The 112,457-nt window shown below is 63.3% G+C and carries 109 protein-coding genes, 1 tRNA gene and 1 other RNA gene (2 of these 111 cut by a window edge); 47 read left to right on the forward strand and 64 right to left on the reverse strand.

Features of this window, described 5'->3' with window-relative positions; translation table 11 throughout:
• The 4 genes from AB6802_RS00250 to AB6802_RS00265 form a co-directional block, all read right to left on the reverse strand.
• On the reverse strand, positions 1-312 hold the 5' end (the start) of the coding sequence (locus tag AB6802_RS00250; RefSeq protein ID WP_371008755.1) for a ligase-associated DNA damage response DEXH box helicase. 2,223 nt of this gene lie to the left of the window's left edge; 312 of the gene's 2,535 nt are visible here — the first part of the coding sequence; it begins with the start codon at positions 310-312; its stop codon lies beyond the left edge, outside the window.
• Between the two features lie 218 nt (positions 313-530).
• Positions 531-1,391 carry an NlpC/P60 family protein gene (locus AB6802_RS00255; protein ID WP_371007988.1) on the reverse strand — a complete coding sequence of 287 codons (861 nt, stop codon included), beginning with the start codon at positions 1,389-1,391 and terminating at the stop codon, positions 531-533.
• A 26-nt stretch (positions 1,392-1,417) separates the two neighbouring features.
• Complete coding sequence (locus AB6802_RS00260; RefSeq protein WP_371008756.1) at positions 1,418-1,768, reverse strand: MarR family winged helix-turn-helix transcriptional regulator; 351 nt, start codon at positions 1,766-1,768, stop codon at positions 1,418-1,420.
• 127 nt (positions 1,769-1,895) lie between these two features.
• On the reverse strand, positions 1,896-3,260 hold the full coding sequence (locus AB6802_RS00265) for a M17 family metallopeptidase (RefSeq protein ID WP_371007989.1): 1,365 nt from the start codon (positions 3,258-3,260) through the stop codon (positions 1,896-1,898).
• Between the two features lie 127 nt (positions 3,261-3,387).
• Between AB6802_RS00265 and AB6802_RS00270 the strand changes: the two genes are divergently transcribed.
• A complete protein-coding gene (locus AB6802_RS00270; RefSeq protein ID WP_371007990.1) occupies positions 3,388-4,215 on the forward strand; it encodes a tetratricopeptide repeat protein in 828 nt (275 codons plus the stop codon).
• A 125-nt stretch (positions 4,216-4,340) separates the two neighbouring features.
• On the opposite strand, the gene AB6802_RS00275 is transcribed toward AB6802_RS00270, so the two are convergent.
• From AB6802_RS00275 to AB6802_RS00315, 9 genes are all read right to left on the reverse strand, one after another.
• The gene (locus tag AB6802_RS00275) at positions 4,341-5,357 is read right to left on the reverse strand and encodes a type II secretion system F family protein (RefSeq protein WP_371007991.1); all 1,017 of its coding nucleotides are present in this window, start codon (positions 5,355-5,357) and stop codon (positions 4,341-4,343) included.
• A gap of 11 nt (positions 5,358-5,368) precedes the next feature.
• Positions 5,369-6,382, reverse strand: coding sequence for a type II secretion system F family protein (locus AB6802_RS00280; RefSeq protein WP_371007992.1), 1,014 nt, complete (start codon positions 6,380-6,382; stop codon positions 5,369-5,371).
• A gap of 155 nt (positions 6,383-6,537) precedes the next feature.
• A complete protein-coding gene (locus AB6802_RS00285; RefSeq protein WP_371007993.1) occupies positions 6,538-8,049 on the reverse strand; it encodes a CpaF family protein in 1,512 nt (503 codons plus the stop codon).
• A gap of 30 nt (positions 8,050-8,079) precedes the next feature.
• Positions 8,080-9,363: a CpaE family protein gene (locus tag AB6802_RS00290; RefSeq protein WP_371007994.1), complete on the reverse strand. Its 1,284-nt coding sequence runs from the start codon at positions 9,361-9,363 to the stop codon at positions 8,080-8,082.
• A gap of 28 nt (positions 9,364-9,391) precedes the next feature.
• Positions 9,392-10,123 carry a CpaD family pilus assembly protein gene (locus tag AB6802_RS00295; protein WP_371007995.1) on the reverse strand — a complete coding sequence of 244 codons (732 nt, stop codon included), beginning with the start codon at positions 10,121-10,123 and terminating at the stop codon, positions 9,392-9,394.
• Positions 10,124-10,137: 14 nt separating this feature from the next.
• Positions 10,138-11,661, reverse strand: coding sequence for a type II and III secretion system protein family protein (locus tag AB6802_RS00300; protein WP_371007996.1), 1,524 nt, complete (start codon positions 11,659-11,661; stop codon positions 10,138-10,140).
• A complete protein-coding gene (gene cpaB / locus AB6802_RS00305) occupies positions 11,658-12,470 on the reverse strand; it encodes a Flp pilus assembly protein CpaB (RefSeq protein ID WP_371007997.1) in 813 nt (270 codons plus the stop codon). The genes AB6802_RS00300 and cpaB overlap by 4 nt, the downstream gene beginning before the upstream one ends.
• A 198-nt stretch (positions 12,471-12,668) precedes the next feature.
• Positions 12,669-13,190 carry a prepilin peptidase gene (locus AB6802_RS00310; protein ID WP_371007998.1) on the reverse strand — a complete coding sequence of 174 codons (522 nt, stop codon included), beginning with the start codon at positions 13,188-13,190 and terminating at the stop codon, positions 12,669-12,671.
• A 148-nt stretch (positions 13,191-13,338) separates the two neighbouring features.
• On the reverse strand, positions 13,339-13,521 hold the full coding sequence (locus tag AB6802_RS00315) for a Flp family type IVb pilin (RefSeq protein WP_371007999.1): 183 nt from the start codon (positions 13,519-13,521) through the stop codon (positions 13,339-13,341).
• A gap of 355 nt (positions 13,522-13,876) precedes the next feature.
• Here AB6802_RS00315 and AB6802_RS00320 point away from each other — a divergent pair, with 355 nt between their 5' ends.
• The 3 genes from AB6802_RS00320 to AB6802_RS00330 all read left to right on the forward strand — a co-directional run bounded on the left by AB6802_RS00320 (position 13,877) and on the right by AB6802_RS00330 (position 15,689).
• Positions 13,877-14,299: a pilus assembly protein N-terminal domain-containing protein gene (locus AB6802_RS00320; RefSeq protein ID WP_371008000.1), complete on the forward strand. Its 423-nt coding sequence runs from the start codon at positions 13,877-13,879 to the stop codon at positions 14,297-14,299.
• Between the two features lie 131 nt (positions 14,300-14,430).
• Positions 14,431-15,024, forward strand: a complete 594-nt coding sequence (locus AB6802_RS00325; RefSeq protein WP_371008001.1) for a TadE/TadG family type IV pilus assembly protein — start codon at positions 14,431-14,433, stop codon at positions 15,022-15,024.
• Positions 15,025-15,068: 44 nt separating this feature from the next.
• The gene (locus AB6802_RS00330) at positions 15,069-15,689 is read left to right on the forward strand and encodes a TadE/TadG family type IV pilus assembly protein (RefSeq protein WP_371008002.1); all 621 of its coding nucleotides are present in this window, start codon (positions 15,069-15,071) and stop codon (positions 15,687-15,689) included.
• A gap of 118 nt (positions 15,690-15,807) precedes the next feature.
• Here the strand turns inward: AB6802_RS00330 and AB6802_RS00335 are convergent, their stop codons facing one another.
• Complete coding sequence (locus AB6802_RS00335) at positions 15,808-16,734, reverse strand: phosphate/phosphite/phosphonate ABC transporter substrate-binding protein (protein WP_371008003.1); 927 nt, start codon at positions 16,732-16,734, stop codon at positions 15,808-15,810.
• Positions 16,735-16,904: 170 nt separating this feature from the next.
• Between AB6802_RS00335 and AB6802_RS00340 the strand changes: the two genes are divergently transcribed.
• The 11 genes from AB6802_RS00340 to AB6802_RS00390 all read left to right on the forward strand — a co-directional run bounded on the left by AB6802_RS00340 (position 16,905) and on the right by AB6802_RS00390 (position 28,367).
• Positions 16,905-18,143 (forward strand): phosphopentomutase, encoded by a 1,239-nt coding sequence (locus AB6802_RS00340; protein ID WP_371008004.1) that lies wholly within the window; start codon positions 16,905-16,907, stop codon positions 18,141-18,143.
• Entirely contained in the window at positions 18,136-19,026 is an 891-nt protein-coding gene (gene mutM / locus AB6802_RS00345; protein ID WP_371008005.1) for a bifunctional DNA-formamidopyrimidine glycosylase/DNA-(apurinic or apyrimidinic site) lyase, read from the forward strand. Before AB6802_RS00340 ends, mutM begins: the two co-directional genes overlap by 8 nt.
• A 143-nt stretch (positions 19,027-19,169) precedes the next feature.
• Entirely contained in the window at positions 19,170-19,943 is a 774-nt protein-coding gene (locus tag AB6802_RS00350; RefSeq protein ID WP_371008006.1) for an enoyl-CoA hydratase, read from the forward strand.
• A 244-nt stretch (positions 19,944-20,187) separates the two neighbouring features.
• Positions 20,188-20,454, forward strand: coding sequence for a 30S ribosomal protein S20 (gene rpsT / locus AB6802_RS00355; RefSeq protein WP_371008007.1), 267 nt, complete (start codon positions 20,188-20,190; stop codon positions 20,452-20,454).
• Between the two features lie 835 nt (positions 20,455-21,289).
• Complete coding sequence (gene dnaA / locus AB6802_RS00360; RefSeq protein ID WP_371008008.1) at positions 21,290-22,834, forward strand: chromosomal replication initiator protein DnaA; 1,545 nt, start codon at positions 21,290-21,292, stop codon at positions 22,832-22,834.
• Positions 22,835-23,125: 291 nt separating this feature from the next.
• The gene (dnaN, locus tag AB6802_RS00365; RefSeq protein WP_371008009.1) at positions 23,126-24,244 is read left to right on the forward strand and encodes a DNA polymerase III subunit beta; all 1,119 of its coding nucleotides are present in this window, start codon (positions 23,126-23,128) and stop codon (positions 24,242-24,244) included.
• A gap of 24 nt (positions 24,245-24,268) precedes the next feature.
• Complete coding sequence (gene recF, locus AB6802_RS00370) at positions 24,269-25,429, forward strand: DNA replication/repair protein RecF (RefSeq protein ID WP_371008010.1); 1,161 nt, start codon at positions 24,269-24,271, stop codon at positions 25,427-25,429.
• A 31-nt stretch (positions 25,430-25,460) separates the two neighbouring features.
• Positions 25,461-26,216 carry a molybdopterin-synthase adenylyltransferase MoeB gene (locus AB6802_RS00375; RefSeq protein ID WP_371008011.1) on the forward strand — a complete coding sequence of 252 codons (756 nt, stop codon included), beginning with the start codon at positions 25,461-25,463 and terminating at the stop codon, positions 26,214-26,216.
• Between the two features lie 5 nt (positions 26,217-26,221).
• Positions 26,222-26,710: a GNAT family N-acetyltransferase gene (locus tag AB6802_RS00380; protein ID WP_371008012.1), complete on the forward strand. Its 489-nt coding sequence runs from the start codon at positions 26,222-26,224 to the stop codon at positions 26,708-26,710.
• Positions 26,707-27,960: an aconitase X gene (locus AB6802_RS00385; RefSeq protein ID WP_371008013.1), complete on the forward strand. Its 1,254-nt coding sequence runs from the start codon at positions 26,707-26,709 to the stop codon at positions 27,958-27,960. The genes AB6802_RS00380 and AB6802_RS00385 overlap by 4 nt, the downstream gene beginning before the upstream one ends.
• The gene (locus tag AB6802_RS00390) at positions 27,957-28,367 is read left to right on the forward strand and encodes an aconitase X swivel domain-containing protein (RefSeq protein WP_371008014.1); all 411 of its coding nucleotides are present in this window, start codon (positions 27,957-27,959) and stop codon (positions 28,365-28,367) included. The genes AB6802_RS00385 and AB6802_RS00390 overlap by 4 nt, the downstream gene beginning before the upstream one ends.
• Before the next feature lie 14 nt (positions 28,368-28,381).
• Here AB6802_RS00390 and AB6802_RS00395 read toward each other — a convergent pair whose 3' ends face one another.
• Positions 28,382-29,383 carry a 2-hydroxyacid dehydrogenase gene (locus AB6802_RS00395; protein WP_371008015.1) on the reverse strand — a complete coding sequence of 334 codons (1,002 nt, stop codon included), beginning with the start codon at positions 29,381-29,383 and terminating at the stop codon, positions 28,382-28,384.
• A gap of 271 nt (positions 29,384-29,654) precedes the next feature.
• On the opposite strand from AB6802_RS00395, the gene AB6802_RS00400 reads away from it, so the two are divergent.
• Positions 29,655-30,212, forward strand: coding sequence for an SH3 domain-containing protein (locus tag AB6802_RS00400; protein ID WP_371008016.1), 558 nt, complete (start codon positions 29,655-29,657; stop codon positions 30,210-30,212).
• Here the strand turns inward: AB6802_RS00400 and AB6802_RS00405 are convergent.
• Both AB6802_RS00405 and irrA read right to left on the reverse strand, forming a co-directional pair.
• Positions 30,209-30,586 carry a DUF4260 domain-containing protein gene (locus tag AB6802_RS00405; protein ID WP_371008017.1) on the reverse strand — a complete coding sequence of 126 codons (378 nt, stop codon included), beginning with the start codon at positions 30,584-30,586 and terminating at the stop codon, positions 30,209-30,211. The two genes, AB6802_RS00400 and AB6802_RS00405, sit on opposite strands and share 4 nt — an antisense overlap.
• A gap of 10 nt (positions 30,587-30,596) precedes the next feature.
• Positions 30,597-31,028: an iron response transcriptional regulator IrrA gene (irrA, locus tag AB6802_RS00410; RefSeq protein ID WP_371008018.1), complete on the reverse strand. Its 432-nt coding sequence runs from the start codon at positions 31,026-31,028 to the stop codon at positions 30,597-30,599.
• 245 nt (positions 31,029-31,273) lie between these two features.
• Here irrA and fabA point away from each other — a divergent pair, with 245 nt between their 5' ends.
• From fabA to AB6802_RS00430, 4 genes are all read left to right on the forward strand, one after another.
• Entirely contained in the window at positions 31,274-31,789 is a 516-nt protein-coding gene (gene fabA / locus AB6802_RS00415; RefSeq protein ID WP_371008019.1) for a 3-hydroxyacyl-[acyl-carrier-protein] dehydratase FabA, read from the forward strand.
• A 127-nt stretch (positions 31,790-31,916) separates the two neighbouring features.
• Positions 31,917-33,137, forward strand: coding sequence for a beta-ketoacyl-ACP synthase I (gene fabB, locus AB6802_RS00420; protein ID WP_371008020.1), 1,221 nt, complete (start codon positions 31,917-31,919; stop codon positions 33,135-33,137).
• A gap of 29 nt (positions 33,138-33,166) precedes the next feature.
• Positions 33,167-33,979 carry an enoyl-ACP reductase FabI gene (gene fabI / locus AB6802_RS00425; protein WP_371008021.1) on the forward strand — a complete coding sequence of 271 codons (813 nt, stop codon included), beginning with the start codon at positions 33,167-33,169 and terminating at the stop codon, positions 33,977-33,979.
• A 101-nt stretch (positions 33,980-34,080) separates the two neighbouring features.
• Positions 34,081-35,634: a putative bifunctional diguanylate cyclase/phosphodiesterase gene (locus tag AB6802_RS00430; RefSeq protein ID WP_371008022.1), complete on the forward strand. Its 1,554-nt coding sequence runs from the start codon at positions 34,081-34,083 to the stop codon at positions 35,632-35,634.
• Positions 35,635-35,713: 79 nt separating this feature from the next.
• On the opposite strand, the gene AB6802_RS00435 is transcribed toward AB6802_RS00430, so the two are convergent.
• The 10 genes from AB6802_RS00435 to rimP all read right to left on the reverse strand — a co-directional run bounded on the left by AB6802_RS00435 (position 35,714) and on the right by rimP (position 48,073).
• Positions 35,714-36,724: a class I SAM-dependent methyltransferase gene (locus tag AB6802_RS00435; RefSeq protein ID WP_371008023.1), complete on the reverse strand. Its 1,011-nt coding sequence runs from the start codon at positions 36,722-36,724 to the stop codon at positions 35,714-35,716.
• A gap of 69 nt (positions 36,725-36,793) precedes the next feature.
• On the reverse strand, positions 36,794-38,941 hold the full coding sequence (gene pnp / locus AB6802_RS00440) for a polyribonucleotide nucleotidyltransferase (RefSeq protein ID WP_371008024.1): 2,148 nt from the start codon (positions 38,939-38,941) through the stop codon (positions 36,794-36,796).
• 375 nt (positions 38,942-39,316) lie between these two features.
• A complete protein-coding gene (gene rpsO / locus AB6802_RS00445; protein WP_371008757.1) occupies positions 39,317-39,628 on the reverse strand; it encodes a 30S ribosomal protein S15 in 312 nt (103 codons plus the stop codon).
• 252 nt (positions 39,629-39,880) lie between these two features.
• The gene (gene corA / locus AB6802_RS00450) at positions 39,881-40,975 is read right to left on the reverse strand and encodes a magnesium/cobalt transporter CorA (RefSeq protein ID WP_371008025.1); all 1,095 of its coding nucleotides are present in this window, start codon (positions 40,973-40,975) and stop codon (positions 39,881-39,883) included.
• 44 nt (positions 40,976-41,019) lie between these two features.
• Positions 41,020-41,979: a tRNA pseudouridine(55) synthase TruB gene (truB, locus tag AB6802_RS00455; protein ID WP_371008026.1), complete on the reverse strand. Its 960-nt coding sequence runs from the start codon at positions 41,977-41,979 to the stop codon at positions 41,020-41,022.
• Positions 41,979-42,401, reverse strand: a complete 423-nt coding sequence (rbfA, locus tag AB6802_RS00460) for a 30S ribosome-binding factor RbfA (RefSeq protein WP_371008027.1) — start codon at positions 42,399-42,401, stop codon at positions 41,979-41,981. Before rbfA ends, truB begins: the two co-directional genes overlap by 1 nt.
• 140 nt (positions 42,402-42,541) lie before the next feature.
• Positions 42,542-45,118 carry a translation initiation factor IF-2 gene (gene infB / locus AB6802_RS00465; protein WP_371008028.1) on the reverse strand — a complete coding sequence of 859 codons (2,577 nt, stop codon included), beginning with the start codon at positions 45,116-45,118 and terminating at the stop codon, positions 42,542-42,544.
• Entirely contained in the window at positions 45,115-45,765 is a 651-nt protein-coding gene (locus AB6802_RS00470; RefSeq protein ID WP_371008029.1) for an RNA-binding protein, read from the reverse strand. Before AB6802_RS00470 ends, infB begins: the two co-directional genes overlap by 4 nt.
• A gap of 38 nt (positions 45,766-45,803) precedes the next feature.
• Positions 45,804-47,399 (reverse strand): transcription termination factor NusA, encoded by a 1,596-nt coding sequence (gene nusA / locus AB6802_RS00475; protein WP_371008030.1) that lies wholly within the window; start codon positions 47,397-47,399, stop codon positions 45,804-45,806.
• Positions 47,400-47,446: 47 nt separating this feature from the next.
• Positions 47,447-48,073: a ribosome maturation factor RimP gene (rimP, locus tag AB6802_RS00480; protein ID WP_371008031.1), complete on the reverse strand. Its 627-nt coding sequence runs from the start codon at positions 48,071-48,073 to the stop codon at positions 47,447-47,449.
• A gap of 303 nt (positions 48,074-48,376) precedes the next feature.
• On the opposite strand from rimP, the gene AB6802_RS00485 reads away from it, so the two are divergent.
• Complete coding sequence (locus AB6802_RS00485) at positions 48,377-48,538, forward strand: hypothetical protein (protein ID WP_371008032.1); 162 nt, start codon at positions 48,377-48,379, stop codon at positions 48,536-48,538.
• A gap of 28 nt (positions 48,539-48,566) precedes the next feature.
• Here AB6802_RS00485 and AB6802_RS00490 read toward each other — a convergent pair whose 3' ends face one another.
• From AB6802_RS00490 to AB6802_RS00575, 18 genes are all read right to left on the reverse strand, one after another.
• A complete protein-coding gene (locus AB6802_RS00490; protein WP_371008758.1) occupies positions 48,567-49,277 on the reverse strand; it encodes a tRNA (guanosine(46)-N(7))-methyltransferase TrmB in 711 nt (236 codons plus the stop codon).
• Positions 49,274-50,539 (reverse strand): methionine adenosyltransferase, encoded by a 1,266-nt coding sequence (gene metK / locus AB6802_RS00495; RefSeq protein ID WP_371008033.1) that lies wholly within the window; start codon positions 50,537-50,539, stop codon positions 49,274-49,276. Before metK ends, AB6802_RS00490 begins: the two co-directional genes overlap by 4 nt.
• A 177-nt stretch (positions 50,540-50,716) precedes the next feature.
• The gene (locus AB6802_RS00500; protein ID WP_371008034.1) at positions 50,717-51,139 is read right to left on the reverse strand and encodes a helix-turn-helix domain-containing protein; all 423 of its coding nucleotides are present in this window, start codon (positions 51,137-51,139) and stop codon (positions 50,717-50,719) included.
• Positions 51,140-51,277: 138 nt separating this feature from the next.
• Positions 51,278-52,867, reverse strand: coding sequence for an apolipoprotein N-acyltransferase (gene lnt, locus AB6802_RS00505; RefSeq protein ID WP_371008035.1), 1,590 nt, complete (start codon positions 52,865-52,867; stop codon positions 51,278-51,280).
• 181 nt (positions 52,868-53,048) lie between these two features.
• On the reverse strand, positions 53,049-53,519 hold the full coding sequence (locus AB6802_RS00510) for a VOC family protein (RefSeq protein ID WP_371008036.1): 471 nt from the start codon (positions 53,517-53,519) through the stop codon (positions 53,049-53,051).
• Positions 53,520-53,530: 11 nt separating this feature from the next.
• On the reverse strand, positions 53,531-54,643 hold the full coding sequence (locus AB6802_RS00515) for a hemolysin family protein (RefSeq protein WP_371008037.1): 1,113 nt from the start codon (positions 54,641-54,643) through the stop codon (positions 53,531-53,533).
• A 27-nt stretch (positions 54,644-54,670) separates the two neighbouring features.
• Complete coding sequence (gene ybeY, locus AB6802_RS00520; RefSeq protein ID WP_371008038.1) at positions 54,671-55,168, reverse strand: rRNA maturation RNase YbeY; 498 nt, start codon at positions 55,166-55,168, stop codon at positions 54,671-54,673.
• Positions 55,169-55,177: 9 nt separating this feature from the next.
• A complete protein-coding gene (locus AB6802_RS00525) occupies positions 55,178-56,170 on the reverse strand; it encodes a PhoH family protein (protein ID WP_371008759.1) in 993 nt (330 codons plus the stop codon).
• A 136-nt stretch (positions 56,171-56,306) separates the two neighbouring features.
• Entirely contained in the window at positions 56,307-57,716 is a 1,410-nt protein-coding gene (miaB, locus tag AB6802_RS00530; RefSeq protein WP_371008039.1) for a tRNA (N6-isopentenyl adenosine(37)-C2)-methylthiotransferase MiaB, read from the reverse strand.
• A 116-nt stretch (positions 57,717-57,832) separates the two neighbouring features.
• Positions 57,833-58,633: a lysophospholipid acyltransferase family protein gene (locus AB6802_RS00535; RefSeq protein ID WP_371008040.1), complete on the reverse strand. Its 801-nt coding sequence runs from the start codon at positions 58,631-58,633 to the stop codon at positions 57,833-57,835.
• A 27-nt stretch (positions 58,634-58,660) separates the two neighbouring features.
• Positions 58,661-59,155, reverse strand: a complete 495-nt coding sequence (gene rimI, locus AB6802_RS00540) for a ribosomal protein S18-alanine N-acetyltransferase (RefSeq protein ID WP_371008041.1) — start codon at positions 59,153-59,155, stop codon at positions 58,661-58,663.
• Positions 59,155-59,847, reverse strand: coding sequence for a tRNA (adenosine(37)-N6)-threonylcarbamoyltransferase complex dimerization subunit type 1 TsaB (tsaB, locus tag AB6802_RS00545; RefSeq protein WP_371008042.1), 693 nt, complete (start codon positions 59,845-59,847; stop codon positions 59,155-59,157). Before tsaB ends, rimI begins: the two co-directional genes overlap by 1 nt.
• Before the next feature lie 328 nt (positions 59,848-60,175).
• Positions 60,176-61,291 (reverse strand): DUF1513 domain-containing protein, encoded by a 1,116-nt coding sequence (locus tag AB6802_RS00550; RefSeq protein ID WP_371008043.1) that lies wholly within the window; start codon positions 61,289-61,291, stop codon positions 60,176-60,178.
• A gap of 3 nt (positions 61,292-61,294) precedes the next feature.
• The gene (locus tag AB6802_RS00555) at positions 61,295-62,374 is read right to left on the reverse strand and encodes an imelysin family protein (RefSeq protein WP_371008044.1); all 1,080 of its coding nucleotides are present in this window, start codon (positions 62,372-62,374) and stop codon (positions 61,295-61,297) included.
• Positions 62,374-63,969, reverse strand: a complete 1,596-nt coding sequence (locus tag AB6802_RS00560) for a di-heme oxidoredictase family protein (protein WP_371008045.1) — start codon at positions 63,967-63,969, stop codon at positions 62,374-62,376. Before AB6802_RS00560 ends, AB6802_RS00555 begins: the two co-directional genes overlap by 1 nt.
• A 12-nt stretch (positions 63,970-63,981) precedes the next feature.
• A complete protein-coding gene (gene bfr, locus AB6802_RS00565) occupies positions 63,982-64,467 on the reverse strand; it encodes a bacterioferritin (protein ID WP_371008046.1) in 486 nt (161 codons plus the stop codon).
• Positions 64,433-64,744, reverse strand: coding sequence for a bacterioferritin-associated ferredoxin (locus AB6802_RS00570; RefSeq protein WP_371008047.1), 312 nt, complete (start codon positions 64,742-64,744; stop codon positions 64,433-64,435). The genes bfr and AB6802_RS00570 overlap by 35 nt, the downstream gene beginning before the upstream one ends.
• Positions 64,745-64,857: 113 nt before the next feature.
• Positions 64,858-66,147 (reverse strand): imelysin family protein, encoded by a 1,290-nt coding sequence (locus tag AB6802_RS00575; RefSeq protein WP_371008048.1) that lies wholly within the window; start codon positions 66,145-66,147, stop codon positions 64,858-64,860.
• A 436-nt stretch (positions 66,148-66,583) separates the two neighbouring features.
• Between AB6802_RS00575 and AB6802_RS00580 the strand changes: the two genes are divergently transcribed.
• A complete protein-coding gene (locus tag AB6802_RS00580) occupies positions 66,584-67,837 on the forward strand; it encodes an NAD(P)/FAD-dependent oxidoreductase (RefSeq protein WP_371008049.1) in 1,254 nt (417 codons plus the stop codon).
• Here AB6802_RS00580 and AB6802_RS00585 read toward each other — a convergent pair.
• Positions 67,834-69,111 carry a 4-aminobutyrate--2-oxoglutarate transaminase gene (locus tag AB6802_RS00585; protein WP_371008050.1) on the reverse strand — a complete coding sequence of 426 codons (1,278 nt, stop codon included), beginning with the start codon at positions 69,109-69,111 and terminating at the stop codon, positions 67,834-67,836. The two genes, AB6802_RS00580 and AB6802_RS00585, sit on opposite strands and share 4 nt — an antisense overlap.
• 237 nt (positions 69,112-69,348) lie before the next feature.
• On the opposite strand from AB6802_RS00585, the gene AB6802_RS00590 reads away from it, so the two are divergent.
• From AB6802_RS00590 to AB6802_RS00600, 3 genes are read left to right on the forward strand one after another with little or no spacing between them, the layout of a single operon-like run.
• Positions 69,349-70,479 carry an efflux RND transporter periplasmic adaptor subunit gene (locus AB6802_RS00590; RefSeq protein WP_371008051.1) on the forward strand — a complete coding sequence of 377 codons (1,131 nt, stop codon included), beginning with the start codon at positions 69,349-69,351 and terminating at the stop codon, positions 70,477-70,479.
• Complete coding sequence (locus tag AB6802_RS00595; RefSeq protein ID WP_371008052.1) at positions 70,476-71,549, forward strand: efflux RND transporter periplasmic adaptor subunit; 1,074 nt, start codon at positions 70,476-70,478, stop codon at positions 71,547-71,549. Before AB6802_RS00590 ends, AB6802_RS00595 begins: the two co-directional genes overlap by 4 nt.
• The gene (locus tag AB6802_RS00600) at positions 71,549-74,641 is read left to right on the forward strand and encodes an efflux RND transporter permease subunit (protein WP_371008054.1); all 3,093 of its coding nucleotides are present in this window, start codon (positions 71,549-71,551) and stop codon (positions 74,639-74,641) included. Before AB6802_RS00595 ends, AB6802_RS00600 begins: the two co-directional genes overlap by 1 nt.
• Before the next feature lie 221 nt (positions 74,642-74,862).
• On the opposite strand, the gene AB6802_RS00605 is transcribed toward AB6802_RS00600, so the two are convergent.
• From AB6802_RS00605 to ffs, 11 genes are all read right to left on the reverse strand, one after another.
• Complete coding sequence (locus tag AB6802_RS00605; protein WP_371008055.1) at positions 74,863-75,609, reverse strand: ABC transporter ATP-binding protein; 747 nt, start codon at positions 75,607-75,609, stop codon at positions 74,863-74,865.
• Positions 75,606-76,445: an ABC transporter ATP-binding protein gene (locus AB6802_RS00610; RefSeq protein WP_371008056.1), complete on the reverse strand. Its 840-nt coding sequence runs from the start codon at positions 76,443-76,445 to the stop codon at positions 75,606-75,608. Before AB6802_RS00610 ends, AB6802_RS00605 begins: the two co-directional genes overlap by 4 nt.
• A gap of 10 nt (positions 76,446-76,455) precedes the next feature.
• Entirely contained in the window at positions 76,456-77,376 is a 921-nt protein-coding gene (gene nikC, locus AB6802_RS00615) for a nickel transporter permease (protein WP_371008057.1), read from the reverse strand.
• A complete protein-coding gene (locus tag AB6802_RS00620; protein ID WP_371008058.1) occupies positions 77,373-78,440 on the reverse strand; it encodes an ABC transporter permease in 1,068 nt (355 codons plus the stop codon). The genes nikC and AB6802_RS00620 overlap by 4 nt, the downstream gene beginning before the upstream one ends.
• Before the next feature lie 18 nt (positions 78,441-78,458).
• A complete protein-coding gene (locus tag AB6802_RS00625) occupies positions 78,459-80,096 on the reverse strand; it encodes an ABC transporter substrate-binding protein (protein WP_371008059.1) in 1,638 nt (545 codons plus the stop codon).
• A 235-nt stretch (positions 80,097-80,331) separates the two neighbouring features.
• The gene (locus AB6802_RS00630; RefSeq protein WP_371008060.1) at positions 80,332-81,570 is read right to left on the reverse strand and encodes a lytic murein transglycosylase; all 1,239 of its coding nucleotides are present in this window, start codon (positions 81,568-81,570) and stop codon (positions 80,332-80,334) included.
• Positions 81,571-81,586: 16 nt separating this feature from the next.
• The gene (gene recR, locus AB6802_RS00635; RefSeq protein WP_371008061.1) at positions 81,587-82,192 is read right to left on the reverse strand and encodes a recombination mediator RecR; all 606 of its coding nucleotides are present in this window, start codon (positions 82,190-82,192) and stop codon (positions 81,587-81,589) included.
• 101 nt (positions 82,193-82,293) lie between these two features.
• Positions 82,294-83,286 carry a cell wall hydrolase gene (locus AB6802_RS00640; protein WP_371008062.1) on the reverse strand — a complete coding sequence of 331 codons (993 nt, stop codon included), beginning with the start codon at positions 83,284-83,286 and terminating at the stop codon, positions 82,294-82,296.
• Between the two features lie 217 nt (positions 83,287-83,503).
• Positions 83,504-83,827: a YbaB/EbfC family nucleoid-associated protein gene (locus AB6802_RS00645; RefSeq protein ID WP_371008063.1), complete on the reverse strand. Its 324-nt coding sequence runs from the start codon at positions 83,825-83,827 to the stop codon at positions 83,504-83,506.
• A gap of 63 nt (positions 83,828-83,890) precedes the next feature.
• Positions 83,891-85,708 (reverse strand): DNA polymerase III subunit gamma/tau, encoded by a 1,818-nt coding sequence (locus AB6802_RS00650; RefSeq protein WP_371008064.1) that lies wholly within the window; start codon positions 85,706-85,708, stop codon positions 83,891-83,893.
• Between the two features lie 205 nt (positions 85,709-85,913).
• Positions 85,914-86,010: signal recognition particle sRNA small type (gene ffs / locus AB6802_RS00655), an RNA gene on the reverse strand.
• 187 nt (positions 86,011-86,197) lie between these two features.
• Here ffs and AB6802_RS00660 point away from each other — a divergent pair.
• From AB6802_RS00660 to AB6802_RS00670, 3 genes are read left to right on the forward strand one after another with little or no spacing between them, the layout of a single operon-like run.
• The gene (locus AB6802_RS00660; RefSeq protein WP_371008065.1) at positions 86,198-86,617 is read left to right on the forward strand and encodes an HIT domain-containing protein; all 420 of its coding nucleotides are present in this window, start codon (positions 86,198-86,200) and stop codon (positions 86,615-86,617) included.
• A 45-nt stretch (positions 86,618-86,662) separates the two neighbouring features.
• Positions 86,663-87,604 carry an NAD(+) diphosphatase gene (nudC, locus tag AB6802_RS00665; RefSeq protein ID WP_371008066.1) on the forward strand — a complete coding sequence of 314 codons (942 nt, stop codon included), beginning with the start codon at positions 86,663-86,665 and terminating at the stop codon, positions 87,602-87,604.
• 10 nt (positions 87,605-87,614) lie between these two features.
• Complete coding sequence (locus AB6802_RS00670; RefSeq protein ID WP_371008067.1) at positions 87,615-87,917, forward strand: Dabb family protein; 303 nt, start codon at positions 87,615-87,617, stop codon at positions 87,915-87,917.
• A gap of 130 nt (positions 87,918-88,047) precedes the next feature.
• Here AB6802_RS00670 and AB6802_RS00675 read toward each other — a convergent pair whose 3' ends face one another.
• Positions 88,048-88,911 (reverse strand): prephenate dehydratase, encoded by an 864-nt coding sequence (locus AB6802_RS00675; protein WP_371008760.1) that lies wholly within the window; start codon positions 88,909-88,911, stop codon positions 88,048-88,050.
• 10 nt (positions 88,912-88,921) lie between these two features.
• Entirely contained in the window at positions 88,922-89,650 is a 729-nt protein-coding gene (locus AB6802_RS00680) for a 3-deoxy-manno-octulosonate cytidylyltransferase (protein WP_371008068.1), read from the reverse strand.
• A 193-nt stretch (positions 89,651-89,843) separates the two neighbouring features.
• Between AB6802_RS00680 and AB6802_RS00685 the strand changes: the two genes are divergently transcribed.
• The 7 genes from AB6802_RS00685 (at position 89,844) to AB6802_RS00715 (ending at position 99,300) form a co-directional block, all read left to right on the forward strand.
• The gene (locus AB6802_RS00685; protein ID WP_371008069.1) at positions 89,844-90,515 is read left to right on the forward strand and encodes a cytochrome c family protein; all 672 of its coding nucleotides are present in this window, start codon (positions 89,844-89,846) and stop codon (positions 90,513-90,515) included.
• 158 nt (positions 90,516-90,673) lie between these two features.
• Positions 90,674-92,554, forward strand: a complete 1,881-nt coding sequence (locus AB6802_RS00690; RefSeq protein WP_371008070.1) for an extracellular solute-binding protein — start codon at positions 90,674-90,676, stop codon at positions 92,552-92,554.
• A complete protein-coding gene (locus AB6802_RS00695; protein ID WP_371008071.1) occupies positions 92,554-94,431 on the forward strand; it encodes an extracellular solute-binding protein in 1,878 nt (625 codons plus the stop codon). Before AB6802_RS00690 ends, AB6802_RS00695 begins: the two co-directional genes overlap by 1 nt.
• A 30-nt stretch (positions 94,432-94,461) precedes the next feature.
• On the forward strand, positions 94,462-95,559 hold the full coding sequence (locus tag AB6802_RS00700; RefSeq protein WP_371008072.1) for a microcin C ABC transporter permease YejB: 1,098 nt from the start codon (positions 94,462-94,464) through the stop codon (positions 95,557-95,559).
• Positions 95,559-96,698, forward strand: coding sequence for an ABC transporter permease (locus AB6802_RS00705; protein WP_371008073.1), 1,140 nt, complete (start codon positions 95,559-95,561; stop codon positions 96,696-96,698). The genes AB6802_RS00700 and AB6802_RS00705 overlap by 1 nt, the downstream gene beginning before the upstream one ends.
• On the forward strand, positions 96,695-98,323 hold the full coding sequence (locus tag AB6802_RS00710) for an ABC transporter ATP-binding protein (protein WP_371008074.1): 1,629 nt from the start codon (positions 96,695-96,697) through the stop codon (positions 98,321-98,323). The genes AB6802_RS00705 and AB6802_RS00710 overlap by 4 nt, the downstream gene beginning before the upstream one ends.
• Before the next feature lie 35 nt (positions 98,324-98,358).
• Positions 98,359-99,300: a 2-hydroxyacid dehydrogenase gene (locus AB6802_RS00715; RefSeq protein WP_371008075.1), complete on the forward strand. Its 942-nt coding sequence runs from the start codon at positions 98,359-98,361 to the stop codon at positions 99,298-99,300.
• Here the strand turns inward: AB6802_RS00715 and AB6802_RS00720 are convergent.
• From AB6802_RS00720 to AB6802_RS00730, 3 genes are all read right to left on the reverse strand, one after another.
• On the reverse strand, positions 99,297-99,827 hold the full coding sequence (locus tag AB6802_RS00720) for an AAA family ATPase (RefSeq protein WP_371008761.1): 531 nt from the start codon (positions 99,825-99,827) through the stop codon (positions 99,297-99,299). The two genes, AB6802_RS00715 and AB6802_RS00720, sit on opposite strands and share 4 nt — an antisense overlap.
• A 75-nt stretch (positions 99,828-99,902) precedes the next feature.
• Positions 99,903-100,277 (reverse strand): hypothetical protein, encoded by a 375-nt coding sequence (locus AB6802_RS00725; protein WP_371008076.1) that lies wholly within the window; start codon positions 100,275-100,277, stop codon positions 99,903-99,905.
• Positions 100,278-100,386: 109 nt separating this feature from the next.
• Positions 100,387-101,304, reverse strand: coding sequence for a methyltransferase domain-containing protein (locus tag AB6802_RS00730; protein WP_371008077.1), 918 nt, complete (start codon positions 101,302-101,304; stop codon positions 100,387-100,389).
• Positions 101,305-101,508: 204 nt separating this feature from the next.
• Here AB6802_RS00730 and AB6802_RS00735 point away from each other — a divergent pair, with 204 nt between their 5' ends.
• Both AB6802_RS00735 and AB6802_RS00740 read left to right on the forward strand, forming a co-directional pair.
• Positions 101,509-102,519 (forward strand): ligase-associated DNA damage response exonuclease, encoded by a 1,011-nt coding sequence (locus tag AB6802_RS00735; RefSeq protein ID WP_371008078.1) that lies wholly within the window; start codon positions 101,509-101,511, stop codon positions 102,517-102,519.
• Between the two features lie 238 nt (positions 102,520-102,757).
• On the forward strand, positions 102,758-104,356 hold the full coding sequence (locus tag AB6802_RS00740) for a cisplatin damage response ATP-dependent DNA ligase (RefSeq protein WP_371008079.1): 1,599 nt from the start codon (positions 102,758-102,760) through the stop codon (positions 104,354-104,356).
• Positions 104,357-104,617: 261 nt separating this feature from the next.
• Here AB6802_RS00740 and AB6802_RS00745 read toward each other — a convergent pair whose 3' ends face one another.
• Positions 104,618-105,811 (reverse strand): hypothetical protein, encoded by a 1,194-nt coding sequence (locus tag AB6802_RS00745; protein WP_371008080.1) that lies wholly within the window; start codon positions 105,809-105,811, stop codon positions 104,618-104,620.
• A gap of 302 nt (positions 105,812-106,113) precedes the next feature.
• Here AB6802_RS00745 and AB6802_RS00750 point away from each other — a divergent pair.
• Both AB6802_RS00750 and AB6802_RS00755 read left to right on the forward strand, forming a co-directional pair.
• A tRNA-Thr gene (locus tag AB6802_RS00750) sits at positions 106,114-106,189 on the forward strand.
• A 130-nt stretch (positions 106,190-106,319) separates the two neighbouring features.
• Positions 106,320-106,757: a VOC family protein gene (locus AB6802_RS00755; RefSeq protein ID WP_371008081.1), complete on the forward strand. Its 438-nt coding sequence runs from the start codon at positions 106,320-106,322 to the stop codon at positions 106,755-106,757.
• Between the two features lie 57 nt (positions 106,758-106,814).
• On the opposite strand, the gene AB6802_RS00760 is transcribed toward AB6802_RS00755, so the two are convergent.
• Positions 106,815-107,834: an NAD-dependent epimerase gene (locus tag AB6802_RS00760; protein ID WP_371008082.1), complete on the reverse strand. Its 1,020-nt coding sequence runs from the start codon at positions 107,832-107,834 to the stop codon at positions 106,815-106,817.
• 221 nt (positions 107,835-108,055) lie between these two features.
• On the opposite strand from AB6802_RS00760, the gene AB6802_RS00765 reads away from it, so the two are divergent.
• The 8 genes from AB6802_RS00765 to AB6802_RS00800 form a co-directional block, all read left to right on the forward strand.
• Positions 108,056-108,244: a YodC family protein gene (locus AB6802_RS00765; protein ID WP_371008083.1), complete on the forward strand. Its 189-nt coding sequence runs from the start codon at positions 108,056-108,058 to the stop codon at positions 108,242-108,244.
• 155 nt (positions 108,245-108,399) lie between these two features.
• Complete coding sequence (locus tag AB6802_RS00770; RefSeq protein WP_371008084.1) at positions 108,400-108,840, forward strand: EF-hand domain-containing protein; 441 nt, start codon at positions 108,400-108,402, stop codon at positions 108,838-108,840.
• Between the two features lie 45 nt (positions 108,841-108,885).
• Entirely contained in the window at positions 108,886-109,428 is a 543-nt protein-coding gene (locus AB6802_RS00775) for an RNA polymerase sigma factor (protein ID WP_371008085.1), read from the forward strand.
• A 74-nt stretch (positions 109,429-109,502) separates the two neighbouring features.
• Positions 109,503-109,958, forward strand: coding sequence for a hypothetical protein (locus AB6802_RS00780; RefSeq protein ID WP_371008086.1), 456 nt, complete (start codon positions 109,503-109,505; stop codon positions 109,956-109,958).
• Positions 109,955-110,401, forward strand: coding sequence for a periplasmic heavy metal sensor (locus tag AB6802_RS00785; RefSeq protein WP_371008087.1), 447 nt, complete (start codon positions 109,955-109,957; stop codon positions 110,399-110,401). Before AB6802_RS00780 ends, AB6802_RS00785 begins: the two co-directional genes overlap by 4 nt.
• Positions 110,402-110,509: 108 nt before the next feature.
• Complete coding sequence (locus AB6802_RS00790) at positions 110,510-110,794, forward strand: GCG_CRPN prefix-to-repeats domain-containing protein (protein WP_371008088.1); 285 nt, start codon at positions 110,510-110,512, stop codon at positions 110,792-110,794.
• Positions 110,795-110,899: 105 nt separating this feature from the next.
• Positions 110,900-112,357: a DUF1800 family protein gene (locus tag AB6802_RS00795; protein ID WP_371008089.1), complete on the forward strand. Its 1,458-nt coding sequence runs from the start codon at positions 110,900-110,902 to the stop codon at positions 112,355-112,357.
• Between the two features lie 81 nt (positions 112,358-112,438).
• Positions 112,439-112,457: the beginning of a DUF1501 domain-containing protein gene (locus AB6802_RS00800; RefSeq protein ID WP_371008090.1), read on the forward strand. 1,214 nt of this gene lie beyond the right edge of the window; only the first 19 of its 1,233 coding nucleotides appear in the window; the start codon lies at positions 112,439-112,441; the stop codon falls past the right edge of the window.

Raw genomic sequence — 112,457 nt, forward strand, 5'->3', positions numbered from 1 at the left:
GAGATTGCGCTCGATGTCGACGGCCAGCGCCTTCAGCGGTGAGATATAGAGGGTGTGGATTCCACGTCGCGCCTTGCCGGGCTTGCGCTTCGGCCGGTTGGCGAGCTCGGTGAGCGAAGGCAAGAAGCCGGCCAGCGTCTTGCCCGCGCCGGTCGGCGCTATCAGCAGCACCGATTGTCCTGCCTGCGCCTTCGCCAGCAGATCCAGCTGATGCGCGCGCGGTGACCAGCCTTTTTCCCCGAACCATCTGACGAACGGTTCGGGCAGGAGAACGGCGGCATTCTGTTTTGCAAGGCGCGGCTGCTCGGTCACGCGCAACAGGTAGCGCGGCGGCGGGCGATCGCCAAGAAAAATCGGAACAAAAGGGGATCAGCGTTCCTCGCCCCGGTTACGGGGCGAGGATGCCGGCATGCAGATGAGGGGCAGCGCCGACGATCAGGGGTGGCCGTCAACGCGAACAATCGCAAGTTGGCGCTGCCCCTCCTCCGCCCTTCGGGCACCTTCTCCCCGTGAACGGGAAGAAGGGAAGATCAAGGCCTCCTGAACCCAGTCGGGCCGCCATAGAGATAGCCGATCCTGTCGACCGCCTCTCTCAGCCCTTCGCGCGAGACCAGCATGGTGTGACCATTGGCGTGGATCATGTTTTCAGCATCGGTCATGATCGCGACATGGCCTTTCCAGAAGACAAGGTCGCCGCGCCGGAGCCCTGAGAAATCCGGGCCGGGTTCGAGCACCGTTCCGATCGACGCGGCCTGCATGTCGGAATCGCGCAGCACATCCTTGCCGGTCATGCGCATCGCCAATTGCACCAGACCGGAACAGTCGATGCCGAAACCGGAGACACCGCCCCACAGATACGGTGTGCCGAGGAAACCTTCCGCGACCGTGACATAGTCTTGCGCGACATCCGCAACCGGCCGCAGATGCGCGGCGATGATCGCCTGGCCGGACGGCAGCAGCGCATAGTGCGTGCCACGCGTTTCGGCCGAACCGGTCACCATCACGGTCGAGCCCATCGACAATTGGCCGCTGACAGGAAAGCGCAGGTCCGGTCCTGGATAGAGGAAGGTCCGTGGCACGGACACGATATGGGTCGGCGCATGTTCGCGCCGGCCAACAAGATTGTCGGCGACGTAACCGACATAGCCGTCGCGCTCGGCCTGCACCCAGGCCCAGCCTTCAGTGTCCTCGAAGACCAGGACGTCGTCGCCGAACAGCGCTTGCGTGTTGACCCCGGCGTCGGGGCGCGGCGCCTTGCGCAGATCCGCGACCGAGGTCGTGATCCGCGCCGGGCGACCGGTGACGAAGCGATCGGCGGCGACCTCGCCTTCCAGCCTGGCGTCGGCAAGGTCGGAACGAAAGGCGTGGAGGCGTGCATCCCTGGCGGTCAAATCGGTAGCTCGTTTTCGGCGATTGATCAGATGGGCAGTTCGTGGGCCCTGGCAACGATACCATCGCCGAAGCGCTCGACAAAGAGCGCGCCTTCGACCGTGCGCCGGATAAGCACGTTGCGCTTGTCGAGCTCGTCGCGATGGCGCGAGACCAGCTTCAGCGCGCCCATCGTGTCGAGCGCGCGGGTGATGACCGGTTTGGTCACATTGAGCCGGGCAGCCAGCCCGCGCACGGTATGCGGTGGCGGATCGAGATAGATGGTGAGCAGGATCGCGGTCTGACGCATGGTCAGGTCAGGCGCGCCGTCGCGCACCTGCGACAGCATCACTTGCCGCCACAGTCGCAGGGCCTGGCTCGGGCGCATCGAGATCGACATGCGCATAAGCATGCCGGCAAATTGTTTCGGTTCCGTTTCAGTGGCGACTTGTTTTGTTGGACTATGATCCTATCCGAAAATCTGGGCCCACTTTTTGCTGCGCTGACCTCCGGTTCAGGATCATCGTCTAGCCGAACCGCCTGGCGATGACGCGCTCCAGCGCGCGGATGCCTTGCGCCTCACCGCCGGTCAGGCCGTAAGGACGATCGGCGGGGTTCCAGGCGAAAATATCGAAATGCGCCCAGCCCGGTGTCCTCTCGACGAAGCGTTTGAGGAACAGCGCCGCGGTGATCGATCCGGCGAAGCCGTCCGTGGTGACGTTGTTGATATCGGCGATCTTGGAGGAAAGCTTGGTGTCGTAGGGACGCCACAAAGGCATGCGCCACAATGGGTCTTCGACCGCAACGGACGCGGCAGCCAGTTCGGCGGCAAGCGTCTCATCGCCGGTGTAGAAGGGCGGCAGGTCGGGACCGAGCGCGACGCGGGCAGCACCGGTCAGCGTCGCCATGTCGATCAACAGCGCCGGCTGCTCCTCGTCGGCCAGCGCCAGCGCGTCGGCCAGGACCAGCCTGCCTTCAGCGTCGGTGTTGCCGATCTCGACCGTGATGCCCTTGCGACTGCGCAACACGTCGCCCGGACGAAAGGCGTTGCCGGCAATGGAATTCTCGACCGCCGGGACCAGCACGCGCAGCCGGACATTCAATTTCGCCGCCATGATCATCCAGGCGAGGCCCAGCACATTGGCGGCGCCGCCCATGTCCTTCTTCATCAACAGCATGCCCGCCGAAGGCTTGATGTCGAGACCGCCAGTGTCGAAGCAGACGCCCTTGCCGACCAACGTCACCTTAGGGGCGTCGACCTTTCCCCAGGTCATATCGATCAGCCGCGGCGCGGCCGTGGACGCACGGCCAACCGCGTGGATCATCGGGAAATTCCGCGCCAAGAGATCGTCGCCATGAACGACCGAGATGTCGGCGCCATGCGCGGCGGCCAGTGTTCGCGCCGCTTCCTCCAGCTCGCCCGGTCCCATGTCGTTGGTCGGTGTGTTGACGAGATCGCGGGCCAGGAAAACGCCGTCGGCGATATGGCCAAGATGCGCGCCGTCGGCGCCCGCCGGCAGCGCGAAGCGCAAGGCCTTGCCAGGCTTTTTGCCATAGCGGGTGAAGACATAGCCGCCGAGCACCAGCGCGAGCGCCGCAAGGTCGGGCTGCCGCGGCTCGGATGCGAAATGCCAGTCGCCTTCCGGCAAGGCTCGCGCCAGGGCGCCTGTGCCAAGCGCGCCTTCGCCGTCGCCTATGCCAAACAACGCACCGCCGACAGCGCCGTTGTCGGCGGGTAGAATCAAGGTGCGGCCGGCCTCGCCGGAAAAACCGTTGGCGGCCGCCCACGCCATTGCGGCCGGCGAGAGAGCGAGGTCCTTGAGACCGTCCTTTCCAACCAGATAAACGGGCAAGGCTGTTTGCGGCTTCTGCTCAACGAGTTCGACAGGCATTCGGCAGGTCTCCAGCTGAGCAGTTCGAGTCGGTGCTTCTTAACGGTCCGTTAGGGTTAACAGAATATTTCTGCGGGAGGGAAGACGGCCAGCCAATGGCCGCACAGGAATGGAGACCGGGTTTCCCATGCCCATAAAAGCGTTGACCTTCACGAGCAAGCGTCTGATCACCACGGCATTCGTCGCAGCGCTGGCAGCCAGCGTGGCAGGCTGCGGCAGCACCAGCAAGCTCATCACAGGCTCCATTTCCCGCTCCGACAGCAGGCCGCTGGAAACAATGTCGGCCAATGAACTGCATACCGCCACATCCAGGCTCGGCCAATCCTACGCCAACAGACCGAACGACAAGCGGTTAGCTATGAATTTCGCGGCAGCGCTGCAGATGGACGGCGACGCCGACCAGTCGCTGGCTGTCATGCGCAAGCTCGCGATCGCCTATCCGAAGGATCGCGACGTGCTTGCCGCCTATGGCAAGGCGCTCGCCGCCAACGGGCAGTTCGAGCCGGCGCTGGACGCCGTGCGCCGCGCGCAGACGCCCGAATATCCGGACTGGAAGCTGGTGTCGGCGGAAGCCGCCATTCTCGACCAGATGGGCCAGAAGGACGAGGCGCGGCAGAATTATCGCAAAGCGCTGGAGCTCAAGCCGAACGAGCCTTCGGTGCTGTCCAATCTGGGCATGTCCTATGTGCTCGAGGGCGATCTGCGCACCGCCGAGACCTATATGCGCTCGGCCGCGCAGCAACCGGGCGCCGACAGCCGGGTGCGGCAGAACCTGGCGCTGGTGGTGGGCCTGCAAGGCCGCTTCGACGAGGCCGAGAAGATCGCCTCGCAGGAACTGTCGCCCGAGCAGGCGCAGGCCAATGTCGCCTATCTGCGGCAGATGCTTGCCCAGCAGAATGCCTGGAGCCAGCTTAAGGATCAGGACAAGGGCAAGGCGAAGACCGCGACCAACTGATCGAGGGAGAACGGCATGCCGTTTCTCCCCGAACGGCATGCCGTTCTCTCCAAGCGTTTCATCATCTTACAAAAAAGCCGCGCGGCATTCACCGCGCGGCTTTTTTGGCTATGCGAACGGCTCGCCTATTGGCTCGACGAACTGTGTTGATCGCCGAAGATGCCGCGCTGGCTGACCTGGATGCCGGCCGGCCCGAGGATAATGGCGAACAGAACCGGCAGGAAGAACAGGATCATCGGCACGGTGAGCTTCGGCGGCAGCGCAGCCGCCTTCTTCTCGGCCGCGTTCATGCGCATGTCGCGACTTTCCGAAGCGAGCACGCGTAGCGCATGCGCCACCGGCGTGCCGTAACGTTCGGCCTGGACCAGGGCCTGGGACACCGACTTGACCGATTCCAGCCCGGTGCGGCTCGCCAGGTTCTCATAAGCGACCTTGCGATCCTGCAGATAGGAGAGCTCGGCATTGGTGAGCACGAACTCTTCAGCCAGCGCCACCGATTGGGCGCCGATCTCGTCGGCGACCCTGCGCAGCGCTGCTTCCACCGACATGCCGGATTCGACGCAGATCAGCATCAGGTCGAGCGCGTCCGGCCACGCCATCTGGATCGACTGCTTGCGCTTGGTCGCGCGGTTGTTGACGTAAAGGATCGGCGCATAGAAGCCGCCATAGGCGACGACGACGCAGACGAACAATTTGACGAAGGCCGGCTGCAGCGGAAGGCCGCCGAGCAGGAACAGATAGATCGCCGCCAGCGCAAAGCCGACGAATGGCAGGATCAGCCGGAAGAACAGGAACCGCGTCAGCGGGTTCTGGCCGCGAAAGCCGGCCACCTTCAGCTTCTGGAGCGTATTTTCGTCGGCAAGCGCGCGCCTGAGATCCAGCCGGTCGACGATGTTGCGCATGCCGATCGACTGTTCCTCGCGCAGGCCCTTGCGGCGGCGATCGGCTTCACTTGCCAGCCGTTGACGCTGCTTGGCGCGCAGTTCGTCGCGCTCGAGCGCCACGGTTTTCATGCGCGACTTCAGCGAACTGCCGCCGAGCGCCGGCATGAGGGTGAAGACGGTCGCAAACACGGCGATGCCGACCAGAAGCGCGATCAGGAAGGAAGGGTCGGTGAGGGTTTTGATGACCTGTTCTGTCATTGATCCGCGCCCTACACTTCGAAGTTCATCATCTTGCGCATCACCAGGATGCCGATCAACATCCAGACACCGGAGCAACCGAGGATGAGATTGCCGACGCTGGTGGTGAACAGCGGCATGATATAGTTCGGGCTCGACAGATAGACGAGAAAGGCGACGACGAAAGGCAAGGCGCCGATGATGACGGCGGATGCCTTGGCTTCCATCGACAGCGCCTGGACCTTGGCCTTCATCTTCTTGCGGTCGCGCAGGACGCGCGACAGATTGCCCAGCGCTTCGGACAGGTTGCCGCCGGCTTGCGACTGGATCTGGATGACGATGCCGAAAAAGCCCGCCTCGCTGCAGGGCATGGTCTCGGACATGCGCATGGCGGCGTCGGGCACGGACAGGCCGAGCTGCTGGGAATCGACGATACGGCGGAACTCGGCGCGGACCGGCTCGGGCGATTCGTTGGCGATCAGGCGGATCGCGTCGTTCAGCGGCAGGCCGGACTTGACCGCGCGCACGATGATGTCGAGCGCGTTCGGGAACTCTTCCAGGAAGGCCTTGACGCGGCGCGTGCGGCGAAACGAGACGAACCAGCGCGGCAGGCCGAGGCCGCCCACCAAAAGGGCGCCCGGCAGAGCCAGCATCGGCGCTCCAACGAAATAGAGCAGCGCCGTCAGCACGATGGCGCAGGCCGCCGAGTAGATGTAGAACCGCTCGAGCGAAACCTGCATGCCGGCCTGACGAATCTGGATCTTCAGCGGCGGCTTCCTGACATTGCGGTCAGTGGTTTTCTGCTTCTCGTCGAGCTGCTTGAGCGAATCCTGGAGGTTTTTACGTCGCTTGACCTGTTCGGCGGCGCGGTCGCGCGTGGCTTTGACCACGGACCGGTCGGTCTCGGCCGTCTTGATGAGTTGAAGACGCTTGCCGGCCTGCTTTTCGTTGTCGATGCGCGCAAACAAAAAAGCATAAGCCACCGCGCCGGCGCTAAAGCCGGCCAGTACGATGAAAGCCAGGACGGTAGTATCAATTCCGAACATCGACCGGGGTTCCCGAGCGCTTCGTCGTTTCACAGGAACCGACGAACCGCTCTATTTCTTTCAATTCACGCAATTCCGGACGGACGACTACGGGGAAGGCGCCGAGCCTGACCGTTTCACGCTTTCCCTGGAATTGCTCCGCACCTCCAGATGCATCAATCAGAGCGTTTCTCCATGGCCTCGAGCGCGCCGGCAAGACGGGCTTCCTCGCCGTAGTAACGGGCACGGTCCCAGAAATGCGGGCGGCCTATGCCTGTCGACACATGTTCGCCGACCAGCCGGCCGCTCGCATCCTCGCCCTTGATGTTGTAGAGGACGATATCCTGGGTAATGATGACGTCGCCTTCCATGCCGACCACCTCGGTGATGTGGGTGATGCGGCGCGAACCGTCGCGCAGGCGAGCCGCCTGGATAATCACGTCGATCGAGCCGACGACGATCTCGCGCACCGTTTTCTGCGGCAGCGAGTAGCCGCCCATGGCAATCATCGATTCGATACGGTTCAGACACTCGCGCGGGCTGTTGGAGTGGATGGTGCCCATCGAGCCGTCATGGCCGGTGTTCATGGCCTGCAGCAGGTCGAACACTTCAGGTCCGCGCACTTCGCCGACGATGATGCGCTCCGGCCGCATGCGCAGGCAGTTCTTGACCAGATCGCGCATGGTCACCTCGCCCTCGCCCTCGAGATTGGGCGGCCGGGTTTCGAGGCGAACCACATGCGGCTGCTGCAGTTGCAGTTCGGCCGAGTCCTCGCACGTGATGATACGCTCGTCGCGATCGATGTAGTTGGTCAGGCAGTTGAGCAGCGTCGTCTTGCCGGAGCCGGTGCCGCCGGAAATGACAATGTTGCAGCGGACGCGGCCGATGATCTTGAGGATCTCGGCGCCTTGCGGCGAGATGGCGCCGAACTTGACCAGTTGGTCGAGCGTCAGCTTGTCCTTCTTGAATTTGCGGATGGTGAGCGCGGCGCCGTCGATGGAAAGCGGTGGCGCGATCACGTTGACGCGCGAGCCGTCGGGGAGGCGTGCGTCGCAGATCGGGCTCGATTCATCGACGCGGCGGCCGACCTGGCTGACGATGCGCTGGCAGATGTTGAGCAGTTGCTGATTGTCGCGGAAGCGGATGCCGGTCTGTTCGACTTTGCCGTTGACTTCGATGTAGACGTTCTTCGACCCGTTGACCATGATGTCGGCGATGTCGTCGCGGGCCAGCAGCGGCTCCAGCGGTCCATAACCCAGAACGTCGTTGCAGATGTCTTCGAGCAGTTCCTCCTGCTCGGCGATCGACATCGCGAAGTTCTTGATCGCGATGATGTCGTTGACGATGTCGCGGATTTCCTCGCGTGCGCTCTCGGGATCGAGCTTGGCGAGCTGCGACAGGTCGATCGTATCGATGAGCGCCGAAAACACCTGGCTCTTGGTGTCGTAGTAGGTTTCGCTGCGTTCGCGCTGGACCTTTCGTGGCGGTTCGGGCGCCATTGGCGGCGCCTCGACCGGACGCCGGGCAGGCGGCGCAGCGGGCGCGCTTTGCGCTTGCGCCGGCGCCGGCGCCGCCGGACGCTCCGGCGCCAAGGTGCCGGCGGTCGGCGGAACTGCTGGAGCAGCTACTGGCGGACGGAGTTCGGGCGTTGCCCGGCTGCCGTCGTCGATGCCTCTTCTACCAAACATGATCGACTACCCGATGCCGCCCGATGAGCGTCATTTCTTGTTGCGCGAGAGCTTGCCCAGGATCGAGCCCAGGCCGGCCTTCTTCTTTGATTTGATTTCGCTGCGCCCGGTCAGCACATGCGCGATCTCATTGATCGTGGTGACAACCGGGCTCTTGGCATCCATTTCGCTCAACATGCGGCCATTGTTGGCGGCATTGCCGAACAGCAGCGGCTCAAAGTTTATCACCGCCATCGGCGTGATGCCGAGTGGCTCGGCGAAATCCGCTGACGCGATCTCGGGCCGTTTCGGCACGCCGGCCTGGTTGATGATCAGCTTCGGCGGCGGATCGTTCGGCCGCAGCCGCTTCAGCATGTCCACCATGTTCTTGGTGTTGCGAAGGTTGGCAAGCTCGGGCGTGGCCGTGATGACCACCTCGTCCGCCTTGATCAGCGTGGTCTTCGACCACCCGCTCCAGATATGGGGGACATCGAGCACGAGCAGCGGCGCGCTGCGCTGCGCCGTCTCGATGATCTGGGAAAAGGCTTCGGGGTCGAAATCATAAACGCGCTCGAGTGTCGAGGGGGCTGCCAGCAGCGACAGGTGCTCGGCGCATTGCGCCAGCAAACGGTCGAGATAGACCTCGTCGACGCGCTCCGGCGAAAACACTGCCTCGGCGATGCCTTGCGCCGGGTCCTGGTCGAAATTGATGTTGGCGGTGCCAAAGGCGAGGTCGAGGTCGGCGATAACGACCTCAGACTTGAACAGTGACGACATCGCCCAGGCGACATTGTGAGCGATGGTCGAGGAGCCGACGCCACCCTTGGCGCCGATAAAGGCGATCGAGCGGCCGATCGGCTCCGATTCCGGATCGACGAAAATCGACGACACGACGCTGACGATGTCGGTCATCGAGACCGGCGCAATGACATATTCGGAAATCCCGGAGCGGATCAGCTCGCGGTAGAGACCGACATCATTGTAATGGCCGATGACCACGACCTTGGAGGACGGATCGCAATATTCCGCGAGATGGGCGAGCTGCTCGAGCAGCTGCTTGGGTTCGCTGCGCGATTCCAGCATGATCAGGTTCGGTGTCGGCGCGGACTGATAGAACTCGATCGCGGTCGGTATGCCCCCCATGTGAACCTTGAGATGGGCTTTGGCCATGCGGCGATCCTCGCCGGCGCGCTCGATCGGGTTGGCCACGCCTTCGGTCTCGCAGAAGGCCTGGATCGATATGCGCGGCACCGGACGCAGCGCCTGCATGGCGGCGATATCCTGCTGGGATAGGTCGCCGGTGTCCGCAGGCGTGTCGTAGGCAAGATTGCTCATCGTCATGCTCTTTCCGTAACTGCGCGGCTCAGTACGATACTTCCGAATTGCCGAGGAACTCGTTTGAAATGCCTCGCGAGCGGTAGAGATCGATCACCGTGCCACGGTTCTCGGCGTCGATGTCGGACTGCTTGCGCGGGCCGAGCAGATCGTTGGGATTGGCGATCTGGGCGGCAAGATTGTTCTGATAGGAGCAGCCGAAATCGGCGTAGTGTTTGTTCTGCGAGGTCTCCAGCATATCTTCCGGCCAGCGTCCGCATTTGTCGGTCTGGGCGCGTACCGCGACGAAGGCGACGCGCACCGGCGCCGAAGCTTCGGGAACTTCCGACTGATAAGAGGTCATCACGATACGGCCGCGCTTCACTCCGGCAGCGTAGGCGACGCGGGCGAAATCACGGCCTGCCACCAATGCCGCCACTTCGTTGGCCGAGCCCCTCGGAATCGCTATGGTCAGCGAGGGGGCGGCGCTCTTGTCGTAGCCGTCCAGGAAGCCAAGCAGCGTATCGCGTTGCGCACCCGTCATGCCGCGGTCGCCAGCGCCGACCGGCAGGTCGATCTTCTGGTTCTTCTCGGCGATGACGATCGGATGGGTCGTGCGATAGTCGTCCGGGATCGACCCGACCGTCACACTGTCGCGGTTGGCGCAGCCGGCAAGCGACGCCGCAAGGGCTATCGCCAGGGCCGGGATCGCCGAGCGGCGGATCCTTTCGATGCCAGCCGGGCTCCGGAGCGTCACGACCTTGGATGGAGACTTCGACATATCCGCATTCCCGCTCATTTATAGATGAAGCCGACGACGCCGTGGTAGCGACCGGCCGGCCTGTCCGTCTGCATGGTGCCGTAGACGCGATTGACGCGGCCGAGGAACATGCCGGCGCCGTCGCTTGTCGGATTGAAATTGTCGTCCGGCTTGGCAAGATCGTTGCGCGCCACCGGTCGCGACAGATAGGGCGTGATGATGATGACGAGCTCGCTCTCGTTGCGCACGAAATCCTTGCTGCGGAACAGCGTGCCGAGCACGGGGATTTTCGAAAGGCCTGGCAGTCCAGCCACCGCCTGACGCACGTCGTCGCGAACCAGGCCAGCGATCATCATGGAGCCGCCCGAGGGCAATTCGACCGTGGTGTCCGCCAGGCGCTTGCGCAGCGACAGGATATTGGTGCCGGGGCTGGTTCCGCCAGATGAAAGCGACACCGATCCTTCAGTCGTCGGCTCGGAAACCGCGGTTCTGACTTTCAGGCTGATGCGGCCGGGAGACAGCACCACAGGCTGGAATTCCAACCCGATGCCATACTCGATCTTCTCGATGCTGAAGGTCTTCTGACCCGTCTGGTTATCGGTCGATACGTTGGTGGTGACCCCACCAACCATATTATACTCACCACCCACCTTGAATGTGGCCTTCTCGCCGGACACAGCGGTCAAGGTCGGTTCAGCCAGCGTCTTCATGACCCCCGACTGCTCCATGGCGTTGATGTAGGCCGTCAGGGACGAGCTGCCGATGTTCAAGCCGGAATTCGACAGCTGTTTGCCCAGGCCTGTGAAATTGTCGCTGAGCGCGCCATAGCTGATGCCATTGCTGCCGCCGTTGCCGACCATGTTGACGCCGAGCTGCTTCATAACCGAGCGGCTGACTTCGGCGACCGTCACCTTCAGCGTCACCTGATCGTCGCCGATGATCTGCAGAAGGTTGACGATCTTGGAGGTCCGCCGTTCCTGGTCGGGATTGTTGATGTCGACGCCGCCATTGACCGAGCCGCCGGCCGCGGTCTGCGAATATTGACCGGTGGTCGCTTCACCGCCGGACACGAAGATGGTCGCAAGGTCGACGGCGCGCTTGGCGTCGAGAGGCGTATCCACTGTGCCCGTGAGGACGACATTGTCGTTGAGAAGCTCGACCTTGATCTGTGAAGACGGGATGAAGCGTCTCAGATAGTCCTCCAGCCCGGCGACATCGCGCTCGACGGCCAGGTCGAGGCTGACGATCTGCTCGCCATTGGGGCCGAAGACGAAGATGTTGGTTTCGCCGACCGACTTGCCGAACAGATAGATGCGGCGCGCCGTCCTGGTGACGGCGTCGGCAACCGCCGGATTGGCGACAAGGATGTCATAGGCGTCGTTTGGCAGGTCGATGACGACCGATTTGTTGAGGCCAAGCTTGACGCGTTGCGTGGCGACGGAAGCCGACACGCCGGCGGTCGCCGATTTGGCTTCGGCGGAACCGGGCGCGCCGGTGCCGAGCAGCAGCAGGCCGATCGTCGCGGCTGCCAGCAAGGGCAGTTTGCCGTTTAGCCTCATTTCCTCGCTCCCACCTCGGATACCTCACCCGACTTGATCAACCGCACGGTGCCGCGCCGGCCATTGCCGCTGACCAGGTAGTCAGCCTCACTCAGATTTTTCTCATGAGCGTCCGTGATCGGGCGCAGCGCCAGCGTCAGCCGATCCGCCATCTGCTGCGCAACTGTAATGATCTCGGCCTGTTGCGGCGTCAGTTCCAGCGTCGCGGTCTGGCCGACCCTGGTCTTCTTGCCCTCCTCGTCTTCCTGGATGGTCTGGTCGATGGCCAGGACGCGAATGTTCTTGAGGATGGTTTCGGTGTTGAAGCCGCTGCCGCCGTTGCCGGTGTCGGCGCGACGGGTCATGATGACGTCGACGAAATCGTTGGGCAGGATGAAGCCGCCGGCCGATGTGTCGGCCGAAATCGCCGTCGCGACGGCGCGCGTGCCGGAAGGCAGGATCGAGGACATGAAGCTCTGCCCCTCGCCGACGAGCTTGGAGCGCCGCATCGGTTCGCCTGTGTACATCGCCATGCGTGCAACAGAGCCCTTGATCTTATCGATTGCGTCGGGTTCGGCTGCGCGGGTGATGAAGTTGGCATTGACGCCGTCGGACGGCCACTGCTGCCAACTGATGTTGTTGCCGATCGGGCTGCCCATCGCCACGTCGCCGGAAAGCACCAGCACGTCCTGCAGTGCGATCGCCGGCTGCTTGGGCGCGTCGACGATGACCTGCGGCGGCGGCGCCACAACCATGTTCTTTGCGACATAGCCGGCGCCCCCCGCGGCGACCGCGGCCACGCCCAGAATGATCAATCGGGATGCTGGCATTCGTCCGAAACCCTTCGCCTCGTGGCAAACCACCCTAAGCCAGGCCGGACTTTGCAACCGCAATCGTCAAAACAAGGTTAATGCAATGCTTACGATCGTGATTAATTTAAGGTTTACTCAAATTCGAAGGAACGTGCCGCTGTTAACAAAAAAAGCGGCCAAGACCGCCTTTGGAAACGTGTCGCGACAGAACCGATTTCAGCCGCTGGCGAGCCTCTCCAGCGCCCAGACCATCAGCGGCGAATCCGGGAAAGTGATCAGCCCGCCGAGCCCGAGCGCGACAGCGTATGGAACGCCGACGTTGTCGTCGGCGAAATGGCGCAGAAAGCGGCTATGGCCTGTTAGAGTCGATAGCGGCGATTTCCGGTACACCAGGATTGCGACGGTCAACAGACCGCCGATGAAAGTCGATGTGACCAGATATCCGATCAGGTTGACGTTGAGACCCATCCACACGGCGGTGGCGGCCAGAAGCTTGGCATCGCCACCCCCCATGCCGCCGAGCGCAAAAAGACCAAACGTCACGGCAAGCACCAGGGCACCCGCGGCGAAATGCAATCCAAAAGCTGCCCAATCCATGCCGGTGAGCGGCGCGACAATTGCAAAGGTCACCACCAACAGCACCGGGACACGGTTGGCTATCGTCATCGAGAGCATGTCCGAGATGGCGGCAAAAAGCATGCAGAAAGGAAAAACGACAAAGATGACGGCTTCAAGCATCGATGCGGCGCGCCCGTGGCAAGTTACCGGCGGCATCCTAGACGCGCCGAATTAACGATTGATGAGGCCGGACGTTCAAACCGGCCGACCGCAAGAAAAAGGGCCGCCCGGAGGCGGCCCTTTGTACTTCAGACAGAAACGATATCTGTTACGGAGCCGACGGCGAGTTGGTCACAGCCGTGGCGATGCCGGAGAACTTGGTGTTCAGCGCGGTGCCGAGCTGGCTAGCGCCGACCATGATGGCGAGCGCGATGAGAGCAGCGATCAGACCATATTCGATGGCGGTCGCGCCGGATTCGTCCTTCACAAAACGTGCAATGAGATTAGACATTCGAGAGCTCCTACTCCACGTGTTACAGCACTTCCGTCAACTTCTCTTGCGGTTGATCGGATGCTGCAAATCTAGGGAGAAGCCCTTTCAATCGGCTTAATAAACAGGCTTACCGATTCCTTTCCGGGGGCGAACACGCTGCGTGGTTAACCGTGGCCTAAGCACCCTCAGCCAGCCTGATGCCCCGGCAAAACAGCGGAAACCGGAGCCTATGCAATATCGCTAAAACGGCATGTTGGTTGGCGCATGAAGCACGAGGCGGGGCGGTTCCCTGCCGTTGGCCGGCAGGGCTTAACCGTTGGTTCACCAATCTCGTTCATGTTCCGTTGAAGAATCTGCCGCCCGGAGCGCCTTCATGAGCTTGTCGAGATCGCTGTTTCCAGTTGTCGCGTTGCTGGCAACTGCCGCTTTCGCGATGCCGGCCAAGAGCGAGGCGGGCATAGAAGTCACCATGAACCAGGCAAAGATCGTCAAACTGACACGCCCCGCCGATACCGTCGTCGTCGGCAATCCCGCGATTGCGGACGCCGCGGTGCAGGATGCCTCGACCATCGTTCTCACCGGCAAGGGCTTTGGCGTCACCAATCTGGTCGTGCTCGATTCGGACGGCAGCCCGATCATCGACGAACAGGTGACCGTCGTGCGACAGGCCGCCTCCTCGGTGCGCATCTACAGGCGCGCCGAAGTGCAGACCATGTCCTGCACCCCTTACTGCGAGAGCGCCTACAAGACCGACGCCGAGAAAGCCTCCGAAACCGAAATGAGCGCCGGCCATTGAGCCGCGGGATCTGCGGATATTAAAGGCAGGTTAAATCGCGTCCGGCGAATTTAACGATCATCCAAACCGGACCTCAATGGGTTTTCGCTATGTTGCTGCCGGTACCGCAAGGGGGATCGGCAGGAACGCAAATGAGCAACGACGCGACATCCGGCAACGGCATGGACAGCAAGACGCGCGCGAAATCCCGCCCCGGCTTCTTCAGCGACAAACGCGGCAGCACGGCGATCGAGTTCGCGATGCTGGCCATCCCCTTCGCGCTTCTCGTCTTCGCCATCCTCGAAAGTTGCATATCGTTTGCCGGTCAAGAGGTGATGGCCAACATCACCGACGATGTCGCCCGACAGTTGCGGACCGGACAACTCCAGAAGACAAATGTCACCGAAGCCTCGATCAAGCAGCTGATCTGCAGCCGGCTGGAGATCATGGTGGCCAAGAACTGTCCTGGATTGGTCGTTGATCTGCGCGAATATGCGAGTTTCGCGGACGCGGCCTCGGCCAGCTTCCAGATCGTGAACGGAGACATCGTGCTGACGCAAGGCACCAATTCGATGGCCTTCACCGTCTCGCCGGGATTGGCGGAGTCCATCAACATGCTGCGGGTTTTCTACAAATGGCCGGTGATGACCGACTTCCTGGCCAAGTCGATGGCCAATCTTAAGGATGGCAACACGCTGCATTTCGCATCCGTGACCTGGCAGAACGAACCGTTCGACGACAACTGAAGACTGCTCGACGGCTGAGGCCGCGGCCTGGAGGATAGGATAATATGTACCGTGCGGGGGCACATTGGGGGATTTCGGCCATTGCCGCGAAAGTCGAACGGTTTGGCCGCGACCGTCGCGGCGTCGCGGCGATCGAGTTTGCGTTCATCGTGCCGGTGCTGCTCGTCATGTATTTCATCACGATGGAAGCTTCGCAGGCCATCGAGACCAGCAAGAAGGTCAGCCGCATCGGCAGCATGGTGGCGGATCTCGTCACGCAGCAGCAGACAGTCGTGAAAGCCGACCTCGAGGCGATGATGAAGATCGGCACTTCGACGCTGCAGCCCTACAACCGCTCATCGCCGACAATCATCATCACGGGCATACAGATCACGGATGAAACGTCGCCGAGAGTGCTGGTGGCATGGTCGCGCAAGCTGGTCGGCACCACCTACAGCGCCGACGCGGCGGCGAACACCATCACCACGGTTCCGGCGACGCTGAGAATCCGCAATACCTTCCTGGTGCGCGTGGAAAGCGACCTCGGCTATAAGCCGATGATCACCTGGTCGGCCAGCAACGCGCAGACGCTTGGACTGACCTCGGTTTTCAACAACATATCGATGAGCGAGACCTATTACCTCAGGCCCCGCCGCAGCCCGACCATTCCCTGCAACGACTGCTAAAACACGTCGCGCCGAACGGATTCAGGTGACGCGCTTTAGGCCTTTGTTTCGATGCATGTCGTCGTCCCAGAACCGCCGCACACTTCTGAGCGATATGCATTGGAATTGCTCCGACGGATTATTCCCGTCCGGCCGATTCCCGCCGCACGATCGTAAGAGCCATCGCGTAGTCCTTCGGCGCGGCCAATGCAAAGCCGCCGGAATGGGTCGATTCCAGCAGGTCGTAGACGTCGGGCGTCATCGATCTGAGATTTGTCAGGAAGACAGTCAGCCGGCGCTTTGCCTCGGGATCGAGATCGCTGCGGACAGTGTGCGGGCCGTAGCGCAGCAGGCCCGAGGTCCACAGCACCCTTAGCGAGGTGTTTGGAATGCCGGCCGCCTCCAATCTTGCGACCGTCCCACCCGAATTGGTCGGCTGGCCATCCGCGTCGGCCGGCACCCAGCCGAACAGGCCGTCAGCTTCGCCATCGCCAAGCATCGCCTCGGCAGCAGTAGCCGTGGCAGCGCGAACCAGAAACGGCGATCCTTCCGCGATCTTGACGCCGTCCGCGGACAGCCCCGCCAGCGGCATCAGCGCGCCGCCTAGATTGTCGACGGGCGCGATTGCGACCCGGTGCGAGGCTATGGAAGCAAGGTCCGGCAGCCTGCCGTCACGCGTCACCAGGATGGACCTGATTCCGACCGCACCATCGGTGTCGACGGGTGAGACCAGCGGCTCGACACAACCGCAACGCTCGGATGCCGTGGCGTAGGCAAGTGCCGAATAGATCGCATATTGCACGCGGCCGCTCGCCTGTGCCTCGATCAGTGTCGCATAATCACGCGCGACGACGAACTCCACTTTCATGCCAAGCGCATTGGAGTAGGCCTCCGTCAGGCGCGCGAGGCCAGGTACAGTGTTGCCGCCGCCCGGCTCGGCGACGACGCCGATGCGAAAGACACCGATGTCGTCGCGCCAGTCGGCGTGCGCCGGCAAACAGCCAACGAGGACCGCAATTGCCGCCGCGCAGCCCTGTCTCGCCGCGGTTCCGCCGCGTCTCATCATCCGCTTGCCGCTCCAGCCCACGATCAGTTCCGCCTCTCCCGACTATGACGCCAAGCCATTGCGGTTTGGTTTCCGATTTGCCAATGCCGCCGACGAACCTTATGTCTGGCTGCTCAGAATGTCTGGCTGTTCAGATTGTCTGGCAGTCAGGACTGGCAACGACGACACCCATGGCCCGCGCTTTCCTGTTCGTTCTGGATTCCTTCGGCATCGGCGGCGCGGCCGATGCCGAGCGCTATGGCGATGCCGGCGCCGACACCTTCGGGCATATCCTGCAAGCCTGCGCCGAAGGCCGCGCCGATCGGGACGGTCTGCGCAACGGGCCGCTCACTGTCCCCAACATGATGTCGCTGGGGCTCGGCCGGGCAGGGCAAATCGCGACCGGATTGAAGCTCGGCATCGACCATGCGCTGCTTGCCTCATCCTTCCATGGCGCAGCGCAGGAGGTGTCGAGCGGCAAGGACACGCCGTCCGGCCACTGGGAGATCGCCGGCCTGCCGGTGCGTTTCGATTGGGGTTACTTTCCCGACACCGTGCCGGCCTTCCCCGCCGATCTGACCGAAGCGATCATCCGCGAGGGCAAGGTGCCGGCTATCCTCGGCAACTGCCATGCACCGGGAACCGAGATCATCGAGCGGCTCGGCGCGGAGCATATCCGAACGGGCAAGCCGATCTGCTACACCTCGGTCGATTCCGTGCTGCAGATCGCCGCGCATGAAACGCATTTCGGGCTCGACAGGCTGTATGAGCTCTGCCTCACCGTGCGCCGGCTGGTCGATCCGCTGAAGATCGGACGGGTGATCGCGCGGCCTTTCGTGGGCGAGACGCCAGCCACGTTCCAGCGCACCCACAACCGCCGCGACTATGCGGTCCCGCCGCCGGAGCCGACCTTGCTCGACCGGCTGACGAAGCGCGGCAGCAAGGTGATCGCCGTCGGCAAGATCGGCGACATCTTCGCCCATCGCGGCATCTCGCAGGTGCGCAAGGCGGGCGGCAACATGGCAATGTTCGACAAGGCGCTTGGCGCGATGGACGACGCCGGCGACGGCGATCTGGTTTTCGCCAATTTCGTCGATTTCGACACCGAGTTCGGCCATCGGCGCGATGTCGCCGGCTACGCCGCGGCGCTGGAAGCCTTCGACCGGCGGCTGCCCGAGGCGCTTGCCCGCGTCAAGCCAGGCGACCTTCTCATCCTCACCGCCGACCACGGCAACGATCCGACATGGCGGGGCACCGACCACACGCGCGAACGCATTCCGGTGATCGGCATCGCGCCCGGCCTGAAAGGCGGCAATATCGGGCTTCGGCCGAGCTTTACCGATATCGGTGAGACCGTCGCGGACCATCTCGGCCTGGCGCCCGGCCGCTACGGAAGCTCTTTCCTCGCGACGATTGGCGGCCATGCCTGAGCTGCCGGAAGTCGAGACGGTACGACGCGGACTGCAGCCGGTTCTGGAAGGCGCGCGGCTTGTCCATGTCGAGGCGCGCCGGCCCGACCTTCGTTTTCCCTTTCCGGAGCGGTTTTCAGAGCGGTTGACCGGCAGGACCGTGACGGCGCTCGGACGGCGGGCCAAATATCTGATCATGCACATAGACAACGGTCCGGTCCTGATCTGCCATCTCGGCATGTCGGGATCGTTCCGCATCGAGACGTCCGGCATCGACGACGTGCCCGGCGCCTTTCATCACGAACGCTCGAAAATCGCCGCGCATGACCATGTCGTGTTCGACGTCGTCTCGCCCCGGGGCGAACGCTCCCGCGTCATCTTCAACGATCCCCGCCGCTTCGGCTTCATGCTGTTTGCCGAAGGCGCCCCGGATACGCACCCAATGCTTGCCGGGCTCGGCGTCGAGCCGACCGGCAACGCGCTTGACGGTCCCCTGCTCGCTTCGCTGCTCAAAGGTCGCAGATCACCGCTCAAGGCGGCCCTGCTCGACCAGCGGCTCATCGCCGGGCTCGGCAACATATATGTCTCGGAGGCGCTGTGGCGCGCAGGCCTGTCACCGCTGCGCGAAGCCGGCACCATTGCCGGTCCGGGCAAGAGGGCGAAGGAACAAAGCGACCGCCTCGCCGCGGCGATCCGCTCGGTCATAGCCGATGCGATCGCCGCCGGGGGCTCTTCGCTGCGCGACTATGTCCAGGCTGACGGATCGCTCGGCTATTTCCAGCACTCCTTCGCGGTCTACGATCGCGAGGGCGAACCTTGCCCGACGCCGGGCTGCCGCGGCCATGTCGAACGTATCGTGCAATCGGGCCGCTCGACCTTCTATTGCCGGACCTGTCAGCGTTAGGCTAGAGCGTTTCACCGTTTCACGGAAACGGCGAACCGCTCTAACTCTTTGTTTTTAGGCAATTCCGGACGGAAAACCGCTCACACTTTTCCTGGAATTGCTCTAGGAACGATCATCCCGTTACCGGACAAGGAGGCGAAGCCGTGGCCTATGAAACCATCATCGTCGAGACGCGCGGCAAGGTCGGGTTGATCACGCTGAACCGGCCGCAGGCGCTCAATGCGCTGAATTCGCAGGTGCTGACCGAAATCGTCGCGGCGGCCAAAGACCTCAACGCCGATGCCGATATCGGCGCAATGGTGCTGACCGGTTCGGAAAAGGCCTTCGCGGCCGGCGCCGACATCAAGGAAATGCAGGCGATCTCTTTCGCCGATGCCTATACGCAGGACTTCTTCGTCGGCTGGGAAGAATTCACCAGGACGCGCAAGCCGATCATCGCCGCGGTGGCCGGCTACGCGCTCGGCGGCGGCTGCGAACTGGCGATGATGTGCGATTTCATCATTGCCGCCGACAACGCCAAATTTGGCCAGCCCGAAATCACGCTCGGCGTCATGCCGGGCATGGGCGGGTCGCAGCGGCTGACCCGTTTCGTCGGCAAGTCGAAGGCGATGGATATGTGCCTGACCGGCCGCATGATGGATGCCGCCGAAGCCGAACGCTGCGGGCTGGTTTCGCGGGTGGTGCCTGCCTCGGACCTGGTCGAGGAAGCGCTGAAGGCGGCGGCAAAGATCGCGGCGTTCTCGCTGCCATCCGTCATGATGACCAAGGAAGCGGTCAACCGCGCCTACGAGACAACACTTGCCGAGGGGCTGCGGTTCGAGCGCCGCTTGTTCCACTCGCTGTTCGCACTCGACGATCAGAAGGAAGGCATGGCCGCCTTTGTCGAAAAGCGGAAGCCGAATTTCAGCAATCGCTGAAGCGCGCCGTCCGGAAGCGGATTCGAGCGGGACATTTCAGCCGCTTCTCTCGAGGTATGGCGTTGCGCCGAGGCGCTTCGAGGCGACATGCATCCGGCGCCGCAAAAAGACCGTGACATAGCGTTGACGCGCCGGAAAAGCTGAACTATAAGCCGCACCAACCGAGGCGGCCCTGTGGCTGCCCGTTTGTTTTTTGCGCCCTGCGGCATACCGCTGGCGCCCACCAGATCAGAAGAGAGGCATCATGGCCAACACTTCCTCGGCCAAAAAGGCAACGCGCAAGATCGCCCGCCGCGCGGCGGTCAACAAGAACCGCCGTTCGCGCGTTCGCACCTATATCCGCCAGGTCGAAGAGGCGCTCGCCGCCGGCGACAAGACCGCGGCAGTGGCAGCCCTCAAGATCGCGGAGCCGGAATTGATGCGCGCCGCCACCAAGGGCGTCGTCCACAAGAATACGGCCTCCCGCAAGGTTTCGCGGCTTGCCCAGCGGGTCAAGACGCTGTCGGCTTAACCGACCTCCGCTTTCCGCTATCGCGTTTGAACCCGGCCGGACAGGCCGGGTTTTTTCGTTTGCCGGCAAGTACTTAAAAGAATGCCCACGATGGGCTCTTGCAGCTGAATTTCAACGGTGCGATTGTTTTGCCGGCATACACCGCGCCACGGATATCGGCGCGTCCTCGATGCGACAGCGGCCACAATATAGCCTGTCAAAAAATCTTTATATTTTTCAAAGTCTTACAGACAGTCGTCCACAGCTTGTTCAACTCAAAGTCGAGCGGCGGGGGACAAGTCGGTGTCAAGAGAATTATTTCAGAAAATTTCGTTTCAGGCTGCCCGTTTCATATTCTCGGCAAAAGGGTTTGAATCACAATGGGTTTGTCAAAACATGCCGTTGCGACATCTGCTTGCGGCCTCTCATCCGTAACCAGATTCCTTAAAAATCCGTTAGACGTGGCCTTGCTCTATCCGCAGCGATTTCGGTAATGTCCATTCATCGAAGGGACGGGCTTTTGCCCCTGACCCAAGCCTGGATCGGCCAGCACAAAATGGCGGAATTCATGACGTGGAGCAATTCCGCGCACGGTTTGGTTTGTCTCTTCGGTGCGGGTAGGGGACTGGCGTAATTGTACATGGCAGTCGACGTCGCGCCGGCGATTTTCGCCGGGCGGTATCGTATTGTCCTGACGTTGTCAGCAAGCTGGCTTATGCGGGCTGGCGCAGGTCCCTTGCGCGACGTTGCCAGCCACCGGCGGCGGTGGCGAAGCGACGAATAGGATCGTCGGACCAAGGGTGCAGGAGGCGCACTCCCGACGGAATGAAGGGTACGAGAGAGCGAAGGACTTGACATGCAAAGCGGCATTGAACGCGAGCTGACGGGCGAACTGCCATTTCCAGCAACTTTTGTCGGAGGGGACGACATGGTGGCATCCAACGACGCGGAACAGAAGTTCGAGCGGGTCAAGACCCAGCTGAAGGCGCGTCTTGGAGTCGAGGTTTATTCGAGCTGGTTTGGACGTATGAAGGTCTCAGAGGCCTCCCGCGGCGTCATCCGCATCTCCGTACCCACGGCCTTCCTGCGGTCGTGGATCAACGGCCACTATCTCGACTTGATCGCGGAGCTCTGGCGGCATGAGGATCCGAGCATCCTCAAGATCGAGATCGTCGTTCGCAATGCCACCCGCCAGGGCCGCAACCCGATCGAGCCGGAAGTGGCGCCGGCGCGCAAGATGACCAAGCAGACGCAGACCGCTTTGGCCGCCGGCACCGTGGCCGCCGGACGGGTGGAGCGGGCGCCGGCACCGCGCCCGGGTGCGCCGATCGAGCAGGAGTTCCGGCACAATGTGCTCGGATCGCCGCTCGACCCGCGCTACACCTTCGCGTCCTTCATCGAAGGTCCGTCGAACCGGGTCGCCTTCGCGGCTGCCAGGGCGGTGGCGGAATCGCAGTCGAGCGCGGTGCGTTTCAATCCGCTCTTCCTGCATGCGACCGTCGGGCTCGGCAAGACGCATCTTTTGCAGGCGATCGCGGCGGAATCGCTACGGCACAACCCGAAGTCGCGCGTCGTCTATCTGACGGCTGAATATTTCATGTGGCGCTTCGCCACCGCGATTCGCGACAACAACGCGCTGACGCTCAAGGAGCAGCTGCGCGACATCGATCTGTTGATCATCGACGACATGCAGTTCCTGCAGGGCAAGTCGATCCAGCACGAGTTCTGCCACCTGATCAACATGCTGCTCGACAGCGCCAAGCAGGTTGTGGTCGCGGCCGACCGGCCGCCTTCGGAACTGGAATCGCTGGAGCCGCGCGTGCGCTCTCGCCTCAATGGCGGCGTGGCGCTGGAAATGTCGGCGCCGGATTTCGCCATGCGGCTCGGCATGCTGAAGCTGCGCCGCGCCACCACCAAGACCGATGACACCTCGCTCGACATTTCGGACGAGATCCTCGACCATGTTGCGCGCACGGTGACGGGCAGCGGACGCGAGCTCGAAGGCGCCTTCAACCAGCTTTTGTTCCGCCAGTCGTTCGAGCCGCAGATCACCATCGACCGTATCGACGAGATCCTCGGCCACATCTACCGCTCCGGCGAGCCGAAGCGGGTGCGCATCGAGGACATCCAGCGTATCGTCGCACGTCACTACAACGTGTCGAAGACGGAGCTTCTGTCCAACCGGCGCACGCGCACCATCGTCAAGCCGCGGCAGGTGGCGATGTATCTGTCCAAGGTGATGACACCACGTTCGCTGCCGGAGATCGGGCGGCGCTTCGGCGGCCGTGACCACACGACCGTGCTCCATGCCGTGCGCAAGATCGAGGACCTCTCGGGCGCCGACAACACGCTGGCGCAGGAACTCGAACTGCTCAGAAGGCTGATCAACGACCAGGCCTGAGCCGCCCCTGAAATCCTGAAGCGCGTCGGCTCGCAACGGTTTTGGGCGACTCGCTTTAAGTGCTTGTTTTTATGCATGTCGTTTCACCAAAATCGCTGCGACATGCGCTCGACGCCGAACTCCACCGGCTTTATCCCCAGAAAGCCCGCGCAACCGGCCCGAACCGGTGCCGCGGGCTTGCGTTCGCAGGCTTTTTACTGTCAGCTTACAAAGATTCTGAAGCCTTTCAGAGCTTTCGCGGGATGCCGCCTACGGCGACCCGCTCATTCATTGAAGCGAGCCTGTTTCGTCATGCGTGTTATCCTGGAACGGTCTAATCTCCTGAAGTCCCTCAACCACGTCCACCGCGTGGTGGAGCGGCGCAACACCATACCGATCCTGTCCAACGTGCTGCTCAGCGCCGAGGGCGCCAGCCTCGAGATGAAAGCCACCGACCTCGACCTCGAAGTGACGGAAGCGACGCCTGCCAAGGTCGAACGCGGCGGCGCGACGACGGTGCCGGCGCATCTGCTCTACGACATCGTGCGCAAGCTTTCCGACGGCGCCGAGGTGATGCTGAAGACCGACGAAGACGGCAATGCGATGACCGTCACCTCCGGCCGTTCCAGCTTCCGCCTGCAGTGCCTGCCGCAATCCGACTTCCCGGAGCTTTCGGCCGGGTCGTTCTCGCATATCTTCCGGCTCGAATCCGCCGCGTTGAAGGGACTGATCGACAAGACCCAGTTTGCCATCTCCACCGAAGAGACGCGCTACTATCTCAACGGCATCTACCTGCACACACATGAATCCGGCGGCAAGCTGAAGCTGCGTTCGGTGGCGACCGACGGCCACCGCCTGGCGCGCGCCGAGATCGACGCACCGGCCGGATCCGAAGGCATGCCCGGCATCATCATTCCGCGCAAGACGGTGAGCGAGCTGCAGAAGCTGGTCGACGATCCGGATGTGGCGGTGACGACGGAATTGTCGGACACCAAGATCCGCTTCACCATCGGCAGCGTGATTTTGACCTCGAAGCTGATCGACGGCACCTTCCCCGACTATCAGCGCGTGATACCGACCGGCAACGACAAGAAGCTGATCATCGACCGCCAGAGTTTTGCTGCCGCCGTCGACCGCGTGTCGACGATTTCCTCCGAGCGCGGCCGCGCGGTGAAGCTTTCGATCAATGAAGGCCAGGTCACGCTTGCGGTCAACAATCCGGACTCCGGCAGCGCCACCGAGGAACTGGCGGCAGACTATTCATCCGACCCGATCGAAATCGGCTTCAACGCCAAATATCTGCTCGATGTCGCGGCGCAACTCACCGGTACGGAGGCGAAATTCATGCTCGCCGACGCCGGCTCGCCGACGCTGATCCACGACATGGCCGACGAGACCGCCCTCTACGTGCTGATGCCGATGCGTGTATAGGCCTGAGCAGGCTACCGTGTCGTCGTGACCGAGGATGCCAAACAGCTTCGGCAACAGAGCTACATAAGTAAGCTAACACTTACCAATTTTCGCAATTATGCGGCGCTGTCACTCGACCTTGCGCCTGGCGCGATTGTGCTGTCAGGCGACAATGGCGCCGGCAAGACCAATCTCCTGGAAGCGATCTCGTTGCTGACGCCAGGCCGCGGCTTGCGGCGCGCGCCTTATGGCGATGTGGCGCGCGAAGGCGGCGACGGCGGATTTGCCTTGCACGCCAGGATCGACGGGCCGGAAGGCGAGGTCGAGATCGGCACCGGCGTTTCCGGCGGCGACGCGGCTGGCGAAGGCGGCAGGCGCGTGCGTATCAACGGCGCGCCGGCGCGGTCAGTCGAGGAGATGCTGGAATGGCTGCGCGTGGTGTGGCTGACGCCGGCGATGGACGGGCTGTTTCCGGGTCCGGCCGCCGACCGTCGCCGCTTCCTCGACCGCCTGGTGCTGGCGATAGATCCCGGCCACGGCCAGCGCGCGCTTGATTATGAGAAAGCCATGCGCGGCCGTAACCGCTTGCTTACTGAAGGCTCGCGCGACGGCGCCTGGTTCGACGCCATCGAGACGCAGATGGCAGAGACCGGCGTTGCGATCGCCGCGGCGCGGGCCGAGCTGGTGCGGCTGCTTGCCGCCATGATCGACAAGCTGCCGAACAGCGGACCGTTTCCGCAGGCCGACATCAGCCTCTCCGGTGAGCTGGAAAGCGAGGTTGCCGTCGCTCCAGCCGTCGATGTCGAGGAGCGTTTCCGCCGTGCCCTTGCCAGCGGCCGCGAGCGCGATCGGGCCGCCGGCCGGACGCTGGACGGTCCGCACCGCTCCGACCTGGTGGTATGGCACCGGCCGAAGTCGATGCCGGCCGAGCTGTGCTCGACCGGTGAGCAGAAGGCGCTTCTGGTCGGCATCGTCCTGTCGCATGCGCGGTTGACCGGCGAAATGTCGGGCCTGACGCCGATCCTTCTGCTTGACGAGATCGCCGCGCATCTTGATGCAGGCCGCCGCGCCGCGCTATTTGCCATCCTCGAGGATCTGAACTGCCAGGCCTTCATGACCGGAACGGATGCAGCGCTGTTTTCCAGCCTTGAAGGGCGGGCGCTGTTCTTCACGGTCGATCACGGCAGCGTCGGGCCGACCGGCTGACAACGCGCCGCACCGGCGATATGGTCGCGCCATGACCAATGCAGTGCTGACCGACGAAGAACTCGAACGCTACGCCCGCCATATCGTGCTGCCCGAGATCGGCGGCCCCGGCCAGCAGAAGCTGAAACGGGCGCGGGTGCTGGTGATCGGCGCCGGCGGACTGGGCGCCCCGGTGCTTGAATATCTGGCCGCAGCCGGCGTCGGCACGCTCGGCATCGTCGACGACGACACGGTGTCGCTGTCCAATCTGCAACGCCAGGTGATCCATGGCAGCGATGCCATCGGCATGGCCAAGACCGACAGCGCCGCGGCGGCGATCAAGCGCATCAATCCAAATGTCGCGGTGGAATTGCATCGCCTCAGGCTGAGCGCCGAGAACGCCCCTGCCCTCGTCGCGCGCTACGACGTGGTCGTCGACGGCTCGGACAATTTCGAGACGCGCTACGCTGTGGCCGATGCATGCGAGGCGCAAGGCAAGCCGCTCGTGCATGCCGCCGTTGGCCGCTTCGACGGCTCGGTGACGGTGCTGAAGCCGTTCGAGGCCGGCACCGACGGCAAGCGCAATCCGAGCTACCGAGACCTGTTCCCGGAAGCCCCGCCGGAAGGCCTGGTGCCGTCTTGCGCCGTCGCTGGCATCGTCGGCGCGCTGACCGGTGTCATCGGCACCTTGCAGGCAATGGAAACGATCAAGCTCATCGCCTGCATCGGCGAACCGCTGATCGGCCGACTGTTGCTCTACGATGCGCTCGCCGCGCGATTTGAAACCATCCGCTACAAGGCGACCTGAGCCAAATGGATCAGAAAATTGGCATCTCGATTACCGGGCTTGCGCCGGATTTCGCCCAGTGGGACGAACTGCTGGCGCTTATCGTGCGCGCCTTCGCCTATATGGATGCCGTCATCGACCCGCCATCCTCGGCGCATCTTTTGACGCCCGGGAGCCTCCGCGAGAAAGCGAAGGCGGAAACCGTGTTCCTGGCCGTCGACAACAACCGGATCGTCGGCTGCGTGTTCGCGCTGGCGAGGGAGACCGATTTTTATGTCGGCAAGCTTGCCGTCGACCCGCAACGCCAGGGCCAGGGTATCGGCGCCCGGTTGATGCTAGCGGTGGAACGGCTTGCCCGTGCGGGCGGCAAAGACGCTATCGAACTGCAGACCCGTATCGAACTGACCGCAAACCACGCGGTCTTTGCCCGCCTCGGCTTTCGTGAGACGGAACGCACGGCGCATAGGGGCTATGCCCGCCCGACCTCGATCACCATGCGCAAGGAGCTCTCATGACCCTCACGCTCAGTGCCGAAGAACGGACAACCGCGGCCGGCCACGATGGCAAGGCGATGGCCATGCGCATCGTCGCCGAGAGCGCTCGCCTGCTCGGCGCGCCACGGCTGATCCAGATAGCTTCCACTCACATCGATGGCGCACTCTACCATGGCGATTCGGGCACGCTGTTTGCCGAAAGACTGGTCGAAGGCGGCGCCAAGGTCGCGGTGCGCTCGACACTCAACGTCGGCGCGCTCGACCTGATGGGCTGCTCGCGCATCCGCCTGGAAGAGCCGCAACGCGGCATGGCGCGGCGGATGATGGAGGCCTATCGCCAACTCGGCTGCGAACAGAGCTGGACCTGCGCGCCCTATCAGGCCGGGCACAGGCCGGCTCAAGGCAGCGACGTCGCCTGGGGCGAGTCCAACGCGGTGGTGTTCTGCAATTCGGTGCTTGGGGCGCGCACCAACCGCTACGGCGATTTTCTCGACATCGCCTGTGCCATCACGGGTCGCGCGCCGGACTACGGCCTGCACCGGCCGGAGAACCGGCATGCGCGGCTTGTCTTCGATGTCTCGGACCTGTCACCGTTCTTCCTGACCTCGGAGATCGCCTGGCCAGTGCTCGGCAGCCTCTATGGCCGCGAGGTCGGCAACGCGGTCGGCGTCGTCACCGGCATCGCCAGTCACCCCGGCGAGGATGCGTTGAAGGCGTTTGGCGCGGCCGCTGCATCCTCCGGTGCGGTCGGCCTCTTCCACATCGCCGGCGTGACGCCGGAAGCCCCCGACGCCGACACCATCCTGGCCGGGCAGGAACCGGAAGCGATGGTCCGGGTCACGCCGGACATGATAATGACGGCTCGTGCCAGGCTATCGACCGCCACGCAGGCGAAGGCCATAGATGCGGTGGCGATCGGCAGCCCGCATCTGTCGAATGCCGAGTTCGATCTGCTGGAGCGTCTGATCGCCGGGCGGCGGCTCGCCGTGCCGCTCTATGCCTGCACCGGCCGCCACGCACTTGTCGCGCTGGAACAAAACGGCCGACGCAAGGCACTGGAAGCCCGTGGCGTCGTCATCGTCGCCGACACCTGCGTGGTGGTGACGCCGATCATGCCGGAACTCAGCAACGGCGTGCTGATGACCAATTCGGGAAAATTCGCGCATTACGCGCCCGGCAACACAGGCTATGCCGTGCTCTACGGGTCGCTGGCCGACTGCGTCGAGAGCGCGGTGCTGGGCAGGCCCGTCTTTACGGATATCGCCGCATGAGCGCGGTGGCCGAAATCCTGGTCCAGGGCAAGGCAGGCGAAGGCGAGGCCCTGCTGCTGACGGCGCCGATCAGCTTCTGGGGCGGCGTGGACCCCAAGACCGGCCGCATCGCCGATGTGCGCCATCCGCAACATGGCGAGAGCATTTCCGGCCGGGTGCTGTTCCTGCCGGGCACGATTGGCTCGTCGTCGGCTTCGGCCGTGCTGATGGAGCTGGCGCATAACGGCCACGCACCGGCGGCCCTGGTGCTGCATGAGCCGGATGCCATCCTGCTCCTGGGACTGATCGTCGCCCGGGAGATGGGATGGGAAACGCCGATCGCTGTTCGCCTCGACCGCGAAAGGTTCGACGCCTATCGCGGACGGTCCGTCAACGTCGCTGAAAACGGCTCGCTTACCACCGCCTGAACGACTGTGAGTATTCAGGTCCTGAGCGGCAGCACACGATCCGGCGGCCGGTGGCCGTCGAAGAAGGCGCGGATGTTGATGATCACCTTCTCGCCCATATCGATGCGGCCCTCGAGCGTGGCCGAACCCATATGCGGCAAAAGCACGACCTTGCCTTTGGCCGCGAGCTTGAGGAGCTTGGTGTTTAGCGCCGGCTCGTGCTCGTAGACGTCGAGGCCGGCGCCGGCGATCTTGCCGTCCTGAATCAGCTTGACCAGCGATTCCTCATCGATGATGTCGCCGCGCGCGGTGTTGACGAGGTAGGCCGTGGGCTGCATCAGCGCCAGCCGCCGTGCCGACAACAGATGGAAAGTCGCCGGCGTCGACGGACAATTGACCGAGATGATGTCCATGCGGGCAAGCATCTGGTCGAGGCTTTCCCAATAGGTCGCCTCCAACTCGTCCTCGACCGCCGGCAGCACGCGGTGGCGGTTGTGGTAGTGGATCGACAAGCCGAAGGCCTTGGCGCGGCGGGCAACCGCCGTGCCGATGCGGCCCATGCCGACAATACCCAGACGTTTGCCCCAGATGCGCCGGCCGAGCATCCAGGTCGGCGACCAGCCGGCCCATTTCTTTTCGCCGGTCAGGATGTTGGCGCCCTCGGCCAAACGCCGCGGCGCGGCCAGCATCAGCGCCATGGTCATGTCGGCGGTGTCTTCGGTCAGCACATTCGGCGTGTTGGTGACGGTGATGCCCTTCTTGGCGGCGGCGGCGACATCGATCTTGTCGACGCCATTGCCGAAATTGGCGATCAGCTTGAGGTTCTCGCCGGCCTGGGCGATCAGCGCGGCATCGATATGGTCGGTGATTGTCGGCACCAGGACATCGGCTTCCTTGACCGCCGCGACCAGCTCCGGCTGTGTCATCGGGCGGTCCTCGACATTCAGCCGCGCGTCGAACAGCTCGCGCATGCGTGTCTCGACCGGATCGGGCAGCTTGCGCGTGATGACGACGAGGGGCCGTTTTTTGCCTGCCATTTTATCCCCGAAGCTTGCTAGATCAGAATGACGTTTCGTTCGATCGTCATCCTGATCCTACTCTTTTTTGGAGCACGATCTTTTCCGAAAACCGGTTCCCGCTTGTCGGGATCATGCTCTCGAAACCGATCTCGTTGAGACCTCTTTAACCAAGACAGGCGAAACTTGTAACCAGTCACGGTATCAGCCCACTCCTGTAACAAGCGGTGCCGCCGAAGACAAAGAAAAAGGGGCGCTCGTCCGGACGGAGGGGTGCCGAAAGGATAAGAAAGTGTCTGGTTTCGCGTCGCTTCGCCTGGCCCTCAGCGCGGCCGTTCTCGGCTCCCTGCTTTGCGCGCCGCTGGCGCTGGCGCAAAGTGCCGCCGCACCGGCGCAAACCATTACACTGGGCCCGAGCGGCTTGCCGCTGCCGCGTTTCGTCAGCCTGAAGCCTGCACGCGTCAACGCGCGCGTCGGTCCCGGCGCCAACTATTCCGTGAACTGGATGTACATGAAGGCCGGACTGCCTATGGAAATAATCCAGGAATTCGATACCTGGCGGCGCGTGCGCGACGCCGACGGATCGGAGGGCTGGATCAACCAGTCGCTGCTTTCGGGCCGGCGCACCGCGATCGTGGCGCCCTGGCAGCGGAGCAAGGGCGGGCGAATCAATCTGCTCAACGAGCCCGACAAGGATGCCGGCGTTGTCGCCATCATCGAGCCTGGCGTAATCGGCGCCATCAAGAAATGCGATGGCCAATGGTGCGAGATGACCTTCGAGGGTCATACCGGCTGGATGGCCCAGTCGCAGGTCTGGGGCGCCTATCCCGGCGAAAAGTTCAAGAATTAGGGTGTGTCAGCGCGCTCGCGACCGATGCGGCCGAGATGGGTATCCTGAAAGCATGTCGGCAACTTCAGGCCGTAGCCCAGAGCGCGATCGATGGCGATATGGGCGATCCAGATCAGCGCCACAGCGGTGGTGATCGGCCCGGCAAGCAGGACGCCCGCGATTCCAAGGACGAGTGGGGCAATAAGGATGTGCAAGGCATTGTAGGCGACAGCGCCGACACGCGGCCCGGCGAGATAGCCCAGCATCGACAGGTCCGGCGCCAGAATAAGCAGCGCAAACAGCCACCATGAGACGCCCGACATTGCATAGAAAACGATAGCCACCGCGGCGGCCGCGACCCATTCAAACCGGACAACCAGGTCAACGGGCCGCATCGCGAACCGGTCAGCCGGCGCGCTTCGGGCGCAGCCTCACGACGATGTCGACATTGGCGATTTCCATGCCTTCCGGAGGCGCCGGCAGGTTGGAGACGGTCACCGGCCCGCTTTCGATATCGAAGATGCGATTTTCGCCTTCGATGTAGAAATGATGGTGATCGGAAGTGTTGGTGTCGAAATAGGTCTTGGAACCCTCGACTGCCAGGATGCGCAGCAGGCCGGCCTGGGTGAACTGGTGGAGCGCGTTGTAGACGGTCGCCAGCGAAACCGGCACGCCGGCGGCGACTGCCTCTTCATGCAGTTCCTCGGCCGAAAGGTGGCGGTCGCCCTTGGCGAAAAGCAGATCGGCCAACGCGATGCGCTGGCGTGTCGGCCTCAGGCCGGCTTCGCGAACCCGCTTGTCCACAGCGACATTTTCCTTCCGGTAGCCCGTATCCATCTATGCGTCGAAGCTTATGGCCCAGCCCTTAAACAGGTCCGGAATGGCAAAAAGACGTCAAAAGCCAAACCCGGACATCGTTCGACATATATTCTGTAGTCCGAATGCGATCAATAGCGCGCATTGACCCGGGCAGGCGCACGGGTTAAGCGCAAACGCCGGTTTCCGGCCACAAACAGAGTGTGTTAGGAAACCAACGACGAGGGCGCCCGGCGCTTGCGAAGAACGATGGGGACAGAAATTTGATGGCGGGTCAAAAGTCCAGCTACGACTACGAGGAACTGCTTGCCTGCGCCCGCGGCGAGCTGTTCGGACCGGGCAATGCCCAGCTACCCTATCCGCCGATGCTGATGTTCGACCGCATCACCGAGATCAGCGAGACCGGCGGCGCCCACGACAAGGGCTTTATCCGCGCCGAATTCGACATCAAGCCGGACCTGTGGTTCTTCGCCTGCCACTTCATCGGCAACCCGATCATGCCGGGCTGTCTCGGCCTCGACGCCATGTGGCAGTTGACCGGTTTCTACCTCGGCTGGCTCGGCGAGCCCGGCAAGGGCATGGCGCTGTCGACCGGTGAAGTGAAGTTCAAGGGCATGGTGACGCCGTCGGTGAAGAAAGTGGAATACGGCATCGACTTCAAGCGCGTGATGCGCGGCCGCCTGGTGCTCGGCATCGCCGATGGCTGGCTCAAGGCGGATGGCGAACCCATATACGCCGCAACGGATCTGAAGGTCGGCCTGTCCAAACAGTCGGCCGTCTGATCGGTTTCGCCACGGCGTCCATGGTGTCCGGCGGACACGCAAGCGGCGTCGCAACAGTTTATTTTGCGTATGATCTTGGGAGAAAACCGACTAGGTTTTTCGCCAAATACGCCGGAAGGAGTTGCGAATGAGACGGGTCGTAGTGACGGGCCTCGGCATTGTGTCGTCGATCGGCAACAATGCCAATGAGGTGCAGAGCTCGCTTTACGATGCCAAATCCGGCATCAGTTTTTCCAATTCCTTCGCCGAACACGGCTTCCGCTGTCAGGTATGGGGCGCGCCGACGCTCGATCCGTCGGCGATGATCGATCGCCGCGCCATGCGCTTCCTGAGCCAGGGCGCGGCCTGGAACCACGTTGCCATGGATCAGGCGATCGCCGATGCCGGCTTAGGCGAAAGCGACATCACCAATGAGCGGACCGGCATCGTCATGGGCTCCGGCGGCCCGTCGACCCGCACCATCGTCGAGGCGGCGGAAACCACGCTCAAGAACAACAGCCCCAAGCGCATCGGCCCGTTCGCGGTGCCGAAGGCGATGTCGTCGACGGCGTCGGCCACTTTGGCCACCTGGTTCAAGATCCACGGCGTCAACTATTCGATCTCGTCGGCCTGTTCGACCTCCGCGCACTGCATCGGCAACGCCTATGAGCTCATCCAGTGGGGCAAGCAGGACGTGATGTTTGCCGGCGGCCACGAAGACCTCGACTGGACGATGTCGGACCTGTTCGATGCCATGGGCGCGATGTCGTCGAAATACAACGACAGGGCCTCGGCCGCGTCCCGCGCCTATGACGTCAACCGCGACGGCTTCGTCATCGCTGGTGGCGCGGGTGTCCTCATCCTGGAGGAACTTGAGCACGCCAAGGCGCGCGGCGCCAAGATCTATGCCGAGATCGTCGGCTACGGCGCGACCTCCGACGGCTACGACATGGTGGCGCCGTCGGGCGAAGGCGCCATGCGCTGCATGCGGCAGGCGCTTGCCACCGTGTCCTCGCCGGTCGACTACATCAACACCCACGGCACCTCGACGCCGGTCGGCGATTCCAAGGAAATGGGCGCCATCCGCGAGGTGTTCGGCGAAAAGATGCCTTACATCACATCGACCAAGTCGCTGACGGGCCATTCGCTGGGTGCGGCCGGCGTTCAGGAGTCGATCTACTCGATCCTGATGATGCAGGGCGGCTTCATCGGCGAGAGCGCCCATATCGAGGAACTCGATCCGGAATTCGAGGGCATGCCGATCGTGCGCAAGCGTATCGACAACGCCAAGATCGACACCGTCCTGTCCAATTCCTTCGGTTTCGGTGGCACCAACGCGACGCTGATTTTCCAGCGTTATTCCGCATAAGGCCGGCGTTTTTATAAGGATTGCCTTCTATGGACGGGTTGATGAAGGGCAAGCGCGGGCTTGTCATGGGTGTCGCCAACGATCATTCGATCGCCTGGGGCATCGCCAGGAAACTCTCCGAGCATGGAGCTGAACTCGCCTTCACCTATCAGGGCGACGCCTTCGGCCGGCGGGTCAAGCCGCTGGCCGAGAAGCTGGGAGCCTCGCTTGTCGTGCCTTGCGACGTCGAGGACAGCGCCTCCGTCACCGCGACCTTCGAGACGCTCGGCAAGGCCTGGGGCGGCCTGGATTTCGTGGTGCACGCCATCGGGTTTTCCGACAAGAACGAGCTCAAGGGCCTCTACGCCGACACCAGCCGCGACAATTTCGTGCGCACCATGGTGATCTCCTGCTATTCCTTCACCGAGATCGCCCGCAATGCCGCCGCGCTGATGACCGATGGCGGGTCGATGATCACGCTTACCTATGCCGGTTCGGTCAGGGTGATGCCGAACTACAATGTCATGGGCGTCGCCAAGGCCGGGCTCGAGGCCAGCGTGCGCTACCTTGCCAACGACTATGGTCCGCGCGGCATCAGGGTGAACGGCCTCTCGGCCGGACCGGTGCGGACGCTGGCCGGCTCGGGCATTTCCGACGCCCGCCACATGTTTTCCTACCAGCAGCGCAATTCGCCGCTCAGGCGCACCGTCACCATCGACGAGGTCGGCGGTTCGGCGCTTTATCTCCTGTCCGACCTGTCGTCGGGCGTCACCGGCGAAATCCACTATGTAGATTCCGGTTACCATATTGTTTCGATGCCGGCGCTTGAGGAATTGAAGCAGAACGACGGTGGCCGCGAGTAATCCACCGGGCAAATAGCGGCCTTCCGTTAAATTGGATGCATTGGCGGAAACTCATTTTAAGGAGATGTCCGCTAAAAGGTTCTGTAATCTAGGGACCTTGCATGCCTGCAGTCAGCAACCCGAAGCGAACACCGCTGTTCCGGCTGATCACCATCGCCAGTTCGGGCATGGGCAGTTTCATCCTTGGGCTGTGGGGTTTGCGCTTCGGCTTCGGCGACGGCATGGCCGGCATCCCGGCCGAAACGATGGCGGGCGTCATCGCCGCGCTCTGCGCGCTGGCTGCCGGGGGCGCCGCGCTCTCCTTCTTCGCGGGCGTCGATGAGTCCGCGGCCTATGTCTTCAAGGAAACCCATTTCGACAAGCTCACGGGTCTGCTGTCGCGTCCGGCCATGGTCGGCAGGATCGCCGATGCCGCCTCCCAGACAGTCAGGAGCGGCGAGCCGATGTTCTTGATCGACATCGACATCGACCGCTTCAAGCAGATCAACGATGCCATCGGCTACAGCCATGGTGACGAATTGATCCGGGGCTTCACCAGCAGGCTGAAGGAAAACCTGCCGAAGGATGTGGTGATCGGGCGCATCGGCGCCGGCGAATTCGCCGTGCTTTTGCCGGACCGCGAAATAAGAGGTTCGATCGAACGGCTTATCGAAAAGCTGATCAACGAGATGATGGAGCCCTACCAGCTGCAGACGCATCTGCAGTCGGTCAGCCTCTCGGTCGGCATCGTGGCGATGCCGAAGGACGGCGTCGATCCGGTCCTCATCCTGCGCCGTTCGAACCTTGCGCTGCAGAACGCGCGCGCCAGCGGCATCGGCAACTGGTCGGTGTTCCATGCCGATATGGGCCGCGTGGCGGACTATCGGCAATGGATCGAGTCCGAGCTGAAGACCGCTTTCGACCGCGGTGACTTCAGCCTCCACTACCAGCCGCAGCTCAACCTGCCGAGCGGCCGCATCGTCGGCTACGAGGCGCTGATCCGCTGGAAGCATCCTGAGCGCGGCATGATCCCGCCGATGGAGTTCATTCCGATCGCCGAGGAAACCGGCATGATCAACCCGATCGGCGAGTGGGTGCTGCGCAAGGCCTGCAACGACGCCCGCTATCTTCCGGAAGAGTGCTTCGTCGCCGTCAACATCTCGCCGGTACAGTTCATGACCAGGGACTTTGTCGGCATCGTGCGCGAGACGATGGAATCGACCGGCATCAAGCCGTCGCGGCTTGAGCTCGAGGTCACCGAAACGGCCATGATGCAGGACCGCGACCGCGCGGCCGCGATCCTGGAGCAGCTTGCCGAGATGGGGATTTCGGTGGCTGTCGACGATTTCGGCACCGGCTATTCCAATCTCAGCTATCTGATCGATTTCTCGTTCGGCAAGCTGAAGATCGACCGTTCCTTCGTCAGCCGCATCGACACCGATTCCAGCTCCGGCGCCATCGTCTCGACCATTGTCGGACTGTCGCGGGCGCTGGGCGTGAGCATCATCGCCGAGGGCGTCGAGACCGAGAACCAGGCGACCCTGCTCAGGGCCGCCGGCTGCGAGGTGGTGCAAGGCTATCTGTTCGGCCGGCCGGCGCCGCTCAAGATCGACCTCGGCGAGGCGCGCCCAGCCTTTGAAACGCGCGAGCCGGCACGCATCGTCAGCGTGCAGTAGAGCGGCGGTAAGCGACTCTAACTCTTTGTTTTGACGCAATTCCGGACGGAAAACCGCTCACATTTTTCCTGGAATTGCTTTAGCGGCGCGCTGAAAACACCTTGAACATGCCGTCGTGTGCGATCTCGGCATGGCTGGCAAAGCCCGCCGACAACACCTGCTCGTAAGGAAGCTGACGATTGGCGACCATGAACAGGCGTCCGCCGGGCTTCAGCGCCTTCGACGCTGCGCGGATCATGCCGGCGCCGATCTCAGGCTCGGTTGCGCGCCCGCTGTGGAAGGGCGGGTTCATGACCACCACGTCATAACGCCGCTCGACTGTTTCGCTGAGCAGGTCGGTCCAGAAAAAGCGAGGCGTCATTGAGCCACTTGCACTGTTGAGCTTCGCCACCTCCAGCGCTTCGAAATCCGCTTCGTATAGATCGAGGCTCGCGAGACGCGGCGAGCGCGCCGCGACCTCGGCGGCCAGGTAGCCCCAGCCGGCGCAGAAATCGGCGACATTGCCCCTCAGATCGCCGGGCAGGCTCGCGGCCAGCAGTTTCGATCCTGCATCGATCCGATCGAAGGAAAACATGCCGGGCGCGGTGTGAAAGCGGCCTTCGACGAGATGATCTGGATTGGCAGCGCGAAGTGCCGCTGCCGCGTTGGTGGCCATCGGGCGAAACCAGAAGACCAGGCCGTGATGCTTCGGCAAATGGCCTTCGAGCGGCGCCAGCGCGTTGATGCGCTTGCGCAGGCTGTCGATGCCGTCTTCCTTGCCGCCGGCGACGATGACCAGTCCGCCCGGCAGGAGACGCTCGATGGCATCGGCGATGCGCCGCTCGTTCTGGCCGCGGTGACGGTCGGCAAGCACCAGGGCCATGTCGAAGCCGGACCCCTCGGCTCGTGGTGTGACCGTCCGGCCCGACCCCTGCAAGGCGCGAAAATACGGCCGAAAACCTTGCACGAGATGCAGTGCCGCCTCGAACCCGTCGGGCAAGCGGAAACCGGGCTCGGCACCCAGGAACAGGACGCGGGCATCCTTTCGCGGCAGAGGCAATGCCTCGGCCTCGAAGGGATAGAACAGCGTCTTCAGCGGCTCCGCGGCCATCCATTCACCCTGAAACAAAACGGGCGCGACCTCGCGGCGCGCCCGTTTCGATTTACCTGGCCAGGCCAATCAGGCGGCGTTTTCTTCGCCCTCGGCCTTCTTGTCGCGGGCGATTTCCTTGCCGGTGGCCTGGTCGACAACCTTCATCGACAGGCGGACCTTGCCGCGCTCGTCGAAGCCCATCAGCTTGACCCAGACCTTGTCGCCTTCCTTGACCACGTCCGAGGTCTTGGCGACGCGGTCGTTGGCGAGCTGCGAGATGTGGACGAGGCCGTCACGCGGACCGAAGAAGTTGACGAAAGCGCCGAAGTCGGCGGTCTTGACGACCGTGCCTTCGTAGATCTCGCCGACTTCCGGCTCGGCAACGATGGTGTGGATCCACTTCTTGGCCGCCTCGATCTCCTTGGCGTTCGACGAAGCGATCTTGACCGTGCCGTCATCCTCGATGTTGATCTTGGCGCCGGTCTTCTCGACGATCTCGCGGATCACCTTGCCGCCGGAGCCGATGACGTCACGGATCTTGTCGGTCGGGATGTGCATGACCTCGATGCGCGGCGCGAACTCACCGAGTTCAGGACGGGCGCCCGTCAGAGCATGCGCCATCTCGCCGAGGATGTGCTGGCGGCCATCCTTGGCCTGGTCCAGCGCGATCTTCATGATCTCCTCGGTGATGCCCTCGATCTTGATGTCCATCTGCAGCGAGGTGATACCATTGGCAGTGCCGGCGACCTTGAAATCCATGTCGCCGAGATGGTCCTCGTCACCGAGGATGTCGGAGAGCACCGCGAAGCGCTCGCCTTCCTTGATCAGGCCCATGGCGATGCCGGCAACGGGCTTCGCCAGCGGCACGCCGGCATCCATCAGCGCCAGCGAGGTGCCGCAGACGGTGGCCATCGACGACGAGCCGTTGGACTCGGTGATCTCCGAGACGACGCGCAGCGTGTAGGGGAACTGGTCGGCGGAGGGCAGCATCGGACGGATGGCGCGCCAGGCGAGCTTGCCGTGGCCGATTTCGCGGCGGCCCGGCGAACCCATGCGGCCGGTTTCACCGACGGAGTAGGGAGGGAAGTTGTAGTGAAGGAGGAATTTCTCCTTGTACATGCCGGTCAGCGAATCGACATACTGCTCGTCCTCGCCGGTGCCCAGCGTGGCAACCACCAACGCCTGGGTCTCGCCGCGGGTGAACAGCGCCGAACCGTGGGTGCGCGGCAGGACGCCGACTTCCGAGACGATCTTGCGAACCGTCTTCAAATCGCGGCCATCGATGCGCGAGCCGGTGTCGAGGATGTTCCAGCGCACGACCTTGGCCTGGAGTTCCTTGAACACCGAACCGATCTGCTCGGAGGTGTACTTGGCCTCTTCGCCTTCGGCCGGAGCGAATGCTGCCTTGACCTTGGCCTTGACGGCGTCGACGGCGGCGTAACGCTTCTGCTTGTCGACGTTCTTGTAGGCATTGCTGAGTTCGTCGCCCACGATCTTCAGCATCTCGGCTTCAAGCGCGGAATAATCCGGCGCGGTGAAATCGCGCGGCTCCTTGGCAGCGACTTCGGCCAGCTTGATGATGGCGTCGATGACCGGCTGGAAACCCTTGTGGCCGAACATGACGGCGCCGAGCATCAGCGCTTCGTCAAGTTCCTTGGCTTCGGATTCGACCATCAGCACGGCGTCGGCGGTGCCGGCGACGACGAGGTCGAGCTTGGATTCCTGCATTTCGTCGATATGCGGGTTGAGCACATATTCGCCGTTGATGTAGCCGACGCGGGCGCCGCCGATCGGGCCCATGAAGGGCACGCCGGAAAGCGTAAGCGCAGCCGAGGTGGCGACGATCGACAGGATGTCCGGATCGTTCTCGAGATCATGCTGGACGACGGTGACGACGATCTGGGTGTCGTTCTTGTAGCCATCGGCGAAGAGCGGGCGGATCGGGCGGTCGATCAGGCGGGAAACCAGCGTTTCCTTCTCGCTCGGACGGCCCTCGCGCTTGAAATAGCCGCCCGGGATCTTGCCGGCGGCATAGGTCTTTTCCTGGTAGTTGACGGTGAGCGGGAAGAAATCGAGGCCGGGCTTCGGTTCCTTCATCGAAACGACGGTGGCAAGCACCACCGTCTCGCCATAGGTGGCGAGCACAGCGCCGTCAGCCTGACGTGCGATCTTGCCCGTCTCCAGGATGAGCGGACGGCCGCCCCATTCGATTTCGACTTTGTGTTGATTGAACATATCTTGTCCTTCATATGCGGAAAGGGCCGCGCCGCCTTAACGGTCACGGGTCATCCCTTCCCTGGCTTCCTTCGGGCAGCCACGGGCAAGACAACGGGAAGCTCGATGGATCCGGCATCGGCCGAGCGAGCATCCTGCAATCCTGCCCCATGACCGTCCATGGGCGGTTCCGAATGGCCCTCTGCGCGTCCGGAACCGGTTGGCCGACTGGTCGGCCGGCCTTTGCGCGCATGACGCCGAAAACCGTTGTTTCCGGAACGCGCCCTGCGCGGATGCAAATCAAGAGCGCGTCACGCTCCGGCATTGTCGCACCAGACCATCCGGTGCGCCAATGCGCGACCGGCGGGCCCTTGGGAGAGCCCGCCGGTCAATTCGTCAGCGACGCAGACCGAGCTTGTCGATCAGCGTCTGGTAGCGCGCGTCATCCTTGCGCTTGAGATAATCAAGCAGGCTGCGGCGCTGGGAGACGAGAGCAAGAAGACCACGGCGGGAATGGTTATCCTTCTTGTGGTCCTTGAAGTGCTCCGTCAGGTTCTTGATACGCTCGGAAAGGATGGCAACCTGGACTTCCGGAGAACCGGTGTCGCCCTTGGCGGTTGCGAATTCGGTCATCAATTCCTGTTTGCGTTCGGCAGTAACCGACATCGTGCTTTTCCTTATCTGTTGGAGGAAACGAGACGCCCACAGCCGGGATGTCGTCCAGCAGGGGCCAGTGCAAGCAACGCGTCAGGGCGCGAAGCTGCCGCGCATATAGTGCAATTCCCGAGAAAACACCAGCCTAATTGTCAAGCCGGCTTGTCGCAGGTTCCAGCCGCGGAAATGGGAGAATTCAAGACCTAAAGCGCGTCGCGCCGAAGCGGGTTGAGGCGACGCGCTTTAGGTGTTTGTTTGATGCATGTCGCAGTCCCAGAACCGCCGCACACTTCTGGGCGACATGCATTAGAGCCACTTCTTCCATTTGAAGAACGCAATCAGCCCGGCAGCCACCACCAGCATGAACAGAAGCGACACTGGATAGCCGTAATAGGCTTTCAGCTCCGGCATGTTCCAGGGCGAGCTATCCGGATCGAAATTCATGCCCCAGACACCGACGAGGAAGGTCAGCGGCATGAAGATCACCGAGACGATCGTCAGATAGGAGATGACGTCGTTGGTGCGCGCCTGGGTGAGCGACACGTGCATCTCGATCAGGCCGGTCAGCATGTCACGCTGGTTCTCGACCAGTTCTATCAGCCGCAGCGAATGGTCGAGCGTGTCGTTGAAGAAGATCTTGGTCTCGGCCTTCACGAAGGGCACGTCGTTGCGGATCAGCGTCGCCAGCGCATCGCGCATCGGCCACAGCACGCCCTTCAGCACATTGGCGTCCCGCCTCAATTCATGCAGCTGCTGCATCTGATGCTTATGCGGCACGTTGAGCATCTGGTCCTCGATGCCGTCGACCTGTTCGCTCGCCGCCTCGATCGGCGGGAAATAGCTGTCGACGATGGCATCGATCAGGGCATAGGCCAGATAATCGGAACCGCGCGAGCGCAGCCGGTTGGGCATTGCGCCCGCGATGCGCTTCCTTACGGGATCGAACGGATCGCCCTCGCGCTCCTGGAAGGTGACGACGAAATTCCTGCCGAAGAACAGCGATATCTGCTCGTAACGATGGGACGTCACTTCATCGATCATGCGCATGACGACGAAGGCATGATCCTCGAAGAAATCCACCTTCGGCCGCTGCCCGGTGTTGACCACATCTTCCAGCGCCAGCGGGTGCAGGTTGAAGATGCGGCCGATCTCCTCGATAAGCGGAATGTTGGCGAGCCCGGTGCAATCCAGCCAGACGACCGGCCATTTTTCGCAATGGGTGTTGAGGTCGTCGATAGAGGCATTGTCGATGGTCTTGAATTTTTCCGGCGCAATCAGCGTCAGCCTGAGCTCGCTGCGCCGTGCGGACGGATCGGCAATGAGCGTGCCCGGCGACGCGCCGACCGGTGGCCGCCGCATCTGCAGCGGCCCGCGTTTCCTGCCTGCGTCATCCTTTGCCATCGGAACCTCAGCCGTGAACCCGAACCGAAACTAGCTGAGAACCTTCACCCGACAAAGACCCGCTTGGGTTTGAACATACCCTGCTCGATGGCGCCGATGGCGACGAGCTTGCCGCGCGCCGTGGCGCAGGCTTCCTCGGCCTCGACCGGCGCATCGCGGCCGCGGATGATGACCGGGTTGCCGAGCCGGATTTTCGTCGCGGCGTCGTCGCTGACGGCGACCTGCGGCAGGCAGTCGAGCGCGACCGCGGTATCCACCAGGAGCGCGTCGATGGCGCTAAAATCGACGGGAGCCTCGGCGTCCTGCGAATTCTCGTCGGTCTTGCCATCAAAGCGGGCCGCCTCCAGCTCGGCGACGGTGACAAAATCCTCCGGCGTAAACGGCTCGACCTCGACGCGGCGCAATTCGGCTATGTGGCCGAAGCAACCGAGATCGCGGCCCATGTCGCGCGCCAGCGAGCGCACATAGGTGCCCTTGCCGCATTCGACCTCGAAGATGGTCTTGTCGGCGCCCTGTTCGATGATGTCCAAACGGCCGATCTCAATTTCGCGGGCGGGTATCTCGACGGTCTCGCCGTCGCGGGCAAGGTCATAGGCGCGCTCGCCGGCGATCTTGATGGCCGAGAATTGCGGCGGCGTCTGCATGATGACGCCGGTGTATTTCGGCAGCAGCGCCCTCACCTCGGCCTCGGCGGGGCGGCGCTCGGAGCTGTTGGTCACCGGGCCTTCGAGGTCGTCGGTCGAGCGCTCCTCGCCCCAGGCGACGGTGAAACGGTAGATCTTGGCGCCGTCCTGCACATAAGGCACTGTCTTGGTCGCCTCGCCCAAGGCGATCGGCAGCATGCCGGATGCCAGCGGATCGAGCGTGCCGGCATGGCCTGCCTTCTCCGCCTGAAACAACCATTTGATCTTGGAGACCGCCTCGGTCGAGCCCATGCCGACAGGCTTGTCCAGCACCACCCAGCCGGAAACCGGCCGGCCCTTCTTCTTACCGCGGCGCCCCACTATTCCTGGTCCTTGTCGTCTTTGTTCTGGCCATCGGGACCGAGATCGCGCGCGACTTCGGGCGACTTCAGCAGTTCGTTGATCTTGGCGAAATTGTCGAAGGAGGTATCCAGCCGGAAGCGGAACTCCGGCATGTACTTCATCTGCCGCAGCGCGCCGGAGACACGGCCACGCACGAATTTCGCATGTTTGTTGAGCGCCTCGATCACGGCATCGGCGTCACCGGCGCCGAGCAGCGAGACAAAGGCGGTGGCGATCTTGAGGTCCGGCGACATGCGCACTTCGGAGACCGAGACGACGCTGTTCTCGACCACCGGATCGAGGATCTCGCCGCGCTGCAAGGTTTCGGAGAGCGCATGGCGCACCTGTTCGCCAACGCGCAGCATGCGTTGGGAGGGGCCTGATGTGGTCGAACGGGGCATTTCTTCGGTCCTGAAATCGTGAAGCGCGGGATGGGACCACGCCACATGTCTCAATGAGTAAGAGTTGGGTCTCAATGAGCAAGGGTTGGGCGGCAGCCTTTCGGCTGCCGCCCGGATCATTTCGGCGATTATATCCGAATTTAGAGCGTCCGGGTTACCATCTCGATGCGGAAGCACTCGATGACGTCGCCGACGCGCATGTCCTCGTAGTTCTGGAAGGCCATGCCGCATTCCTGGCCGCCCGGCACTTCAGAGACTTCATCCTTGAAGCGCTTCAGCGTCTTCAGCGTGCCTTCGTGGATGACGACGTTGTCGCGGATCAGGCGCACGCCGGCACCGCGCTCGACCTTGCCTTCGGTGACACGGCAACCGGCGATCTTGCCGATCTTGGAGATGTCGAAGATCTCGAGGATCTCGGCATTGCCGATGAAGGTCTCGCGCCGTTCCGGCGAAAGCATGCCGGAAAGTGCCGCCTTCACGTCATCGACGAGATTGTAGATGATCGAGTAGTAGCGGATCTCGATACCGGCGGCGACCGCGGCCGCACGTGCCTGCGCATTGGCGCGGACGTTGAAGCCGATGATAGCCGCTCCGGACGTCTCGGCGAGCGAGACGTCGCTTTCGGTGATGCCGCCGGCGCCGGCGTGAACGATACGCGCGCGCACCTCGTCGTTGCCGAGCTTTTCAAGCGCGGCGTTGATTGCCTCGATCGAACCCTGCACGTCGCCCTTGATGACCAGCGGGAATTCCTTCAGTCCGCTCGTCTGCAATTGCGACATCATCTGCTCGAGCGAGCCGCGCTGGCCGGCATGCTTGGCCACCGCCATGTCTCGCGCCAGGCGCTGGCGATATTCGGTGATCTCACGGGCGCGCGCTTCGTTGTTGACGACGGCGAAGCGATCGCCCGCTTGCGGCGTGCCCTGGAGACCAAGCACTTCGACCGGCATGGCCGGCGGGGCCTCCTGCACATGCCCGCCACGATCGTCGACAAGCGCGCGCACACGGCCCCACTCGTTTCCGGCGACGATGATATCGCCCGGCATCAGTGTGCCGGTCTGCACCAGCACTGTGGCGACAGGGCCGCGGCCCTTGTCCAACTGGGCCTCGATGACCGCGCCTTCGGCGGTGCGGTCGGGATTGGCCTTGAGATCGAGGATTTCGGCCTGCAGCAGGATCGCTTCCAAGAGCTTGTCGAGATTGGTGCCCTTGGTCGCCGAAACCTCGACGTCCAGCACCTCGCCGCCCATCGATTCCACGAACACTTCGTGGCGCAGCAGCTCGGTCCGCACCTTCTGCGGGTCGGCGTCGTGCTTGTCGATCTTGTTGATGGCCACGATGATCGGCACGCCGGCCGCCTTGGCGTGGCTGATCGATTCGATCGTCTGCGGCATCACGCTGTCGTCGGCAGCCACCACCAGCACTGCGATGTCGGTGACCTGCGCGCCACGGGCGCGCATCGCTGTGAAGGCGGCGTGGCCGGGCGTGTCGATGAAGGTGATCTTGTGGCCGTTCTTCTCGATCTGGTAGGCGCCGATATGCTGGGTGATGCCGCCGGCCTCGCCGGAGACAACATTGGCGTTGCGGATGGCGTCGAGCAGCGAGGTCTTGCCGTGATCGACATGGCCCATGATGGTGACCACGGGCGGACGCGACACCAGGTCTTCCGCATGATCGGCGATGTTGAACAGGCCTTCCTCGATGTCGGACTCGGCAACGCGGCGGACCGTGTGACCGAATTCGGTGGCGACCAGTTCGGCCGTGTCGGCGTCGATGACGTCGCCCGGCTTCAGGATCTGGCCCTGCTTCATGAAGAACTTGACCACGTCGACGGCGCGCTCGGACATGCGCTGCGCCAGTTCCTGGATGGTGATGGTTTCGGGCAGGATCACTTCGCGCATGACTTTCTCGCGCGGCTCATTATGCATCGCGCGCTTGAATTTTTCCTGGCGACGACGCATCGACGACAGCGAGCGGGCCCGCGCATCTTCATCAGACAGCGCCGAATTCAGCGTCAGCTTGCCGCGACGACGGTCTTCCTCGCCCTTGGTGGGCTTGGCCGGCCGTGCGACTTCCGGCGTGGCCAGACGGCGCACCGGCGTGCTGGCGGCGGCGCCACCAGGACGCCGCGGCTTGGTCTCTTCCTCGTCGTCGACCGTGACCAGCTCGGCGGCTTGCGGGGCGCGACGGCGTGCCTCTTCCTCGGCGCGGCGGCGGGACTCGGCCTCGGTTTGCAAGCGGGCTTCTTCCTCGGCCTGACGGCGCGCGGATTCCTCGCGCTCGCGCTTGCGGCGTTCTTCTTCCTCGGCGCGGCGCTTGGCATCCTCCTGGGCGCGCTGACGGTCCTCGACCTCGCGCGCCTTGGAGCCCTCGAGCGCCTTGCGGCGCGCTTCCATCTCGCCGCGAGACAATTCATTGAGCACCATGCCCGAGCGCTCCGACTGGAGCGGCGGCGCCTTCGGCGCTTCGCGCACGGCCGGCGCGGGTGCGGCAACAACAGGGGCGGGCTTCGGCGTGAAGACAGGCGCCGCCACCGGCTCCGGCTTGTCGCCAGGCATCGAGAACTTGCGCTTCTTGATCTCGACCTGGACCTGCTTGGTGCGGCCATGCGAGAAATTCTGGCGCACGGTACCCTGCTCGGTACCCGGGCGCTTCAGCGTCAAGGTCTTCTTCGGCGTAACGCTCAACGTCTTATCGTCGCCCGATTTCGTATCGCTCATTCCATATCCTCTGCGGCATCATCTTCGTCAGCAACGGCCGCAAGCATTGCCAGATCGTCCGGGGTTCCGCCCCGATATCGGTCGAGCGCAACCATGCGCTTCTCAACCGCCTTGCCCGCGTCTCCCGCGAGAACGGCAGCATGTATCACATTTGTACCCCCCAATGCCAAGCTCAACTCAGCCTCGGAGAAAAGTTTGTAGGCAAGGACCGCAGGGCCACCGAGATGGACGGTTGCCCGCCGAGCCTGGCTGATCTTGCGCACGCCGTCATCGGACGCTTCGGTCGCGTGAAGCACGAAAAGCGCCAGTCCGCTGCGCACCGCGCTCTCGACCTTGGTGGCTCCGAGAGCAATCGCGCCGGCCTTGCGAGCAAGACCAAGCATGCCCAGAGCGGACCTGGAAAGCAGTCCGTCGACCATACCGCCGAGATCGGGAGGAACGGCAACCTGCGCCTTGAAGGCGCGGGCAAACAGATTTTTCGCCGCCGCCTTGTCGATATGTAGGCGGTCGGCGGTGACCCAGCAACCGCGGCCAGGCAGATTTCTCTTGAGATCGGGAACGACGGCCGAATCCGGGCCGACGACGAACCGGATCAGTTCATCCGGTTCGGCCTGCTTGCGGGTGACGATGCAGGTGCGATCGTTCATCTCGTCCTGGGGCGGGTTGTGTGCGATGCGGTTTCACCTCACGCACCAACGGCTTCGTCAGCCGATGTCTCTTCGGCCGCAAGCTCGTCTTCGGTGATCCAGCCGGCCTTCTTGCGGGCGGCAAGCACCATCTCTTCGGCGTCGGCGCGCGAGACGCCGTGAGAGGCGAGCACGCCGGGATAAACCTTGGTCTCGCCGTCCTTGCGTTCCTTCCAGCCGACCAGATCATCGGCGGCATAGCCGGCGAAGTCCTCGACGGTCTTCACACCATCCTCGCCAAGCGTCACCATCATGGCGGTGGTGACACCGGGGATCTCGCGCAGCTCGTCCTGGACGCCGAGCGCCTTGCGCTTCTCGTCATGCTCGGCCTCGATCTTTTCCAGATATTCGCGGGCGCGGGTCTGGATCTCCGAAGCGGTGTCCTCGTCGAAGCCATCGATCGAGGAGATTTCGCCGGAGTCGACATAGGCGACTTCCTCGACACTGGTGAAGCCTTCGGAGGCCAGCACCTGGCCGACCATCTCGTCGACGTCGAGGGCTTCCATGAAGAGCGCCGAGCGCTCGACGAATTCCTTCTGGCGGCGCTCGGATTCCTCGGCTTCGGTCAGGATGTCGATATCCCAGCCGGTGAGCTGCGAGGCTAGACGCACGTTCTGGCCGCGGCGGCCGATGGCCAGCGACAGCTGGTCGTCAGGTACCACGACCTCGATGCGCTCGGCATCCTCGTCGAGCACCACCTTGGCGACTTCGGCCGGCTGCAGTGCGTTGACGATGAAGGAGGCGGCCGACGGCGACCACGGAATAATGTCGATCTTTTCGCCCTGCAATTCGCCGACCACCGCCTGAACGCGGCTGCCGCGCATGCCGACGCAGGCGCCGACCGGGTCGATCGAAGAGTCGCGCGAGATGACGGCGATCTTGGCGCGCGAGCCCGGATCGCGGGCGACCGACTTGATCTCGATGATGCCGTCATAGATCTCCGGCACTTCCATGGTGAAAAGCTTGGCCATGAACTGCGGATGGGTGCGCGACAGGAATATCTGCGGGCCGCGCTGCTCGCGGCGCACGTCATAGACATAGGCGCGGACGCGGTCGCCATACTTGTAGTTCTCGCGCGGGATCAGCTCGTCGCGGCGGATGATCGCTTCGCCACGGCCGAGATCGACGATGACGTTGCCGTATTCGACGCGCTTGACGGTGCCGTTGACGATCTCGCCGATGCGGTCCTTGTATTCGTCAAACTGGCGGTCGCGCTCGGCCTCGCGCACCTTCTGGACAATGACCTGCTTGGCCGACTGGGCGGCGATGCGGCCGAAATCCATCGGCGGCAGCTGCTCGGCGATGAAGTCGCCGACCTGGGCGTCGGGGTTGCGCTCGCGGGCGGTGGAAAGCGCGATCTGCGTCGCGTAATCCTCGACCTTCTCGACCACTTCCATCAGCCGCTGCAGCTTCATCTCGCCGGTGTTCGGGTTGATGTCGGCGCGGATGTTGGTCTCCTGGCCGTAACGCGAGCGCGCCGCCTTCTGGATCGCATCGGCCATGGCGGCGATGACGATCGACTTGTCGATTGACTTTTCACGCGCGACCGCATCGGCGATCTGCAGCAGTTCAAGCCTGTTGGCGCTTACAACCATTGTCTTTCTCCCGATTTCGCCCCGGACACGCGGCCCGGCAGGCGCTATCAACTTTCCTGTTCGGTTTCGTTTTCCTCGGCGGCGTCTTCCGCTTCGCCTCGGCGTTTCTTGGCTTCCTTGCGCGCCCGGTTGTCCTTCGACAGGGCATCGCGGATGAGATCGTCGGTCAGCACCAGCCTGGCCTCGGCAATCGCGTCATAAGGCACGCGCACCGTCGGCTCTTCGCCATAGGCCGCCTTGTCGCGCTCCAACAGGATGCCGTCGGCATCGGCCTCGGCGATCTTGCCCTTGAAGCGCTTGCGATCGCTGACCAGAACCGACGTTTCCAGCTTGACCAGATGACCGGTCCAGGTGGTGAAATCGGATTTGCGCACCAGCGGCCGGTCGATGCCGGGCGAGGAGACTTCCAGATGATACGCCTTTTCGATCGGATCATCGACATCGAGCGCCGGCGACACCGCGCGGCTGACCTCTTCGCAATCCTCGACAGTCATGGTGCTGTCTTCACGCTCGGCCATGATCTGCAGCGTCAGCCCGTTCTGGCCGGTCAAATGCACGCGCACGAGGCGGAAACCGATGGCTTTAAGCACCGGCTGAACGATCAGCGCAATGCGCGCATCGACACCGCTTTCGCGGATGATACGGTCGTCGGCTTCGCTTGCCGCTGCAGTCATTAGAATCCTGTCGCTTTGTCGCTTCCGGCCGGCAGGTAATAAAAAAGAGCGGGACCGGGTGGACCCACTCTTCGTCATACCGACCAAGAATTTGAGGCTGATATAGACGATACCGAACTGTGTTTCAAGCCTGCAGGCAAGCTGGGGCGAAGTTCAGGGCCGGAGCGAGGTCCAGGCAGGGTTGCGCGCCGAGCATGGCCGCCATGCGGCGGGCGGCCTTGCGGACAAAGGGCCGAGGCACCCATTTATCCTCTGATGCTAAAGAGAAAGGACGCGCGCGGTGGCGCGTGGGATGGTTTTGTCATGGACCGTGGATTGTTTTTCGTCATCGGTGACTTTTTCAGCACATTCGGCAGCGCCGCATCCGCCTCGCGCGCCGTCGAAGCCGGCCGCAAGCCGCGCCCGAGTGACCTTAAGAAGCTCGGCATCGATCCGGCCGCGTTCGACAGGACTGGCCGGTTCTGAGGCAGAGCGTTCAGCGCAATGCCTTGGACTATTTCCGGATGAACGTCAGATAGGCCGGACGCCGTCCCTCGCGGATGGCCTTTGCCTCATAACGCGTGCCGGGCCAGCCCTCATAGGGATGGTGCCAATCGGTTGCGTCCCGCGCTTGCCAATCAAAGGCGCCATGATCGCGGCAGGCGAGCAGTGCCCAGTTGACGTAGCTGTCTATATCGGAAGCAAAACGGAACCTGCCGCCCGGCTTCAAGACGCGGGCAAAGCGGCCGAGATTGGCCGGGCCGACGAAGCGCCGCTTCCAGTGCTTTTTCTTCGGCCAGGGATCGGGATAGAGCAAGTCGATGCCGTCGAGCGAGGCCTGCGGCAGCCAGTCGAGCAAGCGCGTGGCGTCGTCGTCATAGACCCTGAGATTAGCGAGCGGCGTCTTGCCGAGCGCCGCCATCATCTTGGCCATGCCGTTGACGAAAGGCTCGACACCGATGAAGCCGGTCGCCGGCGCTTCGGTCGCGCGATGCAAAAGATGCTCGCCACCACCGAAGCCGATTTCCAGTTGAATCGCTGAAACATTGGCCTTGAACAGGTCCGCAAGGTCCGCCGAGGGCGGGACCGCCAGATCGATTCCATGAGCACGGAGCCCGCTTTCGAGGGCAATCGCCTGCTGTGGCCGGATGGTCTTGCCGTGCCGGCGGCCGAAGAATCCTTCGGTCGCGCGGCTCGGGCGATCTTTGTGGTCCTCCGGCGTCAGGCGGCGACAGCGTCCTTGAGCGCCTTGGCGAGATCGGTCTTCTCCCAGGAGAAGGAGCCGTCACGGCCGGCCTTGCGGCCGAAATGGCCGTAGGACGAGGTCTTGGCGTAGATCGGCTTGTTGAGGTCGAGATGACGGCGGATGCCCGACGGCGACAAATCCATCACCTTGCGCAGCGCCTCTTCCAGCTTCGACTCGTCGACCTTGCCGGTGCCGTGCAGGTCGACATAGACCGACAGCGGTTGAGCGACGCCGATGGCGTAGGAGAGCTGGATGGTGCAGCGGTCGGCGAGCTTGGCCGCGACCACGTTCTTGGCGAGGTAGCGCGCCGCGTAAGCCGCCGAACGGTCGACCTTGGTGGTGTCCTTGCCGGAGAAGGCGCCGCCGCCGTGAGGTGCCGCGCCGCCATAGGTGTCGACGATGATCTTGCGGCCGGTGAGGCCGGCGTCGCCGTCAGGCCCACCGATGACGAATTTGCCGGTCGGGTTGATATACCACATGCAATCGTCGGCGATCTTGAGATCGCCCAGCGCCTCGCGAATGTAGGGTTCGACGACCTTGCGGACCTTCTTGGAATCCCAGCTTGAATCCAGATGCTGGGTCGACAGCACGATCTGCGTCGCTTCGGCGGCCTTGCCGTCGATGTAGCGGACAGTGACCTGGCTCTTGGCATCCGGTCCGAGCTTGCCGGCCTCGCCGTTGTTTTCGTGACGGGCAGCGGCCAGCAATTCGAGGATCTTGTGGCTGTAGTAGATCGGCGCCGGCATCAGGTCCGGCGTTTCGCGACAGGCATAGCCGAACATGATGCCCTGGTCACCGGCACCTTCCTCGCCCTGGCGATCGGCGGCGTTGTCGACGCCCTGGCCGATGTCGGGCGACTGGCCGTGCAGCAGCACCTCGATCTTGGCCGTCTTCCAGTGGAAGCCCGCCTGCTCGTAGCCGATCTCACGGATCGCCTTGCGGGCGACGGACTTGAACTTCGCCGGGTTGACGACAGGGTGGCCAGCGGCATCCTTGAGGATGTTACCGGCCTTGTCCTTCTTCAAAAGCGTTTCGGGAACGCGGACCTCGCCGGCGATGACGACGCGGTTGGTGGTCGCCAAGGTCTCGCACGCGACGCGGACCTTCCACGGGTCCATGCCGGTCTTCTTGGCTTCGCGATAGACCAGATCGACGATTTCGTCGGAGATGCGGTCACAGACTTTGTCGGGATGGCCCTCGGCAACGGATTCCGAGGTGAAGAAATAATTCTGCCGCGTCACGGGTGTCCCCTCTTGAAAGCATCGGCAGGTTGCCGATTTTGGCGCGCCACGTGTTAGCGGTGCCGGGCGCTGCTCGTCAAGCGGCGCGACGGATCTGGCATGAATGTCGGCATTGGCGGCTTATGCCACCGGCGGCGGGGCGCTACCGGTGACATCAGTCGAGGAGATGGGCCGAAATCAATCGGCCTCGTCGGCAGCGAGCGCCTTCACCAGATCGATGATCCTGCGTCGCACCTTGACATCGGCTATCTTGACGAAAGCCCGATTGAGCTGAAGTCCTTCCGGGCTGCCGCAGAATTCGATGGCGAAGGACATGGAGGAATCCTCGGCAAATCCCCGGTTGACGCCGCCGGCCTCCTCGCCCGGGGCATCCTCGAAGAAGAACGCGACGGGAACGCTCAGAATGGAGGCGATCGCCTGCAAACGGCTTGCGCCAACCCTGTTTGTCCCCTTTTCGTACTTCTGGATCTGTTGGAACGTGATGCCGAGGTTTTCACCCAGCTTTTCCTGGCTCATGCCAAGCATGTTGCGACGCAGCCGAATACGACTGCCGACATGGATGTCGATCGGATTCGGCTTCTTCTTGTTCTCTTCTGTCATTTTTTCCTCGCCGAATTTTTCCGGCTTTTTCTATTTTTCCCGCCCATACGAAACCGGAGCCACCTGCCCCAACAGAAACCCCAACCGACTTCGAGAAAATTTTAGGCGTTACAGTATGAGTTTCTAATGTGCCGACTGTCAATTCACCCGTAGCCGTTGCCTTACATTCAATGTGAAGGCCGTCAGGGCAAACAGCAACATGATCAGCAATCCGTTAATTCGCCGCTGATCGGCCGAGAAGAAAGCTTGGCCCGCGATCGGCACACGCGCATCGATGGCGCCGCGCGCGTTGACGGCCAGGGCATCGACAATGCGCCCGCGCGAATCGACCACGGCGGAAATGCCATTGTTAGCCGCGCGCAACAAAGGCCTGCCATTTTCCACCGCACGGATCTGCGCCTGCCTGAAGTGTTGATAAGGGCCTGGCGTGTCGCCAAACCAGGCATCGTTGGTGACGTTCACAATAAGATCGGATGACGCAGCGTCAACTGCCACGAGGTCGGGAAAGATCACCTCGTAGCAAATGAACGGAGCGGCGCGCAGGCCATTCGGCAGGGCGATCGGATGGCGCTCGTTGCCGGCGGCGAAATTCATCGGTCCGGCAACGAGCTGGCCGATGCCGAAGCGCTGGAACAATTCGGCGAAAGGCACGTATTCGCCGAACGGCACCAGATGAACCTTGTCGACGGCGTCGACGATCTCGCCCTTGTCGTTGATCGCCACCACGGAATTGTAATAGCGGCTGTCGGCGTTGGCGACTGCGCCGCCCTCCTCGCGCACGACACCGGCGATCAGCAACTGGCCGTCGGTGAGCATGTCGCCGAGCGCCGTCAGCGCGTCCGGCCGCTCGGTGAACAGGAACGGCACCGAGGTTTCAGGCCACAGGATCAACTGCGGCTTGGTATGACCTTCCGCGGGAGCCTTTGCCGATATACCGAGCAGTGTCGCGAAGATGCGATCGCGCACCGAAGCGTCCCATTTCTCGCTGAGATCGACGGCCGGCTGCACGATGCGAACCTCGATCGCGCGGCTCGATTTAACCGGCACGGCAAGCCTGACATAGCCAAAGCCGACATGACCGGCGATGAGGATGACGAGCAGGGCGAAGCCCAGCCTGAGATGGCGTCGCGCGGCTAGCAGCGCAGGCAGCGAAAAGACAAAGACCGCGAGCGCGTTCATGCCGATCATGCCGGTCACCGATACGCTCTGCATCAAGAGCGGCACCGGCATTGCGGCATAGCCGACGGCATTCCAGGGAAAGCCGGTGAACAGGAAATCGCGCAGCCATTCGGTCAGGCCGAAGCCGAACGCCAACGCCGCGATACGACCGATATCGCTGCTCCAGAACAGCCGGGCCACGACGGTGGCGAAACCGTAGAAAAAGGCGAGCGCGAAGGGGATGCCGACGACGGCGAAGGGCAAGGCCCAGGCAAAGCTATCGGCCTCGACCAGCAGCGCCTGTCCGATCCACCAGAGACCCGCGAGAAAATATCCGAAACCGAACCACCAGCCGGTGGCAAAGGCCGGCTTCAGGCGTTTCAGCCATCCATCGGAGGCTTCGCCGGTGGCGCCGTCGAGCAGCCATACGAGCACCGGAAACGAGATGAAGCAGACGGCGAAGAAGTCGTAGGGCGCCTGGGCAAGAACGGCGAGCGCGCCGGCGACAAACGCTACCAGCGCCCGCCGCCACCCCCACAGCAGAATTATCCGGCCGGTCAGGCGCTCCATGCAGACGTCCCAAGTCGCGCGAATCAGTTGCGAAGGTTTAACAGGCTGCGCGGCCTGCTCCAAACCCAGATCAGCCGGGCCTAATTCACGGCTGCGCGATAGCGGGAACGGGCATTGTGCTATCGTTCTTTGGGTAGCGGCACTTCCGCGGCACCAGGCGATTCCGCTAGTGACAAAATGTTCAGCGATGCCAGCCTTCGATGCGCAGGCCGCTCAGTTGCTCGGCCTCCTCGCGCGAAACAATGCGGATGGACTGGCTGAACGTCCAGACATGGCCTTCGAGGTCGCGCGCCCGGTATTGGCGCTCGCCATAGAACTGGTCGGCAGGTTGCTGGACGATCTCGGCGCCGGCCGCCCGCGCCCGCTCGCAATGGGCGTCGATGCCATCCTTCAGACGGATATAGACGGCCTGGGTGTTCCTGCCGCCGACCGATGCCGGGCTGGCGACGTGATCGGCCCATTCGGAATCGACAATGATGTAGCCGTCGCCGAAACGCATTTCGGCATGGACGAGGCGCCCGTCGGCGTCGCTCACCAGCATGGACGGCTCGAAGCCGAAAGCGGCCTGGAGCCAGATCAATGCGGCGCGCGGATCTTTGTAGAAGACACCTGAACCAAGCACGGCGTGCTTGAACGGGTCGTCGACCGGCATAGGCGACAATATCAGGCCTGCTCGGTGCGCGCGGCGCGGCGGCGCTGGCGCTCGCCCTTCTGGCTCTGGACGATGCGCACGCGCTTGACACGGCGCGGGTCGGCGTCGAGCACATGGAATTCGAAGCCGGGGATGGCTTGAACCACTTCGCCGCGCGCCGGGACGCGTCCCAGTGTGTTGAAGATCATGCCGCCGATGGTGTCGACATATTCGCCATGCTCGCCGGCGGCGAAATCCTCGCCGATCATCTTGGCGACCTCGTCGATCTCGGCTTTGCCGTCGACCACAAACACGCCGTCGCCGGTCTGGGTGATCATCGGCTCGTCATCGTCATGCTCGTCCTCGATGTCGCCGACGACCATCTCGACGATGTCTTCCAGCGAGGCGAGGCCATCGGTGCCGCCATATTCATCGATGACCAGCGCCATCTGGGTGCGGTTGGTCTGCATGCGCCCCATCAGGTCGGAGGCGAGCATCGACGGCGGCACGAACAGCACCGGACGGATCAGGCTGAGATCGCCGATGGTGCGCGCCAGGTCGACCTGGGCAAGGTCGAGCGCGGTCGCCACCGGGGTCTTTGCTCTGGCGCGGCCCTTCTTGACGCGGGCGACCTTGGTGATGTGGGCAAGCACGTCGCGGATGTGGACCATGCCGCGAGGGTCGTCGAGCGTCTCGGAATAGACCGGCATGCGCGAATGGCCGGACTGCTCGAACAGGCCAAGCAGATCGCCAAGCGTGGTGTTGATCTCGACGGCCTCGATATCGGCGCGCGGCACCATCACGTCCTCGACGCGCACTTCGCGCAGCCGCAGGATGTTGTTGAGCATGGCGCGTTCGCCGGGCGAGAACGACTCGACATCGCTCGCCGTCTCGGCAAGCGCGTCGGCGATCTCCTCGCGCAAATTGGTGCCATTGCGGTGCCTGAACAGGCCGAGCACGCGTTCGACAAGGGAAGGACCGGCGACAACGGAAGGACCGGCGACGAGGGAAGGACCGGCATGCTGCGGCTCGGCGGCCGCGCTGCCGGTCGGAATACTCGGACTGGAGCCCTCTTCCGACTTTTCGGAAGGCTTGGCAGCACTGCCGGCGTCCGGACGGGCGGCAGTTTCTGGTTTATCGTTCATGGCCATCAGGTCAATTGAGCTTTTTTGTTACGCGTAGGGATCGGGAATGGCAAGCCTCGCAAGCGCCCTGCGCTCGATCGCTTCCATCTCCTCGGCCTCGGCTTCGGTCTCGTGATCGTGGCCAAGAAGATGCAGCAGGCCATGGATGACGAGATGGGTGATATGGTTCGCCAGGGGCTTGTCTTCCAGGGCGGCCTCGCGCGAAACCGTCTCCGCCGCCAGCACGATGTCGCCCAGCATCGGCGGCAGCGGACCGCCTTTGGCGAACGAAAAAGCAGGGAAAGACAAGACGTTGGTGGGCTTGTCCTTGCCGCGCCATTGCGCGTTCAGCGTCTGGATATGGGCGTCGTCCGAAAAAACGATGCTGAGCTCGGAGGCGCCGCTGGCGCCGGTTTCGGCAAAGGCCATTGCCACGGCGCGATCGACCAGCCGTGTCAGCTCGACTTCCGCCGGCCAATCGCCGGCCTCGACGAAAACATCGATATCGACCGGCGTTTTGCCAGCTGGTTTGGCGGCTTCAGCCATGCGGCCTTGTCAGCTTTCCGCGCCCAGGCCTCTGGCCAGCTTGGTGTCGCGGTCATAGGCCCTGACGATTTCCGCCACCAGCGGATGGCGGACGACGTCGACATCGTTGAAGCGCACGGTTACCGCGCCGGCCACGCCGTCGAGGACGCGCAAGGCTTCGACCAGGCCGGATTTGGTGCTCGGGGGCAAGTCGATCTGGGTCGGATCGCCGGTGACGATCATGCGCGAGTTCTCGCCGAGGCGGGTCAAGAACATCTTCATCTGCATCGGCGTGGTGTTCTGCGCTTCGTCGAGGATGACGGCGGCGTGCGCCAGCGTGCGACCGCGCATGAAGGCAAGCGGGGCGATTTCAATGACTTCGGCGGCAATGGCGCGCTCGACCTTGTCGGCCGGCATCATGTCGTAAAGCGCGTCGTAGAGCGGCCGCAGATAGGGATCGACCTTCTCTTTCATGTCGCCGGGCAGGAAGCCCAGCCGCTCGCCGGCTTCCACCGCCGGGCGCGACAAGACGATGCGCTCGACCATGCCGCGCTCGAGCAGCATCGCCGCATGCGCCACCGCCAGATAGGTCTTGCCGGTGCCGGCCGGACCAATGCCGAACACCAGTTCCGAGCGCTCCAGCGCCCGCATATAGGCGTCCTGGTTGAGCGAGCGGGCGTAGATCGTCTTCTTGCGCGTGGCGATCTGGGCGGCGGAAACCTTGCCTTTGCGCTCCAGCGTCGGCAGCGTCAGCTGGTCGTCGGCGGCGACCGCCATGCGCACGGCGCCGTCGACGTCGGACTGAGCGATGTCGACGCCCTTCTGCAGGATGCCGTAGAGACTATCCAGCGCGCGCCGCGCCTGCTCCGCGGCCGAAGCCGACCCCTTGATGGTCAACTGGTTGCCGCGCGAGCGGATGTCGACACCGAGCTTCTGCTCGAGCCGGGCGAGGTTCTCATCGAACTGACCGTAAAGGGCGCTGGCAAGCTTGTTGTTGTCGAAGGTCAGTACGATGTGCGCCATGTCGGAAGCCCCGGACGCCTGGTTCTGGGGCGGATTCTTCAGTTCAGCAGCGCTCAACCGTCTCTCCTCATCTGCCGAGGCTTGTGGCTATGCATGTCGTTGTCCCAAAACCGCGGGCACTTTTGAGCGACATGCATCAGACCAACTCGGCGAACAGGCTGTTGTAGCCCGTCCTTGTGATTCGTACGTCGATAATGTCACCGATTCCACCGGCCTTGTCGTCAACAATAACCGGTTGCAGCCACGGAGAGCGGCCGACTTTCTGGCCAGCCTGGCGGCCCGGCTTCTCGATCAGCGTGCCGATGGTCTTGCCGACCAGGCTCAGGCCGAAATCCTGCTGCTGCTTCAAAAGCAGGGCCTGCAGCCGCTGCAGACGCTCATCCTTGACCGCCTCGGACACGTGGTCGCTCATTTCGGCGCCCGGCGTGCCAGGGCGCGGCGAATATTTGAACGAGAAGGCCGAGGCGTAGTTGACCTCGCGCACCAGTTCCATCGTCGCCTCGAAATCTTCATCCGTCTCGCCCGGGAAGCCGACGATGAAGTCGCCGGAGATGGCGATGTCGGCGCGGGCAGCGCGGATGCGGTCGATGAGCGCCAGGTAGTCGCGCGCCGTATGCCGGCGGTTCATCGTCTTCAGGATGCGGTCTGAACCGGATTGCACCGGCAAATGCAGATAAGGCATCAACGCCGGCAGGTCCCGGTGCGCGGCGATCAACTCATCGTCCATGTCGCGCGGATGGCTGGTGGTGTAACGCAGCCGCGCCAGTCCAGGAATTTCCGCCAGCCGGAACAGCAGGCGGCCAAGGCCCCATTCCACGCCGTTTTCGCCGACGCCATGCCAAGCGTTGACGTTCTGGCCGAGCAGCGTCACCTCGCGCACGCCGGCCTCGGCCAGGCGCTCGGCCTCGGCGACGATCTGCGCCACCGGCCGCGACACTTCGGAGCCACGCGTGTAAGGCACGACGCAGAAGGTGCAGAACTTGTCGCAGCCTTCCTGCACAGTGAGGAAGGCGGTGACGCCGCGTTTGGCCAGTTCGGCGCGCTTGGGCTGCGGCAGATGCTCGAACTTGTCCTCGATGGCGTATTCGGTCTCGACGATCTTCTCGCCGCCGCGCACCCTTGCCAGCACGTCGGGCAGGCGGTGATAGGTCTGCGGACCGATGACGAGATCGACGGCCGGCGCGCGGCGGATGATCTCGGCACCCTCGGCCTGCGCCACGCAACCGGCGACGCCGATCAAGAGCTCGCGGCCGGCGCTGGCACGCTCGGCTTTCATGTCGCGGATGCGGCCGAGCTCGGAATAAACTTTTTCGGCCGCCTTTTCTCGAATATGGCAGGTGTTGAGCAGCACCAGATCTGCATCGTCGATCACGTCGGTGGCGACATAGCCGTCGGCGGCCAGCGCATCGGTCATGCGCTGGGAATCGTAGACATTCATCTGGCAGCCATAGGTCTTGACGAAGATCTTTTTCGTCGCCGGGACAATACTGGCCGAATGCTCGGCCGCAATGCCGATGTCGTGGCTTTCAATCGCGTTCAATTCCATCGGGCGGCTTCTAACGCCTTTCCGTGACAAAAAACAGACGATTCTACCCAAAGCACGACGACTGCGGGGATTCAGTCATTGTCCCGACCCCATGCAGTTTGGGCGCTATGCAGGGTTTACCGGCTTGGAGCCGGGTTCGCCAGGGCCGCCTGCATCATTTCGCGTACTTTGCCTTCCATCAACCGCGCGGTTTCCTTGCGGTTCGAACCCTTGGAGAAAGCCACTGGATCGCCGAAATGCACTTCGGCGTCGAGCGCGCCTTCGGCAAGCAGCACTTTTAGATGCGGCATCAGATCCTGATCGCCGATCCATGCGGAAATCGGCCGATGGCGACGACCCATCGGCACACCGTGCAGGCGCGTATAGGCGATCGCCACCGGCTGGATGAAGACCGTGTCCGTCGCGCCTTCCGAAATTGCCATCGAGGCCGCGCCAAACAAGGTGCTCTTGAACGGCAGCACCAGATTGCCGTCGCTGGTGGAGCCCTCGGGAAACAGCACCATCGTATCGCCCTTGGCCATGCGCCCGCCGATCTCGCTCGCCTGGTCGCCGGAGGTTCGCTTGCGCTCGCGTTCGATGAAGACTGTGCGCTGCAATTTGGACAGCATGCCGATCAGCGGCCAGCCTTCCATGTCGGCCCTGGCGATGAACTTCACGTCGGCAAAAGAGCCGAGCACCATGATGTCGGTCCAGGAAATGTGGTTGGCCGCAACCAGCAACGGGCGTTCGCGGGCCAGCGCGCCTTTGACGTGGACGCGAATGCCGAGCGCCCTCAGGATCATGCGGTGCCAGATTTTCAGGATGACCGTTTCGGGCCACAGCCCGGTCTTCATCGACAATATCTGCAGGGGCACCAGCACCAGCGAGCAAACGACAACGTAGCCGAGCGCCAGGAAAATCCGCAATTTCTTGATCATTCGCTCCGGCCCTGCCAGCCCGTTGAGCTAGCGAAGATCGCGGCGCATGACAAGCGCGCCGGTCGGGCCGTGCTCGGTCGAGCGATAGTAGTTGGGCCGTTGGCCGACCTGGCGGAAACCCAGCCGGCGATAAAGCGCGATGGCCGGCGCATTGGTCTCGTCGACTTCGAGGAAAAGCGCGTCGGCGCGCTGCGCGTGCAATTCGCGCAGCACCGCGTCCATCAACTGCCAGCCAAGGCCTTGACGGCGATGCGCGCGGGCAACCGCGACAGTCAGGATCTCGCCCTCGCCGGCCGCGAGCCGCGCCAGCACGAAGCCGACCGGAGGCTTCGCCCCTTGCCCGGTCTCACGTGCCGCGTAGCCGAACACGGTGTCCTGCCCGAGCAATGACGCGAACTCGCCATCGGTCCAGGGCCGCACGAAATCCTCGCGGTGCAGCACCGAGACGGCGGCACTGTCGCCAACCGTCAGCGGCTCAAGCGCGTAGTCCCTGCGGCGCGGTTGAAAGAACGGTATGCGCATCAGGGCTGTTTTCCCTTTGGGTCCTGTCTTGGCAAAATGAACCCGGCCTGCGGCTTGGCGTCGGCGCCACGCAGATAGAGCGGCTTCGGCTTCTCGCCCGGTCCTTTGGCGGCAGCCAGTCTGGCGTAGGTCGCAATGTCGGCGGTGGAAGTGACCGGTCCGGTGTCCAGGACATGTCCCGCCGCCGTTGCGATCAACGGCGCGGCGGTGCCGGCCAGCACCGCGTCGGCGCGCTCAGCCATGGCAGTCGTCTCAACAAGGTTGGTCACGGCAGGTCCGTAAGCTAAAGCTAACGCTTCGTCATAGAGCGCTGCGTGGATTTCCTCGCGGCCGGCATCGAGCGCGGCCAGCACGGCGCGGCCGGCGAAAATCGCGGCAGCCTCGGCCGCCAGTGCCTCCAGCGTCGTCACGCCGATGGCGGGGATTTTCAGCGCCAGCGCCAGCCCACGCGCCGCCGAGACGCCGACGCGCAAGCCCGTGAAGGAACCCGGCCCGATCGACACGGCAATGGCGTTCAGGTCGCGATAGCCTATCCCACTGGCTTTAAGGGCAGCCTCGATGACAGCCATCAGATGCTCGGCATGGCCCTTGCCAAGGTCCAGCACCTGCCGGCCAAGCTCATTGCCCGCAGCCGCGTCATAGACGCAGGCGGCACAGAGACTGGCGGCACAGTCGATGGCAAGCAGTTTCATACGAGGAGCTTCATACAGGCAGCTTCATTTTAGCCGGTCAACGAACAGGATCGAACGATATTCCCTCTGCCCGCCAAGGCCTGCCGCCGCAAGGGCCACGGTCGAGAAAGTTAAACGGCTTGGCTTCCGCGCAACACCAGGACTCTTTGTTTTGACGCAATCCCGGACGGAAAACCGCTTCACACTTTTCCTGGAATTGCTTTTTTGTTTGACGCAATCCCGGACGGAAAACCGCTTCACACTTTTTCCTGGAATTGCTTTTTTTGTTTGACGCAATCCCGAACGGAAAACCGCCTCATACTTTTCCTGGAATTGCTTCGGCGGGCCGTCAGGCCGTGGCCGAGATGCGCAGCATGTGGTTGTCCCAGACGTAATCGGGCTCGGAACGGGTCGCGCCGGCGCCGCCGATGATCTCACCGGCCCCGGTCGTCGCCATGAATCCGGCGTCATCGGGCGCGAGGCCGCAGACTTCGACGAGCGATCTGGTCGTGACGACCCGGCCGCTGGCCGTATCGATCACCGCCAGCGCGTTTCCCTCCGGCGAGGTGACGGCGACGGTGCCGGTGCCGGGATTGGCGGCGACGGAGCCGATATAGTTGCGGAAGCTGGAGAGCACGTCTTGCGGCATCTCCAAAAGTTCAAGGTCCTTGCCGCGAACCGCCCGCCCGATCAGCGCCGGACGGTCGGTTGCCGGTCCCCTATACTGGCAGCCGAACCAGACGGTGCCTGCCTTGTCGGTGTCCATATGGCGGATCGACAGCTGGTGCAGCGACGGCGGCAATTCGTGCTTTTCGATCAGGTCGCCGGTGATGCGGTCGACCAGCGTATAGGACGGCTTCATGGTCGCGATGTTGAGCTCGGCGCGGCCGAAATCGGGATGGGTCTCGATGCCGCCATTGGCAATCGCTAAAGTCCGGCCATCGCTGAGCAGCAAGAGTTCATGCGGGCCCATGCCGTGGGTCGGAAACTCGCCGATGCGGTTGAATTTCGCGCGCGCGTCATAGATGCCGACGACGCCGGCGGCGTTGTCGAAGTCGTTCTCCGTCGCATAGAGCAGGGCGCCATCGGGCGAGAACACGCCATGGCCGAAGAAGTGCCGGCCGGCGATGCTGGGGATCGTCAGAGGCGGCTCGCGGCCGGCATGGTCGAAAACGACGGCGAAGGTTCCAGGCTGGCGGGCAAAGACGACCGAGCGCTTCGACACCGGATCGAAAGTGACATCGTGGCCGCGCTCCGGCAGATCGACCGTGTGCAGGATCTTGCCCGCCTCGGACAGCACGGCGGCGCCAAAACTGCCGTCGCGCTTGACGAACGCCGTGGCGAAGACGGCGTCCGCTGCCAGCGTGTCCGCCCAGGCGCGTGGCGCCAGAGCGGCGGCGAAGGTGACGCCGGCCGCACGCAGGAAATCGCGGCGGTCGATGAGTACGGTGCCCGACCAAGTCATCGCTCAATCCCCGTCCAACGAGGAAAAACCGGCGGTCAGGCCGAACTCGGCCGTCATCCTGGTGCCGATCAAGGTCGAAAGGCTGGAGGTGATCAGCGCGAAATGCTCGAGCTTGTCGCGCAAGGCCGGATCGGCGAGCGCCTTGTCGATGGGTCCAGTGACCGATTTTGCCGTCGCCACGCCATTGGTGAGCTGGATGTGGATGGATTGCGCCATCCATTGCGCGTCGGCGGGCAGCGCATCGCCAAGCTTGGAAGCCTGGAAGAGGCGGTCGATACCGGATAGATTTCCGGCCAGCGAAGCGGCCGTATTCTGCGAGCGCCAATAGATCGCCTGTTTCGGCTTGTCTGCATCGGGCTTGGCGCCGAGAAACCCCTTGAGCCGCACGTCACGGATCATGTCCAGTTCGTTGATGAAGACGCCGACCAGTTCCGTCACCGCTTCGGTGCCGTCGCGATAGAGCGGGTTTTTCGGTCCCGGATCGGCCCACAGCGAAGCAAAGCCGTCGGGCTTTTGCCAGGCATCGCGCACCTCGCCAGCGATCGTCTTGATGTTGCCGGCCACCGCCGAGCCATAAGAACAGCGATATGCGTCGTCCTTTTTGGCAAGCGTTTCGGCGCCGTCGCCGTAGAGCACATATTCGAGCGCGCCCAGTCCCTGCATAGCGACGCTCTTGCCCGCCAGTTGCGCCGGATCGGTCGATGTCGGGTCCTTCGCGGCCAGCGTCGCCTGCACCTGTCTGAGGCCAATGCTTTTGCGGTCGGGCCAATAGAGCATGCGCTCCAGCCGGTTGTTTTCCTTGACCGGGCCAAAGCCGATGACCTCGGCCACCGACCAGGCCTCGACCGTGCCGGAAAACTCAGAACGCGCCGCTTCGAGATTTTGCTCGGACGGCGCTTCGCAAAGCTGGTGCATCGCCTTGGTCAGGCTTTCGGCATGCTGGTCGAGGCTGGCATAGGCCGGGCGGACGAAACCGTCGATCGCGCGCTCGATGACATCGGAGGCCTTGACGGCGGCCGATGCCGGTAAGGCGGCGGTGAGAAGAAGCGCAGGAGCGAGCGCAGCGGCCAGGCGTTTCGACATCAGAGCGACTCCAGGAATTTGATCAGCGCATCACGATCGGCAACGGCCGCGCCGGCAAAGCGGTCGCGCGCCTTCCGGGCCTCGCCGCCATGCCACAAGATTGCCTCGCCAAGGCTGCGGGCGCGCCCGTCATGCAGGTAGAAACTGTTGCCGTTGACGGTCGCCGTGAGACCGATGCCCCACAGCGGCGGCGTGCGCCATTCGCTGCCGCTGGCTTCGCCGACGCGCTGTCCGTCGGCCAAGCCTTCGCCCATGTCATGCAGAAGAAAATCGGAATAAGGCCAGATCAACTGGAAGGCCTGCGCCTTGTTGGGCGTGCCGCGCATGGTGACGAATTTCGGCGTATGGCAGGCAATACAGCCCATCTCGTAGAATTGCTTCTTGCCGGCGAGCACGTCGGGCCTATCGAGATCGCGGCGCGCCGGCACCGCCAGGTTCTGCGAATAGAAGGTGACGAGGTCCATCACCGGCGGCGGCGCCTCCGCGATGCCGAGGCGCTTCTGAACGCCATTGGGCAAGCCAAGGCAATCTTTCTCAGCCTCCGTGCAATCACCCCAATGCTTCGGCATTTCAGGCGTCGAGATGCCGATGTCGCCGGCAAAGGCGTCGGCGGCCTGCTGGCGGATCGAGGCGGTCTGCGCCTTCCAGCCGAAGCGGCCAAGAGTTATCTGGCCGCTCAGCTCATCACGCACGATGTTGAGCCGGCCCGAGATACCGTCGCCATCGTGGTCGTCCGGATCGGCATGGGCGAGGATATCGGCCGGAGCGATCTGCTCGATCAGGCCAAGCCCGATCATCGGCGGCGTCAGGCGCGGCGACAGCGTTGTGCGCGGATCGAGCGGGCCGTAGCCCGGATTTTCGACCGCATAACTTGGCTTGCTCAACGAGACAATGGTGCCATCGGCGAGTGTCACCTTTACTTCGGAATAGTCGATGCGCATGCGGCCTTCGCCCTTGAGGCCGGGAACCGCCAGCTCCTGCAATTGCGTGCCGTAAACCGGATCGGGGAAGTTCAGCACCTTGTGGTCGGCAAGTGCTGCTTCTTCTTCAGCGCTGCCGGCGTCGCGTGCGAGCCTGAGCAACATCGAGGTTGAGCCCGCGCCTTCCGGCGGACGGCCGCGGCCATCCTTCAGATGGCAGTTCTGGCAGGCGCGCTCGTTGAACAGCGGGCCGAGGCCATCGGAGGCCTGCGTCGAGGACGGCGATGACACCCAATTCTTGCGGAAAAGCGCATTGCCGAGCTTGAAGGTGCCCTCTTCCTCGAAAGTGATGTTGGCGGAGGATTGCGAGAAGGCGTCGCGGTTGACATCCTTGCGCGAGGTACCGGCGCCGCCCTGCATGCGTTCGAAGGGCTCGGGTTTGGAAAAGTCGGTGGTCGGCCGGGTGACGGCCAGCACCCTCGCCTGGTCTTTCGGCGACAAGTCGGTTCGGCTGGTGGGCAGATCGGCCGGTTCGCCAGCCAAAGCGGATGTGGAAAGCACGATCGCCAGCAGAAACGAAGCCCCGCGATGGGTTTGGTATCGCGGGTCCTTCAAGGGTGGCAGGCCGCTGGCTGCGGCCCGCGGGCGGCGCGAAAAATCTACGGTGCGCCGCATTCCCACATGTCCTTACTCCGCCTCGTTGGCCGAGTCGGCGTTGAGCTGGCCGTACTTTTCCTCGCCGATCGAGGCAAGCAGGTCGAGTTGCGTCTCGAGGAAGTCGATGTGACCCTCTTCGTCCGACAGCAGATCCTCGAACAGCTTCATCGACACATAGTCTCCGGTGTCGTGGCAAATCTCGCGCGAGCGCTTGTAGGCGGTGCGTGCGTCATATTCGCCGGCCAGATCGGATTCGAGCACTTCCTTGACGTTCTGGCCGATGCGCAGCGGCGCGACCGATTGCAGGTTCGGGTGGCCTTCGAGGAAGATGATGCGAGCAATCAGCCGGTCGGCGTGATGCATTTCCTCGATCGATTCGGCGCGCTCCTTTTTGGCCAGCTTGGTGTAGCCCCAGTCCTCGAGCAGACGATAGTGGACCCAGTACTGATTGACGGCTCCAAGCTCCAGGAAGAGAGCCTCGTTAAGCCGCTCGATGATCTGCGGTTCGCCTTTCATGGGTTCTGCTCCCGTATTGGATGCGCAAGCCTCTTACGCGGTCCAGGTGTGAAACGATGTCCACGCCGCCCACCTCTGAGCGGGTGTGGTAATTCTCGGTGACCCGAATGATCGTTTCCACCACATTTGGGAAGCACCCGCAACAGCGGCCGCGCTTGCGCATCGCATGATAGACCTTCGCCGGCACGATAAGCTGCCAGGGGTCCTCGTCCAGCAAGCCAATGATGGCCTGCTCTATCTCCTTCTCGGTGATGATGTTGCAATGGCAGATCAGCATTTGTTTGCTCTGGCTGACGGCGCCGCCCCGGCGCCGTTTGGCTTGTTCCTAGTCGGGCATGATCTTGTCCAAAAATCGGCTTCCATTTTTTGGGATCATGCCGCCCCGAAGACCTATTTGAAAACCTTATCGGGTGCGTCGAGGCTGTCTGAGCCTTCGAAGGCGATGGCATTCAGCTTCAACGAGCCGACGGCGCGTTCGATCGACTTGGTCTGGTCGACCAGCGCGTCGATCGCCGCCTGCACAGTGGCGTTGCCTTCGACATTGCCCTCGGCGATCTGCTGGTCGTAAGCCTCGCCGCCGAGCGCACGCTTCTGGATGGCTTCCATCTTGGCGACGGTGATGTCGAGCTTGCCGGACAGTTCCTTGTCGATCGCCGGATCGGCAACCTTCACCATGTCGGACACCGACGGGCCCGAAACCACGGAGCCGTCGAGCCGCTTGTAACTGGCATGGTAGGTGTCGCGGATGCCGACGGCATCATAGAGATGGGAGATATAGGTGTTGTCGGAGAAGCAATCATGCTCCTCTTCCGGATCGTGCAGCAGCAGACCGAGCTTCATGCGCTCGCCCGCCAGCTCGCCATAGGACAGCGAACCCATGCCGGTGAAGATGGTGGAGATAGCCGCATTGGTGTCACCGTCGATGAGCGTCTTGCGCGCGGCGCCATCTACCTTCCAGTTGTTGACCATCTCCTGCAGGTCGGACACCAGAAGGTCGCTCGCCGATTTCAGATATTCCGCGCGGCGGTCGCAATTGCCGTTGGTGCAGTTCTTGAGGTCGTAGTCGGTGAAGGGACGCTCGCCGGCGCCAGGTCCGGTGCCGTGCAGGTCCTGGCCCCAGAGCAGGAATTCGATAGCGTGATAGCCGGTCGCGACGTTGGCTTCGACGCCGCCGGCTTCCTGCAGCTTGCCGGACAGGAATTCGGGCGTCAGCTTCGAGGCATCGACCTTCTTGCCGTTGATCTCGATTTCCTTGTTGGCGATGACATTGGCCGTATAGAGCGCGTTCTCGTCCGACTCGGTGCCGTAACTTTTGGCGACATAGTCGATCAGGCCTTCGTCCAGCGGCCAGGAGTTCACCTTGCCTTCCCAGTCATCGACGATCTTGTTGCCGAACCGGTAGACCTCGGTCTGCTGGTAAGGGATGCGCGCCGCCTTCCAGGCGTCGCGAGCGGCGTTCAGCGTGTCGGCGGAAGGCTTGGCGAGGAACCCGTCGACAGCCTTGTCTAGCGCCTGGGCGGTGGTCAGCGAATCCTCGTATTTGGACAGCGCGATGTCCGAATAAGTCTTGATCACCGCCTTCGCGTCGGTTTCGGCTTTGGCGGGCAGCACGAACACCGCTGCGGTCAATGCAGCCGTGGCGCAGATCGCCGCCAGCCTGCTGCCAATACGTGCCGTCATTATCTTTCTCCGGTTCCTTGGAAATTCAACAAAAGCCGCACGCGTCCACCCGCGCCGAGGCATAAGCATGCCCGATAAAATGTGGGCCGCGCCGATGCGCGGTTCGCGATAAAAAGTCACCGGTAGCCTCCAATCGAAAGGGTTCAAGGCCCCGACATCAAAGGAATGCGCTTTTGCGCGCAGGCCTTCATAAAACGATGGAGCGGCTAGAAGTCAACTGGCGCGGCAGAGAAAATTCAATTGAAACAATAGTTTAGAATTATTCTAAACTACGATTATCAACTTTAAGACCTCAAGCCCGCCTAAGGAATTCAACCGGTGGCGCAATTGACAGAGAGCCGTTCTGGGTGCGACGGCGACGCCCACTCCTGCGACGGCGGCAGACAATCGCCGCCTGGCGCAAGAGCCTAAATTTCTAAAAACAAAAAGGATTGCGATGACGAACGGGATTGTGATTGTCGGTGCGGGCCATGCCGGCGTGCAGGCAGCCGCGAGCCTGCGCGAAGAGGGCTATGACGGTCCGGTCATCCTGATCGGCGATGAGCAGGAACTGCCCTATCACAAGCCGCCGCTGTCCAAGACCTTCATCAAGGACGCCGCGGCCAAGCCGCAGCCCTTGCGCGGCGAGGCCTTCTATACGGGCAGCAGCATCGATTTCCGGCCAGGCACGCGCATCGACAGCATCGACGCCCGAGCAGGCCGGTTGGATGTCGCGGGCGGCAGCCCACTTGCCTTCGACCGGCTGATCCTGGCCACAGGTTCACGGCCGCGCGTGCTCAAGCTCGATGGAGCAGAGCTCGCCGGCGTGGTCTCGCTACGCTCTATCGCCGACGCACGCCTGATCCGTGAGCTTAGCGCTAAAACCGAGGATGTCGTGATCCTCGGCGGCGGCTTCATCGGCCTCGAGATCGCGGCGACATTGCGCGCCGCCGCCCGCAATGTCACCGTCGTCGAAGCCGTGGACAGACTGCTCGGCCGCGCCGTGGCGCCGGTGATCGCGAGCCATGTGCGCCAGCGCCTGGAGGCGATCGGCGTGCGCATCCTGACCGAAACAACTGTTGCCCGCCTCGAAGGCGAAAACGGCCGTGTCTCGGCGGCGATCATGTCGACCGGCGAACGCCTGCCGGCGCAGATGGTGATCATCGGCATCGGCGTCGTGCCCAATGTCGAACTGGCGCAAGGCGCGGGCTTAGCGATCGCCAACGGCATCCGCGTCGATCAGCATATGCAGAGTTCGATAGCGGAAATCCTCGCCATCGGCGACGCGGCGTCCTACCGGCATTGGTTCACCGGCGGCGACGTGCGACTGGAATCGGTGCAGAACGCCACCGACCAGGCAAGGCTTGCCGCGCGCACCATCGGTGGCCATGCCGAACCTTTCTCCGCCGTGCCGTGGTTCTGGTCGGACATCGGCGACATGAAGCTGCAGATGGTCGGCCTGACGCAGGGCGGCGATCACCATGTCGTTCTCGGTGACCTCGCCGACAACAAATTCTCGATCTACCACTATGCCGGCAACCGGCTGCTCGGCATCGAATCCGTCAACCGCCCGGCCGACCACATGCTCGGCCGCAAGATGCTCGGCGCCGGTTTTTCGCCGACGCCGCAGATGGTGGCCACGGGTCCCGAGGGGCTGAAGGCGGCATTTGCCGCGTTCAGTCAAGGCGAACCGGCAAGAGCCGCAGGTTAAGCCGCCCTCGCGTCGCGGATCGAGGTCTCCAGAATATCCAACGCCTCGGTCATGACGCCGTCCTGGATGGTGATCGGCGCCAGGAAGCGGATGACGTTGCCGTAAACGCCGCAGGTAAGCAGGATCAGGCCCTTGTCGAGCGCCTTCAGCCTGACCGCGTTGGCGAATTCGGCCGAAGGCAGGGCCTTCTTCACGTCGTTGAACTCGACGGCGTTCATGAAGCCCGGGCCGCGGATATCGACGATCTCCGGCACGTCGTCGCGGAACGAGTCGAGGCGCTGCTTCAGCCTGGCGCCGAGCGCATTGGCGCGGTCGCAGAGCTTTTCCTCGTCGATGACGTCGAGCACGGCATGCGCCGCGGCGACGCCGATCGGGCTGCCGCCATAGGTGCCGCCGAGACCGCCGGGGCCAGGCGCATCCATGATCTCGGCGCGACCGGTGACGGCCGACAGCGGGAAGCCGCCGGCGAGGCTCTTGGCCATGGTGGTGAGATCGGGCGCGACGTCATGGTGGTCCATCGCGAACATCTTGCCGGTGCGGGCAAAGCCGGTCTGCACCTCGTCGGCGATGAGCAGGATGCCGTGCTGGTCGCAGATCTTGCGCAGCGCCGCCATGAAATCGCGCGGCGCCTCGTAGAAGCCGCCCTCGCCCTGGACCGGCTCGAGAATGATCGCGGCGACGCGGTTCGGATCGACGTCGGCCTTGAACAGCTTGTCGAGCGCGGCTAGCGAGTCCGCCACCGAAACGCCATGCAGCGCGACCGGGAACGGCGCGTGGAAGACATCGCCCGGCATGGCGCCGAAGCCGACCTTGTAAGGCACGACCTTGCCGGTCAGCGCCATGCCCATGAAGGTGCGGCCGTGGAAGCCGCCGGAAAAGGCGATGACGGCCTGGCGTCCAGTGGCGTTGCGGGCAATCTTGATAGCGTTCTCGACCGCTTCGGCGCCGGTGGTGACGAAGACGGTTTTCTTGTCGAATTTGCCGGGCAGCATGCCGTTCAGCCGTTCGGCGAGATGCACATAGCTTTCATAGGGCACGACCTGATGGCAGGTGTGGGTGAAGCGATCGAGCTGCGCCTTGACCGCCTCGATTACCTTGGGGTGGCGATGGCCGGTGTTGACGACCGCAATGCCCGACGAAAAGTCGATGTAGCGGCGGCCCTCGACGTCCCAGATTTCCGAATTTTCGGCGCGATCGGCATAGATCTGCGTCGTCATGCCGACGCCGCGCGAAATCGACTGGTTCTTGCGCTCGGAAATCGCTGAATTCTTCATCTCGTCCCTCATCGGGCCAAAAGCCCGCTCCCTTTGATCGAATTCCTTCTGGCCTTATTTCACGTTTTCCTCAAGTCGGCACCATGGCCCGGTCGATTGGGCCTGCCCGAGGTGCTCTTCCGATCTTAACCAGGCCGCCGACGGATGCCGCGGAAACAGTTTTCTTTTCCGGGCGATCGATTATCCTCTCCCTTATCCGCCGCCGTCAGGAGCGGCCCCTACGGACCGAGGGGAACCATGAGCAGGAACGCGACATCGTCCGCCTTGCCATCTTCGTTATCCCGCCATTCGTCTCACCCATCCGTGCTTTTGCTAGTGGCCTGCGCCGCGCTCGCCGCCGCCGGCTGCCAGAAGCAACAGGCGGCGGAAAAGAAGCTGCCGGTGATGGTGACGACACAGACGGTGGCGCTTGCCGATTATGCGCCGCGAACCTCGCTCACCGGCGTGATTGCGGCGCGCACGCTGAACAATCTCTCCTTCCGCGTCGGCGGCCGCGTCGCCGAAAGGCTGGTCGATGTCGGCCAGCATGTCGACCCAGGCGCGGTGCTGGCGCGCATCGATCCGCAGGAGCAGGAATCCGACCTGCGCTCGGCGCAGGCCGATCTCGACGCCGCGCAGGCGCAACAGACGCAAGCCGCGGCGGCCTTCCAGCGGCAGAAGACGCTGCTTCTGCAAGGCTATACGACAAGGCGCGATTTCGACAGCGCCGACCAGGCGCTGAAGGTGGCGCAAGGTAGCGTCGACGCGGCAAACAGCGCTCTGGCCAACGCCAAGGAAAACCTCTCCTACACCGAACTCAAGGCGGGCGCCGCCGGTGTCATCACGGCGCGCCAGGTCGAGGCGGGGCAAGTGGTGCAGGCGGCGCAGACCGTCTTCACCGTCGCCGAGGACGGCGATCGCGACGCGGTGTTCAACGTCCAGGAGACGCTGGTCGCCCAGACGGCTCCTTCCCCGGCGGTAACGATCACCCTGCTTGCCGACCCGCAGATCAGGGCTGTGGGCAAAGTGCGCGAAATCTCGCCGGCCGTCGATACCGCATCGGGCTCGATCCGGGTCAAGATCGGCATTCCCGATACGCCCGCCGGCATGCCGCTGGGCGCCGCCGTTATCGGCACCGTCAGCGCCCGGCCGGTGAAAGCTATTCTGTTGCCCTGGCAGGCGCTGACCTCGGCCGCCGGCAAACCCGCCGTCTGGGTGGTCGACCCGTCGAGCAAGGCGGTGGCAGCGGCGCCGGTCGACGTGCTCGCCTTCGATTCCGGCGTGGTCGCCGTCGACAACGGCTTGCAGGAGGGCCAGAGCGTCGTCACCGCCGGCGGACAATTGCTCAGCCCGGGACAGACCGTGGACATCGCGGGCGCCAGCCAATGAGACGTTTGCCCGGCATTTCCATCCTGCTCGTCGTTGCAACGCTTGGCGCCTGCTCGCGCTCGGAAGAGAAGCCGCCGGAAGTCATCCGGCCGGTGTTGTCGATGGTGATCGAGCCGAAGACCGTCGAGACCTTCGGCTTCGCCGGCACGGTGCAGCCGCAATACAGCGCCGACCTCGCCTTCCGCCTGCTCGGCCGCGTCGTCTCGCGCGACGTCAAGGTCGGCGACCTCGTGACCAAGGGCACGACGATCGCCGCGCTCGATCCGACGGCGCTGGAGCTAGCCGTTCAGGTCTCGAAAGCGGACCTGTCGAATGCCCAGGCGCAATTCGCCAATGCCGCTGCAAGCGAGGATCGCCAGCGGCAGTTGCTTGCCTCCGCAAACACGCCGCAAGCCACCTTCGATACCGCGCAACAGGCCAGGCAGTCCGCGCAAGCCGGGGTCGAGCGCGCCAACGCCGCTCTGGCCAAGTCGCAAGAGCAGCTTGGTTACGCCCGGCTGTTTTCCGACTTCGACGGCGTCGTCACCGCTACCGGCGCCGAGGTCGGCCAGACGGTGTCGCCCGGCCAGACTGTCGTCACCGTGGCGCGTACCGACCCGCGCGAGGCGGTGGTCGACATTCCCGACCGGCTGATCGGCGATCTCACCGTCGGCACACCGTTCGACATCATCCTGCAATCGCTGCCGACCATCAAGACCGAAGCCAAGCTGCGCGAGATCGCGCCGCAGTCGGAAGGCGCGACGCGCAGCCGCCGTGTCAAACTGACGCTCGTCAATCCGCCGACAGCGTTCCGGCTCGGCTCGACGATCACGGCGACGCGCATGACCAAGGTGACGCCGACAATCGAACTGCCGATGTCGGCGCTGCTTGAGAAGGACGGTGCCGCCAAGGTATGGGTCGTCGATCCGCAGTCCTCCAGCGTCGCCACGCGCGAGATCAGAATAGCGTCCAAGAATGGCGCCACCTTCACCGTTGCCGAAGGCCTTGAGGCCGGCATGCGCGTGGTTACCGCCGGCGTGCACAGCCTGAACGAAGGCCAGAAGGTCAAAGTGCTGGAGGGAGGCGTCTGATGAAGGGCTTCAACCTCTCCGACTGGGCGCTCAGCCATCGCTCGATGGTCTGGTATTTCATGCTGGTCTTCGTGGTGGCCGGCGTGTTCTCCTATCTCAATCTCGGCCGCGAGGAAGATCCCAACTTCACCATCAAGACCATGATCGTCCAGGCCAACTGGCCGGGCGCCTCGGTCAAGGAAACCGTGCAGCAGGTCACCGACCGAATCGAGAAGAAGCTCGAGGAGCTCGACAGCCTCGACTTCACCCGGTCCGTCACCACTGCCGGCCAGACCGTCATCTTCGTCAACCTGAAGGACACCACCAAGGCGCGCGACGTCGTGCCGAACTGGATTCAGGTGCGCAACATGGTCAACGACATCACGGCACAATTGCCGCAAGGCGTGCAGGGACCGTTCTTCAACGATCGCTTCGGCGACGTCTACGGCAACATCTATGCCTTCACCTCGGACGGACTGACGCCGCGCCAGCTGCGCGACTATGTCGAGGATGTGCGGACCAAGATCCTGACTGTGCCGAATGCCGGCAAGGTCGATCTGGTCGGCGCGCAGGACGAGGCGATCTATCTCGAATTCTCGACCCGCCAGATCGCGGCACTTGGCCTCAACCAGCAGCAGATCGTCGCCAGCCTGCAGGCGCAGAACGCGATCACGCCGTCGGGCGTCATCCAGTCCGGCCCGGAGCGGATCAGCGTGCGCGTCGGCGGCCAGTTCGCCTCCGAGGAAAGCCTGCGCGCCATCAATCTGCGCGTCAACGACCGCTTCTTCCGGCTGAGCGACGTGGCGACGATCACGCGCGGCTATGCCGATCCGCCGACGGCGCTGTTCCGCTTCAACGGCCAGGACGCGATCGGGCTTGCCATCGGCATGAAGCCCAACGCCAATCTGCTCAAGTTCGGCGAGGCGCTGCATGAGGAGATGAACAAGGTGCTGGCCGATCTGCCGGTCGGCGTCGGCGTGCATCTGGTGGCCGATCAGCCGGTCATCGTCGAGGAAGCGGTTTCGGGCTTCACGCGCGCGCTGTTCGAAGCGGTGGCGATCGTGCTTGCGGTGTCCTTCATCAGCCTCGGCATGCGCGCCGGCTTCGTGGTCGCGCTGTCGATCCCGCTGGTGCTGGCCATCACCTTCACCGTCATGGAATATCTCGGCATATCGCTGCAGCGCATTTCGCTCGGCGCGCTGATCATCGCGCTCGGCCTGCTGGTCGACGACGCGATGATCGCGGTCGAGATGATGGTGGCGCGGCTGGAGGTTGGCGACAATCTGCGCAAGGCGGCGACCTATGTCTACACCTCGACCGCCTTCCCGATGCTGACCGGAACGCTGGTGACGGTCGCCGGCTTCATTCCGATCGGCCTCAATTCGAGCGCCGCTGGGGAATACACCTTCACGCTGTTCGTCGTCATCGCCGTGTCGCTGCTCGTGTCATGGATCGTGGCGGTGCTGTTTGCGCCACTGCTTGGCGTCACCATCCTGCCGGCGACGATGAAGACCAAGCATCACGACCAGCCAGGACGCTTCACCTCGCTGTTCCGGCGGGTGCTTGTCGGCTCGGTGCGCCATCACTGGCTGACCATCATCGTCACGGTTTTGTTGTTTGCCGGCTCGATCGCCGGCTTCGGGCTTGTCCAGCAGCAGTTCTTCCCGCCGTCGGACCGGCCGGAACTGATCGTCGACTGGAACCTGCCGCAGAATTCCTCGATCGCCGAGACGCGCGACCAGATGCAGCGCTTCGAACAGCGCGCACTGGTCAACAATCCCGACATCGATCATTTCAGTTCCTATATCGGCCAGGGCGCGGTGCGCTTCGTGCTGGCCTATGACGTGCAACCGGCAAACCCCTATTTCGGCCAGACCGTCATCGTCACCAAGAGCATCGAGGCGCGCAACCGGGTGAAGCCGGCGCTGGAGAAACTGCTGCGCGCGGAGTTCGTCGGTACCGACGCTTTCGTCAAGCCGCTCGAGCTTGGACCGCCGGTCGGGCGTCCGGTGCAGTACCGCGTCGGTGGTCCCGACATCCAGACGGTTCGGGAGCTGGCGCAACAGTTCGCCGGCGTCATCTCGGCCAATCCGAAGCTTGCGGCGCCAACCTTCGACTGGAACGAGCCGCAGCGCGTGCTGAGGGTCGAGGTGCTGCAGGACAAGGCGCGCCAGCTCGGCATCACCTCGTCCGACATCGCCAGCACGCTGAACAGCACGGTCGGCGGCGCGACGATCACGCAGGTGCGTGACGCGACCTACCTGATCAATGTCGTGGCGCGCTCGCGCGAGGCCGAGCGCGGCTCGATCGAGACGCTGCAGAACATCCAGCTGCCGACCGGAAATGGCGAGGCAATCCCGCTCGCCGCGGTCGCCAACTTCCGCTACGACCTCGAGCAGCCGACGGTGTGGCGGCGCAACCGCACGCCGACGATCACCGTGCGGGCCGGGCTGGTCGGCGACGTGCTGCCGGCGACCGTCGTCAACGAACTCAAACCCTCCGTCGAGGCCTTCATCGCCAAGCTGCCGCCGGGCTACTCGGTCGAGACCGCGGGCTCTGTCGAGGAAAGCGCCAAGAGCCAGGGACCGATCGCTGCCGTGGTGCCATTGATGCTGTTCGTCATGGCGACCATACTGATGATCCAGTTGCAGAGCTTCCAGCGCCTGTTCCTGGTGGTGGCGGTGGCGCCGCTCGGCCTGATCGGCGTGGTGGCGGCCCTGGTGCCGAGCGGCGCGCCGCTCGGCTTCGTCGCCATTCTCGGCGTGCTGGCGCTGATCGGCATCCTGATCCGCAACTCGGTTATCCTGATCGTGCAGATCGAGGATCTCGTCAAGGAGGGCAAGGATCGCTGGGCGGCCGTGATCGAGGCGACCGAGCATCGCATGCGGCCGATCGCGCTGACGGCGGCGGCGGCCAGCCTGGCGCTGATCCCGATCGCGCGCGAAGTGTTCTGGGGACCGATGGCCTACGCCATGATGGGCGGCATCATCGCCGGCACGGCGATCACGCTGCTGTTCCTGCCGGCGCTTTATGTGACGTGGTTCAGGATCAAGGAGCCGAAGGAGGGGGCGCAGAGCGAAGCGCTGCCGGAGGGTGGAGCGGCGGCAACATAAGTTTCGCTAGGGCGTTTCACCGTTTCACGGAAACGGCGAGCCGCCCTAACTCTTTGTTTTGACGCAATTCCGGACGGAAAACCGTGTCACACTTTTCCTGGAATTGCTCTAGGGCGTTTCACCGTTTCACGGAAACGGCGAACCGCTCTATCTCTTTGTTTTTACACAATTCCGGACGGAAAACCGATCACACTTTTCCTGGAATTGCTCTAGCTACGGAGCTATACCCGCACGAACCCCTCGCTCGCCCTGAGCAGGTTGCGCGTATAATCCGCGCTCACGCGATGGCCAATCAGCTGGCTCGCCGTCAGCTTCTCGACCGTTTCGCCATTCTGCATCACCATCAGCCGCTCGCACATATGGGTGATGATGGCGAGGTCGTGGCTGACCATCAGGAAGGTGAGCTTGCGGCGCCGACGGACCTCTTCCAAAAGGTTGAGCACTTCCGCCTGGACCGAGGCGTCGAGCGCCGAGGTCGGCTCGTCGAGCAACAGGATCGACGGTTCGAGGATCAACGCGCGAGCGATCGCGACGCGCTGGCGCTGGCCGCCGGATAGCTGATGCGCGTAGCGGAAGCGGAAGCCAGTTCCGAGGCCGACCTCGTCCAACGCGCGCTCAATACGCTTTTCGCCGTCGGTAAATCCATGGATCGCCAGCGGCTCCTGCAGCAGGCGATCGACGGTCTGGCGCGGATGCAGCGAGCCATACGGATCCTGGAAGACCATCTGCACCTCGCGATAGAAGGCCTTGTCGCGGGTCCCGCCGAGTTTCTTGCCGTTGACGGTAATGGTGCCGGACGCAACCGGCGCCAGGCCGGTGATCGCCCGCAGCAGCGTCGACTTGCCGGAGCCGCTTTCGCCGACCAGTCCATAGGATTCGCCTTCTCCGACTTCCAGGCTGACACCCTTCAAGGCGCGAAAACGGTCGAAGACCACTTCCAGCTTCTCGACAGCGATCGCGGCCGTCATGCCGCCCACTCGGGCTTGCGGTCGAGAACCGGCAGCGGATGACGCTCGAAGCCGATCCGCGGCATGCAGTCGAGCAGGCCGCGCGTATAGGGATGCTGGGCGTCGCGCAGTTCGGAGGCCTTGAGCTGCTCGACCACCTTGCCGGCATACATGACGACGACGCGGTCGCAAAAGGAGGAAACCAGGCGCAGGTCGTGTGAGATGAAGATCAGGCCCATGCCGCGCTCGCTGACCAATTTGTCGAGGATGCCCAGCACATCGAGCTGCACGGTGACATCGAGCGCCGAGGTCGGCTCGTCGGCGATCATCAGCTCGGGTCCGGCGATCAGCATCATGGCGATCATGGCGCGCTGGCCCATGCCGCCCGAGACTTCATGCGGGTATAGGTCGAAAACGCGCTTAGGGTCGCGGATCTGCACCGCTTCCAGCATCGCCAGCGCGCGCTCACGCGCCTCGGCCTTGGAAACCTTTTCATGCGTGCGCAGCGTTTCGACGATCTGGCGGCCGATGCTCATCACCGGATCGAGCGAGTATTTCGGATCCTGCAGGATCATTGCGATGCGATTGCCGCGCAGCGCCCGACGCTCACGCGGCGATATCGAAAGCAGATCCATGCCGTCGAAACAGAGCTTCTTCGCTGAAACCTCGGCCTGCGGCGGGGTCAGGCCCATGATGGCGCGGCCGGTCTGCGACTTGCCGGAACCGCTCTCGCCGACGATGCCCAGCCGCTCGCGGCCAAGCGAGAACGACACACCGCGCACGGCCTGGACGAGACCGGTTCGGGTCGGAAAATTGACACGCAGATCGTCGACGTCGAGAAGCGTGTCGCTGCTCATTGGCCACCACTCATTGATCACCGCTCCGGGGGTCAAGCGCGTCGCGCAGGCCGTCGCCGAGCAGGTTGAAGCCAAGGCTGACGATGAGGATGGCGACCCCAGGTGCGGCGGCAACCCACCACTGGTCGAGGATGAAGCGTCGGCCGGACGCAATCATCGCGCCCCATTCGGGCAGCGGCGGCTGCGCGCCGAGACCGAGGAAGCCGAGGCCGGCGGCGATGAGGATGATGCCGGCCATATCGAGCGTCACGCGGATGATCAGCGAGGAGATGCAAAGCGGCATGATGTGACGCAGCACGATGCGGAAGGATGAGGCGCCCATCAGTTCCACGGCCTTGATGTAGTCGGAGTTGCGCACAGTCAGCGTCTCGGCGCGGGCGATACGCGCATAAGGCGGCCAGGAGGTGATGGCGATCGCGATTATCGCGTTTTCGATGCCTGGGCCAAGCGCAGCGACGAAAGCCAGCGCCAGGACCAGCTTGGGGAAGGCCAGAAAAATATCGGTGACGCGCATCAGGATGGCATCGGTCCAGCCGCCGGCATAGCCGGCGACCGTGCCGACCAGCAGCCCGATGGGTGCCGCTATGATGGCGACGAGGATCACGACATAGAGCGTCCATCGCGTGCCGTAGACAACGCGCGAATAGATGTCGCGGCCAAGGTCGTCAGTGCCGAACCAATGCGCGGCGCCAGGCGGCAGCAGGCGGGCATTCTTGAGGTCGCCGAAGGTCGGCGAGTAAGGCGCCAGCACACCGGCAAGGGCCGCGACCGCCACAAGCGCGATAATGATGAACAGCCCGACCAACGCCAGCCGGTTGGCGGAGAAGCGCCGCCAGGCGACATAGGCCCGGCCGAGCCTTGCCTGCAGGCGCGAGGCCGGCCGCTCGGTGAGCAGCCACGCGCGCCGGGATTGGAGGGTTTCGACGCTCATCCGACCTTGGTCCTCGGATCGAGAAGCCGGTAGAGTAGATCGGAGAAGAGGTTGATGCCTATGAAGACCGAGCCGATGGCGATGGTGCCGCCAAGCACGGCGTTCATGTCTGCATTCTGCAGCGAATTGGTGATGTAGAGGCCGATGCCGGGCCACGAGAAGACGGTCTCGGTCAACACCGAGCCCTCGAGCAGGTTGGCGTAGGAGAGCGCGATCACCGTCACCATCGGCACTGCGGCGTTGCGCAGCGCGTGGCCCCAGATGATGCGGCTTTCCGACAGACCCTTGGCGCGCGCGGCGACGATATATTCCTGCGCCAGCTCGTTCAGCATGAAGGAGCGGGTCATGCGGCTGATATAGGCGAGCGACAGATAGCCGAGCAGTGCTGCCGGCAGGACGATATGGCGCCAGGCGTCGTGGAAGACGTCCCACTGCCCCTGGATCGCGGCATCGAGCAAATAGAAGCCGGTGATCGGCGTGAAGGTGTATTCGTAGACGACGTCGAGCCGCGCCGGAAAGGCGATCCACTGCAGCTTGGCGTAGAACAGCACCAGGCCGAGCAGCCCCAGCCAGAAGATCGGCACCGAATAGCCGATGAGGCCGACGATGCGCGCGACCTGGTCGACCAGGCTGCCGCGTTTGACGGCGGCCAGCACGCCGAGCGGCACGCCGATGATGGCGCCGATCAGCGTGCCCAGCGTCGCCAATTCGATGGTGGCAGGAAAGACGCGGCGGATATCGGACATCACCGGATTTGTGGTCAGCACCGACGTGCCGAAATCACCGCTCAGAGCGTGTTTGACATAGATGTAGAACTGCTCGATCCAGGGCAGGTCGAGCCCCATCTCACGGCGCGTGCGCTCCACCACCGCCGTAGGCGCCCGGTCGCCGAGGACGGCCAGAACCGGATCGATCGGGATGACGCGGCCGATGAAAAATGTCACCGCGAGCAGGCCGAGATAGGTCGTCACCGCGATGATCAAAAAGCGGCCGAGCGACGATAGAATGGCGACGGCACGGACGCTTCCACGCCCTGCCGCCGCCTGGTTTTCAGCCACGCTCACGCGTCGCGTCCGCCGCTTCTATTCCTTCGAAACCGGACCGACGAAGTTGGTGTCGAAGCTCGGGCCGAGCGCGAAGCCCTTGAGGTTCTTGCGCAGCCCGGCCACTTCCAGTTGCTGGTGGATGATGACGAAGGGGCTGGTGTCGAGGATCTTCTTCTCGAGATCCTTGTATATATCGGCGCGCTTGCCAGCATCCTTCTCCAGAAGTGCTGCTTCCGTTTCCTTGGTCAGGTCCGGAATATCCCAGCTGTTGCGCCAGGCGAGCGTGTGAGACTTGCCGGCATCCGAATTGTCGGGATTAGAGGCGAAGGTCTGGGCGTTGGAGTTCGGATCGAAATAATCCTGACCCCAATTGCCGATATAGATATCGTGGTTGCGGGCACGATACTTGGTCAGCGTCTGCTTACCATCACCCGGGATGATCTCCAGCTGAATGCCGGCCTGCCCGAGCGTCTGCTGGATCGATTCCGCCATGCCGGTGGTCGGCTGTCCTGTGCGAACGTCCATGGTCACCTTGAAACCATCCGGCAGGCCGGCCTTGGCCAGCAATTCCTTGGCCTTGGCGACGTCGAGCTTGAACGGGTTCTCGTCCAGTTCACCCAGAACGCCCTTGGGCAGGAAGGTCTGGTGGATCTCGCCGATGCCCTTGAGGATGGTCGTGCTCAGCGCATCATAGTCGACCAGATATTTGAACGCCTGGCGGACCTCGGGCTTGGCAAGCGTCGGGTTCTTCTGATTGAGGCTGATGTAATAGACCGTGCCCTTCGGCGCGCTGGTGGTGACGAGGTCGGCGTTCTTGGCAATGGCGTCGAGATCGTTCGGCTCGAGGTTGCGGGCAACGTCGATGTCGCCGGCTTCGAGCGCCAAACGCTGCGCCGAGCTTTCCTTCATGTTGCGGTAGATGACGCGGGCGAGCTTGGCCTTCTCGCCATTGTAATTGTCATTGCGCTCCAGAACGACGGCCTCGTTGGCGCGCCATTCACGCAGCTTGTAGGCGCCGGAGCCGGCATAGCCGGTCTTCAGCCAGGCGTTGCCGAAGTCATTGTCCCATTTGTAGTCGGCGCTCGGCGTCACGGCGGCGACATGTTCCTTCACCAGCTTGGCGTCGACCACCGAGGCGACGGTGGCCGAGAGGCAGTTCAGCACGAAGCTCGGTGCGTAGGCTTTGTCGACGGTGAACTGGAACGTAGCGTCGTCGACGGCCTTGGCCTTTTCAGTGACATTGTCGCCGCTGATGCCAAACTGGCCGATGATGAAGGCCGGGCTCTTGTCCAGCTTGACGGCGCGTTCGAAGGAATAGGCGACATCGGCCGCGGTGATCGGATTGCCCGAGGCGAATTTGAGGCCCGGCTTCAGCTTGAAGGTGTAGGTCAGGCCATCGTCGGAGACGGTCCAGCTCGCAGCGAGATCCGGCTTGACCTTGGAAGTGTCGCTCAAATCGAGCCGGACCAGGAGATCATAGGTGTTGCCGGTGACCTCGGCGGTCGACAGCTCGAACGCCTCGCCAGGATCCATCGTGATGATGTCGTCGATGGCAAAACCCTCGACCAGCGTGTCGGCGGGGGTAACCGCGAAAGCGGGTGCGGCGCACAGCGCCGACAGCGCCACGCCTACGAGCAGGCCGCGCGAGCGGAAACCAAACTTTTCCAGCATCATGGTGATCGTTCCCTGTTTTGTTGATTATTGACCTGAGTTCCCGGCTCAGGATTGCAGCGTTCTTTTGAAGCCGCATGGCGGCCTCTGACTCTCGTAACGTCGTGGTTTTTGTCCAATTGGTCAACAGCATATAAGGCGACTTTAGAGCCGGCAACGCGGATTTGCATGACAAATGGCCAGGCAGGGCTGATGGCCTCAAGCGAACCCTCCAATCAGGAAAGCACTGCCTGCTCAGTTACTTGATTGCGGCGACAAGGCTTGCATCGGGAAAGCAGGTGGCGGGTTTGCCGTTCTTGGCCTGCCACACGCCGATCGAGCGGCGCGTCTTGAAGCCGGGCAGCCCGTCGGCGCTGCCGACATCATAGCCCTTGGCCTCCAGCGCCCTCTGCAGCGCGGCGATATCGGATCGATGGAGGTCGCCGACCGGGCCCCAACTGCCGGAGAAGGTGTAATCGCCCTTGGCGATGCGGTCGGCGGCATGGCCGATGAACAGGCCGTAGAGGTCGCTGTTGTTGTATTCTTTGATCACATAGAAGTTCGGCGTGACGAGGAAAGCCGGACCACTGCGTCCGGCCGGCATCAGCAAAGAGCTTTGCGCCTTCATCTCGCTTGCCTGAAACGCCTTGTTGTCGGCGCGCCGGATGCCCATGGCCACCCAATCCGAAATCTTCTTGCCCTGGTCGGGGCCTTCGCGCGCACAGGAGACATTTGCCGGCACGGTCACCTCGACACCCCATCCCCGGCCTTTCACCCAGCCATAGTGGACGAAGTAGTTGGCGATCGAGGCGAGCACGTCGGGCGTCGAGTTCCAGATGTCGGGCTTTCCGTCGCCGTCGAAATCGACGGCATGCTTGAGGAAGGATGTCGGCATGAATTGCGGCTGGCCGAGCGCGCCGGCCCAGGACGATTTCATGGCATTGACCGGCGCCAGTCCGCGCTGGACGATGTCGAGCGCCGCCAGCAACTCGGTGCGGAAGAAATCCTTCTTGGTCGACATGAACGCCTTGGTGCCAAGCACCTCGAAAGCGTCGTAAGGCATCTTGGCGGCGCCGAAGCCGGTCTCGCGGCCCCAGATCGCCAGCACGATCTCGCCCGGCACGCCGTAGCGCTTCTCGATGAGCCCGAGCACCCTGGAATTCGCGCTCTCGCGCGTGCGCCCGCCTGACGTGACGGCGCGGACGATCTTCTCGGCGAAATAGTTGGCAGGCGGGCCGAACTCGGCCTGATGCTGCTTCTGCGGCGTTGTCGGTTCCTCGCCGGGCATGACGAGGTCGGGCAGTTTCAGGTTCGGCTTCACGCCGAGAAAGGCCTCGTCAAAGGTCTTCTTGGAGATGCCTTTGGCTTTGGCTTCCGGCCAGAGGTCGGTCTGCAGCCAGGCGCGGAACTGGTCGTCGATGGGGGCGGCGTGGGTGGGGAGGGCGAAAAGTGTTGCCAAGAAAAATGCGAGCAGACTTAGGCCGCGTAATGCCGTCATTTTCAAGTCCCCCGATCTAGAACGCTGTCCTCGACTTGAGCGCAGCGGCCAGCGTGCCTTCATCGAGATAGTCCAGCTCGCCGCCGACCGGCACACCGTGGGCCAGCCTGGTCACCTTGATCTCGAACCCGGACAGCTGGTCGGTCAGATAATGCGCCGTCGTCTGCCCCTCGACCGTGGCGTTGACGGCCAGGATCACCTCCTTGACCTCGCCGCCGGCGACGCGATCGACCAGCGAGCGGATGTTGAGCTGATCAGGCCCGATGCCATCGAGCGGCGACAGCGTGCCGCCGAGTACATGGTAGCGCACATTCATGGCCGCCGCGCGCTCCAGCGCCCAGAGGTCGGAAACGTCCTCGACCACGATCAGCGTGCCGGCGTCGCGGCGCGGATCGGTGCAAATCATGCAAGGGTCGGAGGTATCGACATTGCCGCAAGTCGAGCAGATGCGCACCGTGTCGACTGCTTCGGCCATGGCGGCGGCCAAAGGCGCGAGCAGTTGCTCCTTCTTCTTGATGAGATGCAGCGCGGCGCGCCGTGCCGACCGCGGCCCGAGCCCCGGCACCTTGGCCAGGAGCTGGATCAGGCGTTCGATTTCGGGACCGGCGATTCTTTTCGACATCGCTCTGATCTAGGAGGTTTCCGTGCTGTTTGGAACAGCCGCAACGACACAAGGGCCGCCATGCTGCCATGGCAGGCCTTGTGTCGTTGAATGAGATTAGCTCAGTTGGCTTCGAGCGGCCGGTCCTGGCTGACGATCATCGCGCCGATGGCATCGGTGTTGTCAGGCGTCGACTGGAAGCCCATCGCCGCTTCCTGCGGCGCGTTCGGCACCGAAGTGATGTAGCGGGCGTTGACGGCGCCACCGAAACGCGAGGCGTCCGGCTCGGCCATCGGCTCCTGCATCGCGACCATGATCTGCTTCTGCGCGACACGGCCGGACTTTTGCGACGGAGCCACCGAAGCGGTCATATAGGTCTGATCGGCGGGTACGATTTTGATCTTCCTGGTCGGCGATGCCGGCGCCACAGCCGCGGTCATATAGGTCTGCTTGGTCGGATCGGGGCGCACGATCGTCTTCACCACAGGCTCGGCGGAGGCGACCAGCACCGGCGCTGCAGGCACCGGCTTCTGCGGCTGGTCCGAATTCATGGCGACCATCGGCTCATCGGGCAGCGGCTGCCAGTTGCGGCCACGCTTCTCATAGAAGGCGTTGCCACCGGCCACCATCGTGTAGTGCATGTTCTTGTAGGGGAAGCGCAGGCCGGCGGTGTGGAAATACATGGTGTTCTTAAGCTTGCCCTTGCGCTCGCCGCGCAGCACCGCATCGGCCGCTTCCTCGACATCCGGCAGTGCCCTTGAGTTCATCGGCCGCGTCAGCACGCCGGGCGCGAACTGGCCCTGCTCGCCGACGACCTCGCAGATGGTGCTGCCGTGCTGGCCAGAACGCAGCCGGTTCATGACCACCGTGCCAACGGCGATCATGCCGTCGCGGCTCGACCGGTTGGATTCGAAGAACATCGCCCTTTCCAGGCACTCCCTGTCCTTCAGCGAGTGGCTGGTGCGCGTGGTGAGGAAGCTCGGCGTGAGCGCGTCAGTCAGGCCCGACACCGACATGCCATGGGAAGAAGTCGTCTGGCTGCAACCGGCCAGGAGCAAGGGGGAAATGACGATGCCGACAAGCAGCAGCGGCGTCTTCCATCGCGTCGCGATCAACAAAAAAGCCTCATGTCCAGATGCCAGCCCGCCCCGAGATGTGGCAAGAATGAGACTCTTTCAGGCAAAAAGATGGCTAGAAGGTTAGCAACTTCTCGACATAGGTAAAACTTTATGAATGGAGCGATATGAGCGCGTGAGCATCACCGGGGAATTGGTTAATAACGCCGTTCGCGCTCAATTTTCGTTCATAATCAATTAACTGGCACAAGCCGTCTCAGAACGGCAATTTCATTCCTGGGGGAATCGGCAGGCCCGCGGTGAGCGCCTTGGTCTTCTCCTGCATGATGGCCTCGACCTTATTTTTGGCGTCATTGTGGGCAGCCAAAATGAGGTCCTCGAGAATCTCGGCCTCGGCCGGCTTGATCAGCGACGGATCGATCTTCAGCGTCTTCATCTCGAACTTGCCGGTCAGCGTGATGCTGACCAGCCCTCCGCCCGACTGTCCGGTCGCTTCCAGCGTGGCGATCTCATCCTGCATGGCCTGGAACTTGGCCTGCATTTCCTTCGCCTTGCCCATCAGGCCGAGAAGATCTTTCATCCGTTTGGTCCTCTTGTTCTATTGGTCCGCGGGCATGACCCGAGCGAACCCTGTGTGCTGGATCTAGATTTCATCATCGTCGGTAGCGGGTTCGACCGGCACTTCGGCCTCGGCCTCTTCCACATCCGGCACGTCCGGAATGCGCACATCGATGATCTTGGCGCCGGGAAAACGCGCCAGGATGGCGGCGACCGTGGGGTCGGCCTTGGCGTCGGAGAAGGCGTTCTCGCGCTTGGTCGATTCCATCTCGGCCAGCGTCTGGCCGCCCTCGTCCTTCGACAACGACACCAGCCAGTTGCGACCGGTCCAGGCCCGCAGCTTGGAGGTCAGGTCGTTGAGCAGCATCTTCGGCGCATCGTCGGTCAAGGTGACGTCGATACGGCCGGGTTCGAAACGGACCGGCCGCACGCAGCGCTTCATCAGCACCTTGAAGGCCATGTCGCGATTGGCGTCAGCCAGCGCGACGATGTCGGCCAGCGATTTGACCGGCACGGCCGGTGCTTCGGCAACGGGCTCCGGCGCCGGCACGAAGGCTACTGGCGCCGGCTGCGCCTCGACCAATCGCATGGTCTGCGCGCCGCCGTTGGCGGCGGGGACACGCGTCTGCGCCACGGCGCTGGCGCCGCCGCCGTTGCCGGGACTGGCCGGCGCGCCGTTCGGGCGTGGCGCGCCACTCGACACAGGCCCCGCCCCGTCCAGCGACTTCAGCGCCTCGTCCAGCGTCGGCAGGTCGGCGGCGTGCGCCAGTCGGATCAGCACCATCTCGCCGGCGCTGACCGGGCGGTTGGACGATTGCACCTCGGGAATGCCCTTCAACAGCATCTGCCAGGTCCGCGACAGCACGCGAACCGACAGCGTGTTGGCGAAATCCGCGCCGCGCCGACGCTCATCCTCGGAAAGCGTGGCGTCGTCGGCCGCCGAGGGCACGAAACGCAAGCGGGTGACCAGGTGGTTGAACTCGGCAAGGTCGGTGAGCACGGCCGCCGGGTCGGCGCCGGTATCGTATTGGGCGCGGAACTCGGCCAACGCCGCCGCCACGTCACCCTTCATGACAGTTTCGAAAAGGTCGATGATGCGGGCGCGGTCGGCGAGCCCCAGCATGGCGCGTACGGCCTCGGCGCTGACCGTGCCGCTGCCATGGGCAATCGCCTGGTCAAGGATGGAAAGCGAATCGCGCGCCGAGCCTTCGGCGGCGCGCGCAATCATCGCCAGCGCCTCGTCGTCGACGGCAATGCCTTCCTTGCCGGCTATCGAGGACAGATGTCCAACCAGCGCGCCGGCGTCGATGCGCCTCAAGTCAAAACGCTGGCAGCGCGACAGGACGGTGATCGGAACCTTGCGGATCTCGGTGGTGGCGAAGATGAATTTCACATGCGGCGGCGGCTCTTCCAGCGTCTTCAGCAGGCCGTTGAAGGCCTGGGTGGAGAGCATGTGCACTTCGTCGATGATGTAGACCTTGTAGCGGGCAGAGACCGGCGCGTAGCGCACGCGCTCGATGATGTCCCTGATGTCGTCGATGCCGGTATGCGAGGCGGCGTCCATCTCGATGACGTCGACATGACGGCCTTCCATGATCGCCTGGCAGTGCTCGCCCAAAACGGCAAGGTCCACGGACGGCTGGTCGACGGTCGCTGTCTTGTAGTTCAGAGCCCGCGCCAGGATACGCGCCGTGGTCGTCTTGCCGACCCCGCGCACGCCGGTCAGCATCCAGGCCTGGGCGATGCGGCCGGTCGCAAACGCATTGGTCAGCGTACGCACCATCGGCTCCTGGCCGATCAGCTCGGAAAAATTCGACGGACGGTATTTGCGCGCCAGCACGCGATAGGCAGCGGCCTTTTGCTTCTCCAGGTTTTCTGGGCCCGAATTTCCGGCTTCGCTCATTCGCCCGTGGAGCTCCAAAGGCCAACATCCGAGGGTGGCCGATTCCTGTTAGAGCGTTTCACCGTTTCTGGAAACGGCGAACCGCTCTATCTCTTTGCTTTAACGCAATTCCGGGCGGGAAACCGCTCACACTTTCCCCGGAATTGCTCCAATAGTCTCGCCCGCGCTGCAATGCGTCGTCAATGTCGCGAGAGGGTCCGATGAGGTGGGAGGCTGGAACAATGACCCGTTCCGGGCTCGTTAGGGCTGCTTCCTTCCGGACCTGACCCGGTTGGCGAGTGGATCGTCCACCACCAACCTCCCGCGTCCCATATCGGCAATTCAGCGACGAAATGCAAGGGCAGAGCAGGCACCTTGGCCATATCGAGCTGGGAAAGCCCTTCAAATCGATACAGCGGTCAACGAATCGCTTGCAGCCACCTTGCCGCCGCTCTAGCGTTTGCGGGTTTGGAAAATGCCCACAAAATAACAAAAGTGAAGGAAACGCCGATGCTGCCTGGCCTGAAGGCCGGATTCACGCTGGACGCCCGGCTGGAGGCGGACAGCGAGCAGCTCATGTGGCTTGGCCTGTGCGAACTCAGGGTGATGAACGACCAGCGCTGGCCCTGGCTGGTGCTGGTGCCGCAACGCCCAGGCATGGAAGAAATCCACGAGATGACGCCGCTCGACCAGGCGATGCTGACCTTCGAGACCAACATGGTGGCGCAGGCGCTGAAGCGGGTGACCGGCTGCACGAAGATCAACACCGGCGCGCTCGGCAACATCGTGCGGCAGCTGCATGTCCATGTCGTGGCCCGCTCGGAGGGCGATCCCGGCTGGCCAGGGCCGGTGTGGGGGCATGGCATGCGCGAACCCTACCGGCGCTCCGACATCCGCCGGTTTGCCGAAACGATCAAGGCGGCGCTATAAGCTGACGTCCTTGTCCATTTTTGCAGCCTTGCCCTTGAGTCTCCCATGAGCTTTCACCTGTTTGACGCGCCATTGCGCGAACCCAGCCAGTTTGTCGGTTTCGCCGGCAATCAGATCGACCGGCAGTCGGAGAACCGGGCCGACGATTCGGTCGAAAAAGCGCTGGCGGACCCCGCGGCGCGGCTAATGCTGATGCATGCCGGCCGGCTCTACCTTAAACTGGACGACGGCAAATTCGACCCCTGGTTCAACACCAGTGAAAGCGAGCCCTTCGAGGCTTCCCTCGACCGTGGCGTGCTGCTCGGCTTTTCCGCCGACGGGCCGGTGCTGGCCATTCCCGCCGGCGTCGACCCGGAAAAGCTTCCCGAGACCATCAAGGCGATCGACTATCGCTCGGTCTACATGCAAGGCCTGATCGACGAGGCGGCGGCCGGCGCGCTGGCGCAAGGGGCGGCGCTGCTTGCCTGGCACGCCAGCCACGCCTTCTGCTCGAAATGCGGCAATCGCTCGGACATGCGCGCCGGCGGCTACAAGCGGCATTGCCCGGCCTGCGGTACCGAACATTTCCCGCGCACCGACCCGGTGGCGATCATGCTGACGGCGACGCGCGAAAAATGCCTGCTCGGACGCGGCCGGCATTTCGCGCCGGGCATGTATTCGGCTCTTGCCGGCTTCATCGAGCCCGGCGAGACGATCGAGGCGGCGGTGCGGCGCGAGACGCTGGAGGAGGCCGGCATCCGGCTCGGCCGCGTCGTCTACCACGCCAGCCAACCATGGCCGTTTCCTTATTCGCTGATGATCGGCTGCTTCGGCGAGCCGCTCAACGAGGACATCCAGGCTGACCTCAACGAGCTGGAAGACTGCCGCTGGTTTTTTCGCGATGAAGTGCGCACGATGCTGGAGAGAACGCATACTGGCGGCTTGATCACGCCGCCAAAAGGCGCGATTGCCCACCACCTCATCCGCGCCTGGGTCGACAGCGAGTAGGAGCACAAGAATGATCCGTCACACCGTGGTGTTCACGTTGAAGCATGAACAGCATTCGCTTGAGACCAAGCGCTTCCTGCACGATGCGCGCAAGATCCTGTCCGCCATCAAGGGCGTCACGCATTTCGAGCAGTTGCGGCAGGTCAGCCCCAAGAACGATTTTCAGTACGGCTTCTCGATGGAGTTCGCCGATCAGGCCGCCTACACGCGCTACAATGAGCACCCCGATCATGTCGCTTTTGTCCGCGACCGCTGGGTGCCGGAGGTCGAGACGTTCTTGGAGATCGACTACGTGCCGCTCGGCTTTGGTTGAAATTCAGGTGAGGCCGGCCTGCAAATGGCGGCTTCCTGCGCTTCCGGTGCTCACGTACTTTAAGTACGCTCCGCTCCGGTTCTCGGAAACCACCATTTTCGACTCGGCCTGACCTGAATTTAGGCGCCGCTCAGTCGGCGACCTTCCACTGTTCGCGCGAAGCGGCGGCCGGGTAGACGCCCAGTATCCGCACCTCGCGTGAGAAGAAGCGCAGCTCGTCGAGCGCCAGCTTGACCAGCGGATCGTCCGGGTGGCCCTCGATGTCGGCGTAGAACAGCGTCGCGGTGAAGGCGCCTAACTGATAGCTCTCCAGCTTGGTCATGTTGATGCCGTTGGTGGCGAAGCCGCCCATGGCTTTGTAGAGCGCGGCCGGCACGTTGCGGACGCGGAACATGAAGGTAGTCATCATCTTGGCGTCGGCCGAAGGGCGTTCAACCCACTGCTTGTTCTTGGTCAGGACGACGAAGCGGGTGACGTTGGAATCGGTGTCCTCGACATTCTTCTCGATGATGTCGAGGCCATAGAGCTCGGCGGCTAAAGCCGGCGCCAGCGAGGCCATGGTGCGGTCCTTGACCTCGGAGACCATCTTGGCCGAGCCTGCCGTGTCGCCGGCGATCACCGGCTTCCAGCCGTTCTTGCGGATGTATTTGCGGCACTGTCCGAGTGCATGGATGTGGCTGTGCACGCTCTGGATCTCGTCGCGTTTGACGCCCGGCAGCACCATCAGCTGAAAATGGATCGGCAGGAAATATTCGCCGACGATGTTGAGCTTCGATTCCGGCAAGAGGTGATGGATGTCGGCGACGCGGCCGGCGATCGTGTTCTCGATCGGGATCATGGCGAGTTCGGCCTTGCCGGTCTCGACCGCGTTGAACGCGTCCTCGAAGGTCGGGCACGGCAGCGGTTCCATCGACGGGAACATGTTGCGGCAGGCGGTGTCGGAATTGGCGCCGGGCTCGCCCTGGAAGGAAATTCTGTTGGTGTTGGCGGTCATATGGATGGTCTCAGCTTGAAAGGATTTGCCGGGCTCGGTCGAGGTCGTGCGGCGTGTCGACCCCGAGCGGTAGCGATTGGACGATCTCGGCATCGATGCGCATTCCCGCTTCCAAGGCCCGCAACTGCTCCAGCCGCTCGCGCCGTTCCAGCGGCGACGGTTTCAGCGCCACGAAGCGCTCGAGTGCGGCGCGGCGATAGGCATAGAGGCCGATGTGGTGATAGAGCGGCCCGTCGCCCCACGGCGCGGTGGCGCGGGTGAAGTAGAGCGCTTTCAGCCGCGTTGCCGAGAGCGGCGAGCCGACGATCTTGACGACGTTGGGATTGGTCTTTTCCTCGTCGCGCACGATTTCGACGCCGAGCGTGGCGATATCGACCGACCTGTCCTCGAATGGGCGCAGCGAGGCGCCGATGATGTCGGGATCGATGGTCGGCAGGTCGCCCTGTACATTGACGATGGTTTCGACCTTTTTGTCCGGATCGAGGGCGCAAAGCGCCTCGAAAATGCGGTCGGAGCCGGATTCGTGATCCATGCGGGTCATGACCGCCTCGAAACCATGCGCGCGCACCGCTTCGGCGACCGTTTGCGTATCGGTCGCCACCACCACGCGGCCGAGCCCGGCCTCGGCGCCGCGGCGCGCGACATGGACGATCATCGGCATGCCCGCGATATCGGCCAGCGGCTTGCCCGGCAGACGCGTCGAGGCCATGCGGGCGGGGATCAGGATCAAGGTCGACATCGGATTCTTGGGCGGCCGGAAAAAGCGGATCGAAAAGTGGCAAAAGGTCTCACTGGAAGCGCCCTTATAGGTGTTGCAACGCCGAAGCAAAAGACCTAGTTTCCGCCCGATTTGACTGGCCTTTCGGGGCTGTTCGCGATACCGACGGACGGAGTGGACGGGACGGTCCGCCGGAAAAGGGAGCAAGGGGCGCATGGATTCCAACGAAGTCAACAAGCTGCTCGGCGGATTTCTGGGAACCTGCTTCGTCCTCTTCTCGGTGGGCCTGATCTCCGACGGGCTTTACGCTTCGCCGGCGCCGGAAAAGCCCGGCTTCATCATCGAAGCCCAGGAGCCGACCGAAGGCGGTCCGGCCGCGCCCGCCGCCGAAGCCAAGCCGATTGCCGATCGGCTCACCACGGCCAGCGCGGATGCGGGCGCCGCCATCTTCAAGAAATGCCAGGCCTGCCATTCCGGCGAGAAGGGCGGCCCGAACAAGGTCGGCCCCGATCTCTGGGACATTGTCGACCGCCCCGTGGCCGAGCATGAGGGTTTCGCCTATTCAGCCGGCATGAAGGATTTTTCGAAGGGCGGCGCGGAGCACTGGACCTACGACAATCTGGACCACTTCATCACCTCGCCGAAGAAGTTCGTGAAGGGCACGGCGATGGGCTTCGCCGGCCTGCCCAAGGACGAGGATCGCGCCAACGTGATCGCCTATCTGCGCACACTGTCGGACAATCCGAAGCCGCTGCCGACGCCGGGTGCTGCCGCCGACGCTTCGGCAAAGCCGGCGGATGCGGCCGCCAAGCCCGCCGCAGGCGCCGCGCCGGCCAAGCCGGCCGAGGGCGCAGCGCCGGCAAAGCCTGCGGCGCCGGCCAAGTAACCGATTTGTAATCTCGACCATCTCAAAAAAGCCGGGTTCAGCCCGGCTTTTTCATTGGGAAACCCGCCTGTGCGGCGACAAAGCCGGCGCGACGCGGTTTCCACCGGCGTCAAATGGTCTAGATTGCGGGTGGGTGAAGTTCGCGACGAGGAGAACGCATGAGGGTTGGCCGCTTCGGGACAGTTTTCGCATCGGTGCTCGCGCTCGGCTTCGCCGCCAGCCTGCAGGCCAGCTTCGCCGATGAGTGGCGCACAACCTCGTCCCTGATCGGCCCGTCGAAATATGGCGAGAATTTTCAGCACTACGACTACGTCAATCCGGATGCGCCCAAGGGCGGCACCTATAATTCGGTCGTTCCCGGCAGTTTCGATAGCTTCAACCCCTATATCGTGGCGGGATCGCCGGCTGCGGGGCTGGTCGGGTTCGGTGGCGGGCTGCTTTACGACACGCTGATGGACCAAGCGCAGGACGAAGGCAGCGTCAGCCATCCGTTGGTCGCGGATGCCTACAAATATCCGTCCGACTATTCCTCCGCGACCTACAGGCTGGATCCGCGCGCGAAATGGCATGACGGCCAACCGATCACCGTCGATGACGTCGTCTGGTCCTTCCAGGTGCTCAAGGCCAACAGCCCGCAATACAGCCGCTATTTCGAGAACGTCACCGACGCTGTGGCGATCTCGGATCGTGAGGTCGAATTCCATTTCAACCAGAAGGGTAACCGCGAGCTACCCAAGATCCTCGGCGATCTCGTCGTTTTGCCGAAGCATTGGTGGGAAGGCACCGACGCGAGCGGCAAGAAGCGTGACATCACCAGGCCGACTCTGGAGCCGCCGCTGGGCTCCGCCGCCTATAAAATCGCCAGCTTCAAGCCGGGTTCCGAGATCGTCTGGGAGCGCGTGCCCGACTATTGGGGCGCCAAGCTGCCGGTGAAGATCGGCCGTGAGAATTTCGACACGCAGCGCTTCACCTACATCCTCGACGACAATGCCGCCTGGCAGGCCTTCACCAAGGGCGGGCTCGACGACATCAAACCGGAAAACAGCTCGAGGCGTTGGGCGACGTCTTACAACTTTCCGGCCATCAGCGCCGGCGACGTGATCAAAAAGGAATTCAAGACGACCTCGCCCGAGCCGATGCAGGCTTTCATGCTCAACCAGCGCCGGCCGCTCTTTCAGGATCGCCGGGTACGCGAGGCGCTGACCTATCCCTACGATTTCGAGACGATGAACCGCACGCTGTTCTTCGGCTTCAACACCCGCACCCACAGCTATTTTCAAGGTACCGAGCTGGCGTCGAGCGGCCTGCCGCAAGGCAAGGAACTCGAAATCCTCGAGAAATATCGCGACAAGCTGCCGCCGGAACTGTTCACCCAGGAATTCAAGCTGCCGGTCTATGACTCGCCGCAGGCGGAACGGAAGTATCTGAAGCAGGCGGTAGACCTCTTCGCCCAGGCTGGCTGGGTGATCAAGGGCGGCAAGATGGTGAATGCCAAAACCGGCGCGCCGTTCAAATTCGAAATCCTCGGCACGTCCGACACGGACCAGATCCTCTCTGGCAACTACATCGCCAATTTGCGCAAGATCGGCGTCGATGCGACGCTGCGCATCATCGATACCAGCCAGTACGTCAACCGTGTCAACAATTTCGACTACGACGTCATCACCAACCTGCTGCAGCAATCGGAATCGCCGGGCAACGAGCAGCGCGATTTCTGGAGCTCGAAGGCCGCCGACGCTCCGGGATCGCGCAACTATTCCGGCATCAAGGACCCGGTTGTCGACGCATTGGTCGACCGCATCATTTTCGCCACCGACCGGGACGATCTGGTCGCAGTCACCCATGCGCTCGATCGGGTGCTTTTGTGGAACTATTACGTCGTGCCGCAATATTACCGTGCTGTGGTGTGGCTCGCCTATTGGAACAAGTTCGGCGTGCCGGACAAGCAGCCCACCTACCGGGGCGCCGACATTGATTCCTGGTGGATCGACACGGCGAAGGAAAAGGCGCTGGCAGCCAAATACAAGGGCCTCAATTGATGGGGCGGCAGGCGGCGCTTCCTCGTCGTGACTTCCTGGCGCTCGGCGCCGCTGCCGCTGCCGCCGCGCTGCTGCCGGGCCGCGCTTTCGCCGAGACCCAGACCGGTGTCAAACTGCATGGCCTGTCGGCCTTCGGCGAGCTGAAATACAAGCCCGACTTCACGCATTTCGACTATGTCAATGTCGATGCGCCGAAGGGCGGCCAGATGAATTTCGCACCGCCGAACGGCACCCTGAATCAGAGCTTCCTGACTTTCAACACGTTGAATTCCTTCGTGCTGAAAGGCGATTCGCCGCCGCGCACCGAACTCTGCTTCGATACGCTGATGACAAGCGCGCTCGACGAACCGGACTCGGTCTACGGCTTGCTCGCCGAGTCCGTTACCTTGTCGTCTGACCGCAACGGCTTCCGCTTCACGCTGCGGCCGCAAGCACGTTTCCACGATGGCACACCTTTGACCGCCGACGACGTCGCCTTCGCATTGAAGCTGTACAAGGACCAGGGCCACCCGAACCTGTCCAAGGCGCTGCGCTATATGACGGAGGCGGTTGCCGTCGATGCCACCACCGTCAATCTCACCTTCAACGGCCAGCAATCGGCGCAGAACATTCTTTCGGTCGTAGCCATGCCGATCGTGTCGAAGGCCTACTATACGGTCAATGTCTTCGACGCCTCGACGATGACGCCGCCGCTCGGTTCAGGAGCCTACAAGATAGGACGCGTCGTGGCCGGACAGACCGTCGAATACGAACGCGTCGCCGACTATTGGGGCCGCGAGCTTGCGGTGAACCGCGGCCTCCACAATTTCGACCGCATTCGCATCGACTTCTATCTCGATCGCCAGGCGGCGTTTGAAGCTTTCAAGAAAGGCGACACGCATTTCCGCGAGGAATTCACCTCGCGGGTGTGGGCGACCGGTTATGACTTCCCGGCGTTGAAGGAGGGCAAGGTCGTCAAGCGAGAGTTTCCCGGGGAGAAGTCGCCGGACATGCAGGCCTTCGCGCTGAACCAGCGCCGTCCGCAATTCCGCGATGCGCGCGTGAGGCGAGCGATCGCCTATTGCTTCGATTTCGAGTGGATCAGGCGGGCTTTGTTCTTCGGCTCCTATGAGCGCTCGCAATCAAATTTCGAACGATCGGACTATAAGGCCGAAGGATTGCCATCGCCGCAGGAACTAGCCCTGTTGGAGCCTTTTCGGGCCGAATTGCCGCCGGAGACTTTCGGCGAACCGGTGATGCAGCCTACCTCCGACGGTTCGGGCCACGACCGCAAGCTGCTCGGCGCGGCGTCAAAACTGCTTGCCGAAGCCGGCTGGAAGCGGGCGGGCAACTTTGTCGTCAACGAAAAGGGCGAGCGGCTGCAAGTGGAAATGCTGGGTGAGGATGACAGCATCATTCGCATCTTCACGCCATGGGCCGAGAATATGAAAGCCATTGGGATCGACGCCTCGATCCGGCAGGTCGATTCAACACAATATGAGCAGCGGCAGAGCAATTTCGATTTCGATCTCAACATGCTGCATTGGTCGATCGGCGCGACGCCCACTGCCGACGGCCTGGAGATACTCTACGATTCCCGCATGGCGAAAACCCCCGGGCAGCGCAACTATCCAGGCACCGAGAGCCGCGCCATCGACGCCCTGATCGTCGCAGCCGGCAAGGCCAACAGTCGGGTAGATCTCGTTACGGCGCTCAGAGCGCTCGACCGGGTCTTGCGCGCGCGACTGGATTGGATTCCAAGTTGGTATTTGGCGAATCACCGTGTCGCCTATTGGGATATGTTCGGCTTTCCCGAACAGAAACCCGATTTCGGCTTTCCGGTCGAAACGTCGTGGTGGTTCGACAAGGGCAAGGCGGCAAAGATTGGCAAGGCCTGACATGATCGTTCGCGCGGGATCGGCCGCCTGATGGGCGCCTATATCCTGCGTCGCATTCTTTTGATGATCCCGACGCTGTTCGGCATCATGGCGATCTCTTTCGCCGTTATCCAGTTCGCGCCGGGCGGACCGGTCGAACAGGTGATCGCCCGACTGACCAACCAGGGCGGCAATGATCGCCTCGGCGGTGGTGGTGGGGATGTCCAGGGCAGCGGCAATTTCGACGTCGCCGGCGATGTCGGTTCGAAATATCGCGGCGCGCAGGGTCTCGACCCCGAGTTCATCAAGAAGCTGGAAAAGCAGTTCGGCTTCGACAAGCCACCGCTCGAGCGCTTCGGCATGATGCTGTGGAATTATATCCGCTTCGATTTCGGCGACAGCTATTTCCGCGACATCTCGGTGCTGGACCTGGTCCTGGAGAAAATGCCTGTCTCGATCTCGATCGGCCTGTGGATCACGCTTTTATCCTATCTGATCTCGATTCCGCTCGGCATCCGCAAGGCGGTGAAGGATGGCTCGACCTTCGACGTCTGGACCAGCGGCGTCGTCATCGTCGGCTATGCCATTCCCGGATTCCTGTTCGGCATCATGCTGATGGTGCTGTTCGCCGGCGGTTCGTTCTGGGACTGGTTTCCGCTGCGTGGCATTGTTTCCGACAATTGGGACCAGCTGTCGTGGCCGGGCAAGATCGCTGACTATTTCTGGCACATGACGCTGCCGTTGACGGCGCTCGTCCTGTCGGCCTTCGCCACGACGACGCTCCTCACCAAGAACTCCTTCCTTGAAGAAATCCGCAAGCAATATGTGGTGACGGCGCGCGCCAAGGGCCTGTCCGAACGCAAGGTTCTCTATGGCCACGTGTTCCGCAACGCCATGCTGATCGTCATTGCCGGCTTTCCCGGCGCCTTCATCTCGGCCTTCTTCACCGGCTCGCTGTTGATCGAGAACATATTCTCGCTCGACGGCCTCGGCCTCCTTGGCTTCAAGTCGGTGATCGACCGGGACTATCCGGTGGTGTTTGCCACCCTTTACATCTTCTCCCTGCTTGGCCTGTTCGTCGGCCTGTTGTCGGACCTGATCTACACCTGGGTCGACCCGCGCATCGATTTCGAGCGGAGAGACATCTGATGGCGGAAGCCGCGATCGAAAGCGCGCCGGTGCGCCCTCGCAGGCCTTGGCTGTCGCCACTCAACCAGCGACGATTGCAGAATTTCAAGGCGAACCGGCGTGGCTACTGGTCGCTGTGGATCTTCCTTGTCCTGTTCGTGCTGTCGCTGTTTTCCGAGCTGATCGCCAACGACAAGCCGATCATCGCCTCCTACAAGGGCGAGATCCTGTTTCCGGTTCTGGTCGCCTATCCAGAGGAAAAGTTCGGCGGCTTCTATGCCGTTACCGATTATCGCGATCCGGTCATCCAGGACGAGATCAATGCCAATGGCTGGATGGTCTGGCCGCCGGTTCGCTATTCCTATCAGACCGTCAACAACGCCGTTCCGGAACCGGCGCCGGCAAAACCATCCTGGCTCTACGACAAGAAGACGCGCTGCAACCAGTATCCGCAGGGTGAGGCAGACCCGAACTGTAACGTCGGCAACTGGAATTGGCTGGGCACTGACGACCAGGCCCGCGATGTGCTGGCACGCGTGCTGTACGGCTTCCGGATCTCGGTTCTGTTCGGCCTGATCCTGACGCTCGGTTCCTCGCTGATCGGCGTGGCAGCGGGTGCGCTGCAAGGCTATTTCGGCGGCTGGACCGACCTTCTCTTCCAGCGTTTCATCGAGATCTGGTCGGCAATACCGGTGCTCTATCTCCTGCTGATCGTCTCAGCCATCCTGCCGCCGGGTTTCTTCATTCTGCTCGGATTGATGCTGCTGTTTTCCTGGGTGGCGCTGGTCGGCGTGGTGCGGGCCGAATTCCTGCGCGCCCGCAACTTCGAATATGTCAACGCGGCGCGCGCGCTCGGCGTGCCCAACCTCACCATCATGTTCCGGCATCTGCTGCCGAACGCCATGGTGGCGACGCTGACCTTCCTGCCTTTCATACTCAGCGGTTCGATCTCGACCCTGACATCGCTCGATTATCTCGGCTTCGGTCTGCCGCCGGGTTCGGCTTCGCTTGGCGAGTTGCTGAAACAGGCGCAGCGCAACCTCAATGCACCTTGGCTCGGCATTTCGGGTTTCATCGTCATATCGCTGATGCTGTCGCTGCTCGTCTTCGTCGGCGAAGCGACGCGCGATGCCTTCGACCCGCGCAAGACGTTCAAATGACCGAAGACCTGCTGTCCGTCCAAGACTTGAGCGTCGCCTTCGTGCAAGGCGGCAAGCAATCCGTGGCCGTCGACCACATCTCCTTCGACATCGCCAAAGGCGAGACGGTCGCGCTTGTTGGCGAATCCGGTTCCGGCAAGTCGGTCTCGGCGCTGTCGGTGCTGAAGCTCCTGCCCTACCCCGCGGCCAGCCATCCGTCAGGCAAGATCCTGTTCCAGGGCGCCGATCTGCTCGCCATGAACGAGAAGCAGTTGCGCCAGGTGCGCGGCAACAAGATCACCATGATCTTCCAGGAGCCGATGACCTCGCTCAACCCGCTGCACACGATCGAACAGCAGATCGTCGAGGTGCTGCAGCTGCATCAAGGCATGCGCGACCAAGCCGCCCGCGCGCGAACGCTGGAGTTGCTCAACGAAGTCGGCATCCGCGATCCGCAAAAACGCCTCGACGCCTATCCGCACCAGCTCTCCGGCGGCCAGCGCCAGCGCGTCATGATCGCCATGGCCTTGGCCAACGAGCCGGAGCTCTTGATCGCTGACGAACCGACGACGGCGCTCGACGTCACCGTGCAGGCGCAGATCCTGGAATTGCTGGCGGGGCTGAAGTCCCGCAAAGGCATGTCGTTGCTGTTCATCACCCACGACCTCGGCATCGTGCGGCGGATTGCCGATCGCGTCTGCGTGATGACCAAGGGCAAGATCGTCGAAAGCGGGCCGACCAGGGACATCTTCGCCAACCCGCAGCACGCCTACACCAAGCACCTCTTGGCCGCCGAGCCGAAGGGCAAGCCGCCGGCGGCCAACCCGGACGCCAAGGCGGTGATGGCGGGCCGGGATATCAAGGTATGGTTCCCGATCAAGAAGGGTTTCTTCCGCACCACGGTCGATCATGTGAAGGCGGTGGACGGCATCGACGTCACCGTGCGCGCCGGCCAGACGCTCGGCGTCGTCGGCGAATCCGGTTCCGGCAAGACGACGCTCGGCCTGGCGCTGGCCCGGATGATTTCGTCCACCGGCACGATCAATTTCGACGGACGCGACATCAACCAGCTCTCTTTCAACGCCATGCGGCCGCTCCGGCGCGAGCTGCAGATCGTCTTCCAGGACCCGTTCGGCTCACTCAGCCCGCGCCTGTCGGTCTCGGAGATCATCGAGGAAGGCCTGAAGATCCACGCGCCGAAGCTGTCGGCCGACGAGCGCGACGACAAGGTCGTCGACGTGCTCAAGGAAGTCGGCCTCGATCCGGAAACGCGCCACCGCTATCCGCATGAATTCTCAGGCGGCCAGCGCCAGCGCGTCGCCATCGCGCGGGCCATGGTGCTCAACCCGCGCTTCGTCATGCTCGACGAGCCGACCTCGGCGCTCGACATGAGCGTGCAGGCGCAGGTCGTCGACCTTTTGCGCAGCCTGCAGGCCAAGCACAACCTCGCCTATCTCTTCATCAGCCACGACTTGAAAGTCGTCCGCGCGCTTGCCAATGACGTCATCGTCATGCGCAATGGCCAGATCGTCGAGGCCGGGTCGTCCGAACAGATTTTCATGAGCCCGCAAACCGACTATACGCGGGCGCTGATGGCGGCCGCCTTCAAGATCGAGACGGCGCCGACCGGCGTGGTCAGTGAGTAATCAAGCCGAGCAGGCATAACAGGGAAAATCCGCGAATGGAAAAAGGCAAAATCCTGCTTGCCGTCACCGGCTTCCACCCGCAGCGCTGGCACGAGTTGCTGGCGGCCGAGCGCGAGGTCGTGCTGGAGCCGAACGGCCCGAGCGATCCCTCGATCACCTACGCCGTGGTGTGGAAGCAGAAACCCAATCTTCTGTCGTCGTTGCCCAATTTGCGCGCCATCTTTTCGATCGGCGCCGGCGTCGACCATATCTTTGCCGATCCCGGCCTGCCCGATGTGCCGATCGTCAAGGTCGTCGCCGACAATCTGACGCAATATATGACCGAATATGTCGTCTGGCGGGTGCTCGACCACCATCGCCAAGGCATGCTCTACCGGGCGCAGCAGCCGAAGAAGACATGGCACGAGCCGCCGCAGCGCCCCGCCGGCGACATCTCCGTCGGCATCATGGGTCTCGGCCATCTTGGCCGCGCCGCGGCCTCGGTGCTGCTCTCGCTCGGCTTCGCCGTCAATGGCTGGTCGCGCACCGACCGGCCGATGAAGGGCGTTTCAAATTATTCCGGCGAGTCCGGATTGATCCCGTTCCTCAACGCCACCGATATCCTGGTGGTGCTTTTGCCGCTGACGCCGCAAACCCAGGGCATCGTCAATTATGGCCTGCTCAAGGAATTGCGCCGGCGCAACGGCCTCGGCGGCGCGGTGCTGATCAATGCCGGCCGTGGACGGCTGCAGAAGGATGCCGACATCCTGCGGGCGCTGGACGACGGCACCTTGAAAGAAGCGAGCCTCGACGTTTTCGAGGTCGAGCCGCTGCCGAAGACCAGCCCGCTGTGGAGCCATGCGAAGGTGTTCGTCACACCGCATGCGGCGGCAACATCGGACCCGGCCCATCTGGTGCCGACCATGCTTCGCCAGATGGCGGCCTTCGAGCGCGGCGAAAAGCTTGAGAACCTGGTCGACCGCAAGGCCGGATATTAGCTAAGCGTCAAACCCCATTCGCGGAAGCACTGCTTGATTGCCCTCACGGAGGATAGTTGCAGCTTCGGCAGGTCGAGCTCGTCGAACATGGCGCGGTAGCGCTTGCGATTCTTCGGCTGGACCACGGCAATATGGTGGATCATGTCCCATTTGACGCTGTCGCGCCCGCCTTCCAGGGCACCGAGCCTGCCGGTCTCGAACAGCGTCCGGCGAAAGTAACGCAGCAGACTCGCAGGCGTGGAGATATCCAGCAGGATCAGGCCCGTCGCTCGCCGGAGGCGCTGTGGCATGCAAATCGAGTAATTTCCCTCCATCACCCAGCGCTCGCCGGCGATCGCGGCATCGTGGAGGGCAATGAATTCGCCTTTCGGACGCGGCTCCCAGTCCGTGTTGGGCAGATGATGCAGCACATCGAGGTGAATGGCTTCTGAGCCGAGCTTGCGGCCAATCGCGTTGGCGAGCGTCGACTTGCCGCTGTTGGATGGCCCCAGGATGCAGATGCGGCTGCCGAGATCCAAGAGGTTCATCGGTTGGGCTTTCAAGCGCGGCACGCAGCTCGGCGATCAGTCGATTGCAAAAGCCGGGTATCGCATATCAAATTCTCAGGCGGGCTTCGAGCCAGGCAGCCCGAAACTCTCTTTTTTCTTCGGCTTGCCGCAGTCGCGACGCTCGATCGAGCGGTTCATGGCGTCGATCTCGCCGCTCGCCTTGTCGGTATCGCGCTGAGCCTTCGACCGCATGTCCGGCGTGAACGGGCCGAGGCCCATCGCCGGATTGGAGAAGCTCGCCTTGGCGGTAACCGGCAGACTGCTCTGCTGCGCGAGCGTGTTGCGGTTGGCGATGAGCTGATCGCACGGCACGTCGTCATATTGCAGCGAGGATTGGACGTTCTCGTCCTGGCGCTCGGACATCGAGGTGCCGCCGACGCAGCCGGCAACGGTGAGGCACGACACCAATACGACCATGTTCCAGCGCATGGATCCCTCCTTAGAGCAATTCCGTCCGGAATTGCGCACACAAAGACTGGTGTCCGCCCCGCGCAACCCCGATCATGCAATTTCGGCTTTTTCGCAGCAAGGTCAGGGTTCAGACCCCCGTTCTCTCAGCCACGATGGCCAAGCCATCTACAGGCGCGCCACGATCCAGGCGAATGATCGTGGGATCGAGCGACAGGATAGCCAACCCATTCGCGGCAAGAACGCGGCGCATATAGTTCTCGGAATGCGCATAACGCCGCGACGGCTGCAAGGCGAAGTCATCGCTGCCGCCGGCAAGCAGTTCGAGCGAGAACGCAAACACGCCTTTGCCGGCCAGGCTCGCGGCAGCAGCAGCAACGATGCCTTCCAGCGCACCGATATAGATGAACACGTCGGCCGCCACCACGAGGTCGACCCTGACGCCATCGCAAGCAAAATGCTGGAGATCGGCTTTCGAGAGGCGGTCGTAGATGTTCTTGGCGCGCGCCTTCTTCAGCATAGCAGCTGAGATGTCATAGCCCTCCAGGCGGTCGACGAAGGGGCGCAGCCTTTCACCCATCAGGCCAGTGCCGCAACCGAGGTCGAGCGCCAACCGGAAACGACCCGGCCTTGCCTTGGCGATCGCCTGGCGTAGAACATCCGGAAGCCCGTAGCCGAGCTTTTGTACCAGCGATTCCTCGAAACTGTCGGCGTAGTGGTCGAACAGGGTTTCGACGAAAGCGCTGGGTGGCGCGGCGGCGACCGGTGCATGGCCGATCAGTTGCAGTTTCAGCGCAGCACCCAACCGGTCCGCGGGGTCGAGCTTCAACGCCATCGCCCAGGCCTGCGCCGCCTGATCGGGAAGGCTGGCCGCCTCCTGCATCTCGCCGAGGCGGAACCAGCCGGCGGCCCATTGCGGCGCCAGGTCCAGCGCGCCAAGCAGAAGCTCAGCCGCCTGCGCCGGCTCGCCGGAGGCAAGCAGCATCTCGGCGAAATCGGCGCGACGGTCGGCATTCAAGTCGCCGGACAAGGCCTGAAGCGGTTTCATGCGTGAGGATCCGGCCGGCGAGGCGAGCCGGCGGTCGGCTTTAAAACATGATCCCGAAAAGTGGGAACCGGTTTTCGGAGAGAGATCATGCTCCAACAAAGAGATCGTTGTGGCGTTTCAGCGAAACGCCACAACGATCTAGGACGAGTCAGCAGTCTCGCGCAACAGGCTTCCCGCGCGGGAATTAGCCACTATCTTTGCACGATGCGCGCCAGCGATCTTCTCAAATCCCGGCCGGAAGGCCTTTATTGTCCGCCCGGCGACTTCTTCATCGATCCCGTGCGTCCAGTGGAACGGGCATTGATCACGCATGGCCATTCCGACCACGCGCGCTCCGGCCATCAATCGGTGCTCGCCACGCAAGAAACACTCGACATCATGGGCCTGCGCTACGGCGAGGATTTTGCCGGCACGACGCAGACAGCGGCTCTTGGCGAGACCGTCGATATCAACGGCGTCGCGGTCACTTTCCATCCGGCGGGGCACGTTCTGGGCTCGGCCCAGATCGCGGTCGAGCATCGCGGCATGCGCATTGTCGCCTCCGGCGACTACAAGCGGCAGAAGGACGCCACCTGCCTGCCCTTCGAACCGATCCGATGCGATGTGTTCATCACCGAGGCGACGTTCGGCCTGCCGGTGTTCCGCCATCCGCCGGATCATGAGGAAATCGCGCGCGTGCTGAAATCGGCGGCGCAGTTTCCCGAGCGCTCGCATCTGATCGGCGCTTACGCTTTGGGCAAAGCGCAACGGGTGATGCGGCTGTTGCGAGATGCCGGTTACGACCGGCCGATCTATATCCATGGCGCGCTGACCAGGCTCAGCGAATATTATGAGAGCCAGGGCATCGATCTGGGTCAGTTGGAGCCGGGGACGGTGGAAAGCGGCAGCAAGTCCGATTTCGCGGGCGCCATCGTCGTCGGTCCGCCCTCGGCCTTCGCCGACCGCTGGGCGCGGCGCTTTCCCGACCCGATCTCCTGCTTCGCGTCCGGCTGGATGCGCATCCGCCAGCGCGCCAAGCAGGGCGGCGTCGAGCTGCCGCTGATCATTTCCGACCACGCCGACTGGGACGAGCTGATCATCACCATCAAGGAAACCGGCGCCGGCGAGATCTGGGTGACGCATGGCCGCGAGGAAGCGCTGGTGCGCTGGTGCGAGCTGGAGGGGATAGCGGCACGGCCACTGCATCTGGTGGGATATGAGGACGAGGGCGATTGATGGCTTACGTGTGTGAGACAATCGCCACCGCCGTGCTCTACGGCCCCCCTCTCTGTCCTGCCGGACATCTCCCCCTCAAGGGGGGAGATTGGCAGCTTTTGCGCCGGCGCATCTCTTTCGGCGTCGGAGATTGGCGAAGGCCGGCACGAGGGCTGATCTCCCCCCTTGAGGGGGAGATGGCCGGCAGGCCAGAGAGGGGGGCTTCGCGCCAGCTTCCGCAATTGGCGTGCGCCCGCCCATGAACCGTTTCGCCGAGCTCCTCGACCGCCTGGTGCTTACACCATCGCGCAACGGCAAGCTGACACTGCTCACCGACTATTTCCGCAGCGTCGAGGACCCCGATCGCGGGCTGGCGCTGGCGGCGATCACCGGCGATCTCAACATCGCCGCGGTGAAGCCGGCAATGCTGCGCGCGCTGGTGGTCGAGCGCATGGACCCGGTGCTGTTCGGCTATTCCTACGACTATGTCGGCGACCTTGCCGAAACGGTGTCGCTGGTCTGGCCGCAGCCGGCCGGGCACATCCCCAATCACGTGCCGACACTGGCCGACGTCGTCGGCAGGCTGCAGGCGGCGAGCCGCTCCGACGGACCGAAGGTGCTGGCGCGATTGCTCGACGACGCCACCATCTCGGCGCGCTTCGCCATCATCAAGCTGGTGACCGGCGGCCTGCGCATCGGCGTGTCGGCCAGGCTCGCCAAGCAGGCGCTGGCCGACTTTGGCAAGGTCGACGTTGCCGAGATCGAGGAGCTCTGGCACGGGCTGACGCCGCCCTACACCGAGCTTTTCGCCTGGCTGGAAGGCAAGGCGGACAAGCCGACGAGCGCGGCACTCGCGCTGTTCCGCCCGGTGATGCTTGCCAACGCCGTCGACGACAGCGATCTCGCAAAGCTCGCTCCGGCCGACTATGCGGCGGAGTGGAAATGGGACGGCATCCGCGTGCAGGCGGTCTGCGAAGGCGGTGTGCGCCGGCTCTATTCGCGCACCGGCGACGATGTGTCCGGCGCCTTCCCGGACCTTGCCGCGGCCATGCATTTCGAAGCCGCGCTCGATGGCGAGTTGCTGGTCGGCGATCCACGCGAGGCGACGGGCACGTTTTCGGACCTGCAGCAGCGCCTGAACCGCAAGAGCGTGTCGCCGAAGATCCAGCAGCAGTACCCGGCCTTCATGCGCTGCTACGACGCGCTGCAGATCAACGGCGAGGATTTGCGCGCGCTGCCTTTCGCCGAGCGCCGCAAGCGGCTCGAAACCTTCATCGACACGCTCGATCCCGGCCGCTTCGACCTGTCGCCGTTTGTGACGTTTGCCGACTGGGAAACGCTGGAGCGGCTGCGCGCTGCGCCGCCGCATCCAATCATCGAAGGCGTGATGCTGAAGCGCTGGGACTCGCCCTATCTCGCTGGACGGCCGAAAGGCCCGTGGTTCAAGTGGAAACGCGACCCGCACACGGTCGACGCGGTGCTGATGTACGCGCAGCGCGGCCATGGCAAGCGCTCCAGCTTCTATTCCGACTACACGTTCGGCGTCTGGTCGGGCCCGGAGGGCGCCGAAGAGCTGGTGCCGGTCGGCAAGGCCTATTTCGGCTTCACCGACGAGGAGCTGAAAGAAATCGACAAATATGTCCGCGACAACACCATCGAGCGTTTCGGGCCGGTGCGCTCGGTGCGCGCCGACCGCAACAACGGGCTGGTGCTGGAAGTGGCCTTCGAAGGGCTCAACCGCTCGACCCGGCACAAATCCGGCGTCGCGATGCGCTTTCCCCGCATCTCGCGGCTGCGCTGGGACAAGCCCGCGGCCGAGGCAGATCGTATCGAGACGCTGCAGGCGATGTTGGACTAGGGCGTTTCACCGTTCACGGAAACGACGAGCCGCCCTAACGCTTTGTTTTGACGCAATTCCGGACGGAAAACCGTGTCACACTTTTCCTGGAATTGCTCTAGAAATCCGACGCCGGCGCCTCATCCCACCCGGCGCTTCGCGCCGACCTCCCCATCGAGGGGAGGTAGAAGGTCGCGCTACCCCCTTACCTCCCCTTGATGGGGAGGTCGCGCCGAAGGCGCGGGTTGGGTGGAGCGCCGACGTCAGTTATGAAAAGACCCGTCACTCCGCGATCGAAACGCGTATCTCGTAGATGTCGACGGACTTGCCCTGCTTGTCGAAGTCCGAATTGACGGCGATCGTGCCGGCTGCGCCCGGGTGCATGTCCGGGAACTGGACGTCGAACAGATACTCGTTGCGCTCGTGGCCGACCGCGTAGCGCTTGCGGCCGCAATCGCCGAGATTGCCGAAATTGCAGTCGACCGAGATCTGCGTCTCCTTGCCCTCTTCGGAACGGGCGACGATGTCGAACATGGCATGCTTGCCGGCGAGCTTTTCCAGCACGCCCTGGCCGACATCGAAAGCAATCGCCGAGCCCGACGCGCCCGAGCGGATGCGCAGGAACTGTCCGGTGTCGTCCTTCATGACGTCGGCACTGGCATCCGAGGGCGTGCTGACATGGGTCGGGTCGCTCGGCAAGAAGACATTGATCCAGTTCTTGGACTGGTCAGCCTCGCCCGGCTTCTGCGGCGAGCCGGCGACCGGTGGTGAGGAATCCTCGCTGTCGAGCGACGGCGTCGGTTCCGGCGGGCCGGTGTCGAGCTGCGCGGCAGTCTTGAAGACACCGGTCTGAAACGCGAAATAGCCGCCGATGCCGATGGCGGCCAGCAGCGTCGCGACGACGAAGATCGCCGTCAGCGGCAGGCGCCGGCCCCTGATGCGCCGCTCGTCGCGATCGGGGCTCACCTCGGCGCCATTGCCGACCGGAGCGCCCGGCGCTTCATCCAAAGAAGGCGCGTCGGGCAGCGCCGTCTCGTCCGGCATGATGTCGGGGACCACAGGCAGCACGCGCGAGCGCGGCTGGTCGGAGGCGTCCGGCTGCACCGGACCGTCAACGGTAATCGAGGGTGACGTCGCGGCCGGCGCCGGTGGCCGCGGCGCGTCGACCGACGGCGCGGCGGATACGGCCGGCGCTTCGACGCGGGGGGCCGGCGCGGCATTCCCCGCGGGCGCCACGTTTTCCGGCGGCAGCGTCACATCGGGCACGGCTTGTATGAATTCGGATTCGATCTCGGCGATCTTGGCCTGGACCGCCTTGCGGCGGCTGATGGCGGCTTCGACCGTGATGTTGGGATTTGCCTGCAGCACGCGGTCGAGCGCGGCAAAGGCGGATCGATAGACCCTCTCGCGAAACGCCCGGTCCTCGGCATTGCCTTTCTCGAAGGCATTGCGGATCGCTTTCTCGATGGCGTCCAAGCGAGCTCCCTCTGCGCGTTCGCCCCTTGATCGTTAGCCGCAGCCGACCAATCAATCAACGGGCGGCTGGCTACCTTGCCGGCGCTTCCCAAGCCATTTCGGCATTTTTTGCTTGATAATCAACACTTTTCGTCGCCCGGACCCAATCGGGCCACCGCAGGCGGCAGACGGCGAGCTGCCCTGCGCGACAGTCGCGGACAGGAATTGCCGATCACACGGCCGGAATTAACCGCCACCCATCTTGAATTAGCGGCCGGTTGAGTCTATCACGCAGCCCATTCTGGAAGCTCAACGCTTCCCGGGCCGCTTTAGCTCAGTTGGTAGAGCACATCATTCGTAATGATGGGGTCAGGTGTTCGAGTCACCTAAGCGGCACCACTATTTCAACACCTTGGCTGATGACCCCGCCGGTTGGGCCGCGAATATGCGCCCGGCATTTTCACTCGCTTGCCTGCCCGGCGGGCCGTTATGCGTTTACAGCCCGGGCAACACTTCTTAGGTTGCACATATGGTGCTCAAACGCATGGACAATATGGGAATCGTCGTCGAGGACCTCGACGAGACGATCGATTTCTTTCGCGAGCTCGGCCTTGAGCTCGAAGGTCGAGGCACGATCGAGGGCGAATGGGCCGGACGTGTCACCGGGCTGGGCGATCAGCACGTCGAGGTTGCCATGATGCGCACGCCGGACGGCCACAGCCGACTCGAGCTATCCCGCTTCCTCACGCCACCTGTCGTGGAGGATCACCGCAACGCCCCGGTCAACGCTCTGGGCTATCTGCGCGTCATGTTCGCCGTGGACGATGTCGACGACACGCTTGCAAGGCTCCGCAAGCGCGGCGCGCAGCTCGTGGGCGACGTGGTCCAGTATAAAAACGCGTATCGGCTCTGCTACATCCGCGGTCCGGGAGGGCTGCTCATCGGACTTGCCCAGGAACTTAGCTGAGCGCGATGCGAGGCGGCGACCGCCACCAGCCGTCCACGCCGACCTGCAAGCTTCGGATCAAACCTCGTAGAATTCCCGGTACCATTCCACGAACCGCGGCACGCCGATCTCGATCGGGATCTTCGGCCTGAAGCCGGTCGCCTGCTCGAGCGAGCTGACATCGGCGAAGGTCGCCGGCACGTCGCCCGGCTGGAACGGCATCAGATTGCGAATTGCCTTCTTGCCCAGCGCGTCTTCCAGCACCTCGATCAGCCGATTCAGCTCGACAGGCGCGCTGCCGCCGATGTTGTGGATCCGGTAGGGCGCGTTGCTGGTCGCCGGATCGGGTGCAGCGCTTGACCATTGCGGGTTGGCCGTCGCGGGTTGCCGCATCACGCGGATGATGCCTTCGACGATGTCGTCGACATAGGTGAAGTCGCGCTGCATGTTGCCGTGGTTGAAGACGTCGATCGGCTCGCCGGCAAGGATCGCCTTGGCGAAGATGAACAGCGCCATGTCGGGCCGCCCCCACGGACCGTAGACGGTGAAGAAGCGCAATCCCGTCGTCGGCAACGCGAAGAGGTGGCTGTAGGTGTGCGCCATCAGCTCGTTCGCCTTCTTGCTGGCGGCATAGAGGCTGAGCGGGTGGTCGGCCGAATCGTGCACGGAAAACGGCATGCGCGTGCTGCCGCCATAGATCGAGCTCGACGAGGCATAGACCAGATGGCCGACCGAGGCGTGTCGGCATCCTTCCAGGATGTTGAGGAAGCCGCTGAGATTGCTTTCCGCATAGGCGTGCGGATTGGTCAGCGAATACCGCACGCCGGCCTGGGCCGCGAGATTGACGACGATTTCCGGCGCGGCCGACTGAAAAAGCGCCGAGATACGGTCGCGCTCGGCGAGATCGACATGCTCGAAGTCAAAATTGGGAAATGCCTTCAGCCGTTCGAGCCGAGCCCGCTTCAGGTTGACGTCGTAATACTCGTTCATGGAATCGAGGCCGACGACCGTCCGGCCCTCGGCAAGCAGCCTTTGGCAAAGATGAAAACCGATGAAACCGGCCGCGCCGGTGACCAGAACAGGCCTGCTTGATGTCACGGTATGTCCCTCTCAGGCTCCGACGCTTGACCCGATGTCGTCCCTTTTAGCTGATTGTGTGGCGTGTGTTGCCAATTTCGATATCCCTGCCGACGAGAACAGTTTCTCCCACCCTCCCTTCCCTCGGATACTGCCGCCTGCGCCAAACGGTGGAAGCATATCGACCATTGTCGAATTCAAGGTTTGGTGGAAAACTCCCCTGATCAGCATGGGAGGTCGAAATGCCCAATACTTTCAAGACCGGAGAAGTGGTCAGGCTGAAGTCCGGAGGGCCGCAGATGACGGTGAGCGACGGCGCGGCCTCGGGCATGTATCTGTGCCACTGGTTCAACCGCGACGGCGACGTCTGGACCCCGCAGCACGCGGGCTTCAAGCCGGATCAACTGGTGGCGGTCGACCACCCGAAATAGTCGCCACAATCTTTCGCTGGGGACGGCACCGATCCGGCCGCGCCGGATTTGATTGTCTGTTGTCTTGTCGAAAGGTACCGACGGATTTCGCTCATGACTGCGTTTAACGGCTGAAGCGCGGCCGCCAATGGCCGCGCGCAACCGGAGACGAAAGCATGATCCGCCGTTCGATATTTGCCGTTGCCCTTGGTTTGCTGACCGCCGGCGCCGCGGTTGCCCAGACGACGACGCCAACCCCTGCCCCCGCGCCGGTTCAAGCCACACCCGACAGCTCAGCCGCCGGCGGCGGCAAGACCGGCCTGACGCTGGAAAAGTTCGAGGCACGGCGGGAAAAGGCCTTCATGCGGGCCGACACCGACAATGACGGCAAGGTGAGCCTCGCCGAATGGACCGCCTTCCAGGCCGAGCGCAAGGCCAAGGGCGATCCGGCGAAGTCCTTCGCGCGCATGGATGCCAACAAGGACGGTTTCGTCGACAAGGGCGAACTCGACGCCTTCCTGGCCAAGCGTTTCGCCAAGCTCGACAAGAACAGCGACGGCTTGCTCAGCGCCGACGAGCGGCCAGGCCACAAAACCGCTCCCAATCAGGAGCAATGACCACGAGGTTATGCAGCGCGATGACACCTTTGAGCGCCCCGGCTGATGGGCGCCGATACCGACGAGGAACTGGTACGCCGCATCGGCGCCGGCGACCCCGCCGCCGTGCAGGCGATCGTGGCGCGAAAGCTGCCGCGCATCCTGGCTCTGGCCGCCCGGATGCTCGGGGACGCGGCCGAGGCGGAGGACGTCGCGCAGGAGACCTTTATGCGCATCTGGCGCCACGCCTCGGGCTGGCGCCAGGAACGCGCACGCTTCGACACCTGGGTCCATCGCGTGGCGCTGAACCTCTGCTACGACCGGCTGCGAAAGCGGCGCGAATGGACGACGGACGAATTGCCGGAGGTGGCCGATGAGGCGCCGCTTCCCGACGCATTGCCCGGCGACGAAGAGCGGCGGGTCCAAGACGCGCTGCAGCGCATCGCGCCGCGCCAGCGCGAGGCGATCGTGCTGGTGTATTATCAGGAGCTGTCCAACAGCGAGGCGGCCGATGCCATGCAGGTCAGCGTCGATGCGCTGGAAAGTCTGCTCGCGCGGGGTCGTCGTTCCTTGCAGGGCCTACTCGTCGGAGACGATGGCAATGATTGAGACAGTGAAGGAGTTGCCGATCCTGCGAGACGCAGCGTGGGGGGCCACGCGGAAAAAGTGGAAGGGGGAACGAAATGGCTGATGAGAAGAAGACCGCTGGCGTGCCGGTGGATGCCAAGCGCTTTGCCGCGCTGGCCGATGCCTATGGCAGTGCGTTGCACCGCTGGCCTCAAGCCGAACAGGCCGGGGCGCGGTTGTTTGCCGAGACCGAGCAAGGCCGCGCCATCCTTGCGGCCGCCGGCACGCTCGACGGGGTGCTCGATCAACACCGCGTCAAGGCGCCGAGCCGGGCGCTGCATGGCGCGATCCTCGCCAAGGCGGCGGCCGAAGTCAGGCAAGGACGGCGCAGCCGGCTCTGGTGGTTCGGCTTCGGGCTAGCCGGCGTGGGACTAGCGGGCGCGGTGGCAGGCCTGGCGCTGGTGACCGTGGTCAGCCCGGACATGCCTTCCGACCACTACGTGATGGATGCCAATGCGACGTCGTTCGGCGATACCAGCCCCGACGCCGACCAGACCGAGGAGGATCTATGAACCCCCGTCTTGTCGCGGCATCCCTGGTGCTCAATGTGTTTCTGATCGGCGCGGTGGCAGGCGGCGCCGGCTGGCTGATCGGCAAGTCCAACCCGGTCTATTCGCTGGAATCGGCCGGCGGAAGATTGCCTGCCGCGGACCGAAAGATGTTCCGCCAAGCGCTTAGGGAAGTCCGTCGAGAATCCCGCGCGGTCATCCTCGACGGCCAGGCCGCCAGGCGCGAAGCGGCCGACCTTCTGCAGCAGCCAACCCTCGACACGGCAGCGCTCGCGGCGGCGCTCGAGCGGGCGCGCAATGCCGACGCCATCGTGCGCACGCGGCTGGAACAGCGCATCGTCGAGTTCGCCGCCTCGAGCTCACCGGAGGATCGTCAGTTGCTGGCGGACGCATTGTTGCGGCGCGCCGGCAGGCCGCTGCCTGTCCCCACAAAAAAATCGCCATAGGCAGCGACGGAAAAAACGAACCCGTCCCGTTCAAGGAGAAGAGGGACAGGCCTGGCGCCGCGTGAGGCGGACAGGTTCTCTTCAACTTCGAACCTTCGGGAGTCTCCCATGAACGGTCTGACGAAATATTCCATTGCGGCTGCGCTCGCCATCGGCGGTACAGTCGCGGCAAGTGCGGCTTCGGCCATGCCGATCGCGCCGGTCACCGCGCCGGCAGTGATCGAGCATGTCGCCTACGGCTGCGGTCCGGGCTGGCATCCCAACCCCTGGGGCCGCTGCGTTCCCTACCGCCGCGTGATCTATCCCGGCCATTACTATTGGGGTGGACCAAGGGTCTATATCGGCCCGGTCTGGCATCCGTATCACCGCTGGCACCACTGGCGCCGCTGGTAAGAGCCGCCTCACGATGCCGGTGCTGCGGCCGGCATTGTGAATAGTCTAGCGATCGATGAACATGCCGGCCGAAGCGATCGGCATCGGCTCCAGACGGAGGCTCTGTTGGCCGCACCCGTTTCAAACCCCGTTTCGCTGGATCCGGCCCTGGTCGCGCTCAACCGTTTTGGCCTCGGCGCAAAACCCGGCGACGACCTCGGCAGGATAGCCGCCGATCCGCACGGTTATCTCAAGGCTGAGCTTGAGCAGCAAGACATCGCGCTTATTCCCCCTGACGATCCGAGGAATGCCGGGTTGCTGGACAGCACCGCGGCGATCCAGGCCAGCATGGCGGCGGCCATGGAGCGCAAAGCAACGCGGGACGAGAAGGCGGCGCCCGCCATGCAGCCGACTGCAGCGGAAGAGCCCGCCGGCATGGCCGAGACAAAATCCAAACCCTCGGTGCCACGCGTCGAGGCCGATATCTACCGCGACGAAGCGCAGGCTCGTTTCGACAAGGCGCTGGCCGCGGCGCCGGGCTTCGTCGAGAGGCTGGTCGGCTTCTGGTCGAACCATTTCTGCGTTTCCGTCGCCAAGGCCCAAATCGTGCGGGCAAGCGCCGGCGCTTTCGAACGCGAGGCGATCCGGCCTTTCGTGCTCGGCCGCTTCGCCGACATGCTGCTTGCGGTCGAGCACCATCCGGCGATGCTGTTTTATCTCGACAACCAGCAGTCGATCGGGCCGGACTCGCGCGCCGGCAAAAGGCGCGGCCGCGGCCTCAACGAAAACCTCGCCCGCGAGATCATGGAACTGCATACGCTCGGCGTCGGCAGCGGCTACAGCCAGGCCGACGTGACCAGCTTTGCCGGCATGCTGACCGGCTGGACGATGGCCGGGCGCGAGGGGCGCCTGGGCGAGCCCGGTGCATTCGTCTTCAACGCCAATGCGCATCAACCCGGAAAGGCGGTGCTGCTCGGCAAGACCTATCCGGACGGCGGCATGGGCCAGGCGGAAGCCGCGCTCAACGACATTGCCGGCCAGCCGGCGACCGCGAAGCATATCGCGACCAAGCTGGCGCGCCATTTCATAGCGGACGATCCGCCACCGGCGGCGGTCGCCCGCCTCGCCACGGTCTTTGCCAAGACGGGCGGCGACCTCAGGGCAGTGGCGATGACGCTGATCGACATGCCGGAGGCCTGGTCGACGCCTTTGGCCAAGCTGCGCTCGCCGCTCGACTTCGTCGTTGCGCTGCGCCGCGCGGTCGGTGCCTCCCCCGGCAATGAGCCACAACGAACGCTTCGCTGGCTGATGGCGCTCGGCCAGCCGCTCTGGCAGCCGCCCGGGCCGAACGGCTTTCCCGACCGGACCGACGCCTGGGCATCCCCCGAGGGACTGAAGACGCGGCTCGACATCGCCTGGCAGGCAGCGAAGCAGGCCGACACGATCGGCGATCCCAACGAGATGCTGGCATCGCTGACCGGCACGTCTGTTTCGGCCGAAACCAGGCAGGCGATTTCGCGCGCCGAATCCAAGCAGCAGGGCCTGGCGCTGCTGCTGATGGCGCCGGAATTCCAGCGCCGGTGAGCTGGCGCAATTCCAGGAAAAGTGGGCGGCGGTTTTCCGTCTGGAATTGCGTAAAAACAAAGAGTTAGTGGAGATGTGGCAATGAGCTTGCTTTGCGAAA

Source organism: Mesorhizobium sp. RCC_202 (assembly GCF_041355295.1).
In the GTDB taxonomy this organism is placed as follows: domain Bacteria; phylum Pseudomonadota; class Alphaproteobacteria; order Rhizobiales; family Rhizobiaceae; genus Mesorhizobium.

What these genes read in the sequence shown, in the direction of transcription:
- AB6802_RS00260 (WP_371008756.1), bottom strand. Translation starts at nt 1,768, where the DNA reads ATGTCGATCTCGATGCGCCCGAGCCAGGCCCTGCGACTGTGGCGGCAA.
- AB6802_RS00265 (WP_371007989.1), bottom strand. Translation starts at nt 3,260, where the DNA reads ATGCCTGTCGAACTCGTTGAGCAGAAGCCGCAAACAGCCTTGCCCGTT.
- AB6802_RS00270 (WP_371007990.1), top strand. Translation starts at nt 3,388, where the DNA reads ATGCCCATAAAAGCGTTGACCTTCACGAGCAAGCGTCTGATCACCACG.
- AB6802_RS00275 (WP_371007991.1), bottom strand. Translation starts at nt 5,357, where the DNA reads ATGACAGAACAGGTCATCAAAACCCTCACCGACCCTTCCTTCCTGATC.
- AB6802_RS00280 (WP_371007992.1), bottom strand. Translation starts at nt 6,382, where the DNA reads ATGTTCGGAATTGATACTACCGTCCTGGCTTTCATCGTACTGGCCGGC.
- AB6802_RS00285 (WP_371007993.1), bottom strand. Translation starts at nt 8,049, where the DNA reads ATGTTTGGTAGAAGAGGCATCGACGACGGCAGCCGGGCAACGCCCGAA.
- AB6802_RS00290 (WP_371007994.1), bottom strand. Translation starts at nt 9,363, where the DNA reads ATGAGCAATCTTGCCTACGACACGCCTGCGGACACCGGCGACCTATCC.
- AB6802_RS00295 (WP_371007995.1), bottom strand. Translation starts at nt 10,123, where the DNA reads ATGTCGAAGTCTCCATCCAAGGTCGTGACGCTCCGGAGCCCGGCTGGC.
- AB6802_RS00300 (WP_371007996.1), bottom strand. Translation starts at nt 11,661, where the DNA reads ATGAGGCTAAACGGCAAACTGCCCTTGCTGGCAGCCGCGACGATCGGC.
- cpaB (WP_371007997.1), bottom strand. Translation starts at nt 12,470, where the DNA reads ATGCCAGCATCCCGATTGATCATTCTGGGCGTGGCCGCGGTCGCCGCG.
- AB6802_RS00310 (WP_371007998.1), bottom strand. Translation starts at nt 13,190, where the DNA reads ATGCTTGAAGCCGTCATCTTTGTCGTTTTTCCTTTCTGCATGCTTTTT.
- AB6802_RS00315 (WP_371007999.1), bottom strand. Translation starts at nt 13,521, where the DNA reads ATGTCTAATCTCATTGCACGTTTTGTGAAGGACGAATCCGGCGCGACC.
- AB6802_RS00320 (WP_371008000.1), top strand. Translation starts at nt 13,877, where the DNA reads ATGAGCTTGTCGAGATCGCTGTTTCCAGTTGTCGCGTTGCTGGCAACT.
- AB6802_RS00325 (WP_371008001.1), top strand. Translation starts at nt 14,431, where the DNA reads ATGAGCAACGACGCGACATCCGGCAACGGCATGGACAGCAAGACGCGC.
- AB6802_RS00330 (WP_371008002.1), top strand. Translation starts at nt 15,069, where the DNA reads ATGTACCGTGCGGGGGCACATTGGGGGATTTCGGCCATTGCCGCGAAA.
- AB6802_RS00335 (WP_371008003.1), bottom strand. Translation starts at nt 16,734, where the DNA reads ATGATGAGACGCGGCGGAACCGCGGCGAGACAGGGCTGCGCGGCGGCA.
- AB6802_RS00340 (WP_371008004.1), top strand. Translation starts at nt 16,905, where the DNA reads ATGGCCCGCGCTTTCCTGTTCGTTCTGGATTCCTTCGGCATCGGCGGC.
- mutM (WP_371008005.1), top strand. Translation starts at nt 18,136, where the DNA reads ATGCCTGAGCTGCCGGAAGTCGAGACGGTACGACGCGGACTGCAGCCG.
- rpsT (WP_371008007.1), top strand. Translation starts at nt 20,188, where the DNA reads ATGGCCAACACTTCCTCGGCCAAAAAGGCAACGCGCAAGATCGCCCGC.
- dnaA (WP_371008008.1), top strand. Translation starts at nt 21,290, where the DNA reads ATGCAAAGCGGCATTGAACGCGAGCTGACGGGCGAACTGCCATTTCCA.
- dnaN (WP_371008009.1), top strand. Translation starts at nt 23,126, where the DNA reads ATGCGTGTTATCCTGGAACGGTCTAATCTCCTGAAGTCCCTCAACCAC.
- AB6802_RS00375 (WP_371008011.1), top strand. Translation starts at nt 25,461, where the DNA reads ATGACCAATGCAGTGCTGACCGACGAAGAACTCGAACGCTACGCCCGC.
- AB6802_RS00380 (WP_371008012.1), top strand. Translation starts at nt 26,222, where the DNA reads ATGGATCAGAAAATTGGCATCTCGATTACCGGGCTTGCGCCGGATTTC.
- AB6802_RS00385 (WP_371008013.1), top strand. Translation starts at nt 26,707, where the DNA reads ATGACCCTCACGCTCAGTGCCGAAGAACGGACAACCGCGGCCGGCCAC.
- AB6802_RS00390 (WP_371008014.1), top strand. Translation starts at nt 27,957, where the DNA reads ATGAGCGCGGTGGCCGAAATCCTGGTCCAGGGCAAGGCAGGCGAAGGC.
- AB6802_RS00395 (WP_371008015.1), bottom strand. Translation starts at nt 29,383, where the DNA reads ATGGCAGGCAAAAAACGGCCCCTCGTCGTCATCACGCGCAAGCTGCCC.
- AB6802_RS00405 (WP_371008017.1), bottom strand. Translation starts at nt 30,586, where the DNA reads ATGCGGCCCGTTGACCTGGTTGTCCGGTTTGAATGGGTCGCGGCCGCC.
- irrA (WP_371008018.1), bottom strand. Translation starts at nt 31,028, where the DNA reads ATGGATACGGGCTACCGGAAGGAAAATGTCGCTGTGGACAAGCGGGTT.
- fabA (WP_371008019.1), top strand. Translation starts at nt 31,274, where the DNA reads ATGGCGGGTCAAAAGTCCAGCTACGACTACGAGGAACTGCTTGCCTGC.
- fabB (WP_371008020.1), top strand. Translation starts at nt 31,917, where the DNA reads ATGAGACGGGTCGTAGTGACGGGCCTCGGCATTGTGTCGTCGATCGGC.
- fabI (WP_371008021.1), top strand. Translation starts at nt 33,167, where the DNA reads ATGGACGGGTTGATGAAGGGCAAGCGCGGGCTTGTCATGGGTGTCGCC.
- AB6802_RS00430 (WP_371008022.1), top strand. Translation starts at nt 34,081, where the DNA reads ATGCCTGCAGTCAGCAACCCGAAGCGAACACCGCTGTTCCGGCTGATC.
- AB6802_RS00435 (WP_371008023.1), bottom strand. Translation starts at nt 36,724, where the DNA reads ATGGCCGCGGAGCCGCTGAAGACGCTGTTCTATCCCTTCGAGGCCGAG.
- pnp (WP_371008024.1), bottom strand. Translation starts at nt 38,941, where the DNA reads ATGTTCAATCAACACAAAGTCGAAATCGAATGGGGCGGCCGTCCGCTC.
- corA (WP_371008025.1), bottom strand. Translation starts at nt 40,975, where the DNA reads ATGGCAAAGGATGACGCAGGCAGGAAACGCGGGCCGCTGCAGATGCGG.
- rbfA (WP_371008027.1), bottom strand. Translation starts at nt 42,401, where the DNA reads ATGCCCCGTTCGACCACATCAGGCCCCTCCCAACGCATGCTGCGCGTT.
- infB (WP_371008028.1), bottom strand. Translation starts at nt 45,118, where the DNA reads ATGAGCGATACGAAATCGGGCGACGATAAGACGTTGAGCGTTACGCCG.
- AB6802_RS00470 (WP_371008029.1), bottom strand. Translation starts at nt 45,765, where the DNA reads ATGAACGATCGCACCTGCATCGTCACCCGCAAGCAGGCCGAACCGGAT.
- nusA (WP_371008030.1), bottom strand. Translation starts at nt 47,399, where the DNA reads ATGGTTGTAAGCGCCAACAGGCTTGAACTGCTGCAGATCGCCGATGCG.
- rimP (WP_371008031.1), bottom strand. Translation starts at nt 48,073, where the DNA reads ATGACTGCAGCGGCAAGCGAAGCCGACGACCGTATCATCCGCGAAAGC.
- AB6802_RS00485 (WP_371008032.1), top strand. Translation starts at nt 48,377, where the DNA reads ATGGACCGTGGATTGTTTTTCGTCATCGGTGACTTTTTCAGCACATTC.
- AB6802_RS00500 (WP_371008034.1), bottom strand. Translation starts at nt 51,139, where the DNA reads ATGACAGAAGAGAACAAGAAGAAGCCGAATCCGATCGACATCCATGTC.
- lnt (WP_371008035.1), bottom strand. Translation starts at nt 52,867, where the DNA reads ATGGAGCGCCTGACCGGCCGGATAATTCTGCTGTGGGGGTGGCGGCGG.
- AB6802_RS00510 (WP_371008036.1), bottom strand. Translation starts at nt 53,519, where the DNA reads ATGCCGGTCGACGACCCGTTCAAGCACGCCGTGCTTGGTTCAGGTGTC.
- AB6802_RS00515 (WP_371008037.1), bottom strand. Translation starts at nt 54,643, where the DNA reads ATGAACGATAAACCAGAAACTGCCGCCCGTCCGGACGCCGGCAGTGCT.
- ybeY (WP_371008038.1), bottom strand. Translation starts at nt 55,168, where the DNA reads ATGGCTGAAGCCGCCAAACCAGCTGGCAAAACGCCGGTCGATATCGAT.
- AB6802_RS00525 (WP_371008759.1), bottom strand. Translation starts at nt 56,170, where the DNA reads ATGGCGCACATCGTACTGACCTTCGACAACAACAAGCTTGCCAGCGCC.
- miaB (WP_371008039.1), bottom strand. Translation starts at nt 57,716, where the DNA reads ATGGAATTGAACGCGATTGAAAGCCACGACATCGGCATTGCGGCCGAG.
- AB6802_RS00535 (WP_371008040.1), bottom strand. Translation starts at nt 58,633, where the DNA reads ATGATCAAGAAATTGCGGATTTTCCTGGCGCTCGGCTACGTTGTCGTT.
- rimI (WP_371008041.1), bottom strand. Translation starts at nt 59,155, where the DNA reads ATGCGCATACCGTTCTTTCAACCGCGCCGCAGGGACTACGCGCTTGAG.
- tsaB (WP_371008042.1), bottom strand. Translation starts at nt 59,847, where the DNA reads ATGAAACTGCTTGCCATCGACTGTGCCGCCAGTCTCTGTGCCGCCTGC.
- AB6802_RS00550 (WP_371008043.1), bottom strand. Translation starts at nt 61,291, where the DNA reads ATGACTTGGTCGGGCACCGTACTCATCGACCGCCGCGATTTCCTGCGT.
- AB6802_RS00555 (WP_371008044.1), bottom strand. Translation starts at nt 62,374, where the DNA reads ATGTCGAAACGCCTGGCCGCTGCGCTCGCTCCTGCGCTTCTTCTCACC.
- AB6802_RS00560 (WP_371008045.1), bottom strand. Translation starts at nt 63,969, where the DNA reads ATGCGGCGCACCGTAGATTTTTCGCGCCGCCCGCGGGCCGCAGCCAGC.
- bfr (WP_371008046.1), bottom strand. Translation starts at nt 64,467, where the DNA reads ATGAAAGGCGAACCGCAGATCATCGAGCGGCTTAACGAGGCTCTCTTC.
- AB6802_RS00570 (WP_371008047.1), bottom strand. Translation starts at nt 64,744, where the DNA reads ATGCTGATCTGCCATTGCAACATCATCACCGAGAAGGAGATAGAGCAG.
- AB6802_RS00575 (WP_371008048.1), bottom strand. Translation starts at nt 66,147, where the DNA reads ATGACGGCACGTATTGGCAGCAGGCTGGCGGCGATCTGCGCCACGGCT.
- AB6802_RS00580 (WP_371008049.1), top strand. Translation starts at nt 66,584, where the DNA reads ATGACGAACGGGATTGTGATTGTCGGTGCGGGCCATGCCGGCGTGCAG.
- AB6802_RS00585 (WP_371008050.1), bottom strand. Translation starts at nt 69,111, where the DNA reads ATGAAGAATTCAGCGATTTCCGAGCGCAAGAACCAGTCGATTTCGCGC.
- AB6802_RS00590 (WP_371008051.1), top strand. Translation starts at nt 69,349, where the DNA reads ATGAGCAGGAACGCGACATCGTCCGCCTTGCCATCTTCGTTATCCCGC.
- AB6802_RS00595 (WP_371008052.1), top strand. Translation starts at nt 70,476, where the DNA reads ATGAGACGTTTGCCCGGCATTTCCATCCTGCTCGTCGTTGCAACGCTT.
- AB6802_RS00600 (WP_371008054.1), top strand. Translation starts at nt 71,549, where the DNA reads ATGAAGGGCTTCAACCTCTCCGACTGGGCGCTCAGCCATCGCTCGATG.
- AB6802_RS00605 (WP_371008055.1), bottom strand. Translation starts at nt 75,609, where the DNA reads ATGACGGCCGCGATCGCTGTCGAGAAGCTGGAAGTGGTCTTCGACCGT.
- AB6802_RS00610 (WP_371008056.1), bottom strand. Translation starts at nt 76,445, where the DNA reads ATGAGCAGCGACACGCTTCTCGACGTCGACGATCTGCGTGTCAATTTT.
- nikC (WP_371008057.1), bottom strand. Translation starts at nt 77,376, where the DNA reads ATGAGCGTCGAAACCCTCCAATCCCGGCGCGCGTGGCTGCTCACCGAG.
- AB6802_RS00625 (WP_371008059.1), bottom strand. Translation starts at nt 80,096, where the DNA reads ATGATGCTGGAAAAGTTTGGTTTCCGCTCGCGCGGCCTGCTCGTAGGC.
- AB6802_RS00630 (WP_371008060.1), bottom strand. Translation starts at nt 81,570, where the DNA reads ATGACGGCATTACGCGGCCTAAGTCTGCTCGCATTTTTCTTGGCAACA.
- recR (WP_371008061.1), bottom strand. Translation starts at nt 82,192, where the DNA reads ATGTCGAAAAGAATCGCCGGTCCCGAAATCGAACGCCTGATCCAGCTC.
- AB6802_RS00645 (WP_371008063.1), bottom strand. Translation starts at nt 83,827, where the DNA reads ATGAAAGATCTTCTCGGCCTGATGGGCAAGGCGAAGGAAATGCAGGCC.
- AB6802_RS00650 (WP_371008064.1), bottom strand. Translation starts at nt 85,708, where the DNA reads ATGAGCGAAGCCGGAAATTCGGGCCCAGAAAACCTGGAGAAGCAAAAG.
- AB6802_RS00660 (WP_371008065.1), top strand. Translation starts at nt 86,198, where the DNA reads ATGCTGCCTGGCCTGAAGGCCGGATTCACGCTGGACGCCCGGCTGGAG.
- nudC (WP_371008066.1), top strand. Translation starts at nt 86,663, where the DNA reads ATGAGCTTTCACCTGTTTGACGCGCCATTGCGCGAACCCAGCCAGTTT.
- AB6802_RS00670 (WP_371008067.1), top strand. Translation starts at nt 87,615, where the DNA reads ATGATCCGTCACACCGTGGTGTTCACGTTGAAGCATGAACAGCATTCG.
- AB6802_RS00675 (WP_371008760.1), bottom strand. Translation starts at nt 88,911, where the DNA reads ATGACCGCCAACACCAACAGAATTTCCTTCCAGGGCGAGCCCGGCGCC.
- AB6802_RS00680 (WP_371008068.1), bottom strand. Translation starts at nt 89,650, where the DNA reads ATGTCGACCTTGATCCTGATCCCCGCCCGCATGGCCTCGACGCGTCTG.
- AB6802_RS00685 (WP_371008069.1), top strand. Translation starts at nt 89,844, where the DNA reads ATGGATTCCAACGAAGTCAACAAGCTGCTCGGCGGATTTCTGGGAACC.
- AB6802_RS00690 (WP_371008070.1), top strand. Translation starts at nt 90,674, where the DNA reads ATGAGGGTTGGCCGCTTCGGGACAGTTTTCGCATCGGTGCTCGCGCTC.
- AB6802_RS00695 (WP_371008071.1), top strand. Translation starts at nt 92,554, where the DNA reads ATGGGGCGGCAGGCGGCGCTTCCTCGTCGTGACTTCCTGGCGCTCGGC.
- AB6802_RS00700 (WP_371008072.1), top strand. Translation starts at nt 94,462, where the DNA reads ATGGGCGCCTATATCCTGCGTCGCATTCTTTTGATGATCCCGACGCTG.
- AB6802_RS00705 (WP_371008073.1), top strand. Translation starts at nt 95,559, where the DNA reads ATGGCGGAAGCCGCGATCGAAAGCGCGCCGGTGCGCCCTCGCAGGCCT.
- AB6802_RS00710 (WP_371008074.1), top strand. Translation starts at nt 96,695, where the DNA reads ATGACCGAAGACCTGCTGTCCGTCCAAGACTTGAGCGTCGCCTTCGTG.
- AB6802_RS00715 (WP_371008075.1), top strand. Translation starts at nt 98,359, where the DNA reads ATGGAAAAAGGCAAAATCCTGCTTGCCGTCACCGGCTTCCACCCGCAG.
- AB6802_RS00720 (WP_371008761.1), bottom strand. Translation starts at nt 99,827, where the DNA reads ATGAACCTCTTGGATCTCGGCAGCCGCATCTGCATCCTGGGGCCATCC.
- AB6802_RS00725 (WP_371008076.1), bottom strand. Translation starts at nt 100,277, where the DNA reads ATGCGCTGGAACATGGTCGTATTGGTGTCGTGCCTCACCGTTGCCGGC.
- AB6802_RS00730 (WP_371008077.1), bottom strand. Translation starts at nt 101,304, where the DNA reads ATGAAACCGCTTCAGGCCTTGTCCGGCGACTTGAATGCCGACCGTCGC.
- AB6802_RS00735 (WP_371008078.1), top strand. Translation starts at nt 101,509, where the DNA reads ATGCGCGCCAGCGATCTTCTCAAATCCCGGCCGGAAGGCCTTTATTGT.
- AB6802_RS00740 (WP_371008079.1), top strand. Translation starts at nt 102,758, where the DNA reads ATGAACCGTTTCGCCGAGCTCCTCGACCGCCTGGTGCTTACACCATCG.
- AB6802_RS00755 (WP_371008081.1), top strand. Translation starts at nt 106,320, where the DNA reads ATGGTGCTCAAACGCATGGACAATATGGGAATCGTCGTCGAGGACCTC.
- AB6802_RS00765 (WP_371008083.1), top strand. Translation starts at nt 108,056, where the DNA reads ATGCCCAATACTTTCAAGACCGGAGAAGTGGTCAGGCTGAAGTCCGGA.
- AB6802_RS00770 (WP_371008084.1), top strand. Translation starts at nt 108,400, where the DNA reads ATGATCCGCCGTTCGATATTTGCCGTTGCCCTTGGTTTGCTGACCGCC.
- AB6802_RS00775 (WP_371008085.1), top strand. Translation starts at nt 108,886, where the DNA reads ATGGGCGCCGATACCGACGAGGAACTGGTACGCCGCATCGGCGCCGGC.
- AB6802_RS00780 (WP_371008086.1), top strand. Translation starts at nt 109,503, where the DNA reads ATGGCTGATGAGAAGAAGACCGCTGGCGTGCCGGTGGATGCCAAGCGC.
- AB6802_RS00785 (WP_371008087.1), top strand. Translation starts at nt 109,955, where the DNA reads ATGAACCCCCGTCTTGTCGCGGCATCCCTGGTGCTCAATGTGTTTCTG.
- AB6802_RS00790 (WP_371008088.1), top strand. Translation starts at nt 110,510, where the DNA reads ATGAACGGTCTGACGAAATATTCCATTGCGGCTGCGCTCGCCATCGGC.